We start from the raw sequence: 113,874 nt of genomic DNA, 5'->3' as shown, positions 1-113,874 counted from the left end.
GAGGCCGTCCCCAGAGCCGCCAGAAGCGCCGCCGGCGGCCCCGCGAGTACGCGGCGCGGGCGCATGCCGCGCTGCTGCGCCAGAAGCCGTACCAGGGGCTCGTGGCCTTCCTGCCGGAGCTGCGGCCCGGCTGGTGGGTGCTGCGCGGTTACCTGCTGGCCATGCTGCTGCTGGCGATCACGGCCCGCGGCGGCCTCGTCCCGGGCAACCTGGCCGAGTGGGCGCTCGTGGCGGCGGCCGTGTGGGTCTCGGTGTGGTTCGGCCGGGCCGGCGGCGGGCGCTTCGCCGCGCTGCTGGCGACGGGCGTCAACCTGGTCGCGGCGCTGGCGCTGCTCGTCGGCATGGCGGAGGCCTCCGGCGGTCGCGAGCAGCCGGTCGCGATGTCGGCGCCGGCCGACGTGATGCTGGTCGGGGGCAGCCTCGGCTTCTACAACATCAAGCCGTACGCCAAGGACGGCAGCCCGCTGACCGACGTCTACCTCTACGACCAGGACGGCAACCCGATCACGGTCGCCCCCGAGGAGCACGGCTTCACGGTCGACCGGTCGTGCGGCGAGCCGGTGCTCAACCGCTACCCGCTGCCGCTGGTCCAGCAGGAGGAGATGTTCGCCGACGACGGCACGTCCAAGGCCACGCCGTCCACCTGCCCGACCGCGACCCCGGTCCCCACCGGCCTGCCGTCGGCCGCGCCCTCAGGCGGGCCCTCTGCCGGGCCTTCGGGTGAGCCGTCCGCCACGCCCGTGCCGTCGCGGACCAGGTGATCGGGCACCATCGGTGTCATGAGCTTCGTACCTCCCGGCACCGGCTGGCCCGGCGACCCCGCCACCCCTGACACGCCGGTGGCCCATGACCCCGCGGACGTGCGCCGCCTCGCCGCCACCAGCAGCACCCTCGCGGAGCTCACGGCCGCGCAGTCCGTCTGCCGCGCCTGCCCGCGTCTGGTGGAGTGGCGCGAGGAGGTCGCGCGGGTGAGGCGGCGCGCGTTCGCGGACGAGACGTACTGGGGCCGTCCCGTCCCGGGGTGGGGGGCCGAGCGGCCGAAGGTGTTGCTGGTCGGCCTGGCGCCGGCGGCCCACGGCGGCAACAGGACCGGCCGCATCTTCACCGGCGACCGCAGCGGCGACTGGCTGTTCGCCTCGCTCCACCGCTGCGGCCTGGCGGCCAAGGAGACCAGCACGTACGCGGGCGACGGCCAGGAGCTCATCGACACCAGGGTCGTCGCGTCGGTGCGCTGCGCGCCCCCGGCCAACAAGCCCACGCCCGAGGAGAAGGCCACCTGCTTCCCGTGGATGGCACGGGAGATCGCGCTGGTCGCGCCGAGCGTACGGGCGGTGGTGGCGCTCGGCGGCTTCGCCTGGCAGGCCATGTGGCCCGCGCTCAGGGACGCCGGCTACGAGCTGCCCCGGACGCGGCCCGCCTTCGGGCACGGCGTCGAGGTGGAGGTCCGCCACGACGCCGCCCCCGTCACCCTGATCGGCTGCTACCACCCGAGCCAGCAGAACACCTTCACCGGCCGCGTCACCGCCCAAATGCTGGACGACGTCTTCCTCAGGGCCAGGTCACTGGCCGTGTGACGTGTCCCACCACCCCCGGATTGGACTCTCCGAGAGGCCCGGACGTAAGCTTGTGAATGCTTTCACAAGCATTCCACGAGGGATGGGGCCTCAGGATGAACAAGCACATCTTGATCGTCGGCGGCGGGTACGTCGGCCTGTACACAGCGCTCAGACTGCAACGCAAACTCCACCGCGAGCTGCGCGGCGGCGAGGCGCGCATCACGATCATCGACCCCCAGTCCTACATGACCTACCAGCCGTTCTTGCCGGAGGCGGCGGCGGGTAACCTCTCGCCCCGGCACATGGTGGCCCCGCTGCGCCGGATCCTGCCCAAGGTGCGCATACTCAACGGCACGGTCACCAAGGTCGACCACGCCGAGCGCGTCGTCACCTTCCAGCCCGCCGAGGGCGAGCCGCGCCAGGTGGCCTACGACGTGATCGTGATGGCCGCCGGGTCGATCTCGCGTACGCTGCCGATCCCCGGCCTGACCGACATCGGCATCGGGTTCAAGACCGTCGGCGAGGCCATCGCGCTGCGCAACCGCGTCCTGCACCTGCTCGACGTGGCCGAGTCGACCGAGGACCCCGAGGTGCGGCGCAGGGCGCTCACGTTCGTCGTGGTCGGGGCCGGCTTCGCGGGCGTGGAGGCGCTGGCCGAGCTGGAGGACATGGCCAAGGACTCCACGCGCTACTACCGCAACATCGGCCCGGCCGACCTGCGCTGGGTCCTCGTCGAGGCCACGAACCGGGTCCTGCCCGAGGTGGGCCCCGAGATGGGCAAGTGGACGCTGGAGCAGCTCCGCGAGCGCGGCATCGAGGTCAAGCTGGACACCAGGCTGGAGTCGTGCGAGGGCGGCCACGTCGTGCTCAGCGACGGCACGGAGTTCGACGCCGAGACCCTGGTGTGGACCGCGGGCGTCAAGCCGAGCCCGGTGGTCAACGACAGCGACCTGCCCCTGGACGAGCGCGGCCGGATCAAGGCCACCGCCGCGCTGACCGTCGCCGGCACCCGGGACGCCTTCGCCGCCGGCGACGCGGCGGGCGTGCCCGACGTGACGAACCCCGGCCAGTACTGCGCGCCCAACGCCCAGCACGCCGTACGCCAGGCCAAGGTGCTGGCCGACAACATCGTCCGTCACCTGCGTGGCGAGCAACTGGTCGATTACCGCCACAAATATGTCGGATCGGTCGCCGGTCTGGGCCTGCACCAAGGCGTCGCCAATGTCTATGGCGTGAAGCTGCGCGGTTTCCCTGCGTGGTTCATGCACCGCACTTACCATCTGTCGCGGGTGCCGACGCTGAACCGCAAGGTCCGCGTCGTCGTCGACTGGACCCTGGCCCTGTTCTTCAAGCGAGAGACCATCTCGCTGGGTGAGATGGAGCATCCGCGCGACGGCTTCAGGGCCGCGGTGGCGACGACCCGCCGCTAGCCCAGGTACGGCAGCGCCCCGGCGAACATCGCCGGGGCGTTTTCGGCACTCCTGAACGCGATGCGGAAGGGGTACCAGGGGTGGGGCTCTCAGCGGTGACAGTGCTCGGCGTGGACCGGCCCGGCGTGATCGCCGCCGTCACCGGTTCGCTCGCCGACTGCGGGGCGAACATCCAGGACTCGACCATGACGCTGCTCGGCGGCCACGTGGCGATGATGTTGCTGGTCTCCGGCGACCTGGACCCCGCCGAGCTGATGAAACGGCTGCGCGCCCCCGACCTGGTGGTCTCCGCCTCGGCCGTGGAGGCGCGGCGGCACTTCTGCGACGACGGCGGCGGCCTCGGCTACGTCCTGACCGTGCACGGCCCCGACCGGCCGGGCATCATCTCGGCCGTCAGCGCCGTGCTCGCCGCCGACAAGGGCAACATCACCGGCATGAGCACCCGGCTCACCGGCCGCCTCTACGTGCTCATCGCCGACGTCGAACTGCCCAAGCACGTGGACGTCGCCGCCCTCATGCGCAGGCTGGCGGCCGTCGGCGCCGGGCTCGACTCGGAGATCACCTTCCGTCCCGTCGAGCCGGACCTGCTGTGAGCGGCGCCAGGGGCACCCCGCGGCAGGTGCTCGGCGCCCCGCACCCGGCCCTGTCGGCCAAGGCCGAGCCGGTGGACCCGGCGGCCCCCGAGGTGGTGACCGCCGCCGCCGATCTCCTCGCCACCCTGCGCGGCCGTACCGCCGTCACCGGGCTGGCCGCCCCCCAGATCGGCCTGAGCTGGCGGCTGATCGCCTTCAACGCCTGGAGCCACCCCCGTGCCCGGTCGTGGGCCGGAGAGCTCGTCCTGATCAACCCTCGGCTCACGAGGGCCGCTCATTGGGACGGCGGGCGCGAGGGCTGCGCGTCCATCGCGGAGCTCACGGCGGACGTACGCCGGGCGACACGTATCACCGTACGTGGGCATTTGCCGGGCACGGGGGAGCCGGTCATCATCGAGGCGGACGCCTTCGAAGCCCGCTGCATTCAACACCAACTGGACCATCTGGACGGTCTACTCTTCTTGGACAGAGTGCCGGGAGCCCTATCACTTCACCGCAGACTTCACAGTTGTGACGCCTGATGCGAAGTTGTGCTCCTCGGAAGCATGGTCCGTTTCGTATGATTGCGGCGCCCCCGTAGCCCAATGGCAGAGGCAAACCCCTTAAAAGGGTTGTAGTGCGGGTTCGAATCCCGCCGGGGGCACCATTCTTAAGTGTCCCCGACCTGGGGTTTTCTCCGAGTGAAGCGTCTTGTCGCATCCGCCGGTTCACTACTGTTGTCAGCCCGTCACACAATGCTTCCAGTGGTTTGCCGGGAAGACCCGATGTGGAGGGCCATCCGGAAGATTTCGTTTTCATCACGAAACCCAACAGAACCCGGTTTCAATTGGCCGCCCCGGACTTCTTCGCGGCCGGCCCGGCGGCCCCCGGGCACGGGCCCGGTGACCTTGGGAACTTCCCCTGGACCGCGTTCGTTGTCCTCGCTGCCGAAGTCCCCCCGTACTTCGATCTGAGCGTGAGTTGACCTAGGTGCCGCCAGGCCCCGTAGGCTCGGCGCCACAGGAGGCAGCGATGGAGAGCAAGAACCCCGTTTTCAGCAGGTCGCGTCAGCAGCACGCGGGATGGGCCGGGCCGGCCCCGTCGCCCGACACGCTGCGGAACATGTACGACGCCCCGTCGTACGCACCCCCCGCCCCGCCCGCCCACCGGGCGATGACCCTCGACGACGTCGTGGTCCGGGGCTTCCTCACCCTGGGCGCGCTGGTCGTGGCCGCCGCCGCGGCCTGGATGCTCAACGTGCCGCCGGGGGTGGCCATCGGCGCCGCCGTCGTGGCCCTGATCCTCGGCCTGATCGCCTCGTTCACCCAGAGCGCCAACCCGGCCCTCATCCTGGGCTACGCGGTGTTCGAGGGCGTGTTCCTCGGCAAGATCAGCCAGGTCTTCGAGGGGGCCATCAGCGGCATCGTCCTTCAGGCGGTGCTCGGCACGGCCTTCGCCTTCGGCGCGGTGCTGACCGTCTACTCGCTGCGGGTCGTCCGCGTCACGCCCAAGCTGGTCAAGTTCGGCATGGCGGCCGCCATCGCGGTGGTCGGGCTGGTGCTGGTCAACCTGATCGTCGGGATCTTCAACGGCGTCGGGCTCGGCCTGCGCACCGACAGCCCGATCGGCTGGATCTTCAGCATCGTCATGATCCTGGTCGGCTGCTTCTTCCTGCTCCTCGACTTCGATGCGATCGAGCAGGGCGTGCGCCAGGGCGCTCCGGAGAAGTTCGCCTGGCAGTGCGCGTTCGGCCTCACGCTGAGCCTGGTCTGGATCTACCTTGAGGTGCTGCGCTTCATCAGCTATTTCACCGGCGACGACTGACCGTTCATCTCCAGGGGGCCTCGCCGTCACGGCGGGGCCCTCTCTTTGTGCGACCGGAAATCTACCTGCCGTCACAGAATGATGCCGAGCCGAGGGGTTGCCATTCGCACCGCGGTGTTGCAGTGTCGAGCAAAGGACCTTAATCCGCGGAGGTGCCCATGTCCTTGAACCACTCACCGGAGACGCAGACGAAGCTCATCGCAAGGGTCCCCACGATAACGGGACGCGAACTCCCCGAGTGGTTCCAAGCCATCGACAACGGCCCGGCTTTCCTGAGGTGCGACGAGCGGGCCAACTGGCTCGCCGACGAGCACGGGCTGACCCACGGCTACGCCGCCGCGATCGTGCTGGAGCACGAGCGGCACCGCCGTACCCGAATGTAGAGCCCTTCCACATCCCCGCGCCCGTGCGTCGAGCACGGGCGCGTCATCATGAACACATGGATCTGGACAAGGCACTCGGCTTCATCGAGACCAACCACCACGCAGTCCTGCTCACCAGTCGTCGCGGAGGGCACCCGCAGATGTCACCGGTGCTGGCGGGCGTGGCCGGCGGTCACATCGTGATCAGCACCCGCGAGACGGCGATGAAGGTGCACAACATCCGCCGTGATCCCCACGTCTCCCTCTGCGTCCTCGCCGACGGCTTCTTCGGGGAGTGGCTCCAGGTGGACGGCACGGCCGAGATCGTCTCGCTGCCGGAGGCGATGGACCAGCTCGTCGCCTACTACCGCGACATCTCCGGCGAGCACCCCGACTGGGACGCCTACCGCGAGGCCATGGTCCGCGACCGCCGCGTCATCGTCCGCGTCACCCCGCTCCAGGCGGGCCCGGACCGCCAGGGCTGACCCGGAACGACACGAGCGGCCCGGCACGCCCGTACGGACGCGCCTGGCCGCTCGCGGCACCGGTCTAGGACAGGCGCTCCAGCACCATCGCCATGCCCTGGCCGCCGCCCACGCACATCGTCTCCAGGCCGATGCTCTTGTCGTGGTGGCGCAGGCTGTTGATCAGCGTCGAGGTGATGCGCGCCCCCGTCATCCCGAACGGGTGCCCCACGGCGATGGCCCCGCCGTTGACGTTGAGCCGGTCGAGCTCGATCCCGAGGTCCTGGTACGACGGGATCACCTGCGCCGCGAACGCCTCGTTGATCTCCACGAGGTCGACGTCCTCGATCGCCATCCCGGCCCGCGACAGCGCCTGCTTCGAGGCCTCCACCGGCCCGAGGCCCATGATCTCGGGCGAGAGCCCGCTGACGCCGGTGCTGACGATCCTGGCCAGCGGCGTGATGCCCAGCTCGGCCGCCTTGACGTCGCTCATGATGATCACGGCCGCCGCGCCGTCGTTGAGCGGGCAGCAGTTGCCGGCGGTGACCGTGCCGTCGGGGCGGAACACCGGCTTCAGCCCGGCCACCCCCTCGTACGTGGTGCCGGCCCGGGGGCCGTCGTCCTTGCTGACCACGGTGCCGTCGGGGAGCGTGACGGGCGTGATGTCCTTCTGCCAGAACCCGTCGGCCAGCGCCTTCTCGGCCAGGTTCTGGGAGCGTACGCCGAACTCGTCCTGCTCGCGGCGGCTGACGCCCTTGAGCTGGGCCAGGTTCTCGGCGGTCTGGCCCATGGCGATGTAGATGTCGGGCACGGCGCCGTCCGCGCGCGGGTCGTGCCACGTCCGGCCGCCCTCGGCCGCCTTCTTCGTACGGGCGAGCGCGTCGAGGAAGAGCGGGTTGTGGGTGTCGGGCAGCGAGTCGGAGTTGCCCTTGGCGAAGCGGGAGACGGTCTCGACGCCGGCCGAGACGAACACGTCACCCTCACCCGCCTTGATCGCGTGGAAGGCCATCCGCGTCGTCTGCAACGAGGAGGAGCAGTAGCGGGTGACGGTCGTGCCGGGCACGGTGTCGAGCCCGAGCAGGACCGCCACCACCCGGGCCATGTTGAAGCCCTGCTCGCCGCCCGGCAGGCCGCAGCCGAGCATGAGGTCGTCGATCGTGTTCGGATCGAGCTGGGGCACCTTGGCCAGCGCCGCCTGGATCATCTGTACGGTCAGATCGTCGGGACGGATGTCCTTGAGCGACCCCTTGAAGGCTCGTCCGATCGGGGAACGCGCGGTTGCGACGATGACTGCCTCGGGCATGGCCCCTCCTTGTGTCCGGCGCTGATATTAGAACTATATTCCAGTCCTCCTCGCAAGCGCCTGGGGGGCCGGCGTCAGCCGTACATGCCGGGCGCGGTGGCGGTGTGGTCGTTGACGGCGTGCACGGCGCCCTTCTCGTCCCGCCACAGGCGCCAGCCGTCCTGGCTGCCGGTGAACCACGGGGGCGGGGCGCTCATCGGCGAGACCCGCTTGCCGGTGGCCAGGTCGTACTCGCAGATGGCGGCCGTGGAGTAGAAGCCGGGGGCCTGGGCGCGCAGCGGGAGCGGCTTGGGGTCGGTGACGCAGAAGGACCAGCCGCGCTCCTCGTCCACCCGCGCCGCCTTGCCGGAGGCCAGGTTGAAGGCGCTGCCCTTGGCGTCGTGCTTGAGGAAGCCCAGTTTGTCCATCCGGTCGGGGAAGGCCAGCCACCAGCCCGAGCCCGGCACGTCGGCGGCGGTGATCTGGCCGACCACCCGGCCGGTCTCGGAGTCGAGCCTGGCGAACCCGCCGTAGGCGCCCCGGCGGTCGACCGGCCGGACGACGGGCGCGTAGCCGGGGCTGCCGCTGGGATAGACGCGTACGACCGAGGGACGCATCCAGTTGACCGTGCCGTCGCCGATCCTGATGGAGAACAGCCCGAAGGTGGAGACCTGTTTGGTCTGGGGGTTGGTGTAGGGGGCGACGTAGCCGACCAGGTTGTCGCCGGTCGAGCCGAACGCCCATCCGCCCGACAGGTCGATGCCCGGCCCGAGCGCCTGCTCGATCGGCTGCTGCCACTGGAGCTTGCCGGTCTTGACGTCGTACGACTCGATCATGGGGTTGGCGGCCATCCGCAGCAGCAGGACCCGCTCGGCGTCGGACCACTCGACCTCGGAGATACCGGGCAGCCGCCACATCACCCGGCCCGTGGCCGGGTCGAGCACCACCATGCGGGCGTGGGTCAGGGCCGTGTGCTCGGACAGGCACAGGTAGGGCCCGCAGCGCTGCGGGCCGAACGTGGAGTGCATCGGCCTGGACCACTTCTGCACCCCGGACCGGGCGTCGCGGGCGACGAGGGTGGCGTTCCAGCGGCCCTTCCTGGCCGGGTCGAGCGCCACGATCACCCCCTGGCCCTTGGTCGTCTCCACGATCGCGGGGGCCGGGACGCCCATGCCGGGCAGGCGGCCGGCCATGGTGGCCGGGTAGGCCCACAGGCGGCGCCCGTCGTCGCGGCCGAGCGCCACGGTCTCCAGCGTGCCGTCGGGCTTCATGGAGGTCGTGGTGACCACGCCGGCCGCGGACACGATCCGGCTGACCGCGTTGACCTGGGTGTTCTGCCAGGAGGGGAAGTTCGCCGTGGCGGCGTCGCTGTCGGAGCAGGCCGCCAGGGCGAGGATGCCCGCGAGGGCCAGAGAAGGTTTCGTGAGGGGCCGGAGCACAGACAATTCACTCCAAAGAGGACGTGGAGTGACGGCTCAGGCTCGGAGGGTGACCGTGATCAGGCGTGGTCGAGCCACCCGCCGGACGCGCTAAGCGTCGGAAGGCGTCTCGCCGAGCCGTCGGCGGAACAGCGTGGCCCATTTGCCGTGCAGGCCCGTCGCCCGTCCGTCGACCCGGGTCGCGGTGACCTCGGTGCCGGGCTCCTCCGCGGCCGTTGCCGCCGCAAGATAGATCGGTTGGAGTCCTTCGCCCCGCGCGGGTCGCGGCTCAGGCCACAGCCCCAACGCAGCGCACACCGACGGTAGCACCGCGTAAGCGGCCTGCGCGTAACCTCGGTCAGATGGATGGAAACGATCCGGTCCGAACATTTCTGTCGGATTCGTATCGAATTCCGGGCCCAGAACGTCGGCGAACGCCACCGTACGGCCGCCCGCGTCCACGACGGCGACGGTCTGGGCGGCGGCGAGCTGGCGGCTCCACCGCCGGGTGACCCAGCGCAGAGGCTGGGCGATGGGCCGCACCGTGCCGAGGTCGGGGCAGGTGCCGACGACCACCTCGACGCCCGCCTCGCGCAGCCGCCGCACCGCCTTGGCCAGGTGACGCACGGCGGTGGCCGGCGACGTCTGCGTGATGATGTCGTTGGCCCCCACGAAGATCACCGCCACGTCGGGGCGCAGGGCCAGGGCGGCGTCCACCTGCTCGCCCAGCTCCGCCGAGGGGGCGCCCGACTTGCCCGCCACGAGCAGGTGCACCGGGCGCTCGGCCACCGCGGCCACGCCGTTGGCGAGCAGCACGGCGGGCGTGTGGCTGGGATCGGTCATGCCCAGGCCCACCGATGTGGAATCGCCGAGCATGGCCAGTTTGAGGGGGATTCCGGGAAAATCGCCGTAGACGCCGTCGGAGGGCGGTCCGTCCAGACCGTGGGGGCGGCCGATGGCCTTGCGCGCGAGCAGTCCTTCGGCGATCAGCAGGCCGTACGCCGTGGCTCCGAGAGCCGTCAGCCCGCCGCCGCCGAGCGCGGCCGCCATGGCGATCCTTCTGGCCGCACGTGCCATGCCTGCTGCCCAGACCACGTAGTGCCCTCCCGGTCGAACTCGGCGGTAGCGTTTGCTTGAAAACTAGCCGAGGGCCTGCCACCCCCAATGGATCTCGGCCTCGGGCAAGCTGATCAAGCTTCGGCAAAGAAGGTGAACACCTCGGTGCGCGTTTACGATTCCCTGGTCGACCTCATGGGGAACACTCCGCTCGTCCGGCTGCACAAGGTCACCGCGGGGATCTCCGCTCAGGTGCTGGCCAAGGTCGAATACTTCAATCCCGGCGGCTCGGTCAAGGACCGCATCGCGGTGCGCATGATCGAGGCCGCCGAAGCCTCGGGCGCGCTGCGGCCCGGCGGGGTCATCGTGGAGCCGACCTCCGGCAACACCGGCGTGGGCCTGGCCATCGTGGCCCAGCAGAAGGGCTACCGGTGCCTGTTCGTGGTGCCCGACAAGGTGGCCCAGGACAAGATCGCGGTGCTGCGCGCGTACGGGGCCGAGGTCGTGGTCTGCCCGACCGCCGTCTCGCCCGACCACCCGGAGTCCTACTACTCGGTCTCCGACCGGCTGGCCCGGGAGATCCCCAACGCCTGGAAGCCCGACCAGTACTCCAACGTCAACAACCCCGACTCCCACTACCACTCGACCGGTCCCGAGCTGTGGGAGCAGACCGACGGCCGCATCACGCACTTCGTGGCGGGCATCGGCACCGGCGGCACGATCAGCGGCACCGGCCGCTACCTCAAGGAGGTCTCCGGCGGCAGGGTGAAGATCATCGGGGCCGACCCCGAGGGCTCGGTCTACTCCGGGGGCTCCGGCCGGCCGTACCTGGTCGAGGGCGTGGGTGAGGACATCTGGCCGGCCACGTACGACACCGGGATCTGCGACGAGATCATCGCGGTGTCCGACAAGGACTCCTTCACCATGACCCGCCGGCTCGCCCGCGAGGAGGGGCTGCTCGTCGGCGGCTCGTGCGGCATGGCCGTGGTGGCGGCGCTGCAGGTGGCGGCCAACGCGGGGCCCGACGACGTGGTGGTCGTGCTGCTGCCCGACGGCGGCCGCGGCTACCTGTCGAAGATCTTCAACGACGACTGGATGGCCGACTACGGCTTCCTGACGACGAGCTCGGACGAGGGCCTGGTCGGCGACGTACTGGCGCGCAAGGGGCCAGGACTGCCGGAGTTCGTGCACGCCCACCCGCACGAGTCGGTCGGCACGGCCATCTCGATCATGCGCGAGTACTCGGTGTCCCAGCTTCCGGTCATGAAGGAGGAGCCGCCCGTCATGGCGGCCGAGGTGATCGGCTCCATCGTCGAGCGCGACCTCCTGGAGGCCCTCTACCACGGCAGGCTCGCCTCGGACGACCCGATCTCCGACCACATGTCGGCGCCGCTACCCACGATCGGCAGCGGCGAACCCGTCGCGCGCGCGGTCGAGGCACTGGAGAAGGCCGACGCGGCGGTCGTGCTGGAGGACGGCAAGCCCGCCGGGCTGATCACCAGGCAGGACCTGCTCGCCTTCCTCGCCAACCACTGATCAGGGCTTCCGTATCGATTCGATCACGGTGCCGAGGCCCTCGTGGCCCCGCCCCTCGGCGGCGGCGCGCTCGAAGAGCCTTCGCAGCGCGTCCGGCACCGTGCTCTCGACGCCGGCCTCGCGCAGCGCGTGCACGACGTGGCCGATGCCGGCGAGCTGCATGTCCAGGGAGTTCAGCTCGCCGGGGTAGGTCCCGGCGGCGAACTCCTCGGCCAGGATCGTGGCGAAGCCCATCACGCCGTCGCCGCCGAGCTGGGTGAAGGTCTCCCGGACGAACGGCAGGAACTCCAGCGGGGAGACCCCGGCCGTGCGCAACATCGCCATGGCGTGCATCTGGCTGGTCAGGCTCGACCAGAAGATCAGCAGCAGCGACTGGTAGTACATCATCGCCAGGCCCTCGTCGGCGCCCACGTACGTGATGCCGCCGAGGGACTCCAGCGTCGCGGCGTGCCGGTCGAGCACGTCCTTGGGGCCGCTGTAGAAGGAGTAGGCGCCCGGCTGCCCGATTCCCGGGGGCGGGACCATGATCCCGGCGGTGATCAGCGTCCCGCCCCGCCCGGCCACCCAGCGGGCCGCCGCGCGCAGTTCCTCCGGGGTGCCGGAGCTGAGGTTGACCAGCACCTTCCCGTCCAGCCTCGCCTCGCCGAGGCTGTCGTACATGGCCTGGTAGCCGATCTGGCTGATCACCAGGAGGTCGCCGTCCGCGGCCGAGGCCGCGTGCCTGGCGCCCCGGGCGACCAGCGGTTCTGTCTTGCTCGCCGTACGGTTCCACACGGCCACGTCGAAACCGGCGCCGAGGAACGTCTCGGCCATCTTCGACCCCATCGGGCCGAGTCCCACAACTGTCACCTGAGTCATGACAGGGAGCCTGCGGCACCCCTCTACGGAAATCCTTACGGCCCGCTACGGGTTAGGTGATGCATGGTGCGATTCGGGGTGCTCGGCCCGCTGGCCGCGTGGACGGACGACGGCGCGGAGATCCACGTCGCCGAGCCCAAGGTCCGCGCGCTCCTCGCCGGCCTGCTGGCGGCCGGCGGCGGCCCGGTCTCCGCCGACCGGCTGATCGACGACCTGTGGGGCGACCGGCCCACCCGCAACCCCGTCGGCACCCTCCAGGCCCGCGTCTCCCAGCTCCGCCGCGCGCTCGGCGACCCCGCCGCGGTCCTGCGCGGCCCCGCCGGGTACCGGCTGGCCCCCCACGACTCCGACGCCGCCCGCTTCCGCGCCCTCGCCGGCCGCCGCGGCGCCGCCCCGCGCGAGCGGGCCCGCGAGCTCGACCAGGCGCTCGCGCTGTGGCGCGGCCCGGCCTACGCCGACTTCGCCGACGAGGAGTTCGCCCGGCCCGAGATCGCCTTGCTGGAGGAACTGCGCCTGTCGGCCCTGGAGGAGCAGGCCGAGGTACGCCTGGCGCTCGGCGCGGACGTCGACCTCGCCGCCCTGGTCGCCCGGCACCCCCTGCGCGAACGGCTGCGCGCCTCGCACATGAAGGCCCTGTACCGCGGCGGCAGGCAGAGCGAGGCGCTGGCCGCGTACGAGGAGTTGCGTGTCCGGCTGGCCGAGGAACTGGGGCTCGACCCGTCGCCGGAGCTGGCCGCGCTGCACGGGGCCATCCTGCGCCAGGACCCGGGGCTGAGCCTGCCGCCGCCGTCCGCCTCCAACCTGCCCGCCCCGCTCACCGGGCTGATCGGCCGGGACGCCGACCTCGCCGAGGTCATCGGCCTGCTGGCGGGCTCGCGGCTGGTGACGCTGACGGGGTCGGGCGGCGTGGGCAAGACCCGCCTCGCCCTCGCCGCGGCCCGCAGGTTGGCCTTCCCCGACGACTCCGATGTCCCCGGCGACCGGACGGGCGGGTTCGCCGACGGGGTGTGGCTGGTGGAACTGGCCGGGGCCGCGGACGTGGCCGAGGCGGTGGCGGCCGTGCTGGGCGTGCGCGACGACGACTCCGTGCCGCTGCCGTCCAGGCTGGCGGGGGTGCTGGCGGGCCGGGACGCGCTGCTGGTGCTGGACAACTGTGAGCATCTGGTCGAGCAGGTCGCCGCGCTGGTCTCGGTGTTGCTGCGGTCCGCGCCCGGCCTGCGCGTGCTGGCCACCAGCCAGGAGCCGCTGGGCGTGTCCGGCGAACGGGTCCGCGTCGTCCACCCGCTGGCCGAACCCGACGCCGTACGGCTCTTCGCGGCCCGCGCGGACGTCGAGCCCGGCCCGACCGTGGGCGTCATCTGCCGGCGGCTCGACGGCATCCCGCTGGCCCTGGAGCTGGCCGCCACGCGGGTGCGCGCGCTCGGCGTACAGGAGCTGGCCGCCCGGCTGGACGACCGGTTCAGGCTGCTCAGCGCCGGCATGCGGGACGCCCCGGCCCGGCAGCGCACGCTCCGGGCCACCATCGACTGGAGCTGGGAGCTGCTGTCCGCCGACGAGCGCGCCGTGCTGCGGCGGCTGGCCGTGCACGCCGACGGCTGCACGCTGGAGGCCGCCGAGGCGGTCTGCGCCGAGCCCGGCGTGGACGTGCTCGACGTGCTGGCCAGGCTCGTGGACCGGTCGCTGGTCGTGGTGGCCCGCGGTCCCCGCTACCGGCTGCTGGAGTCGGTGACCGCCTACTGCCTCGAACGGCTGCGCGAGGCCGGGGAGCACGACCTGCTGCGGGAACGGCACGCCCGCTACTACACCGAGCTGGCCGCCCGCGCCGAGCTGCGCGGCCCGCGCCAGCACGAGTGGCTGGACCGGCTGGACGCCGAGAGTGCCAACCTCCGGCTGGCCCTGTCCGGGCCCGAGGCCCTGCGCCTGGCCAACGCGCTGGCCTGGTACTGGATCCTGCGCGGCAGGCTGCGCGAGGCCCGCAGGTCGCTGGCGGCGGCGCTGGCGGCGGGCGGCGAGGAGAGCGCCGCGGCCCTGGCCTCGGTGTGGCTGGCCGGGATCGGGCTGCTGCTCGGCGAGCCCACCCCGCCGGTACGCCGGTCGGGGCTCGACCGGGCGGGGGCCGCGCTGGCCGACTGGTTCCTGAGCTTCACCCGCTGGGCGTACGGCGACCACGCGGCGCACCGGGCGGCGGCGGGCCGGGCGCTGGAGGCGTACGAGGAGCTGGGGGGCCGGTGGGGGACGGCGGCGGCGCTGTGCCTGCGGGCCAAGCTCGCCGTGGGACGCGGCGAGCTCGCGGCGATGGAACGCGACGGCGAACGCGGCCTGGCGATCTTCCGGGAGCTGGGGGACGAATGGGGGCAGGTCGAGGCCATGGACGTCCTCGACCGGCTGGCCGAGATCCGCGGCGACTACGAGCGGGCGGCCCGGCTGCGGCGCGAGGGGTTGCGGCTGGCCGAGCGGCTGGGGTTCGACGTGTCGTTCAAGCTGGCGGCGCTCGGGCGGCTCGCGCTGCTCGCGGGCGACTACGAGGGCTCCGACGACTACCACGGGCGGGCCAGGCGGCTGGCGGTGGCGCAGGCGTACCGGGCGGCGGAGGAGAACGCGCTGCTCGGGCTGGCCATGAGCGCCCGCAGGCAGGGGCGGTACGAGGAGGCGGAGTCGTACCTGCTGCCGGCGCTCGACTGGCTGCGGAAGGTGCGCGGGACGCCCGGGGTGGCGTTCGTGATGGCCGAGTGGGGGTTCGTGGCCGAGCAGCGCGGCGACGCGGAGACCGCGCTGTCCCGCCAGCGCGAGGGGTACGGGTGCGCCCGCGCGACGGGCGACCCGCGGGCCGTCGCACTGGCCCTGGAGGGGCTGGCGGGCGCGTTGTCGATCGCGGGCCCTGAGCGGCTGGAGGAGGCGGCCGGGACACTCGGGACGGCGGCGGCGATCAGGCGGTCCGTCGGCGCGCCCCTGCCCGCCGGGGAACGCCTCGACGTGGACCGGATCACCGCCAGACTGCGCGCCGCCCTCGGCGAGCAACACTTCGAACGCTCCTTCGCCTCAGGTGAGGGGCAACTCGGCGACCACCTCCCGCAGGCTGTCGGCTCAGGGCAGGGGGAACTCGGCGATCACTTCCCAGGGGCCTTCGGGGGACGGGCCCGCGTAGAGCCGGCCGCCCAGCGCCTCCACCCGCTCGGCCATGCCGACCAGCCCGAACCCGCCGCCCAGCCGGGACACCCGCGGATCTGAGGCGGCCGAGCCGAAGTTGCGCACCCGCAACACGACGACCCGCTCGTACCGCCGCAGATCGGCCTCCACCCAGGCGGCCCGGGTGGCGTGCTTGCGCACGTTGGTGAGCGACTCCAGCAGGACCCGGTGCAGCGTGGTCATCACCTCGGGCGGCAACGTGTGGTCGTCGAGGCCCTGCCCGATCTCGAACGCCACCTTCGGCCCCTCGGCCGAGAAGCGTTCGGTCAGGATCCGCAGGTCGGCCAGCGTCGTGCCGGGTTTGCGGCCCGCCTCGTCCTCGGTGCGCAGCACGGTGACCATCCGCCGCATCGAGGTCAGCGCCTCCGACCCGGCCGTGGCGATCGCGTCGAGCGCGGGCAGCACCGCCTCGGGCTTGTTCTCGGCGACCGTACGCGCGGCCTGGGCCTGGACGACGATGCCGGTGATGTGGTGCGCGACCAGGTCGTGCAGCTCCCTGGCCAGTTCGAGGCGTTCGGCCCGCCGTACGGAGTGGACGGCCTCCGTACGGCGTTCCTGCTGGAAGCGGAGGTAGCCGCCGATGCCCGCGGCCATCGACCAGCTCGCGAACAGCAGGAACGCGAACGCCAGTCCTGCCGAGTGGTAGTCGCGCCCCGCCGACTCGGCCATCAGCACGATCAGCCCGGCGCACGCCAGCACCGCTGCCCGCCGTACCGGCTCCACGTGCCGCAGCACGCCGATGAGGAGGATGAGCAGCGACCCCGTCTCCGCCATGCCGGGCACGCCGGGCGCGTCCACCGACCCGATGGCCAGCGACACGGCGAAGGACAACCCCAGCACCGCGGAGAAGCCTTCGACCCGGTAGCGGCGGCGCAGCACGACGGCCGCGATCCCGGCCGCGCCGCAGCCCGGCACGAGCCACTGGAGCCCCCCGGCGCCCACGGCGATGACCAGGTCGAGCAGCAGCATCATGCCGAGCCAGCCGAGCATCGCGAGCTCGCTCAGCCGCCGTACCCAGTACACGATGCCCTTCGAATCCCCCACGCCATGAGAGTAGGCCGGAAGTCGGACAACTCGTATCAACCGATCGGCCGACCCCGCGGCCGGTGGACCAACCCTTCAGCGGAGGTGGCGGCGGGGGCCGGTCGGCGAAGCTTGGAGACATCGGAAGGGGGACAGGACATGGTTGTCATCGGGTTCGTTCTGCTGGGGTTGGGACTGGTCGTCACGGCGCTGCTCGCGCTTGCCGACCCGGTGCTGCTCTCCCGTATCAACGGGGAGGACGCGGAGGGCGGCAGTGGCCGCCACATCGACGTGGAGGTCGTACGGCTCAGCGCCGCGCCCGCTCCGGCCGTCCCGGCCGGGACGGCGAGCACGCCCAGGGCAGCCTGAGCCTTCGTGAACGTGGCCCGCGCGGCATGGCGTGCGGGCCCGGGGCGGGCGCAGTCGGGGGACGGCCCCGCCTTCGGCCCGCGGTCCGTTGGGGAACGGATCGCGGGCCGCTTTCCGTTAACGTGGGGCATATGACCAACGGTTTTGAGACCCTGGCGATTCACGCAGGTCAGGAGCCCGACCCGCTGACCGGCGCGGTCGTTCCGCCGATCTACGCCACGTCCACCTACAAGCAGGACGGCGTGGGCGGCCTGCGTTCGGGATATGAGTACAGCCGCTCGGCCAACCCCACGAGGACGGCGCTGGAAGAGGCGCTGGCCGCCGTGGAGGGCGGCGCGCGCGGGCTGGCCTTCGCCTCGGGCCTGGCCGCCGAGGACACCCTGCTGCGTACGGTGTGCAAGCCGCAGGACCACGTGATCATCCCCAACGACGCCTACGGCGGCACGTACCGGCTGTTCGCCAAGGTGCACGAGCGCTGGGGCCTGCACTACGACCCGGTCCCGCTGCACGACCTCGACGCGGTGGCCTCCGCCATGACGCAGAAGACGAAGATCGTCTGGGTCGAGACGCCGACCAACCCGCTGCTCGGCATCGCCGACATCGCCGCCCTGGCCGAGCTGGCCCACGAGAGCGGCGCGCTGCTGGTCGTGGACAACACCTTCGCCTCGCCGTACCTGCAGCAGCCGCTCGCGCTCGGGGCCGACGTGGTCGTGCACTCCACGACCAAGTACATCGGCGGCCACTCCGACGTCGTCGGCGGCGCGCTGGTCGCGGGCGACAAGGACCTCGGCGACGAGCTGGCCTACCACCAGAACGCGATGGGCGCGGTGGCCGGGCCGTTCGACGCCTGGCTGACGCTGCGCGGTCTCAAGACCCTCGGCGTGCGCATGGACCGCCACTGCGACAACGCCGAACGCGTTGTCGACCTGCTGCTCGCGCACCCGCGCGTGACCCAGGTGCTCTACCCGGGCCTGTCCGAGCACGCCGGCCACGAGGTGGCCGGCAAGCAGATGCGGCGCTTCGGCGGCATGGTGTCCTTCCGCGTCGCGGGCGGCGAGGCGGAGGCCGTGCAGGTGTGCGACCGGGCCAAGCTGTTCACGCTCGGCGAGTCGCTGGGCGGCGTCGAGTCGCTGATCGAGCACCCCGGCAGGATGACGCACGCCTCGGCGGCCGGCTCGCCGCTGGAGGTGCCGAGCGACCTCGTGCGGCTGTCGGTCGGCATCGAGACGATCGACGACCTGCTCGCCGACCTCAGGCAGGCCCTCGCCTAAGGCGTCGGGACCACCATCAGGAAGAGGATCACCAGCCAGATCACGGCCAGCAGGCCGCTGATCGCCGCGATCCGGCCGAGCTGCACCTGCGCGTCGTCGCCCGCGTCCTCGCTCTCAAGGACGCGGACGGCGGTGCGCAGGTCGCGGTCGATGATGACCAGCAACACGATCGCCACGATGAACAGCGTCATCGACGCCGTCATGTACCACAGGCCGAGCACGCCGTTCCCGACGGCGATGCCCACGGCCACCCCGAACACCAGCACCCCCAGACAGGCGAGGCCGTAGATCCGCGTCGTGCGCTGGATGTTCCGCAGAACGGGCACGTTCTTGTTGCGGATGGCCCGGGGAGCCGCCATCGTCGCGGCGGTCAGCGGGCCGATCGTGAAGATGGCGAAGCCGATGTGCAGCCAGAGAAGCAGGGACATGCGCCTGAGACTAGTCCCCGACGATCTCGGTCGGCGGTTCGACACTCTCTTTAACCTTCGAGGAGCAACGCATGATGAGCTCCGTGGCCGCCACCGCGACGGCCATCAGGATGATCAACAGGATCGTGGCAATCATGGGCTCTCCTCCTTCCCCGTGTTGGACGTGAATATCGTCCGTAATGACTAGACGGACGTGCAACGGAATAAGTTCGCCACGGGTATGGTTGGGAACCGTCGCTTTTTTCTTACCCTTAGGGCACAAGGGGGTGCCGTACGTGGCCATCAGGCACGTCGAGCCGTACACCGACGAGTGGCTGCAACAGCCGGTGGGCTATGTGGAGCGCGTCGTCGACCTGCTCGGAGCCGAGGTGGCCGACTGGTGGGAAGGCCCCTGCGATCCGCGTGACGCCACGGTCAAGCTGGCCGACGGCCACGCGCTGGTGTGGGACGAGGAGAGCGGCTGGCGGCTCGGCCGTTTCGTCTCCGGCGGTCCCGGCGCGCACGCCGAGCTCACCGGGGTGCGTTACCTGGGCCACGGGCTGCTGCCCCGGCCGGAGCGTGTTCCCACGGCTCTCAGCGACGCCAGGGCGGGGGTGGGGGCCAGCTCGGCCTGGCGGCCCTGCTACCGGTCCCACCGCAACTGCCGCGACGGGTTCGACGTCGCCCTCGACTTCTACGCCCGCCTGATCGAGGCCTGACCGGCCCCGGTCGCGTCCACCGGTCGCGTCCAGGTCGCGTCCACCGGTCGGGAACGCCGGCCTGGTTCTCGCAGGCCGGCGTCCGGGCGTCAGCGGGAGCGGCGCAGGCGGAGGAAGTCGCTGACGACGTACTCGCCGAGCCGGTCGGCGCTCGGGGAGAAGACGCGGCCGCCGTTCCTGCGGGCGACCTCGTCCACGAACTCCTTCAGCCGGTCGTCGGCCGCCAGCATGAAGACGTTGATCGTGGCCCGCCGCCGGGTCATCTTGTCGACCTCGGACAACGTCAGCTCAAGCGTCTCGTGCGAGGGCGGCCACTCGAAGGCCGACCTGCCGTTGCGCATCAGGTGGGCGGTCGGCTCGCCGTCGGTGACCACCAGCACCACCGGCTCGAAGTCGGGGTGGCGGTCGAGGTGGCGGCCCGCGATCAGGAGGGCGTGGTGCAGGTTGGTGCCCTGGACCATGTCCCAGTCGAGGCCGGCCAGCTCGTCGGGCTGGAGGACCCTGGCGTAGTTGGAGAAGCCGATGATCTGCACGGCGTCCTGCGGGAACTTGGAGGCCACCAGCGCCTGGAGGGCCAGCGCGGTCTGCTTGGCCGCGGCCCACGTGCCGCGCAGGGCCATCGAGTACGACAGGTCGACCAGCAGGCACACCGCTGCGGCGCTGCGGCGTTCGGTCTCGGCGACCTCGAAGTCGTCGACGGACAGCCGTACGCGGGCCCGCCCGCCCTGCGTCGTGGTCGCCAGGCCGCCGCTGCGCACGCCGTTGACCAGCGTGCGGACCACGTCGATCGGCTGCTCGTCGCCGAAGCGCCACGGCCGGGTGGAGCCCGTCAGCTCGCCGGCCGAACCCGCGTCGTGCTGGTCGTGGTCGCCGCGCCGGCCCGCGTCGAGGGAGGAGAACACCCGCCGCAGCGCGGTCTCGCCCAGCCGCCGGACCGCCTTGGGGGTCAGCTCCAGCTTGCCGCGGCGGCGCAGCAGGTAGCCCTGCTCCTCCAGCTCCCGTTCGATGCGCTTGAGCGCCTCCAGGTCGTCGACGGCCGCCCGGCCGAGTGCCCGGCGTACGGCGGCCTCGTCGATGTCGTCGAGCCGCGCGCCCGGGTAGTCCTGGCGCAGGGCGGTCTCCAGCTGGGTGAGGTCGGCCAGCTCCTCCAGGGCGGTGACGGCGTCGCCCATGGCCAGAGGCTCGTCGCCGGTCAGCCGCTCGGGGTCGTTCCAGGCCAGGTCGGGACGGCGGGAGTGGAGGGCCTCGCCGAGGCGGCGCATCTGCTCGGACAGGCCGGCCTGGTCGAGGGTCTGGTTGATGAGCCCGGACAGCTCCTCGCGCTGGCGGGGGGTCATCGAGGCCAGCATGCGCTGGCTCGCGGCGGCCCGGCGGGCCAGCATGTCGATGAGTTCCTCAAGGTTGCGCGGCTTCTCCGGGAACAGGTCGCCATATTTCGCCATGAAGGCGTCGAAGTCGTGTTGGGTGTGCTCGCCGCGGGTGTCCTTGTCCAGCATGTCGTTCAGGTCGGACATCATCTGCCGGACGCGTTCCATGGCCTCGGGGTCGGGGTTGGCCAGTGCGTCCCGCAGCCCCCTGAACTGGCTGTCGAGCACCTCGCGCCGCAGCAGGTCGCGCAGCTCCTCGAACGTCTGCCGCGCCGCCGCCGAGCGCCACTCGTACGTGCTCAGCTCCTGGATGGCGCTCGCGGTGTCCTCGGGCAGCCCGTCGAGCCCGGCCTCGCGCAGCCGCGCGTCGTCGGACGGGTCGGGGAACAACTCGGCCCGCTCCTGACCGATCGCCTTGTCCAGCAGGGCCCGCGCCCGCTCAAGGGTGCCGTCGAGCCGCCCGCGCTCGCGCAGGTCCCTGCGCCGCCTGCGGACCTCCCGGAGCATGTCGTCGAGCCCCCGCCGGTCCTGGCTGCCGGGCAGACCGCGCTTGAGCAGGTCGCGCAGCGCGTGGACCGGCGTCGAACCGGACAGGATCGCGTCGCCCATCTCGTCGAGGGCCGCGCGTACGTCATAGGGAGGGGCCAGGGGGTCGGGGCCGTCGTGGTATTCGCCGTAGCGGAAGGCCATCACGCTTCCACGCTAACCCCAACCGGCCCCCGCCCGTCTACGGACGCCGGGCCACTTCCCACACCTCGACGGCGCTGTTCGCGTCAGGCGTATAACTGACCTCGACCTGGACGGCACGCCCGGCGCCCTTGAGCGCCTTGGTGAGGTCGGCCGCCTCGCAGGGCTTCGTGCCGAGCCCGCGCTTGTCGACGCCGGACGGCCTGCCCGACACCCACCGGTCGCCGCAGCGGGCCGTGGCCCGGTAGAAGGACGTCATGTACGTGTAGCCCAGCTTGACCTGCCGGCCGCCGGTCCGGAACAGGACCGTCGCGTCGTCGATCCGCTCGACGGTGCCGCGCGCGGTACGCGGTTCCGGCCAGGCGTCGAGCAGGAACTCCTGCGCCTTGACGGCCTTGCCGTCCTGGTACTCCACGCGCAGCGGGACCGCGCCCTCCAGGAGGGTCACGGTGAGCTGGGCCGGCTTGCACGCCGTACGGCCCAGCCCGTCGCGGTCCAGCGCGACCCGGCCCTCGGTCTCCTTCAGGCCGCAGGCGGTCGTCACCCGGCTGTAGGCGGCGCGGGTGTAGTCGAGCTTGAGCTCCTTGGCCCCCGGGACCGGGGTCAGCTTGTAGAGCACGTTGCCGCCGCGCCGGACCTTGGCGGGCTTCATGGGCACGATCCGCAGACTGCCCTTGCCGTCGGCCCAGGCGTATCCGTAGGCGTGCGTGACGGTCGCCGCCCGCGCGGGCAGCGCGAGGCCGCCCAGGACGAGGGCGGCGGCGGTGGCATGGACGAGCAGACGCATGGGCGGTTCCCCCCAGAAGTCGTGAACAACCAAACGTACGACGAGGGAAACCGCCCGATTGTTCACGTCCGGTAGATCGTGACTCCGTCGAGGTCTTCCTTTGACAACCGCCGCATCAGGTAAAGACCCTCAAGCGCGAACTCCAGGGCCGCCGCGGCGTGGCCGGGGGACTCCTCGCCGGCGCCCATGCCGAGCCTGGACATGACCTGGGCCAGGCCGTTGACCGGGCCGATCTGGTGCAGCAGCTCGGCGGCGGCGACCATGTCGCCGGACTCCACCTGGGCGCCCTCGGCGAACTTGTCGGTCAACGGGGCCAGGTCCATGCCGCCCAGCCGGCTCCTGAACGTCTCGGCCGTGGCCCGGCGCAGCAGGTGGGCCAGGATCTCGGTCTCCCTGCCCTCCTCGCTGACCTCGAACTCCACCTTGCCCCGCAGGCTGTGGACCACGCAGGCCAGGTCGCACACGCGCGTGACGGCCTGGTCCTCGCCCTTGATCGCGGACCTGCGTACGGCGGAGGCGGCGGCCGTCTCGGCGGCGGCGATGGAGAAGCGCGCCGACACGCCCGAACGGGCGTCCACGGCCGTGGACTCGCGGACCAGCCGGGTGAACCTGGCGATCACCTCGACCAGGTGCTCCGGCACGTCGGCCCCGATGTCTGGCACCGACTCCTGGCGGATGAGGGTGAGCTCGTCCTCGACCGTCAGCGGGTAGTGGGTGCGGATCTCGGCGCCGAACCGGTCCTTCAGCGGCGTGATGATGCGGCCTCTGTTGGTGTAGTCCTCGGGGTTGGCGCTGGCGATGAGCAGGATGTCGAGGGGGAGGCGCAGGTTGTAGCCGCGCACCTGGATGTCGCGTTCCTCCAGCACGTTGAGCAGCGAGACCTGGATGCGTTCGGCCAGGTCGGGCAGCTCGTTGACGGAGAAGACGCCACGGTTGGTGCGGGGGACCAGGCCGTAGTGGACGGTCTCGGGGTCGCCGAGGGTGCGTCCCTCGGCGATCTTGATGGGGTCGACGTCGCCGATGAGGTCGCCGACAGAGGTGTCGGGAGTGGCGAGCTTCTCGCCGTAACGTTCGTCGCGATGCTTCCACGCCACCGGCAGCTCGTCGCCCAGCTCCCGCGCCAGCGTCTTGCAGCGCGTGCAGGCGGGTGCGTACGGGTGGTCGTTGATCTCGCAGCCCTCGACCACCGGGGTCCACTCGTCGAGCAGGCCGGTGATCGTGCGGATGAGCCGCGTCTTGCCCTGCCCGCGCTCGCCGAGCAGGACGAGGTCGTGCCCGGCGAGCAGCGCCCGCTCCAGGTGTGGCAGAACGGTGTCGTCGAAGCCCACTATGCCGGGGAACCGGGGCTCGCCGGCCCGCAACCTGACCAGCAGGTTTTCCCGGACCTCGGCCTTGACGGTGCGATGAACGTGGCCGCTCTCTCGCAACTCGCGGAGAATACGTGGCTGATGCACGGGATCGAGACTACGTCCCCTGCGCAAAATGCGGCAGAGAGTTTCGCATCTGGCGGAGATTTCGGATCTTGACCTATTGCGTGACGGTTCGTGCGCGTGCTTGTCCCTTTAGTGGGGAGAATCGGGCCTAAGGAACATGGACATGTCGAGGGAGGCGAGACGCGTGGCCTTGCTGACAAGCCGCTTCGCCGACGGCCTCGCGGTGGGGTCCGACCTGGTGGAGGCCGCGGAGAACGCCGTCGGTCAGGCACTGTCGAGGCTCAGCGGCCAAGCCGACCTGGTCTGCTTCTTCATCTGCGGCGAGGATCCCGAGGACGTCGCCAGGGCGGGCCAGGCCGCGATGACGCTGGCGCCCGGGGCGCATGTGATCGGATGCAGCGCCACCGGTGTGATCGGCGACGGGCAGGGGGTCGAGCTGACGCCCGCTGTGAGCGCGTGGGCCGCCACCCTGGAGGGGGCCAGGCTCACCACGTTCGCGCTGGAGACGCTGACGGCCGAGGACCGGTTCGTGGTCGTCGGGCTGCCCGAGCGCACCGGGGACGACCATGTGGCGATCCTGCTGGCCGATCCGTACACGTTTCCGACCGACGCGTTCGTGGAGCGTTCGGTCGACGTGCTGGGCGACCTGCCGCTGATCGGCGGCCTGGCCAACGGGCTTCAGGGCAGAGGGTCCGTACGGCTGTTCGCGGACGGCAAGATCTACACCGAGGGCGCGATCGGCGTCCTGCTCAGCGGGCCGATCAAGATCAGTACGGTGGTCAGCCAGGGCTGCCGCCCGATCGGGCCCAGCATGGTGGTGACGGCCTCGGAGGAGAACCTGCTGCTCGAACTGGCCGGGCAGCCCGCGCTCGCCCGGCTGGAGGACATCGTCAGCGAGCTGGACGAGGACGACCGCGAACTGGTCGCCGCCGGGCTCCAGATCGGCGTCGCCATGGACGAGTACGCCGAACGCCACGAACGCGGTGATTTCCTCATCAGAGGCGTCATCGGCATCGACCCCGAACGCGAGGCCGTGGCCATCGGGGACATCGTGGAGATCGGCCGTACCGTGCGGTTCCAGGTCAGGGACGCGGCCACCGCCGACGAGGACCTGTACGACCTGCTCGACGCCCACCGCGAGGAACTGGGCAAAGTGGACGGCGCGCTGCTGTTCTCCTGCAACGGCCGGGGCTCGGCGATGTTCGGCACCGCCGACCACGACCCGGTCGCCCTGCGCGACACGCTGGGACCGATCGGCGTCGCGGGCTTCTTCGCCGCCGGCGAGGTCGGACCGGTCGGCGGCCACAACCACGTGCACGGGCTGACGGCCTCCGTACTGGTCTTCTCCAGCGCCGCGGAGCCGGAGCTGTCGTGATCCTGGCGATCGACGTCGGCGGGACCAAGATGGCCGCCGGGCTGGTGGCCCACGACGGCACCGTGACCACCTCCAGGCGCGCCGCCACCCCGCAGAACGCCGGCGCCGAGACGCTGTGGAACACCCTCACGGCCCTCGTCGACCCGCTGGCGGCCGGCGCCGAGGGCGTGGGCGTGGGCTGCGGAGGGCCGATGACCTGGCCCGGCGGCGAGGTCTCGCCGCTCAACATCCCCGGCTGGCGCGGCTTCCCGCTGCGCGCCCGGCTGGCCCGCCGTTTTCCCGGTTTACCGGTACGCCTCCACAACGACGCCATCTGCCTGGCCGCCGCCGAGCACTGGCGGGGCGCCGGGCAGGGGAGCGCCGACATGCTGGGCATGGTGGTCTCGACCGGGGTGGGCGGCGGCCTGATCCTGGACGGACGCCTGGTCAACGGCGGCACGGGCAACGCCGGTCACATCGGGCACGTCGTGGTCGAACCGGACGGCGGCCCACTCTGCGGTTGCGGCGGCCACGGCTGCCTGGAAGCGGTGGCCCGCGGCCCCGCCCTCACCACGTGGGCCCTGTCCCAGGGCTGGACCCCCGGCACCCCCCGGGAGGGCGACGAGGAGCCGTACCGGGAGGACCGGGTGGTCACCGGACGGGCGCTGGCGGCGGACGCGGCGGCCGGGGACCCGGTGGCCCTGCGGGCGATGCGGCGGGCCGGACGGGCGCTCGGGATCGCGATCGCCTCCGCCACCCATCTGTGCGACCTGGACCTGGTGACGATCGGCGGCGGGTTGTCCCAGGCGGGCGAGCCGCTGTTCGGCCCCTTGGAGGAGTCGTTGCGGGAGCACGCCCGCATGGGCTTCGCCCGCCGCCTCAAGGTCATGCCCGCCGCACTCGGCCAGGAGGCCGGCCTGATCGGCGCCGCCGCCCTCCTCCTGGCCGGCGACGCCTACTGGACCTCCACCCGCGACTGACCGCCCGCCGGACCTCCACCCGCGATTGACCGCTGGGGGTCAGTCGCTTCCTGTGCGCAGGCCGGGGCCGTCGTCGCCGGTCTCCTGGTCGACGGTGCCGCCGTCGGGCGGCCCGGGCATCGCAGTGGGCTCGCAGGCGGCCACCGCCCCCTCGACGACCTGCAACGACGTCGAGAACGGCGGCGCCTCGGCCCCGCTCCTGTCCAGCGTGACCGCCAGCACGAGCGTCTGCCCCGCCGGGACCTGCCCCTTCGCGATCCGGAAGGAGATCCCGTCCCCGCTCCTGCCGATGCTCGCCTCGAACCGCCCGCCGCCGTCGCCGCCGTGCCGCCCGCGCGGCTCCTTGCAGGTCTGGCCGTACGGCAGGTAGTCCACCACCGCCTTGACCCCGGCCCGGCCCAGCTCGTCCGCCAGCCCGGCGGGGTCCCGGAAGGCGTTGATCTCCACCTCGACCCCGCCGTCGGCCGTCCGGTCCACCGCGTACGCCGGCCCGCCCAGCACCCCGGTGACCGCCACCGCGGCGACCACCGCGACCCCCGCCGCGGCGGCCAGCCCAACGACCCGCCCCCGCCTCCGGGGCCGGTGGGCGGCCGGCGCCACGACCGGGCCGGTCCCGGCCGCCATCTCCTCCTTGAGCGCGCCCAGCAACCGCTCCTCGAACCTGCTCATGCCTGTCCCTCCACGTACACGGCCGACGGCGAAACGACGTCCTCAAGGGCACGCCTGGCCCGGTGCAGCCGGACGCGTGCGGTGACCTGCCTGATGCCCAGGGCGGCGGCGGCCTCGGAGACGGTGAGCTGGTCGATCGCCACGAGCTCCAGGACTGCGCGCTCGCCCTCGGGCAGGCCCGCCATGGCCTCCAGAGCGCCGCGCGTCCGGCGCTCGGCGTCGATCCGCTCCTCCATCCGGACGAGGTCGTCGTCGTCCATCAGCCGCCGCCCGGCGATCCGGCTCGTCGCCTGTGCCTCCCGCGCCGACCTGCGGAACTGGGCCGACACGACGTTGCGGGCCACGCCGTACAGCCAGCCCGTCTCGCTGCCCCGGCCCGGTACGTAGGTGTGGGCCGAGCCCAGAGCCGCCAGGAAGACGTCGGCGGTCAGGTCGGCGGCGAGATGGGGATCACTCACCCGCCGGACCACGAACCGCATGACGGCGTCGACATGGCGGCGATAGAAGGCCTCGAAGGCCATCGGGTCCTCGTTGAGGCGCACTGGCCTCGCTCCCTTCGTCGTTCGCCCTTACACCTCTACTTGGACGGGACGAAGGGATGCGTTTCAGTGCAGGTCAGGCGAGTGTCGGGCGGCGTGGCTGGAAGAGCCAGGCGTCGAAGAGCGGGTCGAGCTCCTTGCCCGACACCTTCTCGGCCAGGTCGACGAACTGCCGCGTCGTGACGTTGCCGTAGCGGTGTTGCGCGGTCCAGGTCTTGAGCAGCTTGAAGAACGCCGGGTCGCCGACGGCCTTGCGCAGGGCGTGGAGGGTCATGCCGCCGCGGGTGTAGACCGACTCGTTGAACAGGTCGCCGGGCTTGGCCCGGCCCGGCGGGTACGCCCACACCGGGTCCTGGGCGCCGCGGTTGTAGAAGTCCTTGAAGATGGCGTCGGCGCTCTTCTTGCCCTTGTGCTCGGACCACAACCACTCCGCGTACGTGGCGAACCCCTCGTTGAGCCACAGATCCTTCCACCGCTTGATGGTCAGGCTGTCGCCGAACCACTGGTGGGCCAGCTCGTGGGCGATGATGCCCTCGTCGGGGTCGAAGCCGCCGTAGAGGGGCTTGGTCTGGTTCTCCAGGGCGTAGCCGGCCGAGTAGTCGTCGACCACGCCGCCGGTCGAGGAGAACGGGTAGGGGCCGAAGACCGTGCTCCAGTAGTCGGTGATCTCGCCCGAGAGGTCGTAGACCTTGTCGAGGCTGGTCTTGAACCGCGGGTCGACCGCCGCGTACGTCGGGATGCCGCCTCGCGAGCGGCCCTCGCGGACCTGGAACTTGCCGATCGTGGCCGTGGCGAGGTAGGTGGCCATCGGGTGCCGCTCGCTCCACCGGTAGGTGGTGCGGCCGCCGGAGGTGGCCGGCGGCGCGGTCTGCTCGCCGTTGGCCACGACGGTCAGGCCGGCCGGCACGGTGACCGTGAAGTCGAACGTGGCCTTGTCGGCCGGGTGGTCGTTGCTGGGGAACCAGGTCTTGGAGCCGTTGGGCTCGGAGGCCACGAACGCGCCGTCGGCGGTCGGGATGAACCCGTAGGTGCCGAGGTTGGCGGTGTCCTTGGCGGGCGCCGGAGTGCCCGAGTAGGAGATCTCCGTGGTGAACGGCGAGTCGGCGACGAGCGGCGCGGCCGGGGTCACGGTCAGCTCACCGCCCTTGCGGGAGAAACGCGCGGGGTCGCCGTCGACGGTGACCTTGGCGACGTCGAGGCCGGTGAGGTCGAGGTTGAAGCTCGACAGGTCCTGGGTGGCCTTGGCGTGGATCTTCGTCACCCCGGTGAGCCGCTTGCTCGCCGGGGTGTAGTCGACGGTCAGCGAGTAGTTGGCGACGTCGTAGCCGCCGTTGCCGTCGCGCGGGAAGTCGGTGTCGCCGATGCCGGGCGCGCCCGCGTGGCGGCCGGCGGCCGCGCGGGGCGGCGGTTCGTCGGTGGGCGCGCACGCGAGCACGCTGACCAGCGCCGCCAGCACGGCCATACTGCGCCTGTTGATTCGCATGCGTGAACGAGCCCCCTTCAACATGTGACCGAAATCTTACTCTGGGTCACACGTGCTCGACGAATCGTCACGCTGAAGGGGGCCGAGCCGGAGGCGCCGGCGGCTGTCCGCCACCGGCGCCCCATTGGTCCAAAAAGTGGTGGTGGTCCCATAAAGTGCAGATCACCCCCACCGGGTCGGGACAAACTAAAGGTTGCCCCTACGTTCCTGCTCGCGCTCGATCGCCTCGAACAGGGCCTTGAAGTTGCCCTTGCCGAAGCCGAGCGAGCCGTGCCGCTCGATCAGCTCGAAGAAGACCGTGGGACGGTCCTGTACGGGCTGGGTGAAGATCTGCAGCAGGTAGCCGTCCTCGTCCCGGTCGACGAGGATCTTGCGCTTCTTCAGCTCCTCGATCGGCGCCCTGACCTGCCCGATGCGCTCCCGCAGCTCGGGGTCGTCGTAGTAGCTGTCGGGCGTGTCGAGGAACTGCACGCCCGCGGCGCGCATGTGGTCGACCGTGGTGAGGATGTCGTTGGTGGCCAGCGCGATGTGCTGCACGCCGGGGCCGCCGTAGAACTCCAGGTACTCGTCGATCTGCGACTTCTTGCGGCTGATCGCGGGCTCGTTCAGCGGGAACTTGACCTTGCGCGTGCCGTCGGCCACGACCTTGGACATCAGCGCCGAGTACTCGGTGGCGATGTCGTCGCCGACGAACTCGGCCATGTTCGTGAAGCCCATCACCTTGCGGTAGAACTCCACCCACTCGTCCATCTTGCCCAGCTCGACGTTGCCGACGCAGTGGTCGACCGCCTGGAAGAGGCGTCCCGTCTTGGTCGTGGGCGGCGCGACGAGCGGCTCGGCCGGCACGTACCCGGGCAGGTACGCGCCCCCGTAGTTGGACCTGTCGACGAGCGTGTGCCGCGTCTCGCCGTACGTGGCGATGGCCGCGATCACCACCTTGCCGTGCTCGTCCTCCAGTGTGTACGGCTCCACCAGGCCCTTGGCCCCGTGGGCGACCGCATAGGCGTACCCCGCCTCCACGTCGGGCACCTGGATGGCCAGGTCGATCACGCCGTCACCGTGCTCGGCGACGTGCCGGGCCATGTCCGTGCCGGGCCGGACCGAGGCCCTGAACTCGAACGTGGCACTGCCCGAGGTCAGGACGTAGGCGACCTCGTCGCGGCTGCCGTTCTCCGGCCCGCGGTAGGCCGTCAGTCGCATGCCGAAAGCGGTCGAGTAGTAGTGGGCGGCCTGCCTGGCGTTGCCGACGGCGAACACCACGGCGTCCATGCCGTTAACCGGAAAGACATCACTCATGCCCCTAACTCTCGATATAGCTGGACGAGTTGTGCAAGAGTTACATGAATGAGTGCACAATCTGCCTACCCTCACAGGGTCGGAGTCGGAGAATCTGTACAGCATGACGATCGATGAACTGGACGCCCGGCTGATCTCACTCCTGACCGCCGAGCCCCGGCTGGGCGTGCTCGAATGCTCCCGCCGCCTGGGCGTCGCCCGCGGGACCGTCCAGGCCAGGCTCGACCGGCTGGTCGCCAGGGGTGTGATCACGGGGTTCGGGCCCGACGTGTCGCCCGTGGCGCTCGGCTACGACGTGACGGCGTTCGTCACCATGGAGATCAGGCAGGTCTCCGGGCACGACCCCGTCGCCCACCGGCTGGCCCACATCCCCGAGGTGCTGGAGGTGCACACCATCACCGGCGGCGCGGACCTGCTCTGCCGGGTGGTCGCGCGGACCAATGCCGATCTGCAAAGGGTCATCGACCAGATCGTGGAGGTTCAGGGGGTGCTCAGGACTTCTTCGATCATCGCGCTCGACACGCCCGTTCCTTACCGAGTGCTGCCATTGGTCGCCGATGTTCCGCGCCGCGGCGGTCGCTAGACGTACCATCGCTAAGGGACGAGGCACCGTTATCGATCGTTTACCCTTGACATTCGCCCAGCTCGCGGGGGTTGGGCGAGGGTGTCTGAAGAGGGGGTTCTCGGATGCGGGGCGGTGGTGGAAAGGGCATGCGAAAACGGCGCGTACTCCGAATTCTGTTGATCTCTTTCGGCGCCGGAATCGTCGTGCTCGCCGGGCTTTTCGCCATTGCTTGGGCGATGACTCCTATTCCCGACAGCACCCAGAAATCGGCCACCGCCGAGGGTTCGGTGATCTATTACCGCGACGGCAAGACCGTGCTCGCCAGGCAGGGCGTCGACCGCAGGAACGTCGAGCTGGCCAAGGTGCCCAAGCACGTGCGCGACGCGGTCATCGCCGCCGAGAACCGCTCGTTCTACAACGACGGCGGCGTCTCGCTCAAGGGCACCGCGCGGGCCGTCTGGTCCACCCTCACCGGGCAGCAGCTCCAGGGCGGCTCGACGATCACCCAGCAGCTCGTGCGCAACTACTACAGCGGCCTCAGCCAGGAACGTTCGGTCACCCGCAAGTTCAAAGAGATCCTCATCGCCATGAAGGTCGACCAGTCCAAGTCGAAGGACTGGGTCCTGGAGCAGTACCTCAACACGATCTACTTCGGCCGCGGCGCCAACGGCGTCCAGTCGGCCGCCCGCGCCTACTTCGGCAAGGACGTGGACAAACTCACCGTCGCCGAGGGCGCCTACCTGGCGGCGGTCATCCAGCAGCCCAGCCGCTTCGCCGACCCCGAGGGCGCCGACCTGGCCGCGGCCCGCTACCGCTGGCAGGGCGTGATCAACGCCATGGGCCAGACGGGCGCGCTGTCGCGCGAGCAGGCGGCCGCCGAGCGTTTCCCGGTGCTCAAGGCGCCCAAGAAGCCGTTCGTGCTCAAGGGCCAGGGCCAGTACATGCTCGACCAGGTCACCGCCGAGCTCAACCGGCGCGGCTACTCCGACGAGGCCATCAACGGCGGCGGCCTGAAGATCGTCACGACGTTCGACAAGAAGCTCATGGCGGCGGCCGAGCAGGCCGTCAAGGACGTCGTCCCGGCCTCGACGCCGAAGAAGGTGCGCACCGGGCTGGCCGCCGTCGACCCGGCCAACGGCGAGGTCGTCGCCTTCTACGGCGGCCGCCACGACCAGGTCGGCGACTACGACAACGCGTTCTCGGCCAAGCGGATGGCGGGGTCGACGTTCAAGCCGTACACGCTGGCCGCCGCGCTCGACAACGGCTTCGACCTGTCCACCAGGGTCGACGGCAACTCGCCGCTGCGCGTGGCCTCCGCCGACAAGCCCATCCCCAACGACAGCGGCCGTTCCTACGGTCAGATCAACCTGGTCAGCGCCACCCAGAACTCCGTCAACACCGCCTTCGTCGACCTCGGCCAGAAGGTCGGCCTGGACAAGGTCGCGGCCGTCGCCGAGGCCGCGGGCATCCCCAAGGAGCAGGTGCAGGGGCAGCAGGCGTACGCGACCTTCCCGCTCGGTGTGTCCTCGGTCAGCGCCGTCCAGAACGCCTCGGGGTTCTCCACCTTCGCCAACAAGGGCGTGCACATGGAGGCCCATGTGGTGAGGTCGGTGACCGACGGCAAGGGCGAGAAGAAGACCGTCAAGCCCGTCGCCACGAAGGTCGTGGGGGAGCAGGCCGCCGCCGACACCGCGTACGCGATGCAGCAGGTCGTCAAGTACGGCACCGGCACCGCCGCCCGCCTCTACGACCGCCCGGTCGCCGGCAAGACCGGCACCACCGACGACTCCAAGAACGTCTGGTTCAACGGTTTCGTCCCGCAGCTCGCCGTCGCCGTGAACATGTTCCGCAGCGACGACAAGACCGTCACCATCCCCGGTTACGGCACGCAGTTCGGCGGCCAGCTCCCCGCGCAGGTCTGGCGGGCGTTCATGACCGAGGCGATGGCGGGCGAGCCCGTCGAGGAGTTCCCCGAGCCGTCCCAGTACGGCTACGAGTCCTCCTACTCGCCTCCCGACCGCAACCGTGACGTGCCGAACGACCGCCCGTACACGCCGCCGGCCGACCAGGGTGAGTGGGGCACCCCCGACCCGGGCCGCAGCGAGGCGCCCTTCGGCGACCAGCCCGCGACCGACGCCCCCACCGACGACGGCTTCGGCGGCGACAACCGCGGCAACCGGCAGGACGAACGCCCCCAGGACGCCCCCACGACGGCCCCCGACCAGCCCTCAGGGCTCCCTGACGAGAGCCGCGACACCCAGGGCCGCCCCTCCGGCACAGGCTGAACCGCGCCCGGAGAGTGACCGGGGGCCTCTCGTCAGGCCCCGGCCGCCAGTTCGGCGCGGAGCGCGTCGACCGTGGTGACCGGCAGGCGGCAGGTGAAGCCCCTGCACACGTAGGCGGCCGGCGCGTCCCCGATCGGCCCGCGGCCTTCGAGCAGCGCCGGGAAGGTCTGACCGGCCTCGCCGGGCGCGACCACCAGCCCCGGCACGTCGGCCAGCAGCGCCTCCCGGTGGAGGGCGGCCGTACGCGGGTCGGCCGGGCTGCCGACGACCGCCACCTCCACGGGCCCGTCGAGCGCCGCGCGGGCCACGGCCAGCCCCCATCCGGCGAACCTGGCATGCCCCTCGGCCAGCACCGACACCGTGCCCAGCGCGGCCGAGGCGGCCTCGCGGTACCGGGCCGCGCCGGTCAGCGCGCCGTAGGAGAGCAGGGCCCCGGCGGCCGCGTACTGGCCGGAGGGCGTGGCGTTGTCGGTGGGGTCCTGCGGACGCTGGAACAGCCGTTCGGCGTCGTCAGCGGTGTCGTAGAAGCCGCCGGAGCCGTCGGAGAAGCGGTCGAGCACGGCGTCGAGCAGCGTGCCGGCCAGCCGGAGCCACCTCGTCGTGCCGGTCACGCCGTAGAGGGAGACCAGCCCCTCGGCCAGGTTGGCGTAGTCGTCGAGCACGCCCGCGTTGGCGCCCGCGCGCCCGTCGCGCGAGGTGCGCAGCAGCCGGCCGTCGGCCATGTGGGTGGTCGCCAGCAGCTCGGCCGCGCCGACGGCGGCCTCGACCAGGTCGGGCCGCTCGAACAGCACGCCGGCCTCCGCGAGCGCCGCGATGGCCAGGCCGTTCCAGGAGGCCACGACCTTGTCGTCGCGGCCGGGCCGCACCCGCAGCTCCCTGGCCGCCAGCAGCCTGCCGCGCACGCCGGCGTAGCGTACGGGGTCCTCGGGGTCGCGCGGGAGCTGCAACACCGACGTGCCGTGCTCGAACGTGCCGGTGACCTCGAAGAGCCCGGCGGCCCAGCGCCCGTCGTCGTCGCCGAGCACCTCGCGCAGCTCCTCGGGCGTCCAGACGTAGAACTTGCCCTCCACGCCCTCGCTGTCGGCGTCGAGGGCCGAGGCGAAGCCGCCCTCGGGGGTACGCAGCTCGCGCAACATCCAGCCGGCCGTCTCCAGCGCCACCCGCCGGGCCAGGTCGCCCCCGCCGGCCTTCCACCAGTGGCTGTAGACCCGCAGCAGCAGGGCGTTGTCGTAGAGCATCTTCTCGAAGTGCGGGACCACCCAGCCGGAGTCGACGCTGTAACGGGCGAAACCGCCGCCGAGCTGGTCGTAGATGCCGCCGCGGGCCATGGACTCCAGGGTCTTGCCGCTCATCTCGCGCTCGCCCGAGCGCAGCAGGAACTCCAGCACCATCGACGGCGGGAACTTCGGCGCGCCGCCGAACCCGCCCGCGACCTCGTCGAACGACTCCCGCAGGTTGGCGACGGCCCGCTCCAGCGTCTCGGCCCCGGGCGTGGCGCCGCGCGGGAACGTGGTGCCCTGGTTGAGCGCCTCGACCACCGTGGCCCCCTGCCGCAACACGGACTCCCGGTCGCCGGTCCACACCCGGTGGATCTCGGCCAGCAGGCGCCGGAAGTGGGGACGCGGGAAGTAGGTGCCGCAGTAGAACGGATGGCCCTCGGGCGTGGCGAACACCGTCATCGGCCAGCCGCCCTGCTGGGTCATGGCCTGGGTGGCGGTCATGTAGACGGCGTCGACGTCGGGGCGTTCCTCGCGGTCGACCTTGACGTTGACGAAGTGCTCGTTCATCACGGCGGCCGTCTCGGCGTCCTCGAAGCTCTCGTGCGCCATCACGTGGCACCAGTGGCACGCCGAATAGCCCACGCTGATCAGCAGCGGCACGTCCCTGCGCCGGGCCTCGGCGAACGCCTCCTCGCCCCATGGATGCCAGTCCACGGGATTGGCCGCGTGCTGCAGCAGGTAAGGGCTCGTGGCGTCGTTCAACCGGTTCATCAGGACCTCCCCAGGCTCACCCTAGCCGCGCTCCCGTACGCCGGCGGGCCGCCCCCATGGCTGACTCCGGCGGGGGGTACGGCGTAGGTTACGGGCGTGGACATCGACTACGTCTGCGCCCACGCGGGCCGCCCGGCGACCGCCGTCACGCGCAGGGACGTGGCACGCGCGCTGCTCGCCGTGCCCTCGGGCGTGGCGCTGGTGGCGCTGCCCGACCTGCGCCGGGCCATGATGTCGGCGGGCAACCCGCTCTCCCCGCCGTTCTGGGACTCCGCCAAGGCCACGCTGGGCTCCATCGAGGCGGGCCTGGCCACCGTCGGCGACGTGCAACGCTGGGTCGAGTCCACCGGCACCGAGCCGATCCTCATGACGCCCAGCTACTTCGTCTGGCCCGAGGAGGACGAGCGCGGTCCCGTCGCGGCCGAGATGTTCGACCACATGGTGGCCTTCCTGGAGGAGCGCGTCAGGGCGGGCGAGATCGACCCCGACGCGCTGGCGCGGGGCGACCACGCCGCCCGCCGGGCGTACGAGGAGCTTCAGGAGCACTGGCTGGCCACGCCGCTGCCCGACGGCCGGGTGCCCGGCTTCGCGGTCAGCGACGAGCAGGACGAGGAGTTGTTCGCCGCGCTCGACGAGGAGGAGGCGTTCGCGCTGTCGGAGTTGCGGCGCATCGTCGGCGAGCTGCCCAAGGCGCCCGATCTGCCCGTGGTCGAGCTGGAACTGGCCGCCGCGCGCCTGCGCGGGCTGCTGGACCTGCCCGGTTACCCCGCGAACGTGTTGCGGGCCTGCGCCGGGTTCGACGAGCGGCCGGTGCCCGACGACGACATGGAGTTGTGGTTGACGGTGGCGGCGGGCGTGGCAGGGCCGGTCTCCGACCTGTCGGAGGAGGGTGACGCGCCGGAGGAGTTCGCCGACCTGGAGAGGGAGCTGAGCCACGAGGACACCGCCCTGGCCAACCTCTGTGCCATCCAGCACGCCGACTGGCTGGCCGCGGTGGCGGCGCTGGCCCGGCTGGGGCCCGGGGTGCTGGCCTCGCCCGAACGTGTCGCCAGGCTCATCGCCGAGTCGGACGACATCGACACCGACGAGCAGGACGACGACCTCGACGCCACCGAGGGCCTGTTCGCCTCGGTGGTGAGCCTGTGGTCCTACCTGGGCATCGTGGACGCCGGAGAGGTGCTCACCGCGCTGGGCTGGTGGGGCCTGCCCAAGGCGCTGGAGCGGGCCTGGTCACCCCGCGGCTGAGGAGTCGGTGAACTCCCTGAACTCGGGGTGACGCTCGATGTAGCGGGCCACGTAGGGGCACAGCGGCACGATGCGCAGCCCGGTGTCGATGCTCGCGCGCAACGCGAACTCGACCAGCCTGCCGGCCAGCCCCTGCCCCTCGTAGGCGGGCAGCACCTCGGTGTGGGTGAAGACGATCTTGGTGGGCAGCAGGCGGTAGTCGGCGAACCCGGCGACCTTGCCGTCGACGAGCACCTCGAAGCGGCATTCCGTCGAGTTGTCGACCACTTCGATCGGCATCTATCTGGCCTTCTTGTCCACGTCGCCCTCGTGCGGAACCTGGATCTTCGAGATCTGCTTGTTCATCGATTTGATCAGGATGTACAAGGCCAGCCCGATGAGGGCGACGACGGTGAAGCCGAGCAGACCCGGACTGATGTCACCGGCTACGAGAACTGTCACACCTTCAGTCTGCCACCCGGATGGGATGGTCCGGTCAGTGGCAGGCGGGTGAGACGTCCTCGGCGTGGATGCCGGCGAACAGGTCGTCCTCGGGCGCCTCGGTGTCGACCAGCGAGCGAGCCAGGTGGTAGTCCTCCGTCGGCCAGATCTCCTGCTGCAGCTCGCGCGGGCAGACGAACCAGAAGCCGTCGGGGTCGACCTGGGTGGCGTGCGCGAGCAGCGCCTCGTCGCGGATCTGGAAGTACTCGCCGCACGGCACCCGCGTCGTCACCGGCCACTTGGCGGGCCGGTCCTCCCACCGCGCGATCCAGTCGGAGTACGGGGAGCCGAGCCCGCGCTCGGTCATGGCCTCGTGCAGCGCCTCGAAGCGCTCCTTGGTGAAGCCCATCTGGTAGTAGAGCTTCAGCGGCTGCCAGGGGTCGCCGGCGCCCGGGTAGCGGTCGGGGTCGCCAGCCGCCTCGAACGCCTCGACCGAGACCCTGTTGGTCATGATGTGGTCGGGGTGCGGGTAGCCGCCGTCGTCGTCGTACGTGATGATCACGTGCGGACGGAACTCGCGCACGGCGGCCACCAGCGGGGCCGAGGCGTCCTCAAGCTTCTGCAGGGCGAAGCAGCCCTCGGGCAGCTCCTCCTCCTCGCTCTCCGGCAGGCCGGAGTCGACAAAGCCCATGAAACGCTGCTGGACCCCGAGGATCTCGCGGGCCCGCTCCATCTCGGCCTTGCGCACCTCGCCGATGTTCGCCACGACCTCGGGCCGGTCCATCTTCGGGTTGAGCACCGAACCGCGCTCACCGCCCGTGAGGGTACAGACCAGAACTTCCACGCCTTCGCGTACGTAACGCGCCATCGTGGCGGCGCCCTTGCTCGACTCGTCGTCGGGGTGGGCATGGACTGCCATCAACCTCAGGGGTGCACTCACGGGCGCGTTCTCCTCACAGGGTCTCCTCGGTGGAGGACCGGTCACTCGTCCAGAGAGGTTAGTTTCTGCTGGGCGGTCGCGAGGGCACGCCCCCCGCGGGCGACAATTGTCTCGGATAACGCTCAGGGAGTGCAGGGAGATTCCGCCATGGTCACCGAAGATGTCGGGAACGGACCCGTTCTCGGCACACCCGACGACTTCCCCGACCGTCCGAAGAGAGGCGGCCGGCTGGTCGTGCATGTCGTGATCGGCGTGCTGGTGGCCATCGTCGCAGGTGGATGGGGCTACGTGATGTGGTCGATGACCTCGGGCGGCTCGGAGGCCCCGTCGCAGGTCGTCGCGTTCAACGTCGACGCGCCCGGACGCGCGGAGATCACGTTCGAGGTGTACAAGCCCGACGATAGAGTGGCCGTCTGCCGGATCAGGGCACTGGACGTCTACCACGCGGAAGTCGGTAGCAAGGAAGTAAGAATCCCGGCTGGTGAGGGTAGTAAGCAGCTCAAGGAGAGCCTGGACACCAGTGGTCAGGCCACTTCCGTCCACATCCAGTACTGCAATCTCGTATAGTGAGACATTTGGGGAAGCGTCCGGTCGGCTGAGTTGTTAGCCTTTCGCAATTCAACCATCCGCATCCTCAACTGATCTCAGGGCCCCCTAGGCAAGCAAGGAGAACCCGTGGCCGACTCTCGCGATGAGAACGTCACATGGCTGACGCAGGAGGCGTACGACCGCCTGAAGGCGGAGTACGAATATCTCTCTGGCCCCGGGCGCGTCGACATCGCCAAGAAGATCGAAGCCGCCCGTGAAGAGGGCGACCTGAAGGAGAACGGCGGCTACCACGCAGCCAAGGACGAGCAGGGCAAGATGGAGGCCCGGATCTTCCACCTCCGCCAGATCATCGACAACGCCAAGGTTGGCGAGGCCCCCAAGGCCGAGGGCGTGGTCGGCCCCGGCATGACCGTGACGATCCGGTTCGTCGGCGACGACGACGAGGTCACCTTCCTGCTCGCCTCCCGCGAGGAGAGCGGAGCTCCGATCGACGTCTACTCGCCCAAGTCGCCGCTCGGCTCGGCGATCAACGGCAAGAAGATCGGTGAGAAGGCGACGTACTCGATGCCCAACGGCCGCCAGAACACCGTCGAGATCCTTGAGGCTGTGCCGTACATCGGCAACTGACCCCCGCAGATCCTGACCGCCGGGCCCACGTCGGCCCGGCGGCGTTTTCGCGTTCGCCCGGAATCGCGCAGGATCTCGGCTTCCTGGTGAAGACGCGGAAGCGGCGAGACTTATCCAGGCTCATCCCGTTCATCGTGGTGACGCTCGTGGCCGTGCTGACCACCGACGTGCTGGTGCTGGTCCAGACGGGGGAGCAGGCGCCGCCGGCCGACGTGGTGCGGGCGCGGCCGGTGCCGGAGCAGACGCTCCTGGCGCAGGCCCGTACCGCTCAGCCGGTGTCGCCGCTCGGCAAGCTGCACAAACCCAACCTCTTCGTGCTCACGCGCAAGCCGTTCACGGAGGAGTTGCTGCGGAAGGTCGCCAAGCTGCGCGGTGTACGGGCGCTTGAGCTGGCCGACGCGGCCTCGATCTCGCTCGACGGCAAACGGGTGCAGACGCTCGCGGTCAACCCGTCCACCTTCCGGTCCTACACCCCCAAGGTGACCGCCTCCTCCGACGCCCTGTGGCAGAACGTGGCCTCCGGTGACGTGGCGGTCTCGTTCGTGCTGGGCAACGACGGCGGGCTCGCGCTGCACAGCCGTGTGAGCGGCCCGGCCGGGCCGCTGCGCATCGGCGCGTACGCGACCACCGGGTTCGGCGCGGTCGACGCGGTCGTGTCCAAGGAGACCGGGCGCAGGCTGCGCCTCCCGCGCGACAACGCGCTCATCGTCAGCGCCCCGAGCACCAACTCCGACGCGCTGCGCAGGGCCATCCTCGCCGCGATGCCCAAGGGCACGCAGGTGGCCACCGTCAACCCCGTCCAGCCGCGCGCCCAGACCGCCAACCCCCAGAAGTGGCCATCCGGGTCGTTCATGACCGTGGAGCAGCTCACGGCGGCGCTGAAGGCCGCGGTGTCCAAGCTGGGCCGCCCGTACGTGTGGGGGGCCGAGGGGCCCGACACGTTCGACTGCTCGGGGCTGGTGCAGTGGGCGTACGCGCAGGCGGGCGTACGGATGCCGCGGGTGACGCACCAGCAGTGGGTGGCCGGGCCGCAGGTGCCGCTGGCCCAGGCGCAGCCCGGTGATCTGATCTTCTGGCGCAACGACCCGACGAATCCGGCCTACATCTCGCATGTGGCGATCTACTGGGGCGACGGCAAGGTGTTGCAGGCACCCCGTACCGGTGACGTCGTCAAGATCTCCCCGCTGAACACCCGGAACCTGGCCGGCGTCGTCCGGGTCAGCCCGGTCGTGGCCGCCCGCGTCCGCTGAGGCAACCCCTGAGCAGAATCCGCGGTTCGGCTCGTGCATTTCGCGCGCAACTGTGTAATCGTGATTACATGTCAACAGATGAAGTGACCGCGCAGGTCCGCGGCTGGTTCACCGGCCGGCTCCCCGAGGGCTGGTTCGTCGAGACCCCCGAGATCGTCCGGGACCGCGAGGAGATCGCGGTGCTCGGCACGCTGCCCGACCCGCCCGCCGACACCCCCGAGGCCGAGCGCGCCGCCCTGATCGAGGGGCTGGCCCGCAGGTTCAGGGAGGAGACGCGGGAGCGGCGCATCGAGATCGCGCGCGAGGCCGAGCGCCGCTTCCGCCAGAAGGTCTCCTGGGGCGTGCGGTGCGGGGGTGAGACTGTGATGTTCACCACACTGTCCGTGCCCGTGATGACGCGACTGCGCCAGTCGGAGCGTCAGGTGCTCGACACGCTCGTGGCCGCGGGGGTGGCGAGGAGTCGCAGCGACGCGCTCGCCTGGTGCGTACGCCTGGTCGGCAAGAACACCGACACCTGGCTGGCCGAGCTGCGCGACGCGCTCCAGCATGTGGACAGGGTGCGCAGCGCGGGCCCCGACGTCAATTCATGAGAAGACCGGGCGGAAACGGCTCCGGGAATTGGACTAAACCACTTCGGTAATTGGTTTAGACCACGGGAATTGGCCTGGACCACTGGCCGGAAATCCTTCTTTTAAATCCCGGAGACTTGGGTAGGCTCCCCGGATCGTCAGGGCCGCTGCCTGCGGCGACGGTCGCGCCAATAGGTCTATGCCAATTGGCTTTCATGCGCCTTCGTCGTCAATGATGTTTGGGCCCTGAGAGAGTGGAGGAGTCACAGTCGTGTCCGTTTCCGTGGAAGTGCCCGCGCCGACGAGCAATCGCGAATTGGTTGCGTGGGTGAACGAGATCGCAGCCCTGACCCAGCCCGACCGGATCGAGTGGTGCGACGGTTCGGAGGAGGAGTGGACGCGCCTGACCAACCTCCTCGTGGAGCAGGGCACGCTCACCCGGCTCGCCGCCCGCCCCAACAGCTTCTACGCCAAGTCCGATCCCAGCGACGTGGCCCGGGTGGAGGACCGTACCTACATCTGCTCCGAGCGCGAGGAGGACGCGGGGCCCACCAACAACTGGATCGCTCCAGCGCGGATGCGCGAGACGTTCGGCGAGCTGTTCCAGGGCTGCATGCGCGGGCGCACGATGTACGTCGTCCCGTTCTGCATGGGCCCGCTCGGCGGGGAGATCTCGCAGCTCGGCGTCGAGATCACCGACTCCGCGTACGTCGCCGTGTCCATGCGGATCATGACCCGAATGGGCGACCGGGCCCTGCGCCTGATCGAGCAGCGGGGCGACTTCGTCAAGGCGGTCCACTCCGTCGGCGCGCCGCTGGAGCCGGGCCGTCCGGACGTGGCCTGGCCGTGCAGCTCGACCAAGTACATCAGCCACTTCCCGGAGACCCGCGAGATCTGGTCCTACGGCTCCGGCTACGGCGGCAACGCCCTGCTCGGCAAGAAGTGCTACGCGCTGCGCATCGCCAGCGTCATGGCCCGCGACGAGGGCTGGCTGGCCGAGCACATGCTCATCCTCAAGCTCACGCCGCCCGCCGGCGAGACCCGCTACGTGGCGGCCGCCTTCCCGAGCGCGTGCGGCAAGACGAACCTCGCCATGCTCCAGCCCACGATCCCGGGCTGGAAGGTCGAGACGATCGGCGACGACATCGCCTGGATGCGCTTCGGCGACGACGGCCGCCTGTACGCCATCAACCCCGAGGCCGGCTTCTTCGGCGTCGCGCCCGGCACCGGCGAGGTGACCAACGCCAACGCGATCAGGACCCTCTGGGGCAACAGCATCTTCACCAACGTCGCCCTGACCGACGACGGGGACGTGTGGTGGGAGGGGCTCACCGAGGAGCCCCCGGCGCACCTGACCGACTGGAAGGGCCGCTCCTGGACGCCCGACAGCGACGAGCCCGCCGCCCACCCGAACGCCCGCTTCACCACTCCCGCCTCCCAGTGCCCGACCATCGCACCGGAATGGCAGGACCCCAAGGGCGTGCCCATCTCGGCGATTCTCTTCGGTGGCCGCCGCGCCACCGCCGTGCCTCTGGTCACGGAGTCGCTGAGCTGGGAGCACGGCGTCTTTCTCGGAGCCAACGTCGCCTCCGAGAAGACCGCCGCGGCCGAGGGCAAGGTGGGCGAGCTGCGCTACGACCCGTTCGCCATGTTGCCGTTCTGCGGTTACAACATGGGCGACTACTTCGGGCACTGGCTCAAGGTCGGCCGGGTCAAGGGCGCCAAGCTGCCGCGCATCTACTACGTCAACTGGTTCAGGAAGAACGACGAGGGCGCGTTCATCTGGCCCGGCTTCGGCGAGAACAGCCGCGTGCTCAAGTGGATCGTCGACCGCCTCAACGGCGAGGCCAAGGCGATCCCCACGGCGATCGGCCTGCTGCCGGCCGAGCTCGACACCAAGGGCCTCGACCTGTCCGCCGAGGACCTGCGCACGCTGCTGTCGGTCGACCGCGACGTGTGGCGCGAGGAGGCGGCGCTGATCCCGGCCCACTTCGAGAAGTTCGGCGACCACCTGCCGAAGGAGTTGTGGGACGAGTACGACGCCCTGCTCGACCGGCTCGGCTGAGCGGGCGCCCGCGGTGCGGCGGTGCTGGCCGCCGCACCGCGCACGGGCGTCCTGAGCGCCCGGAACCTTTATGCCCGTCTTATACGTCTTCCCGGTACGCGGCCCGTCGGGCCGTACGAGGGGAGGGCGTATGGATCTGTTCCTTCTCATCCTCGCGGTGGCGCTGGCCGTGACGGCAACCGTCACGGTTCTCGCGGTCCGGCGCGAGCACATCGCCATCCGGGGCGCGGCCACCGAACCCAGGCCGCACGATCTCGGCCCCTACGAGCTGGCCTTCCTGGCGGGCGGCGCGCGTCGCGCCGCCGAGACCGCCGTCGGGCTGCTGGCCGCGTCAGGGGCCGTACGCGTGTCCCGCGACGGACGGGTGCACCAGGTGGCCGGCGCGCAGAGCACCGGCGAGCCGGTCGAGGACGCCGTCCTGGCCGAGGTCGAGCGCTCCCCCGGAGACTGGGCCAGCACGATCAGGCATCGCGTGAGCCAGGGCGAGACCCTGGACGAGCTCAGGCACCGGCTGGGCAGGATCGGCGCGATCCACCCCACCGGCTCCTTCATCCAGGTCGACCGGCTGATCGTCCGGTTACGGGTGCTGGCGGTGCTGGCCCTCGCCGGGGCGGTCGTGGAGGCGCTGTCGGTGGCCGCCGAGGGCACGTCCCCGCTTCCCCTGGCCGCGCTCGGCGTCCTGGCCGGGACGGTCGTGGGCGCGCCGACCGCCATCGCCGGACACCGGCGCTCGTTCCCGACCGACCTGACCGCTGCCGGACAGGCCGCGCTCGACCGGGCCAAGCTGGACCACCCGCCGGGCACGTCCGGAGGCCCGGTGGCCGTCGCGCTGTACGGCCTCGGCGAGCTGAACGATGCCAACCTGACCCTGGCGATCAACGGTTCCCCCGACCTGACGCTGCTGCGCGGGCGGCGGCGCAGCGGACCGGGCGGCCACGTCCAGTCGGAGAGCGCGGGCGGGCACGGCGGTGGTTGCGGCGCGCCGGGATGCGGCGGCGGGAGCGGTTGCGGAGGCGGCGGCTGCGGGGGCGGCTGCGGCGGCGGGGGGAGCTGACATGCCGGACCTGGGTGTGGGCATCGGCTGGCGGCCGGAGCTCGACCTGACGATCGAGCGGATGGCGGGTGTCGGGTTCGTCGAGGTGGTCGCCGAGAACATCGACCCCGGCGACCTGCCCGAGTCGCTGCGCGTGCTGCGCGCCAGGGGCGTGCCGGTGATCCCGCACGGCGTCTCGCTCGGCGTCGGCGGCGCCGAGCCGCCGGACCCGGCCCGGCTGGCCCACCTCGCGGCCTGCGCGCGGGCTCTGGGCTCGCCGCTGGTCAGCGAGCACCTGGCGTTCGTCCGCGGGGGCGGCATGGAGGCGGGGCACCTGCTTCCCGTCCCGCGTACGCGGGAGTCGCTGGAGATCGTCGTGGAGAACGTGCGGCTGGCCCAGGAGGCGCTGCCCGTGCCGCTGGCCCTGGAGAACGTGGCCGCGATCTTCGGCTGGCCGGACGACGAGCTGACCGAGGCCCGCTTCCTGGCCGAGGTCGTGGAGCGTACGGGGGCCGGCCTGTTGGTGGACGTGGCCAATCTCCACACCAACCAGGTCAACCTGGGGCTGTCGGCCATGGAGGCGCTGGACACGCTCCCGCTGGAGCATCTGGCGTACGTGCACGTGGCCGGCGGGCACGAGCACCACGGGATCTGGCACGACACGCACGCCGCGGCCGTGCCGCCGCCCGTTCTCGGCCTGCTGGCCGAGTTGTGCGCCCGGACCACGCCGCCCGGGGTGCTGCTGGAGTGGGACGACGACTATCCGAGCGACGCCGTCCTGACCGAGGAGCTGGCGCGGGTCCGGGCCGCGATGTCCCCGTCCGGGCAGGCCGTGGGCGGGCGTGATGAGTGAGGACGCGCGGGCGCGGCTGGCACGGGCCCAGGGCCGGGTCGTCGCGAGCCTGGTGGCCGGGGCGCCCCCGCCCGAGGGCTTCGACGCGGGACGGCTCGGCGTGCAGGCGGCCGCCCTGGTGGCCAAGCGGCGCGGTGTGGTGGCCAGGCTGCGCCCGGACGCCGCCCGTGCCGCGGGGCCCGCCCTGGCCGCGGAGTTCGCCGCGTACGCGGCGGCCCGTACCGTTCCGCCGCCCGGTTACCGGGCCGACGCCGACGACTTCGCCGCCTGGCTGGGCGCCCGCGGTCTCATGCCGGCCGGGAAACCGCGTCGGTGGACCCGCCTGTTCCGCCGGGATCGCGGCTAAGCTGCTCGTAGCAAGCGCTTGGGAGGCGGTACGGCGTGCGGATCGTCAACATGGGCGAGTGGCCCCTCTCCGAGGAGGACGAGCAGCTCCACGAGCCGGGCGACGACCCGCTGTGGAACGAGTCGTACTACCTCGACTTCGTCACCGACGACGGCGAGCTGGGCGGATACGTCCGCATCGGGCTCTATCCCAACTGGAAGCGCACCTGGTTCTGGGCCCGGCTGGTCAGGCGGGACGGCGGCCTGGTGGAGATCACCGACCACGAGGCCCCGCCGACCGGCCTGACACTGTCGGGCGACGCCTACGAGGCCGACCTGACCACGAGCGACCCCCTCCGGACCGTACGGCTGCGCCTGGCCGCCCCCGGGCTGTCGCTCGACCTCGAATGGCACACCCGCGGCGGCGTGTACGGCTACCAGCTCACCCCCCGCTACGAGGTCCCCTGCGAGGTGACAGGGACCGTCGACGGCCGCCCCTTCCAAGGCCACGGCGAGCGCGACCACAGCTGGGGCGTCAGGGACTGGTGGACGATCTCCTGGACGTGGAGCAGCGGCCGCCTCTCCGACGGCACCCACCTGCACGGCACGCAGGTCAACCTGGGTATGCCGCTGCCGTGGCCGGCGTTCACGGTGCCGCCGGGCGGCGAGATCGAGCACGCCGGCGGGTTCACGGCCGGCACCCGGTTCGACGGCGACCGCCCTGCCGAGACGCTGCTGAGCTTCCCCGGGCGCGCGGTGACCGTGCGGCCGGTCGCGTTCGCCCCGGTCACGCTGGTGTCGCCCGAAGGGGCGGTGGCCACGTTCCCGAGGGCGATGTGCGCGCTGGAGTCCGACGACGGCGCCACCGGTTTCGGGTGGACGGAGTGGCACCAGCCGCCGGGCTGGCGCGAGCACGGTTGGCACCCCTTGCTCTGAAATATCCAGACATCCTAGGTTTGGTGGGTGATTGTCGACGCGCATCAGCACTTCTGGGACCTCGAAACCGGCGACTACCCCTGGCTCACCCCCGACGCGGGCGTGCTCTACCGGACCTACCGGCCCGAGGACCTGCGACCCGAGCTGGAACGGGCCGGAGTGGACCGTACGGTGCTGGTGCAGGCCGCCGACTCCTACGCCGAGACCGACGCCCTGCTGGCCCTGGCGGACGCCCACGACTTCGTCGGCGCGGTGGTCGGCTGGGTCCCGCTGCCACGCCCGGACGAGACCGCCGAGGCGATCGCCCGGTACGCCAGACATCCGAAGTTTCGCGGCGTCCGCCACCTGATCCACGACGAGCCCGACCCCGACTGGCTGGTCCGGGACGAGGTGCTGGAGTCGCTGGGCCTGCTCGCGTCCGCCGGGCTGACGTTCGACGTGGTCTCGCTCCTGCCCCGGCACCTCGACCACGTGGTCACGCTGGCCGAGCGGCACCCGTCCCTGAAGATCGTCATCGACCACCTCTCCAAGCCGCGCATCAAGGACCGTCAGTGGGAGCCGTGGGCCGCCCAATTGGCCCGCGCGGCCCGCTGCCCCAACGTGTACGCCAAGGTCTCCGGCCTGGTCACCGAGGCCGACCACCGCGACTGGACGGTGGAGGACCTGCGGCCGTACGTCGAGCACGCGGTCGAGCGGTTCGGCCCGGACCGCCTGATGGCCGGCAGCGACTGGCCGGTGGCCCTGCTCGCGGCCGACTACCGCACGGTCTGGGAGGTCACCGGCGCGCTGCTGGCCGGAACCGACAGGGACCGCGTCCTCGGCGGCACGGCCGAGGGTTTCTACGGGTTTAGCTGAGTTAGGGCCGGAAACGGGGAAGGGCGTGGGGGGACTACGCTGTGTCGATGGGTCATACCTGACCGTCACGCCTGTCGCGTGCACGGACACCGTCGGCACGCCGTACGAGATCACCCTTGAGCTTCATCGCGACGGCACGCCGTACGGGAGCGTGGGGGAGCGGTGCGGCTGGCTGCTCGCGCGCCTGGCGCGCGGCGTCGACGAGGCCCGGCAGGGAAGGGGGGCGGCCAGGCGGTGGGTCGATCCCGACGACCGTTTCCCCGACGAGGAGCCGGAGAGCGAGTTGTTCTCCTTCCGCTACCGCACCCGCTCGGGTCTGGTGGGCGGCGGCGAGCTGCGCTGCCAGTTGCGCACCATCCCCATCTGGCAGCCCGCGCCCGGCCAGTGGCGGCTGACCCGCAGGGCCTACGTGGAGGCGTGGGGGTCCGGCGGGGTGGGCATGCGGGCCGTCCTGACGTCGGCGGAGTTGTCCGAGTTCGTCCGCGAGCTGGTTCATGAGGCCGAGGGTTGTCTGGGCGGAAGAGATCTCGCCAGGAATCCCATTGGGGGAGCAGGCACGGGCGAAACGCGGTGATAATTGCCTGTTGGGTCATTCGACCAAAGGCACAGCACCGCTGGGGAGGCACTCCGTGGGCCTGCGCGACCTGGTCTACCGGCTGTACGAGCACCGGCTGGAGACCAAGCTGTCCAAGGACGGCGTTCCCCGGCATGTCGGGGTCATCATTGACGGCAACCGCCGCTGGGCGCGCGCCATGGGCATGCGCGACGTGGCCACCGGCCACCGCAAGGGCGCGGACAAGATATCCGAGCTGCTCGGCTGGTGCCGCGAGACGGGCGTCGAGGTCGTCACCGTATGGATGTTGTCCAACGACAACCTCAACCGGCCCAGGGAAGAGCTGGAGCCGCTGCTGGGCATCATCGAGGACGTGGTCCAGGAGCTCGTGGCCGAGGGCTGGCGGATCAGCCCGGTGGGCGCGCTCGACCTCCTCCCGGCCCGAACGGCCAATGTCCTAAAAAACGCAAAAGAAGCGTCATCACACCGTCCGGGCCTGATTGTGAACGTTGCAGTTGGGTATGGAGGAAGACGTGAGATTGCCGATGCGGTGCGCTCACTCCTCCAGGAGCATGCGAGTAAGGGCGCCAGCATCGAGGACCTCGTCGAGGTGCTCGATGTCGAACACATCGCGGAGCATCTCTACACTCGCGGCCAACCCGACCCGGACCTCCTCATCCGTACGTCGGGCGAGCAACGTCTGTCCGGATTCATGTTGTGGCAGAGCGCTCACTCAGAGTTCTACTTCCACGAGGCTTACTGGCCGGACTTCCGCAGGGTCGATTTCCTGCGGGCGCTGCGCGATTACGCTGCGAGACACCGACGTTACGGTTCTTGATGCGACATTCGGGTATCCAAGACGTAACGTTGGAAGTGTCCGGCCACAGGCCGGGCATCCCGGAGAGGGCCCGCCTTTGCATCGACATCTGCCAAGGGGGGCCGGAGTCCGGCTCCGCCGGCAGGTAGCGGTCGGGGACGCGGGTCCGGTCCGGTTCCCACCTCGTCTGCAGGGTGCCCGCACCTATGGGCACCCGGGGGAGAACGTGTGGCAGTGTCCTCGAGCAACCCTACTCACCAGTCGGCCAAGCGCACGTATGTGCTGGACACCTCAGTTCTGCTGGCCGACCCGGCGGCATTGACGCGCTTCGCCGAGCACGACGTCGTCCTTCCCATCGTGGTCATCACGGAGCTGGAAGGCAAACGACACCATCCCGAGCTCGGCTACTTCGCGAGGAAGGCCCTGCGCTACCTCGACGACCTGCGGGTTCAGCACGGCAGGCTCGACGAGCCGATGCCGACGGGGGATGGCACGATCAGGGTTGAGCTCAACCACAGCGATCCGTCCATCCTGCCCGTCGGGTTCCGCCTGGGCGACAACGACACGCGCATCCTGACGGTCGCGCGCTCGCTCGCGGCCGAGGGCTGTGACGTCGTCCTCGTCTCCAAAGACCTGCCCATGCGGGTCAAGGCGGCCTCGATCGGCCTGGCGGCCGAGGAGTACCGCGCCGAGCTGGTGGTCGAGTCCGGCTGGACCGGGATGGCCGAGCTGCAGGTGACGGCCGAGGACGTCGAGACGCTCTTCGACAAGGGCACTGCGGACCTGGAGGAGGGAAGGGAACTCCCGGCGCACACCGGCCTGCGGTTGTTGTCGGCGAAGGGGTCCGCGCTCGGCAGGGTCGCGCCGGACAAGTCCGTACGGCTGGTCCGCGGCGACCGCGAGGTCTTCGGCCTGCACGGCCGCTCGGCCGAGCAGCGCATCGCGCTGGACCTGCTCATGGACCCCGAGATCGGCATCGTGTCGCTGGGCGGCCGGGCCGGCACCGGCAAGTCCGCGCTGGCGCTCTGCGCGGGCCTGGAGGCCGTCCTGGAGCGCCGCCAGCACCGCAAGGTCGTCGTCTTCCGCCCCCTGTACGCCGTCGGCGGCCAGGAGCTCGGCTACCTGCCGGGCACCGAGGGCGAGAAGATGGGCCCGTGGGCGCAGGCGGTCTACGACACGCTCGGCGCGATCACCTCGCCCGAGGTGATCGAGGAGGTGCTCGACCGGGGCATGCTGGAGGTGCTCCCGCTGACGCACATCCGCGGCCGGTCGCTGCACGACGCGTTCGTGATCGTGGACGAGGCCCAGTCGCTGGAGCGCGGGGTGCTGCTCACGGTGCTGAGCCGGATCGGGGCCAACTCCCGGGTGGTGCTCACGCACGACGTCGCCCAGCGTGACAACCTGCGGGTCGGCCGGCACGACGGCGTGGTGGCCGTGGTGGAGAAGCTGAAGGGCCACCCGCTCTTCGCGCACGTCACGCTCACCAGGTCCGAGCGTTCCCCGATCGCCGCCCTGGTGACGGAGATGCTGGAGGACATCACGATGTGAGCCGCGGCGGGCCTACTTGAGCTCGGGGCAGGTGTACGGCCGTCCCTCCGCCTTGGAGGGGCGGCCGTCGTTCTCCCGGACGATCTTGACCTGCTCGAACGCGGAGTCCTGCTGCGCGGTGCAGACGATCTGGGCCTTGCCGAGCCTGCTCAGCGGCCGGTCGCCCTTGAAGTAGACGGTCAGCGTGGACGTGCGCGGGAGTTGCTTCTCGTCGCGCTGCACGGGGTCGAGCGAGTCCTTCATGCCGACGTACTCCAGGCCGCGCAGCTCGGTGGTGCGGTCGCCGAGCGGCTCGTCGGAGGCGGCGAACAGGGCGCCGAGCAGGCTGCCCACGGTGTCGGTCTCGACGTCGGCGGGTTCGAGCGTGAGCTCCTTGTTCCTGATCAGGTAGATGGTCTTCGAGGGCGGCGGCAGCTTGATGGTGGGGGCGGCCCCCTTGGTCTGGACGTCGGTCGTCGAGATGCCGCAGGCCGCCGCGGCCAGCAGCGCCGCGGCGGCGCAGAGGAGCCGTGGCGCTCTCATTGGTGCGGCAGCCAGACCGTGAACAGGGTGCCGGGTTGCTGGGCGCGTACGGAGATCGTGCCGCCGTGCAGGTGCACGTTGGCCCGCGCGATGGCCAGGCCGAGGCCGCTGCCCTGACTGCGGGCCCGGCCCGCGCCGGCCTTGAAGAACCGGTCGAAGACGTGGGGCAGCGCCTCGGTGGGGATGCCCTTGCCGTGGTCCCGCACCTTCACCTCCAGGCCGTTCTCGGTGCCTCTGGCAGTGACCTCCACCGGCGGCAGGCCGTGCTTGAGCGCGTTGCCGACCAGGTTGGCCACAATGACGTCGAACCTCCTCGGATCGAGGTTGACGGTCAAGCCCTGCGAGGCGGTCACGTCCACCTTGTCGCTCCAGCCGCGCACCTCCAGGCAGTCGAGGATGGCGTCGGCCACGTTCACGGGCTCCACGTTGAGCGTGGCGGTGCCCGCGTCGAACCTGCTGACCTCGATCAGGTGCTCGACCAGCTCGCGCAGGCGCCCGATCTCCCGCAACACCAGCCGTACGGCCTCCGCGGGCGCGTCGGGCAGCCGGTTGGCCTCCTCCGAGAGCATGTCGGCCACGGCGGTCATGGCGGTGAGCGGCGTGCGCAGCTCGTGCGAGACGTCGGCCACGAACCGGCGCGACATCGCCTCCAGCGAGCGCAGCTCGGACACGCTGAGCTCCAGCGCCGCCGCCGCGTCGTTGAACCTGGAGGTCAGCTCGGCCAGCTCGTCCCCGCCGTGCACCGGCAGACGGGTGTCCAGGCGGCCCTGGCCGAGCGCCTGCGCCGCGGCGCTGAGCCGCCGTACGGGCAGCAGCACCTGCCGGGCCGACAGCAGCGCCACGACCAGCGCGATCAGGACGATGACCGTGCCGCCCTGGGTGAGCGTGCTGCGCAGCGTGGCGAGCTGGCTCTCCTCGTCGTGCAGCGGGAAGAACACGAACGCGCGCAGGCCGGTGGCCTCGGGGCCGGTGCCGGGCTCGTACCGGTGGACCTCGGCGCCGACGACGAGCCACAGCTCGTTGCCGATCACCTTCCGCTGGGTGACGACGTTCTGCTTGGCCCGGCCGTACAGCTCGTTGGGGACGTCCTTCATGGTCATCGGGCCGTCGGCGGACAGCAGGTTGCCGTACTCGACCAGGACGCTGCGTCCGGGGCTGGACAGCGTGCGGACGACCTGGTCCAGCTCCTTCATGGACGGCGCGGCCTCGCCCGGCCTGAGCTTGCCGACGGGGAAGGTGATCCGGCCGAGCTCCCGGGTCACCAGGTCGAGCGAGGTCGTCTCGGCGCGGGTGACGAGCGCGGTCTTGGCCAGCTCGAAGCCGATGGTGGCGACCAGCACCGACGCGGTGACCGCGACGAGGGTGAACGTGATGACCAGGCGCGCCCGCAACCCGGTGGGCAGCGGGATCACGGAGGGCTGAAGCGGTAGCCGAAGCCGCGCACGGTGTGGATGAAGACGGGCTCGGCCGGCCTCGGCTCGATCTTGGCGCGTACGCGCTGGACGCAGGCGTCGACCAGCCGCGAGTCCGCGACGTGCGTGTGGTCCCAGACGACCCGCAGCAGGTAGCGGCGGTTGAGCACCTGGCCGGGATGCCGGACCAGCTCCAGCAGCAGCCGCAGCTCGGTCGGCGTCAGGTGGATCTCCTTGCTGGCCAGCGTCACCTTGAGCGCCCCCCGGTCGATCACGAGATCGCCGAAGGTGATGCGGTCGGAGGTGGCGGACTCGGCCCTGCGCAGGATGGCCCGGATGCGCGCGTCGAGCACCCTGGGCTCGACCGGCTTGACCACGTAGTCGTCCGCGCCCGCCTCCAGGCCGACCACGACGTCGAGGTCGTCACCGCGGGCGGTGAGCAGGATGACCGGGAGCTGGTCGAGCTTGCGGATGCGGCGGCAGACCTCGACGCCGTCGATACCGGGGAGCATGACGTCGAGGATCGCGATCTCGGGGCGGCGCGCCCGGATGTGGTCCAGAGCCTCCTCGCCCGTCGCATAGGACGTGACGGAGTGTCCCTGCCGCGTCAACGCCAGCTCCAAGGCTGTGCGCACGGAGGGGTCGTCTTCTACAAGAAGGATGCCGGCCACGCGCACATTATTATTCCATGTCCCGTATACCCGGGTTGTGTCATCAAACTGTGACCCGGTGCGGATCGAATCCCGAAGATGGGGCGGAACCCTGAAAGCGGCCTCCCTTCGGTGCGGGCGCTCGAAGGGAGGCGCGCCTCCCCCTGTGACCAATTTCACAATTTTTGGTGAAAAAGGTCGTTACCTGCTGGTTGGCCAAGAGAACGTCAACCGAATACCGCGATCCGGTTGCGGACCACCCCCTATGACAGGGCAAGCTCATGGATCGTGAGCCCCGGTCCGCAGTTGAGTGAGCGCCCCACGAAGGATGACCTTCGCTCGGCGCGCCGGCCTTCGCGTTTCACCCCCAAGCGCATCGCCGTCGCCGTCGTGTCCCTGGTGGTCGTCGTGGGCGGTGGCGGCTACGTCGCCTACCGCGCCGTCGACAACGCCAGCAAGCCGCCGGTCGATTCCTTCACGCCCGAGCAGCTCGGCGCCCTCGCCGGAGGCGACCTGTTCGCCCCCGACCCCGAGAACGACGCGTTGAAGAACGCCGCCGAGCAGGCGTACCGGGCCGACCAGCTCAAGAAGGACCGCCCCGGGGGCAAGAAGCTCGACTGGGTCGTGCCGAAGAAGGCGCCGGGCGGCAGCGGCTTCCCGCCGGCCAACTTCCCGCCGGGCAGCAACCCCTCGCCGGGCACCAACAAGGGCGTCGCCAAGTCGATGCTCGCCGCCCGGGGCTGGGGCGCGGACCAGTGGGGCTGCCTGGAACGCCTCTGGCAGAAGGAGAGCGGCTGGAACGAGCGGGCCATGAACCGCTACTCCGGCGCGTACGGCATCCCGCAGGCCCTGCCGGGGAGCAAGATGGCCAGCGCGGGCGGCGACTGGCAGACCAATGCCACCACCCAGATCGCATGGGGGCTCGGGTACATCAAGGGCCGCTACGGCACACCCTGTGGAGCGTGGGGCCACTCACAGTCCACGGGATGGTACTAACAGGTCAACTTTCCTTCTGTAATCGGCAAGCCGTCTCACCCGATCGTGTATGCGCGGCGCACGCTGGCCGCATGGGTGCGAAGGTCAGTGTGATCATCAATGTCCACAACCCGGGTGACACCGCGGACGCGTGCATCCGCTCCGCGCTGGAGCAGACGCTCCCCGCCGCCGACCGCGAAGTGATCTTCGTGGACGACGGGTCCACCGACGGGATCGGGGAACGGCTGGACACCATCGCCGATCTGCGCGAGAACGTCCGCGTGCTGCACCTGCCGCACACGGGTTCGGCGTCGCGCGGCCGCAACCTGGGCCTGGCCGCGGCCGAGGGCGACTACGTCTTCTTCCTCGACCAGACCGACCTGCTGGAGCGCGACGCGCTGGCCCGCATGCACGAGCGCGCGGTCGAGACCGACGCCGACGTGCTGATCGGCCGGCTGGCCCGCGACTACGGGCCGCCGATGGTGGCCTTCGAACACAGCACGGCCCGTGCCGACATCCTGCGCGACCGCCTGATGAGCCTGCTCCTCCCGCAGCAGCTCTACCGCCGGGCCTTCCTGGAGGAGCACGAGCTGGGCTTCGCCGTACCCGGTGGCCGGCTGGCCGAGCAGACGTTCGTGATGCGGGCGTACCTGCACGCCAAGGTCATCGCCGTGCTGGCCGAGGACGTCTGCTGCCATATCGGCCCGCGGCCCGAGGCGGTCGAGGAGGAGCCCAGGGCCATCGTGACCGGGCTGAGCACGCTGCTCACCGACATCGACACCTACGTCGGCGCCGGCCGCCAGCGCGACCGCATGTACGCCTACTGGCTCCGTTCCGCCGCGCTCAGGCCGTTGCTGACCGCCAGGTTCGCCGACTCCTCCGTCGACCGGGGCATGCACTTCCGGCTCGTGCAGGAGCTGATCACCGAGCGATTCCCGGAGCGGGCGGACCGCTACCTGCCGGTCCAGCTCCGGGCGGTGGCCGCGTTCGTCAGGCAGGGACGCCTGGACCAGATCGTGATGTTGTCCAACTCCTCCAAACGCGCGGGCCTGAGCGCCGAGCTGACCGAGATGCGTTGGGACGCCCACATCCTGGTGATCGGCCTGACGGTGGAGGTGCTGTCCGGCGACGGCCTGCCCGACCGGTACCGGGTGGACGGCGAGCGCGTGCACTGGAACCCGCCGCGCTCGATCGACGGCAAACTGCTGCCGAACGACGTCACCGACATCACCTCCGATGTCGAACGGGCCCGCGTGGACGTCTACGTCCGGCACACCCAGACCGGCGTGGTGCACTTCCTGCCGATGAACCAGGCCGTCGAGCGCCTGCCCGACGGCCGCCGCCGCATCCGCGTACAGATCAGGGGCGAGGCCCGGCTGGACGTGACCAACGCGGCGCTCGGCCGGCCGCTGAGCCCGGGGCAGTGGGAGGTGCACGTCCGCATGTTCAGCGGCGCCAACCAGGCCAGGAGCCGGGTCGGCCGCGCCGAGGGCCCGCTCAACTGCCTGGGCGTGCTGGCGCAGCGGCCGCGGATGCGGCTGGTGGTGCCGTGCTGGACCGACAAGGGGGAGCTGGGGCTCGCCGTCGAGCCGCGTTCGTTCTCGGAGTCGATCGCGCTGGTGTCGCCGGGGGTGACCGTCCGCCAGCTCGACGGCCATGTGTACGTCGTGCTGCCGGTGCCGTACGTGCCGCCGAGCGGCGGGCCGCCCCTGGAGCTGGTGCTGCGCAGCACCGGACGCCGGGAACGCGAGGTGTGCGCCCCCGCGCTGGTCGAGCCCGGCGTGCCGGGCAAGCTCGCCGGGCAGCTCGTCGCCAAGGTCCCGGTCAAGCGGCACCTGCCGGGCGAGGACCACCTCGGGCCCGGCGCCTGGCTCTCGTCGCTGCGTACGGCGGAGGAGGAGATCGGGCTGCGGTTCGGCCTGCGGGTGCGACGGGGACGGGTGGAGACGCGCCCGGCCGTCGCGGCCGACCTCCCGCGCCGCTCGCCCATGGGACGCGACACCGTGCTGCACCGCATCGGCAGGCGCCTGCCCGGGGCGCGGCACATGGTGCGCTGGGCGCGCGCGGGCAGGCATCGCTACCTCAAGGAGTGACCCAGCCCTCCAGCTCCTCGAAGGCGTCCCTGAAGGCCGGGAGCATGGGTCTGAGCCGGTCGGGGTAGACGTCGACGAGGCTGTCGAGGTGGTTGCCGCCCTCGATCCGGTGGTAGCGGAAGGGCCGGTGGGGGCCGACCATCCGGGCGTAGACGTCGGAGTCGCGGGAGATCGGCAGCAGCGAGTCGAGCGTCCCGTGGATCGTGATCAGCGGCTTGGTGATCCTGCCGGTCAGCCCGATCCTGGCCATGGCGGCGTACGGCTTGCGCGCGTCGTAGTCGTAGTCGGCCGCCGCGCCCGTGTACGACGGGTCCAGCTCCTTCTGGTAGAGCTGCTGGGTCAGCTCCCAGTAGTACTGCCGGTGGAAGGGCCACAGGAACTCCGACCCGGGCGTGAACCCGGCCGCCCGAACGCCCGCCTCGTCGGGATATGCCTTGAGCGCCGCCGGCAGGAAGTTCAGCAGGTTGTCGCCCTTGACGCGGAAGAGGGTGCCCTCCCAGTCCACGCCGCCGTCGTAGAGCCATCCGCGGTTCTCCAGCTGCCACCTGACCAGGTAGCCGCCGTTGGAGATGCCGGCCATGAACGTACGGGCGGGCCCCCGGCCGTACCGCTGCCTGACGACGGACTTGGCGGCCACGGCGAGCTGGGTGACACGCTCGTTCCACTCGGCGACGGCGTCGCCGGGGCGGCGGCCGTCCTCGTGGAAGGTCACGCCGACGTTGCCCTTGTCGGTGGCGGCGAACGCGTAGCCCTTGGACAGGACCCAGTCGGAGATCGTGTAGTCGTTGGCGTACTGCTCCCGGTTGCCGGGGGTGCCGCTGACGACCAGGCCGCCGTTCCAGCGGTCGGGGAGCCTGATGACGAACTGGGAGTCGTGGTTCCAGCCGTGCGTGGCGTTGCCGGTGGAGGTGTCGGGGAAGTAGCCGTCGAGCTGCGTGCCGGGCACGCCCGTCGGGTTGACGGTGGCCTTGGAGTGCAGGCCGGCCCAGTCGGCGGGGTCGGTGTGGCCGGTGAGCGTGGTGCCGGCCGTGGTCAGGTCGTCAAGCCTGGCGCTGACCAGCTTCTCCGCGCCGGGCACGGACAGCTCGTACGCGGCGGGGGCGGTCAGCAGGCTCGCCACCAGGGTGAGGGCGACGAACATCACGCCTCCCGTACGTGCTCGGCCAGCAGGCGGCGGAACTCGGCGGGCCGTTCCAGGTGCGGGCTGTGGCCGCAGTCGTCCAGCACGACCTCGCGGTAGCGGCCGTAGCGGTCGAGGACCGCCCTGGTCTGCGTCACCATCGGCTGGGCCGGGGTGCCGGGGGAGCCGGGCACGACGCCGATCGCGCCCAGGTGGGCCAGGTCGAACAGCGAGGTGTCGGAGACGATCACGTCGTCGGCGCCCCTGATCCACAGGACGGGCGGCCTGGGGCCGATCTCGTGCAGGTCGTCGAGGTGGAAGTGGGTGGGGGCGCAGGCGTTGAGCACGCCGTGCTTGCCGGGGGCCACGCCCGGCCAGGCCGGCGATCCTGCGGCGTCGCCAGGGTAGTTGGCCTCGCCCACGCGGGTGGTGAGCATGGACCGCAGGTAGAAGTCCTCGTCGGGGATCTCGGGGTGCTTGACGTAGCCGGAGCGCAGCACGTTGCGCGGCGAGGTGGGGGAGTCGCCGGACAGGTCACCGGCCTTCAGGCGGGCCACGAAGTCGGGGTTCGCGGCCCCGGCGCCCGAGCCCGTGCCGTCGGGGTGGGTGAGCGTGCCGTCGGGGCCCTCGGTGCCGCCGAAGCCGTACGGGGAGATCGGGTTGACCAGCGTGACGCTCCTGACCAGCGCCGGACGGTCGCGCAGGAGCTGAAGGACGACGCCGCCGCCGAGGCTCCAGCCGACCAGGTGCAGTCCGTCGAGGCCGAGCGCCTCGGCCAGCTCGATCAGGTCGTCGGAGAAGTCGCGCAGGCCCCTCGTGGCGTCCACGGGCTCGGGGTCGGTGTCGCCGAAGCCGCGCAGGTCGGGGGCGAGCGGACGGTAGCCGCCGGGCAGCGCGGCCATGCTGTCGCGCCAGAACGCGCCGGAGGAGACGTTGCCGTGCACGAACAGCACGGGCTCGCCGGACGTCCGGCCTTCCACGGTCAGTACGTGCTGCGTGAGGCGGGGGGTGGTGACCTTCATCGCACGTGCATCCTCTCGGCCAGGTCGTGTCCCTGGGTCTCGCGGGCGGTGTAGACGGCGATCAGCGTGAGCACCGCAGCCACGCCAAGGTACGCCGAGATGGGCACGCTGCTGGAATAGCTCTTCAGCAGCGCGACCGCGATGAGCGGGGCCAGCGCGCCGGCCACGATCGCGGAGAGCTGGGCGCCGATCGACACGCCGGTGTAGCGCATCCTGGTGCCGAACAGCTCGGAGAAGAAGGCCGCCTGCGGGCCGTACATCATGCCGTGGAAGAGCAGGCCGACGGTGATCGCGAGGGCGATCGCCAGGAAGTTGCCGGTGTCCACCAGCGGGAAGAAGGCGAAGATCCACACGCCGATGCCGGCGGCCCCGACCAGGTAGACCGGGCGGCGGCCGATCCGGTCCGACAACGCGCCCCACATCGGGATCGTGACGAAGTGGATGGCCGAGGCGAGCAGCACCGCGTTCAGGACCGTCGAGTTGTCGATCTTGGCGTTCTTCGCGTACGTGATGACGAACACGGTCAGCAGGTAGAACGAGATGTTCTCGGCCAGGCGGGCGCCGATGGCGACGAGCACGTCCTTCCAGTGGTGCCGCAACACGCCCACGATCGGCGCGACCGGCTCCGGCTGGGCCTGCTGGGCCTGCTGGGCCTGCTGGAACAGCGGCGACTCGCTGATCGTCAGCCGGATCCACAACCCGACCATCACCAGCACGCCCGACAGCAGGAACGGGACCCGCCAGCCCCACGACAGGAACGCCTCGTCGGACTGCCAGGCGGCCAGCACCGCCAGCACGCCGGTGGCCAGCAGGTTCCCGCCGGGGGCGCCCGCCTGCGGCCAGGAGGCCCAGAAGCCGCGCCGGTTCGTGTCGCCGTGCTCGGAGACGATCAGCACCGCCCCGCCCCACTCGCCGCCGAGCGCGAAGCCCTGCACGAGCCGGAGCGCCGTCAGCAGCAGCGCCGCCGACGACCCGAGCGTGGCGTACGTCGGCAGGCAGCCGATCAGGAACGTGGCGGCGCCCATCATCAGCAGGCTGACCACCAGCAGGGTCTTGCGGCCCAGCCGGTCGCCGAAGTGGCCGAAGACCAGGCCGCCGAGCGGGCGGGCGACGAATCCGACGGCGTAGGTGAGGAACGACAGCAGCGTGCCGGTCAGGGGATCGGACTCGGGGAAGAAGAGCTTGTTGAACACGAGTGCGGCTGCCGAGCCGTACAGGAAGAAGTCGTACCACTCGATGGTGGTGCCGATCAGGCTCGCGGCGACGATCTTCTTGATGGAAGTGGCCATGCCGGTCACGGTAAAGAGTGACCGGCGTCACTCATATGGAGTCAGAACCCACAGTCTGTGCGGTTGATGTGTGGCCGAGCCGGTGCAGTCGAAGGGCGAGCTGGATCTCCAGGGCGCGTTCGGGCTCCAGCCAGCCGTCGCCGAGCAGCTTGCCGATGCGGTCGAGGCGTTGCGTCACGGTGTTGACGTGGATGTGCATGGCCTCGGCCGTACGGGAGGGTGAGCCGCCGGTGCCGAAGTAGGCGGCCAGGGTGTCGGTGAGCGCGGTGCCGCGGCGGGCGTCGTAGTCGATCACCGCGCCGACCACGCGGCCGACGAAGCCGCGAACGTCGCGGCCGTCGCCCACGAGCAGGCCGACGAAGCCCAGCTCGGCGGGGCTCGCGCCGTCGCCGGCGCGGCCGAGCGCGATCAGCGCCTCGGCGCACCGCCGCGCCTCCTGGTACGCCTCGGCGACGCCACCCATCCCCGCGCCTGTGCTGTCCGGGAGGCGGGCCGGGGCGGCGCCCGCCGTCGCGGGGGTGTGCAGCGACGCGCTCAGCTCGGCGGCCACCCGCTGGGCCAGGCCGCCCGCGTCGACGCCCGGCAGCAGCAGCACCACCTCGTCGCCGCGCCCCGCCGCCAGCCCGTGCCGCACCGCGGCGTGGGAGGAGGCCCAGAACGCGGCCCGCTCGCGCTGCCCGCCGTGCCTGGCGACCACCACGACGTGCGGCGCGCGCAGGTCGACGCCGAGCCGCCGGGCCCGGTCGGCGAGGCCGGGCGAGCCCGGCCGCGAGATCAGGTCCTCCAGCAGCTCGCCCCTGACCCGCCCCTCGGCCTCGGCCACGCTCCGCCTGAACAGCAGCAGCAGCGCGCTCACCAGCGCGGCCCGCTCCAGGATGCGCTCGTCGGCGTCGTCGCTGCGCAGGATGAGCGTGCACAACGGCTCGCCGCCGACGTCCACCGACGCGATCAGCAGGTCGCCCCTGCGCACGGTACGCCCCAGCGCCCTGGACGCCTGCGCCGCCTCGAACACCCCCGCGTCCAGCTCGCCCACGTCGCCCGTGATCGGCCGGCCCAGGTCGTCGAGCACGGCCAGCGACCCGCCGAGCACCTCGGTCACCACGGCCGCGACGTCCTCGATGCCGCCGCCCCGCAACACCAGCGAGGTCATCCGGTCGTGGGCCAGCGCGGCCCGTTCGACGGCCTCGCCGTGGGCCCTGGCGGTCCGGTGGGCCTGCGAGAGCTCCTCCAGCGCGTTCCTGGTCTCCTGCAGCAGGCGGGCGTTGTCGATCGCGACGGCGGCGTGCGCGGCCAGGCTGGCCAGCAGCGAGACCTCCTCCTGGTGGAAGGGCCTGGCACTGCGGTTGGCCGCCATGAGCACGCCGATCACCCGCTGGCCCAGCCGCAGCGGCACCCCGAGGATCGCGACCAGGCCCTCCTCCTTGACGGCCTCGTCGATGTGCCCCTTGTGCCGGAACCTGGCGTCGGCGAAGTAGTCGGCCGTCGCGTACGGCGTGGCCGTCTGCGCGACCAGCCCGCCGAGCCCGGCCCCCATGGCCAGCCTGAGCGCCCTGAACTTGGCCGAGATCGACCCGTCGGTGACCCGCATGTACGTGTCGCCCTGCTCGGGGTCGTGCAGCGTCATGTACGCGATGTCGGTCGCGAGCAGTTGCCTGGCCCGGTGGACGATCGCTTCGAGCACGGCGTCGAGGTCTCGCAGCGCGGCCAGGTCGCCGGCGGTGTCGTACAGCGCCGACAGCTCGGCCTCGCGCCTGGCCCGCCGCCTCAGCAGGGCCCTGACCTTCAGCGCCTCGACCTTGGCCTGCTCAAGCTCCTCGATCGTGGCCGGATCGGCGCCCTGCGCCCTGGCCTCGACGATCGGCCCCTCGAACTCGACCGCCGACGCCTCCCGCGCCAGCAGCTCCAGGAACCGCCTGCTCATGGCCTCACTCCGTGAGGCCGGCTCGGTCGCCAGACGCCGGTGGCACTCCCTCGCGTGTTCACTAGTGGGCCGTCCAGCCGCCGTCCACGGGCAGGGAGACGCCGGTGATGAAGGAGCCGTACGGGCCGCAGAGGTAGGCGACCAGCTCGGCCACCTCCTCGGGCTCGATCAGCCGCTTGACCGCGGCGGGCCGCAACATGATGTTCTCGACCACCTCGTCGCCGCCGATGCCGTGGACCCGGGCCTGGTCCTCGATCTGCGCCTCGACCAGCGCCGTACGCACGTACGCCGGGCACACACAGGTCGAGGTCACCCCGTGGGCCGCCCCCTCCAGCGCGACGACCTTGGAGAACCCCTCCAGCGCGTGCTTGGCCGTCGTGTACGCCACCTTGTACGGCGAGGCCCGCAGCCCGTGCACCGACGAGATGTTCACGAACCTCCCCCAGCCCCGGGCGTACATGCCGGGCAGCACCCGCCGCGCGATCAGGAACGGCGCCTCCACCATCACCCGCATCATGGCGGAGAACACCTCGGAGGGGAACTCCTCGATCGGCGCCACGTGCTGGAACCCGGCGTTGTTCACCACGATGTCCACCGGCTCGTCCGGCAACGACCCGGCGAAGGCCGGATCGCCCAGATCGGCCACCACCGCGACCCCGCCGATCTCCGCGGCCACCTTCCCGGCCGCCTCGCCCTGCCTGTCGACCACCAGGACCTTGGCCCCCGCGGCGGCCAGTCGCCGGGCGCAGGCGGCGCCGATGCCGCCCCCAGCCCCCGTCACCAGCGCGGTCCGCCCAGTCAGCTCCTTCGCCATACTCCGAACCCTAGGCGGTCGCCGCGCCGGGACGCATGGGTGTAGCCGACATAGATCCGTGTCGACCTATGTGGATCAGCCCTCCGTGGGCGGCCTGGTCATGGACAGCACGTCGAGTGCGTCATCGAGCTGCTCCTCGGTCAGGGTGCCGGCGGCGACGTGGCCGCGTTCGAAGACGACCTCGCGGATGGTCTTCCGCTCGGCCAGGGCCTGCTTGGCGATCTTGGCCGCCTCCTCGTAGCCGACGTACCGGTTCAGCGGGGTGACGATCGAGGGGGAGGACTCGGCGTACTCGCGCAGGCGGTCGACGTTGGCCGTGATGCCGGCGACGCAGCGGTCGGCCAGCAGCCGGGACACGTTCGCCAGCAGCCTGATCGACTCCAGGATGTTGCGGGCGATGACCGGGAGCTGCACGTTGAGCTCGAAGCTGCCCGAGGCCCCGGCGAAGGTGATCGCCGCGTCGTTGCCGATGACCTGGGCCGCGACCATGGTCGTGGCCTCGGGGATCACCGGGTTGACCTTGCCCGGCATGATGGACGAACCCGGCTGGAGGTCGGGCAGGTTGATCTCGCCGAGCCCGGCGCGCGGGCCGGAGCCCATCCAGCGCAGGTCGTTCGCGATCTTGTTGAGTGACACGGCCACCACCTTGAGCTGCCCGGACAGCTCCACGATGGAGTCCTGGGCGCCCTGGGCCTCGAAGTGGTCGGCGGCCTCGCGGAAGGGGATGCCGCTCGCCTCTCCCAGCTTCGCGATCGCCCTCCGGGCGAAGCCCGGCGGCGTGTTGATGCCCGTGCCCACCGCGGTGCCGCCCAGCGGCAGCTCCAGTACGTGCTCCAGCGCCGTACGCACGCGGGTCACGCCGTGGTCGACCTGGGCGGCGTACCCGCCGAACTCCTGGCCGAGGGTCACCGGCGTGGCGTCCATCAGGTGGGTCCGGCCCGACTTGACCACCTGCGCGAACTCGGCCTCCTTGGCGTGCAGCGTCTCGGCCAGGTGCGTGAGCGAGGGCAGCAGGTGGAAGGTCACCTCGATCGCGGCCGCCACGCGGATCGAGGTCGGGAAGACGTCGTTGGAGGACTGGGAGGCGTTCACATGGTCATTGGGGTGCACCGGACGGCCCAGCCGCTCCTCGGCCAGCGTCGCGATCACCTCGTTGGCGTTCATGTTGGACGAGGTGCCGGAGCCGGTCTGGAAGACGTCAATGGGGAAGTGGGCGTCGTGCTCGTTCTCCGCGACGTCGGCGGCGGCCTGCGCGATGGCCCCGGCCAGGTCCTTGTCGATCACGCCCAGCTCGCCGTTGACCTCCGCCGCGACCGCCTTGATCAGGCCCAGCGCGGCGATGTGGGACGGTTCGAGCGGCCGCCCCGATATCGGGAAGTTCTCCACCGCCCGCTGGGTCTGCGCCCGCCACCGTGCTCCCGCCGGCACGCGGACCTCGCCCATCGAGTCATGTTCGATTCTGAACTCGCTCATGACTCCAGTCTGAACCACCGCCGCCCTCCGGGACCGGCCGCCGTACGGGGTCGGCCTGAGGGGCGGCGTGAGTGGGTCAGCTGGAGAGGAGGGCCACGATGAGGACGGCGATCACGACCGCGGCGGCGGCCGCCACGGCCATGAGCACGAGCATGCCGTTGCGGTTGCCCGCGGGCGGCTTCTCGGGCTGCCCGGCGATGGCGAACAGGTCCGTCCCGAGGCCCTGGCCCTGCGGCCCGCCCTGCCTGGGCATGGGCCGCTGCGCCCCGCCCTGCCCAGGCCCTTGCCCGGGACCCTGCTGCGGCCCACCCTGAACGCCCTGAACGCCCTGCCCCGGCCCCTGCTGGGGGTGGGGCTGCTGCGTCGGCGGGTAGACCTGCTGGCCGGGTGAGCGGGGGGAGGCGATGCGCATGGTGTTGATGGCGCCCTCGTCGTCCTGGTTCTGCCCCGGACGCCCGCCCTGCTCAGGCGAGAACGGCCCCTTGGGACGCTGGACGCTGACGGTCCGCTCGGGATCGAAGTCCCCGTCGTCGCCCGAGGCCCAGCCCCCGAGCCCGCCGGCGGCACCCGGCACACCGGCACCGGCACCGGCACCAGGGCCGCTCCCGGCCGCGCCCGGCCCGCCGTGCGGCGACTTCCCGGGCACGGTCCCCTGAGGCATCGTCGGCGCCCCCAACGGCCCCCTGCCGGCCCCTTGAGGGCCCGACTGCCCCTGAGGGCCTGCGGGGCGTGCTCCGGCGGGGTGTGGCGTGGCCTGCGGGCCCGAGGCGGGCGATCCGGGCGTGGCGCCCGGCCCGTACGGCCCGGAGGAACCCGAGGCTCCCCGGCCGCCGGGCGCACCCGGCGCTCCCCCGGGAGCCCCGAAGGCACCAGGGGCCCCGGAAGCATCGGAAGGGCCGGGGGAGGAGCTGAAGGGGTCGGGCAAGGCGGTCTCCTGGGCGATCAGGGCTTCGGCCGTGAGCGCCGGCATCTCGCTCGTGGGCGTGTCGGCGACCATCCGCATGAGGGTCTCCGCCTTGGCAGCGCTGAGCCGCTGCCGGTAGTCCTTGTTCAGCAGCCCGTTCAGCACCGGCCGGAGCTGCCCCGCCTGCGTGGGCGGGTCGGCGCTCTCGCTGAGCAGCGCCGCCAGCGTCTCGGCGATCGTGGCCCGCTCGTACGCCGGCCGCCCCTCGACCGCGAAGTACAGCGTCGCCCCCAGCGACCAGATGTCCGACTCCGGCCCGGTGTACTCACCCCTGGCACGTTCCGGCGCCGTGTACCCCGGCGAGCCGATCACCATGCCCGTCTTGGTGAGCCGCGAGTCGCCCTCGGCCTTGGCGATGCCGAAGTCCGTCAGCACCACCCGGCCGCTCTCGGTGATGAGCACGTTGCCCGGCTTGACGTCGCGGTGCGTGATGCCCTGGGAGTGCGCGGCGCGCAGCGCGCCGAGCAGGTCGACGCCGATCTCGGCGACGAGCCGCGGCGGCAGCGGCCCCTCCTCCTCGATCACCTGCTCCAGCGAGCGGGCCTCGATGAGCTCCATGATGATCCAGGGACTGTCGTCCTGGATGAGCACGTCGTGGATGGCTGCGACGGACGGATGGTTGATCCGCGAGGCGAGGCGGCCTTCGCGCACCATGCGCTCGCGCAGCTCGGTCCGCTGTTCCTCAGTGAGCCCCGGGTCCTGGCGGATCTCTTTGACCGCCACCTCGCGCCCCAGCGCGCGGTCGCGGGCGCGCCACACCGTGCCCATCGTGCCCCGGCCGAGCGGGGACATGAGCTCGTAGCGCTCCGCGAGCAGGCGTGTCTGCTGTTCCGGCATGAGAAGAAGATATCGATTCTCGCTTGGGAAGTGCTTTACCCTCGCTTGCGAAGTTCTCTTGGCCAGAACCGCCGAGGAAGGAACAACTTTATCACCGCCGCCTTGAAACGGGCATAAGTGGACGGAGTTGGACGGGCTTCGACCCGCCTCCGGTGGACGCCCTCACCCGCTCGCCGCTCCTGACGCGGCGCCGGGACCGACAGCGCGGCCGCGGTGGCCTCCGCCCTGTGCAGCCCGCGGTGCGCGGGCCTGCGTGCGAAAGGGGGCGAGGCGATCACCGGCACCGGGCGTACGGGCCTGCGCGGGGCCAGTGGCTCCTCCGCCGAGCCGCCCGCGGCCACCCTGGCCAGCATGAGCGAGGCCCGTACCGAGTCGAGCCGGGTCTGTGGATCGATCCTGAGCAGCGCGTCGAGCACGGGGGCCAGCGGGCCCGCCTTGCTCATCGGGATCGGCTCGCCACTGGTCAGCGCGGCCAGGGCGGCGGCGGCCGTACGGCGGCCGTGCAGACCCCGGCCCTCGACGGCGGTGTAGAGGGTCGCGCCGAGCGACCACAGATCGCCCGCGGGGCTGGCCTTCGAGCCGAGAACCCGCTCGGGTGCGATGTAACCCGCCGATCCCAGGACGATCCCCGCCTGTGTGATGGAGACGTCGCCTTCGAGGGCGGCCAGTCCGAGTCGGTGAGTACCGCGCGGTCCTCGGTCACCAGGACGTTGCTCGGCTTGACGTCGCGGTGGAGGATGCCCTTGGCGTGGACGGCCCGCAGCGCGCCGAGGATCTGCCGGCCGATCTCGGCGGCCCGGCGCGGGTGGAGCGGTCCGTGCTCCTGGATGAGCTGCTCCAGAGACTTGGCCCGGAGCAGCTCCATCACGATCCAGGGGCGGTCGTCCTCGGTCACGACGTCGAAGACGGTGATGACCGAGGGATGGGCCACCATCGCGGTCGCCCTGCCCTCGCGCTCGGTCCGCGCGCACAACTCGGCGCGCAGCTCCTCGTCGAGGACGGTGGGCAGCCGAACTTCCTTCACCGCCACGTCGCGGTCGAGCAACTCGTCATGCGCCCGCCAAACGGTGCCCATGCCGCCGCGACCAACCGGCTCCATGAGCCGATAGCGCGCGGCGAGTAGGTAACCGGAGGGCGCACGCATGCCAGGCAGCTTACCTATTTGTGTAAACCGACCAGTAGAGGCCGGGCCGATAAAAAGTTGCGAACTTCAGTCAACCTGCCTGACTCGTTACGTCAGCGAACCTGCGGGCCACATCGGCCCAGTTGACGATGCCCCACAGTTTCTCGACGTAGTCCGGGCGCACGTTGCGATACTGCAGGTAGTAAGCGTGTTCCCAGGCGTCGAAGACGAGAATCGGCGTGGTGTTCATGCCGACGTTGCCGTGGTGGTCGTAGATCTGCTCGACGACCAGCCGGCGGCTCAGCGGCTCCCAGGCCAGCACGCCCCACCCCGAGCCCTGCACGGACGCCGTCGCCGTGGTGAGCTGCTTCTGGAACGCCTCGAAGGTGCCGAAGTGCTCGTCGATGGCGGCCCTGAGGGCGCCGTCGGGGCGGTCGCCGCCGTCGGGCGACAGGTTCTCCCAGAAGATCGAGTGCAGTACGTGCCCGGACAGGTTGAAGGCGAAGGTCTTCTCCAGGCCGACCAGGTTGCCGAAGTCGCCGCCCTCGCGGGCCTCGGCCAGGCGTTCGAGCGTGTCGTTGGCGCCCTTCACGTAGGCCGCGTGGTGCCTGGCGTGGTGCAGCTCCAGGATCTCGCCGGTGATGGCCGGCTCCAGGGCGCCGTAGTCGTAGGGCATGTCGGGAAGGGTGTAGTCCGCCATGTGCGCGTCCTCTCGAAGTAGATCTACGGACGACACTATTGCAAGTAGTTCGCAACTGCATCAGACTTGCGACCTAGGTCCCGCCTTGGCATCGTGGCGAGGGTCAGTTAGGTCCAGCCGGTGCGCGGGTGGCATTGGGCCGCCCGCGCACAGGCGTCCGTGGGGATTTCTTGGGATGGGAATTACCCAGGTCAGGGCGCTGTTGTAGCTACTTGTACCGCGACGGCAGGGCAGCCGTGTCGAGGCGCCCCCGCAGATCTGTCGTCATCACCCATCGCAGGATTCACACCTGTGACCCGCCGTGCCTCATGCGCGGACGGTGAGCAAAGGAGCACCCCCGATGGCCAAGCACGCCATGATGACCAGTACCCATATCGCCAAGCTCGCTCTCGGCGCGACCATCGCCGTGACCGCTCTGGGCGCCGCCGCCGCCGTCAACGCCGAGACCGCGCACGTGACCGGCACCAAGACCGCCGCGCAGGGGTCCGCCGCGCAGGGGTCGGCCCAGGGCAGGGTGAACGTCACCGCCGCCCAGGTCCTGGCCACCGCCAAGGCCCAGGTCGGCACCACCGAGGACGCCAACGGCGGCGGCACCAAGTTCCAGAAGTGGTACGCCTCCTCGCAGCGCGCCGGCGAGACCGTCGCCCGTGACGGCGGCAGCCGCCAGGACTACGTCAACGCCGCCTGGTGCTCGATGTTCGTCTCCTGGGTCGGCGAGCAGACCGGCGCCCGCCCGCAGGTCGGCTGGGACGCCTACACCGTCGCCCACGCCAAGTGGTTCGCCGCCAACGACCGCTGGGGCACCGAGGCCAAGCCCGGCGCCGTGGTCTTCTTCTCCTGGGGCGGCAGCAAGGACCTGAGCGCCATCCAGCACGTCGGCTTCGTCGTCAAGGACAACGGCGACGGCACGATCTCCACGATCGAGGGCAACACCGGCAACGGCAAGGTCGAGGAGCGCGTCCGCCCGACGTCGCAGGTCGTCGGCTACGGTTACCCGTCCTACGCCGCCTGACACATCCACAGAGCGCGCATTCCTACCGGGGATGCGCGCTTTGTCCGCATTAGTGCACGTCAACGCGGTTGTGACGTTCGGCACACCCGTCTTCCCGATAAATGTGCATGATGCCTAGTAGGGGACTTTCAGCCGTACGGCAGGCTGATTGACAGGAACCACGAGGCACCGTCAGCAAGCTGTAAGGGTGCCGAAAGGGGACGGGGGCATGGTTATCCCATGAGAGCAGGCGAGCACCCAGAAGCGCCGAAAGTGTCGGTGTCGGCCGCCAAACTGGGGGAATACGCCGAAGGTTCCACTGACGACAGAAGTTGAAGGACGTGATGAAGGTGCGCCAGACACAGGTTCGCCGCCGGCCGAAGAAGCCGACCACAGCCGCACTGGACCTTCGCACGCCGTCGGGGCGACAGTTGCCCTTTTGACCAGCAGGAAGCAGGAGCGCCATCTGAGAGGTGCGCGATGATGTGCATGCACTTTCCCGTATGCCCCAGTGCGGACTCGCCCGACCGTGAGCGTTCGCACGTGATCTCGGCTCACCCCGACCAGGGCTGGAGCCTCCTCTGCAACGGCGTGGTGCTGTTCGAGGACACGGGTCTGCTCCTGCCTGACGGCAGCGTCGTCGCCCCCCACCGAGCGGTCGTCGCGGCCTGAGCCCCGCGGGCCTCCCCGGCCCGAGGGCAACCCCCCGTCGTCCGGTGCCGAGGGGCGCGACCGCCCGCCCGGCACCCTTCGACGCGCTCGGGCCTACCTGCGCCCGATGCTCAGCACCGGTCCGGTGCGGTCGGTGAAGAAGTCGTCACCCTTGTCGTCCACGACGATGAAGGCGGGGAAGTCCTCGACCTCGATCTTCCACACCGCCTCCATCCCCAGCTCGGGGTATTCGAGCACCTCGACCTTCTTGATGCAGTCCTGGGCCAGCCGGGCGGCCGGGCCGCCGATCGAGCCCAGGTAGAAGCCGCCGTACTCTTGGCACGCCTCGGTCACCTGCTTGGACCTGTTGCCCTTGGCCAGCATGACCATCGAACCGCCCGCCGCCTGGAAACGTCCGACGTAGGAGTCCATGCGGCCGGCCGTGGTCGGGCCGAACGAGCCGGAGGCGTAGCCCTCGGGGGTCTTGGCCGGGCCGGCGTAGTAGACCGCGTGGTCCTTGAGGTACTGCGGCATCTCGCCGCCGTCGTCCAGCAGTTCGGCGATCTTCGCGTGCGCGATGTCGCGGGCGACGACGAGCGGGCCGGTGAGCGAGAGCCGGGTCTTGACGGGGTACTTCGTCAGCTCGGCGAGGATCTCCGGCATCGGCCTGTTGAGGTCGACCCGTACGACGTCGTCCGACAGGTGCTCGTCGGTGGTCTCCGGCAGGAAGCGGGCCGGGTCGGTCTCCAGCTTCTCCAGGAACACGCCCTCGGCCGTGATCTTGGCCAGCGCCTGGCGGTCGGCCGAGCACGACACCGCGATGGCCACCGGGCAGGACGCGCCGTGCCGGGGCAGGCGGATCACGCGTACGTCGTGGCAGAAGTACTTGCCGCCGAACTGCGCGCCGATGCCGAGCTTCTGCGTCAGCTCGAAGACCTTGGCCTCCAGCTCCAGGTCGCGGAAGCCGTGGCCGGAGGGCGAGCCCTCGGTGGGGATGGAGTCGAGGTAGCGGGCGCTGGCGTACTTGGCGGTCTTCAGCGCGAACTCGGCGGACGTGCCGCCCACCACCACGGCCAGGTGGTACGGCGGGCAGGCCGCGGTGCCCAGCGAGCGGATCTTCTCCTCCAGGAACGCCAGCATGCGCTTCTCGTTGAGCACCGCCTTGGTCTCCTGGTAGAGGAAGGACTTGTTGGCCGAGCCGCCGCCCTTGGCCATGAACAGCAGCTTGTACTCGTCGGCGTGGCCGTGGGGGTCCTCGGCGTAGAGCTCGATCTGCGCGGGCAGGTTGCTGCCGGTGTTCTTCTCCTCCCACATGGTCAGCGGGGCCATCTGGGAGTAGCGCAGGTTGAGCTTGGTGTAGGCGTCGTAGACGCCGCGCGAGAGGTGCTCGGCGTCCTGGCCGTCGGTCAGTACGTGGCGGCCGCGCTTGCCCATGATGATCGCGGTGCCGGTGTCCTGGCACATCGGCAGCACGCCGCCCGCCGAGATGGACGCGTTCTTCAGCAGGTCGAGGGCGACGAACCGGTCGTTGCCGCTGGACTCGGGGTCGTCGACGATCTTGCGGAGCTGGGCCAGGTGCGACGTACGCAGGAAGTGGGAGATGTCGTGGATCGCGGTCTCGGTGAGCAGCCGCAACGCCTCCGGCTCGACCTCCAGGAACGTACGCCCAGCCGCTTCGACCTTCCGCACCCCCTCCGACGTGATCAGCCGATACTCGGTCTCATCGGCGCCCAAAGGGAGCAGATCGGTGTAGTCGAAGTCCATGTCCATAGAGGGTACGCCCCCCTTTCGGTGGTCATCCCGGGACCGGTACGGCCCCCGGAGAACGCCGCGCCGTGAGCCCCACCAGGATGCCCGCGATCACCAGCCCGGCCCCCGCCAGGTCATAGGCCGACGGCGTCGCGATGCCGAGCAGAAGGCCCGTGACGATCGCGCCGACCGGGATGAGCCCCGCGAACAGCCCGGCGAGCCCCGGCCCGAGCCTGGGCAGCGAGGTGTACCAGAGGAAGAAGGCCCCGACCGTGACCACCACCGCCAGGTACGAGAAGCCCAGCGTCTCGGCCACGCTCGGCACCCTGAACATGGCCGTGCCCTCCTTGACCAGGCCGATCACCGCCAGCATGGGCACCGCCAGCGCCGTCGAGTACGCCGACACCCGGATCGCCCCCAGCTTCGGCAGCAGGGGGATGGCCAGCATGGAGAAGCTGACCTCGCCCACCAGCGCGCCGAGCGCCCACAGCAGGCCGGTCGGGTTGCCGCTGCCGAGCCCGGTGGCCAGCGTCGCCCCGGCCACCACCACCGACGCCCCCACCAGCAGGCGCGGCGCGGGACGTCCCCCGGCCAGCGCGAGGGCCAGCGGCACGGTGCCGAGAACGGTCCCGACCAGCGCCGGCCCCGAGGCCCGGGTGGACTCCACGACGCACACGTTGAAGATCACCAGGCCGAGCAGGGTGAGCCCGCCGAGGTACAGGGTCTCGCGCCGGGTCAGCCGGACGAACCGCAGGCCGAGCGCCCGGGTGATGACCAGCAGGACGACGGCGGCCGCGAGGTAGCGCACGGCCTGGCCGCCGTACACGGGATAGGAGCCGATCAGGCCGGACACCCCGGCCAGAGTGCCGACCAGGAACATGGCCGTCGCTGCTCCGGCGATTCCGTTTCTCATGGAGAGGATGCTAGGGAGAGAATGGTTCATCCAAACAGTCCAATCTCCCGCTGTATGACAGGACCAATATGGCTGACCTCCACATCCAGATAAATCGGGATCTGGGGGGGATTGCTGGGCAGATCGCGTCCGAGCTGCGCGAGAGCGTGCGCCTCGGACGGCTCGTGCCCGGCACCCGCCTGCCCGCCACCCGCGACCTCGCCGCCGACCTCCAGGTCTCCAGGGGCGTGGTGGTGGAGGCGTACGAGCAGCTCGTGGCCGAGGGGTTCCTGGTCTCGCGGGTGGGGGCCGGGACCGAGGTGGCCCCGCTGGGCGCCGTACGGGCCGCCCGGCCGGAGCCGGTGACCGACGGGGGCGCTGGGCCGCACCACGGGCACCGGGCCACGTCCCCCGATCTCGGCCACTTCCCCCGGGAGCGCTGGTTGTCGGCCGTACGGCACGTCCTGGCGACGGTGCCGTCCGACGCGCTCGACTACGGCGACCCCGGCGGCGTCCCCGAGCTGCGCGAGGAGCTGGCCGGATACCTGAGACGGGTCAGGGCGGCGGACGTGCACCCGGACAACCTGGCCATCGTGGGCGGCGTGGCCCAGGGCCTGAGCCTGGTGCTGCACGTCCTGGCCCGGGGACGCGGGCTGCGCCTGATCGTGGAGGACCCTGCCAGCCACCGCCAGGTCCCGCTGCTGGAGCGCGCGGGAGCCCGCCTGGTGCCGGTGCCCGTGGACGACGAGGGCCTGACCGTGGACGCCCTGGACGGCGACGCGGTGCTGGTCACGCCCGCCCACCAGTACCCGACGGGCGTCGTGCTCTCCCCGGCCAGGCGGGCCGCGCTCATGGAGTGGGCCCGCGCGGGCGACCGGATGATCCTTGAGGACGACTACGACGCCGAGTTCCGCTTCGACCGCGACCCGGTCGGCTGCCTGCAAGGTCTGGCCCCCGACCAGGTGATCCTCTCGGGCAGCGTCAGCAAGGCGCTCGCGCCCGGCCTGCGGCTCGGCTGGGTCGCCGCCCCCGACGGCCTGGCCGCCGCGATCCGCCGCGCCCGGGGCGAGCTCGACCTCGGCTCACCGGTCATCGAGCAGTACGCGCTGGCCCACTTCCTGCGTACCGGCGGCTACGACAAGCATCTGCGGCGCATGCGCAGGGAGTACCGCCGCCGCCGGGACGCGCTGGTCAGGGCGCTGGCCGAGGAGCTGCCGGAGATCCGCGTACGCGGCATCGACGCCGGTCTGCACGTCTGCCTCGACCTGCCGGACGGCTGGGACGAGCTCCGGTTCGTCCATGCGGCCCAGGGCATCGGCCTGTCCGCCGAGCCGGTCGGGCCGATGCGGTTCTCGCCCGGTCCTCCGGCGGTCGTGGTCGGGTTCGCGCGGGTCCCGGTCCATCAGGCCGCGGAGGCTGTTCGAGGCTTAAAAGTCCATATGTCTGGACATAGCATGGACTGAGGGAGAAGAGCCCGTTCGGAACCCCGCTGGAGGCGGCATGCGTGTGGGACTGCTGGGCCTGGGCCGGATCGGCGCCTTCCACGCCGCGAACCTCGCCGCGCATCCCCTGGTCGACGAGCTGATCGTGGCCGACCCGGTCCGCACCTCGCCGTACGGCAGGCCGGGGGACCCGTTCGAGGCCGACGCCGTGGTCATCGCCACGCCGACGGCCACGCACGCCGAGCTCCTCGTACGGGCCTGCGAGCTGGGCGTCCCCGCCTTCTGCGAGAAGCCTGCGGCAGGCACGGTCGCCGAGACGGTCAAGGTGCTGGAGGCGAGCGCGGGCAACCGGGTGGGCATCGGGTTCCAGCGCAGGTTCGACCCCGGTTACCGGGCCGCCGCCGCGGCGCTGCGGGCCGGGGAACTGGGCGAGCTGCACCGCGTCCACCTGGTCACGGCCGATCCGGCGCCGCCGCCGGCCGAGTACGTCCCGCTGTCCGGAGGCGTCTTCCGCGACTGCCACGTGCACGACTTCGACATCCTGCGCTGGGTGACCGGCCGCGAGGTCGTCTCGGTGTACGCCGCCGGCGCGAACCGCGGCGCGGCCTTCTTCGCGGAGGCCGGCGACGTGGACAACAGCGCCGCCCTGCTCATCCTGGACGACGGCACGCTGGTCACGCTCCAGGGCTCCCGCTACAACGGCGCCGGCTACGACGTGCGCATGGAACTGGCGGGCACGAAGGGCACCCAGGCGGTCGGGCTCGGCCCGCGTGCCCCGCTGCGCAGCGCCGAGGGCCTGCAACCGCCCGGCCCGCCCTGGCCCGACTTCGTGGCCAGGTTCGGCGCGGCGTACGCGGCCGAGATCGACGCCTTCCTGCGCGGCGGCGAGGGCCTGTGCTCGGTCGAGGACGCCCTGGCCGCCCTGTACGTCGCCGAGGCCGCCGACCTGTCGCTGCGCGAGTCCCGTCCCGTACTGGTGGCCGAGGTGCGCGCCTGAGCGGCGGGCTACGCCTCGGCGGCGGCCCGCCTGGGCGCGAAGCCCGGCGCCAGTACGATGATCACGCCGGCCAGCAGCAGCGGCGCGACGAACGCCACCCGCCAGTCCGTGGCGTCGGCGATGCCGCCGATCAGCGCCGCGCCCACGATGAAGCCCACGTAGTTGAAGAGGTTGACCCTGGCGATGGCCACCCCGGTGCCCGCCGGGTCGAGCTTGCCCGCCGCCGAGAACGACTGCGGCGCCACCACCGACAGCCCGAGCCCGGTCAGCCCGAACGCGACGATCGCCAGCGGCTGGCTCGGGGCCACCACGACACCGAGGAAGCCCAGTGTGGCCAGCGCGCCGCCGAGCCTGACGATGGCCGCCGGGCCGTAGCGGCGGACCGCGACGTCGCCGCCGAGCCGTACGGCCAGGGTCGCGCCCTGGTAGACGCTGTAGGCCAGCTTGGCCACGCTGTCCTGGGCGAGCAGGGCCTTGCCCATGAAGACGGTCGCGAAGTTCGACACCGCCGCGTCGCCGATGTAGAGGAAGCCCATGGCCAGGCAGAGCGGGATGATCGGCCGCCACGGGAACCTGCCGGTCGCGGCCTCGACGACGTTCTCGACCTTCTCCTCGGCGATCGTGTACAACTTCGGCCCGGCGTAGAGCGAGCCGGCCAGCGCGAGGACCATCGGGATCGCCATGGTGACGGCCAGCGAGATCCGGCCGGCCGCGTACACCGCCCACAGGGCGCCCGCCAGGCTGAGGACGCTCCACAGGCAGTGGAAGCCGTTCAGCACGGCGGTGCCGTAGCGGCGCTCGACCGCCACGCCCTGCATGTTCATGCCCGCGTCCACCGCGCCGACCGCCAGGCCGAACAGCAGCAGCGCGGGTACGGCCAGCGGCACCGAGGGCGCGAGGCCGGTGAGCACCACGGCGAGCGCCACCGCGGGCTGCGCGACGCGCAGGAGCGGCTTGCTGCCGTAGCGGGCGGCGAACGTGCCCGCGCCGACGCTGCCCACGCCGGCGAAGACGGGCACGATCAGCAGCAGGAGCGTGAGCGCCCCGTCGGTGAGCTCCAGCTTGCCCTGGAGGCTGGCCACCTGGACGAGCAGGGTGGCGAAGGAGAGGCCCTGCACGCCGTACACGACGAATGTGGCGGTACGGGCCTGGCGATCACGCGGGGACGGCACGACGGCCTCCTGATCGGGGGGTAATCAAAACGTGAGGCGGAGTCAGGTTAGCGGCTGGTCAGGGCCGTACGCCAGCAGCAGATAAGGTGCCGGGGTGAAACGGGGTTACGCGACCGGAGAGGCGCGCAAGGAGCGCATCCTGGCCGCCGCCCTCCTGGAGTTCGCCGACAACGGCTACCGCGGCGCCTCGCTGGCCCGCATCGCCGAGCGGGTCGAGCTCTCCCAGGCCGGCCTGCTCCACCACTTCAAGAGCAAGGAACGCCTGCTCGTCGCGGTGCTCGACTACCGCGACGAGCTCGACCAGCGCAGGTTCGGGCCCGGCCGGGAGGGCGGCGCCGACGCGCTGCGCGCCCTGGCCGACGTCGTCGACCACAACGCGCGGGTGCCGGGCCTCGTCCAGCTCTTCTCGGTGATCAGCGGCGAGGCGGTGACCCCCGGCCACCCCGGCCACGAGTGGGCCAGGCGGCGCTACCGGCGGCTGCGCGCCGACGTCGCGGCCTCGCTGCGCCTGGGCGTCGAACGCGGCGAGTTCCGGCCCGGCCTCGACGCCGAGGCCCACGCCGACCGCCTGATCGCGATGATGGACGGCCTCCAGACCCAGTGGCTGATCGACCCCGACCAGGTGGACATGGCGGCGATCTTCCGCGGTTACGTGGAAGAGCTCATCGCCGCTCTACGGCCTGACTGACCACCCGCGCGGGCTCGGCCGCCGCCAGCCGCCCGGCGGCCGCCCACACCCCGAGGGCGAGCAGCGCGGCCACCTCGGTGACGGCCAGCCCCCGTTCGACCAGGCCGAGCGGCATGACCCGGTACCAGGGCAGCCCGTGGCCGGAGCCGATCAGCATCGCCGTACCGATGCCCGCGACCCATAAGATCGAGCACACCCCCAGCCCGAACGCCACCACCGCCGACCTGCGCCGCTCCGGATGCCGCCAGGGGCGGGCGATGACCACGGCGGCGAGCGGCAGGCTGAGGAAGGCCACGAAGCTGCCGATCCGGTGGATGCTGCCGCTCATGCTCGGACCGACCGACCAGTCGTGCTTCTGGAACGAGGCCGTCATGAACAGGCCCACGCTCCAGGCCATGAGCGCGACCGTGCCGACCGCCCCGGCCAGCCGTTTGCGCGCCAGGGACACGCCGATGGCGGCGGACCCGGCCGCGAGCAGCCCCACGGCGCCCCCGAAGATCCACCCGTCGGGGCCGAGGCCGTGCTCGCTGATCGTCCGCCTGATCGGGTTGACCTCGTCGAGGCTGGTCAGCTCCAGGCCCACGATCACGGCGATGCCCACGCCCGCCGCACCCAGTCCCCACCGTGCCGGTTGATGCACGCCCGCCTCCCGGGTCCGACGGCCAGAAGCCTCTCGCGGGGATCAACGGTGACAAGCGCGGCAGGATTCCGGCGCGCCGAGGCGAACGTGGAACCGGTCCGGGAGTTCGGCGCGCTGCTCGGGCGGATTCGCGGATGTGCGCCCTTGTTGGTCAGCTCTTGGGCGAGCGATTACCCGGGTCGCCGGATATCGTCAGAAGTGTGAACGAACGCGCGGGATCGTGGTTGCCGAAGCTGCAGGAAGTCGGAGAACGGCTGGCCGAGGAGTTCATGACGGCCCGGCGCAATCCCGCCGCGCCCGGCGTTCCGCAACCCCACGAGCTGCGCGCCTCCGACGCCGACCGCGAGCGCATCGCGCAGGTGCTCCAGGACGCCCACGCCGACGGCCGGCTCGACCTCGTCGAGCTGGAGGAGCGGCTCGGCGTCGTCTACTCCGCGCGTACGCTCGGCGACCTGGCCGGGCTCACCGCCGACCTGCTCCCGGCCGAGGAGCAGCCGCTCAACCTCGACGGCCGGCCGGTGTCGGCCATCTTCAAGAAGGAGCAGCGCGGCGGGCGCTGGGTGGTGCCCGCCGAGCTGGGCGTCACGGCCATGTTCGGCACCACCAAGCTGGACTTCCGCGACGCGATCCTGCAGAACAGCCGGATCGTCATCAACGCCACCCTGGTCTTCGGCGGCCTGGAGATCCACGTGCCCGAGGGCCTTGAGGTGATCAGGGTCACCAAGGACAAGACCGTCCGCCTGACCAAGCAGCCGGTCGAGCCCGGCGGGCCCGTGGTCGAGGTGCACACCACGAACTTCGCCGGCGAGGTCAAGGTCAAGGAACCGCCCAAGCGCAAACGCCGCCGCTGAGCGTCAGCCGGCCGTGTCGAAGTTGATCGCGCTGTAGGCGCGCAGCTTCCACAGCTGGTGCTCGCTCTCGATCTTCCTGATGGTCCCCGACCGGCCGCGCATCACCAGCGAGCTGGTCACCGCCGCGCCCGACCTGAACCGTACGCCTTGCATCAGCTCGCCCTGGGTGATGCCGGTCGCGGCGAAGAACACGTCGTCCGACCTGACCAGGTCGTTCGTGGTGAGCACCTGGCTGAGGTCGTGCCCGGCCTCGACGGCCCTGCCGCGCTCGGCGTCGTCGCGCGGCCACAGCCGGCCCTGGATCACGCCGCCCAGGCACTTGAGCGCGCACGCGGCCACGATGCCCTCGGGCGTGCCGCCGATGCCCAGCATCAGGTCGATGCCGGTGCCCGCGCGGGCCGCCATGATCGCGCCGGCCACGTCGCCGTCCACGATGAACTTGATCCGGGCGCCCGTCTCCCTGATCTCCTTGACCAGCCTCTCGTGCCGCGGCCGGTCCAGCACGACCACGGTGACGTCGGACGGCGAGCAGTGCTTGGCCCTGGCCACCGCGTTGATGTTGTCGGCCACCGACGCCTCGATGTTCACCACGTCGGCCGCCTCCGGCCCGGTGACCAGCTTCTCCATGTAGAACACGGCGGACGGGTCGTACATCGAGCCGCGCTCGCTCACCGCGATCACCGACACCGCGTCGGGCATGCCGAGCGCGGTCAGCCTGGTCCCGTCGATCGGGTCCACCGCGACGTCGCAGTCGGGGCCGCTGCCGTCGCCGACGCGCTCGCCGTTGTACAACATCGGGGCGTGGTCCTTCTCGCCCTCCCCGATGACCACCACGCCGTTCATCGACACCGTGTTGATCAGCTGGCGCATGGCGTTGACCGCCGCGCCGTCGGCGCCGTTCTTGTCGCCCCGGCCCACCCAGCGGGCCGCGGCCATCGCAGCCGCCTCCGTCACGCGTACCAGCTCCATCGCCAGGTTGCGGTCAGGGGCGTGCTCGCCCGTCGCGAGCGCTGCCGGTACCGACGTCTGATCGGACATGTTGAGTGGCCTCCTCGTTGGGAACTCTCTCGATCGTAGTTGCCGGTCTATTCCCGGTCAGAAGGGGATAATCTGCACCCTCCGGCGCGCCTGCCTGCACGACGGTTGCGGCGCGATGGTCAGGGACTGGCCAAAAGGGATATCTATATGGGTGCCCCCGCATGACGGAGAACGGATTTTGCGCCATATCCCGTGCGCGTAGAAGATCTCGCCTCCACCATGGACATGCGCCCCGGCCGTGGAGGAGATCGAATGAGCGAAGTGGAACACGCGGTGACCCAGCCTCGCACGTCCGAGCGCGGCGCCGCGACGCGGAGTTCGCTGCTGGCGGCCGCGAGGGAGGTCTTCGTCTCCAAGGGCTTCGCCGAGGCCGGAGTGACGGACGTCGTCGCCAAGGCCGACGCCAGCGTGGGCAGCCTCTACCACCATTTCTCCGGCAAGGCCGACCTCTACCTCACGTTGTGGGAGGAATGGCAGGCCCGGCAGGCCCAGCGCACCAAGCAGGCCGCCCGTACGGCCCGCGCCGCCGGCGAGGGCGACCCCATGCGCGTGTTCATCGACGCCGCCCGCGCCTACCTCGACGGCTGCCTTGAGGAACGTGAGCTGGCCGCCCTGTTCCTGCGCGGCGACGGCCCGCCCGGCTTCGAGGTGGTCATGCGCGACCGCCTGCGTACGTGGGCCCAGCGCAACGCCGCCCTGTTCGAGGACGAGCCCGCGCTCGTCGTCGTGGTCACCGGAGCCCTGGCCGCGGCCGTCTCCGAGATCGTCTTCTCCGGCGACCGCGCGATGGCCGACGAGGTGCTCGCCATCATCGGCCGGATCAGGCCCGCCGCTTCGGCGACCGCGCCCTCCAGCGGGTAACCTCGCCAAGTGTGCGACGGTTCACCCAAGGTTTCTACGGCTACGCGGTAGCCCTCTTCGTGTGTCTGGCGGGCGTGGGGCTGTTCATGCTCGTCGCCCCGCAGAGCCGGGAGGAGCACATCCCGCGGCTCGACTACTCCATCACCGTCGCCAACTTCGGGCATGAGGTGCCCTACCAGGTGTGGGCGCCGCAGAAGGACCCGTCGGGCTGGGTGCCCAACAGCAACAGGATCGCCAAGGGCGAGGGCGGCGCGCAGGTGCTCTACCTCGGCTACGCCACGGCCGCCAGGCAGCACGCGATGTTCGCGCAGAGCGACGAGAAGCCGGCCGCCGAGTTCGCCAACCGCATGACGGGCATCGCCAAACCCGCGGGCAACCAGCAGGTCGGCGACGTGACCTGGGAGAGGCGTTTCCGCGAGGACAAGAAGCAGCGTTCGCTCGTGCGCGTGCTCCCCGACGTCACCCTCGTGATCACCGGCACGGCCGACTGGCCGGAGCTGACCGAGCTGGCCGGGCTCCTGCAGCAGCGCGACAAGGGCTGAGGCCTGGCCGGGCCCGCCGGCGTCTAGGGTGGTGCCCGTGGCAGACGAGAAGACACCTTCGTACGAGCAGGCCCGCGAGGAGCTGACCGAGGTGGTGCGCCGCCTTGAGACGGGCGGGCTCACCCTGGAGCAGTCGATCGAGCTCTGGGAGCGCGGCGAGAAGCTCGCGGCCGTCTGCGAGGAGTGGCTCCAGGGCGCCCGGGTCAAGCTCGCCGCCGCGATGGCCAGGCGCTCGGAGCCGGGCGCCGACGACGCCCCCTTCTGATCGGGCCGGCCGCCTCAGGAAGCGGTGCGGCTGAGCAACACCACCGGGATGCGGCGGCTGGTCTTGGCCTCGTACTCCGCGAAACCGGGGGCGATCTCCACCATGCGGGCGTAGAGCGCGTCACGCTCCTCGCCCTCGGCGAAGTCGGCCTTCACGTCGAACGTCTCGACCCCGACCTCGGCGGTGGCCGTGGGGGTCGCACGCAGGTTGTGGTACCAGGCCGGATGGTTGTCGGCGCCCGCGTTGGAGGCGATGACCACATAGCGGTCGCCGTCGGGCAGGTACATCACCGGCGTGGTCGTCGGCCTGCCGCTCTTGGCGCCCGTGGTCGTGAGCAGCACCAGCGACGCGCCCTCGAACGGACCGCCCACCCGGCCCTCGTTGGCCCGGAATTCGTCGATGATCTGCTGGTTGAACGAGTTGGTCATGCTCAGCTCCTCATAATCGGAGAGTTCTCCGATTCGGAGAATACCGGAGAGCTCTCCGTTTACAAGTGGGGTTATGCTCCAGGCGTGCGCGCACGTCAACCACTGCCCATCGTCGGGCAACCCCAGCCCGAACGGGCCGACGCCGCGCGCAACCGCCGGAAGATCATCGAAGTGGCCGCCACGATGATCGCCGAACGCGGCGCGGACGAGCTCTCGCTCGACGAGGTGGCCAAGGCCGCCTGCGTGGGCGTGGGTACCGTCTACCGGCGCTTCGGCGACCGGGCGGGTCTCGTCCTCGCGCTGATCGACGAGCGGGAGCGGCGGTTCCAGGAGGCGTTCCTGAGCGGGCCGCCGCCGCTCGGGCCGGGCGCGCCGCCGGCCGAGCGGGTCACGGCGTTCCTGCACGCGCTGGTCGACCGCATCGTCGAGCAGGAGGAGCTGTTCCTGCTGCTGGAGAACGGGCCGGGCAAGGCGCGCTACAGCGGGCCGTACAAGGTGCATCACGTGCACCTGTCGAGCCTGCTCGCCCAGAGCCGCCCAGGGCCCCACTGCGCCTACCTGGCCGACGCGCTGCTCGCGCCGGCCAGCGCGTGGCTGATCAGGTTCCAGCGGGAGGAGCGCGGCATGACGGTGGAGGACATCAAGGCCGGCCTCGCCGACCTGGCCGCCGTCGTCGTGCGCGGGTGTTAGTCCTCCGTACGGACCGACAGGCGGTCGTCGCTCAGCCTGATCGTCAGCGGGGTGCCCGGCGGCACGTCCTTGGCCAGGCGTACGACCTCGCCCGACGGATGCTGGACGATCGCGTAGCCGCGCTCCAACGTGGCCGCCGGTGACAACGCGACCAGGCGGGCCCGCAGGTGCGTGAGGTCGTCGGAGGCCCGGTCGAGCGAGCCGGTCAGCGAGCGCCTGGCCCGTTCCCGCAGCGCGTCGACCTGCTCGGCCCGGCGTTCGAGCTCGCGTACCGGATCGGCCAGCGACGGCCGCGAGCGCACCGACGTCAGCCACGACATCTCGCGGTCGAGCCAGCCGTTCAGCACCCGGCGCCCGCGGTCGCGCAGCTGGCGGACCAGCGTGAGCTGCTCGCCCACGTCGGGGACGACCTTCTTGGCGGCGTCGGTGGGCGTGGAGGCGCGTACGTCGGCCACCAGGTCGAGCAGCGGGCTGTCCTGCTCGTGGCCGATCGCGCTGACCACCGGGGTACGGCAGGCCGCCACCGCGCGTACGAGCGTCTCGTCCGAGAACGGCAGCAGGTCCTCCAGCGAGCCGCCGCCCCTGGCCACCACGATCACCTCGACCTCGGGGTCCGCGTCGAGCTTGCGCAGCGCCTCGGTGACCTCCCCGACCGCGTACGGCCCCTGGACGGCCACCTCCTCCACCTTGAACCGCACGGCCGGCCACCGGCGGCGGGAGTTCTCCAGCACGTCGCGCTCGGCGGCCGAGTCACGCCCGCAGACGAGCCCGATCGTGCCCGGCAGGAACGGCAGCCGCCGCTTCCTGTCGGCGTTGAACAGCCCTTCGGTGGCCAGCAGCCGGCGCAGCCGCTCCAGCCTGGCCAGCAGCTCGCCCACGCCGACCGGCCGGATCTCCATGGCCGTGAAGGCGAACGAGCCCTTGTTGACCCAGAAATCCGGCTTGACGTGCACCACGACCCTGGCGCCGTCGGTGGGGCGCGGCTCGGCCGCCTCGTAGACGCCGCGCGGCGCGGTGACCCGGGCCGAGACGTTGGCCACCGGGTCACGCAGGGTCAGGAACACCGTGCCGCCACGCGCGCTCAGATCGGTGATCTGGCCCTCGACCCAGACCGTGCCGAGCCTGCCGATCCATCCGCCCACCATCTGCAGGACCGTACGGATCGGCAGGGGGGACTCGGGCGTGGTCTTCGAGGTCATGCCGGAAGACTACGGGCTCGCCGTGACTATTCCCCGGCCCGCAGCTTGACCAGGCGGTTCTCAAACATGCGCACGACCTCGTCGCGGGCATGGGTGGCCCGCTCGTAGGCGAGGTAGTCGCCGATCTGCTCGGCGGACTTGCCGCGCATCCTGGCGCGCAGGGAGGCCACGGTCAGCTCGGAGTAGCCGGGCAGCGGCTCGGCCAGGTCCGCGGGGACGTGCGTGGGCTCGTCCGCGGCGGCGGCCGGCTCGGTGGCCTCGGCGGCGGCCTTGAGCACACCGTCCTGAGCCGCGGCGACGGGCTCGGCAACGGCTTCGGCGGCGGGCGCGGCGGCGGCCTTGGCGGTCTTCGTCGCCTTGGTGGCCTTCGTGCCCTTGGTGCTCTTCGTGGCCTTCGCAGCGCTCTTGGGAGCCTCAGCCACCTCGGGAGCCTCAGCGGCCTCGACAACAGCCTCAGCGGCGGCCTCAGGGGCGGCGGCGGGCGTGGCCTGCGCCTCAGCGGCGGGCGCCTCAGCCACAGCGGCCTCCGCGACGGGCTCGGCCTCCGCGACGGGCTTTGGCTCGATCTTCGTCGCGGGCTTGGCCTCCGCGGCGGGCTTGGCCTCCGCGACCGGCTTGGCGTCCGCGACCGGCTTGGCGACCGGCTCGGCGGTCGGCTCGGTTTCGGGGGCCGTCTTGGTGGTGGTCTTGCCGGCGGGCGCGAAGATGACCGGGTCGGGCTTGCCCTTGGAGGATCCGTTGGGCGCGGCCTCCGGACGCGGCGCGAAGATCACCGGCTCCTTGCGCGCCGCCTTCTCACCCTCACCCGGCGGAACGGCGACCTGCTCGGCGGCGGAGGGACGGGAGTCGTGCTCCTCTTCCTCCTCCTTCCCGCCGCCCAGCCCCTTGATGGAGTTCTTCATCCGGTCCACCACCAGCAACGCCTGCCCGGCGGCGCTGAGCGTGGTCTGGACGACGAGCAGCGGCAGGTCCTTGGCCTTCTCCTTGAGTTCGTCCTTGTTGGTAACGGTTCTGGCGATGTTGCGTATCACGTCGCTGAGGGACATGACATCTCCCTGGGAGGTCTGTATTGGACGGCCAGTCTGGCAAACGGCGGGCGACCACGCACGCGCAGCCCTGATGGCCGCTCCACGTAGCATAAGAAGTATGGAGCCCCAGACCCCCACTTCCCGCCGAGTACTCGTAGCCAAACCGCGTGGCTACTGTGCCGGAGTCGATCGAGCCGTGGTTGCGGTCGAGAAGGCCCTGGAGCAGTACGGCGCGCCGATCTACGTCCGCAAGCAGATCGTGCACAACACCCACGTCGTCAAGACGCTGGAGGCCAGGGGCGCCATCTTCGTCGAGGAGACCGAGGAGGTGCCCGAGGGCGAGATCGTGGTGTTCTCGGCCCACGGCGTCTCGCCGGCCGTCCACGAGGAGGCCAGGCAGCGCGGCCTGCGTACCGTCGACGCCACCTGCCCGCTGGTCACGAAGGTGCACAACGAGGCGAAGCGGTTCGCCGCCCAGGACTACGACATCCTGCTCATCGGGCACGAAGGCCACGAAGAGGTCGAAGGCACCTCAGGCGAGGCCCCCGACCACATCCAGCTCGTGGACGGCCTCGACTCGGTCGACAAGGTCCAGGTGAAGGACCCCGACAAGCTCGTGTGGCTCTCGCAGACCACCCTGTCGGTCGACGAGACCACCGAGACGGTCGCCCGCCTCAAGGAGCGTTTCCCCACCCTGATCGACCCGCCGAGCGACGACATCTGCTACGCCACCCAGAACCGGCAGGTCGCGGTGAAGGAGATCGCGGCCGAGGCCCAGCTCGTGATCGTGGTCGGCTCCGACAACTCCTCCAACTCCAAGCGCCTGGTCGAGGTGGCCAAGGACCACGGCGCCGAGGCCGCGTACCTGGTGGACAACGCCGGACTCATCCAGGACGAGTGGCTCGAAGGCGTCACCACGGTCGGCGTGACCAGCGGTGCCTCGGTGCCCGAGGAGTTGGTCGACGAGGTGCTCGCGCGCCTGGCCGGTCACGGGTTCGACGACGTGCGCGAGGTCGAGTCGGTGCCGGAGAGCGTGCGCTTCGCGCTCCCGCACGAGCTGCGCAAGGACCTGCGCGTGTCCTAGTCGTCGCCGCGCGGGGTGCCGTAGACCTTGGGCTCGAAGTAGCCCTCCGGCTCGGGCACGAACGGCTGGCGCGGGCGCGGCATCTCCGCGCCCGCCCGCAGGTCCTCGCGCAGCTCCCGTACGTTGTCGCGCAGGCCGCGCCGCCAGGCCACGGCCAGGACGACCGCCGAACCCGCGAACAGCCAGGGCGCGCCGCGGGTCAGCGAGCCGTACAGGCCGAGGGCCAGCGACTGGACGATCGACACCGAGCCGAACGCGCGCCCCAGCTCGACGAAGAGCGTCGCGCAGAAGAACACCAGCGGCGGCGTGACCACCAGGGACAGCAACTCGCGCCGGTTGACCAGGAGCACGCCGAGCAGGCACGACCCCACGAACGCGGCCCCCACCAGATAGGACAGGCCGAGCACGGCGGTCAGCACGTAGCCGGCCAGGGTGGCGACCAGGGTGAGCGCGATGGCGCCGCGAGCGGTCAGCCTGACGCCAGAACGCCTGCCCTTCTCTGCCAATGTCCCACCCCCGTTTACGGCGACCCGCCTGCCAACTTACCGTTCGAGTGCGAAATCAGAGACGTGGTTTCGAGCAGTTCGGGGGAGGCCAGGGGTCTCGGCAGCCCTTCGAGCATGTCGGGGGCGTCGAGATCGCCGTCCACGACACCCAGATCGTGCAGTTTGCGTGCGGTAACCAGTACGCGGCTTTCGAGCGAACCGACCGACTTGTTGTACGCCTCCACCGCCCGCGTCAGCGCCTTGCCCAGCGACTCCACGTTCCTTCCGAGGGACGACAGCCGCTCGTACAGCTCCTTGCCCAGCTCGAACACCGCGCGCGCGTTCTCGCTCAGCGCGGCCTGCTGCCAGGCGTAGTGGGCGGTGCGCAACATCGTGATCAGCGTCGTCGGCGTGGCGATGTGCACCCGCCGCGTCATGGCGTACTCCAGCAGGCCGGGGTCGCGTTCGAGCGCGGGCGCGAGGAACGCCTCGCCCGGGATGAACAGCACCACGAACTCCGGCGAGGGGTTGAACCCCTGCCAGTACGCCTTGGCCGCCAGCCGGTCGACGTGCTCGCGCACGTGCCTGGCGTGCGCGTCGAGCCGGACCGTGGCCAGCGACTCGTCCGACGCCTCGGCGGCCTCCAGGTACGCCGCGAGCGAGACCTTGGAGTCGACCACGATGTTCTTGCCGCCGGTCAGCCTGATCACCATGTCGGGACGCATCGCGCCCTCGGTGACCTGCTCCTCGAAGTCGCAGTGGCGCTGCATCCCGGCGATCTCGGCCACCCGGCGCAGTTGCAGCTCGCCCCAACGCCCGCGGGCCTCGGGCCGTTGCAGGGCCCTGACCAGCGCGGTCGTCTGCGAGCGCAGCTGCTCGTTGCTCTGGCGTACGAACTCCATCTGCTTGGCCAGCTCCGCCCGCGCCGCCCGCTGCCCCGACTCTGTGTCGCGCAGTTGCGACTCGACCCGCGCGAGCGCGTCCTTCAGCGGCTCGACCAGGTGCTCGACGGCCTGCCTGCGCTGGTCGAGATCGCCGGCGGCCTCGGCGCGGGTGGCGGAGAACCGGGTCTCGGCCAGTTCGAGGAACCGTACGTTGTTGACGTCGAGCGCGCGCGTGGACAGGGCCTGGAAACGCTCGGCGAGCTGCTCCTCGACGTAGACCAGCTTCTCGGCGGCCGATCTGGCGCGCGCGTCGGCCTCGGCGACCCGCACCGCCGCCCGCGTCCTGGCGACCAGGAAGCCGACGAGGAGTCCGAGGGCGAGTCCGATGAGCAGCGAGACGACATCCACTCAATCGATGATTGCAGCTGATCGCGTACGGATCTTCCCGACACGCTTGCGGAATCCGCTTGTGCGCCGGGCGATCCGTCACGCAGAGTGTTGTCATGGCTACCGGTACGACCGTCGCCGTCACCGTGTCCACGGTGTCGGTCGCCCTGATCGCCCTGGCCGGAGCCGTGATCACCAACTCGGGGTCCGACGACCCCGCCCCCTCCCGTCCCACGCTGCGCTGGACCCCCGGCGCCTGCGTGACCGACCGGTACGCGCTGACGCCCTGCAACGGCGGCGACTTCGAGGTGCTGGCCGTCGCCCACGACCCGCCCCTGCCCGCCGACTGCCCGGACGACACCGACGACGTGCTCCGCATCGGCCTGGGCCGCACCGCCTGCGTACGGTCCTTCCTGGCCCCCCACGCCGGCGCGCCCGGCGGTGGCGGCGGCCTGCTGCGCCCCGGCGACTGCGTGGCGCTCGACGGCCGGGAACACCCCTGCGCGGCCCCCGGCTGGTACGGCAGATCCATCGCGATCACCACGTCCGCGGACGATTGCCCCTCGACCACCCTCGACACCCTCGAAAGCGGCGCCGAGACCGTCTGTCTGGGCTCCGGCGGCCAGGTGCTCGCCCGGGGCGCGTGCGTGGCCCGACCGGCCGCCGACGTGGTCGCCAGGTCGGCCGTGACCAGGGCCGCCTGCGACTCGCCGGACGCCTGGGCCCGGATCGTCTCCTTCGAGACCACGCCCGCGGCCTGCCCCGCCGACGCCCAGCGCTATCTGCGCGCGGCGCCCGGGACCTACCGTCCGGTGACCTGCCTGCACCTGCTCAGCAAGTAAACTCGCTGTCCGTGAGCCTTTCCATCGGCATCGTCGGCCTGCCCAACGTCGGTAAGTCCACGCTCTTCAACGCGTTGACCAAGACCGGCAACGCACTCGCTGCGAACTACCCGTTCGCCACCATCGAGCCCAACGTGGGGATCGTGGGCGTGCCCGACGACCGGCTGCCCAAGCTGGCCGAGATCTTCGGCTCGGCCCGCATCCTGCCCGCCAAGGTCGAGTTCGTCGACATCGCGGGCCTGGTCAAGGGCGCCTCCGAGGGGCAGGGCAGGGGCAACCAGTTCCTCGCCAACATCCGCGACACCGACGCGATCTGCCAGGTCATCCGCGTCTTCGGCGACCCCGACGTCACACACGTCGACGGCGAGATCTCGCCCAAGCGGGACATCGAGACCATCAACACCGAGTTGATCATGGCCGACCTGCAGACGGTCGAGAAGGCCGTGCCGCGCCTGCAGAAGGAGGCGCGCAACAACAAGGACAAGAAGGCCGCGCTGGAGGCCGCCGAGGCCGCGCTGGCCGTCCTGGAGACCGGCAGGACCGTCTTCGAGAGCGGTCTCGACCGGGAGGAGCTGCGCGAGCTACACCTGCTCACCGCCAAGCCCTTCCTCTACGTCTTCAACCTCGACGCCGACGAGCTGACCGACACCGCGCTCAGGGAGCAGCTGTCGGCCCTCGTCGCCCCCGCCGAGGCCGTCTTCCTCGACGCCAAGATCGAGTCCGAGCTGGTCGAGCTCGACGAGGAGGAGGCCCTGGAGCTGCTGCAGTCGGTCGGCCAGGAGGAGTCGGGCCTGCGCCAGCTCGCCAGGGTCGGCTTCGAGACGCTGGGCCTGCAGACCTACCTGACCGCCGGCCCGAAGGAGACCAGGGCCTGGACGATCCGCAAGGGCGCCACGGCGCCCGAGGCGGCCGGCGTGATCCACACCGACTTCCAGCGCGGCTTCATCAAGGCCGAGGTGGTCTCCTTCGACGATCTCGTCGAGGTGGGCTCCATCGCCAGCGCCCGGTCCGCGGGCAAGGCGCGCATCGAGGGCAAGGACTACGTCATGCGCGACGGTGACGTGGTGGAGTTCCGCTTCAACGTCTGACGGGCGCCGGCCGAGCAGGTCGACGCCTGACGGCCTGGTCGCCTGACCGGCGTCAGCCGAGCAGGCCGCCGAGCAGGGCCGCGGGGCCGCCGCTGAGCGGCCCGCCCCCGCCGCCGAGCGCCCCGCCCACGCCGCTGTTGCCGGGGCGCTTCTTGTCGTAGTGGACGAGCTCGTTCGCGTACGTGCCGCCCTGGCACACGGCCTTGCCCCGGCCGACGGGGGAGATCTTGCCCCCCGCGTCGGTGCACTCGGCGTCGGTCACCCAGGAAGGGGCGGCGACGGCAGGGGAGGGCGCGCAGAGGGCGGACGCGGCGAGCGCGGCGGCGGGCAGGAGGGTGGCGGCGAGACGACGCATCACATCGGTCCAATCACGGTGGGCTAACTTTCGCTACGCTAGGTTACCGGCGGATCGCCGTCGAAAGCCCATCGTCCGGCCGACGAACTCGCAGGCCCTTCTGGGATTATGTGATTCCGGGACAACTGCGACGTCAACCACTTTGGGCCCCCGCGCGTCGAATCGTCACGGCGTTCACGCTGACTCGGGAGGCCCTCATGATCCGACGCATCATCCGGAAACGACGTCCTGCGCCCACACTCGCGGGCATCAGCCTGGAGGAGGAGCTGGCCCTGATCAGGGTCGAGCTGATGTACGGGTTGCGCGTCAACCGTGAGGCGTACCTGCGCAGGAAGGTCGACGAGCGCAACGAGCTGGCCAGCCGGATGCGCGAACGGGATGCCGCGTCGATGCTCGCGGACCTTCGGGGGTCGCTGGAGCGCGCGCTGCCGCCCACCGTGGTCGACCTGCACAGCCGCCGCCGGGCGCGCACCACGCAGGATCCCGAGCCCGCCTGAGGCGTCGGGAGCGTCGTACCCCCAGGAGTGGCGCACAACACCTTCTGTCCCTGTCTCATGCCAAATGCGCAGGTCGTGAGAGTCCATGCCTATTTTGGACAGGAATCCGTGTCCGCGCGGCTAGGCTGAATTAGGCGTTTGGCCTGGTCAAATGGGTATTCAGCCGCGAAGTGGCAGGAATCGGTACCGAAGCCTGTCATACGGATCCGGTTTGCCGTGAGGGCGGTCATGCCTGCAGCATGGGCGTGGCTTTCCTGGAAGAATGGCGGGACCGGATAGGGTGACTACTTCACCGCGGATGATGGGGATCGGCAACGGACGACACCGCGCCAACCGGGGGGATCGGCGCGAGCGGAGGCGTGATGGCTCGTAGGTCTACCGTCCAGCACGATCCTCGGATCGCTGGCGAGCCTGAGCTTTCCGCGCGCCCGGACATGGCTGACTTCGACGCGCCGCCCTCGCGCAGGCCGCGGCGGGGCGGCTGGTCCGGCGGCGGCGGACGGTGGCTGGTGTGGACCGGCCGTATCATTCTCTGGGCGCTTATTGTGGTTATCGTGGTCAATGGGATTCGTGCCCCATTTGAGCGGTTTACCCAGCAAGAGCCCACGACGACGAATGGCGCCGTCGTGGCGCACAAGGGATTCCCCACTGACCAGGGCATGGCTTTCGCCGCCCAGTTCGCGGGGGTCTATCTGAATTTCAGCCCGGAAGACGCGCCCAGCAGGACCAGGAAGCTGGCCGCTTTCCTGGCCGAGGGCATGGACGCGCAGATGTGGTGGGACGGCTTCGGCAAGATGGCCGCCGTCGCGATCCAGCCGTACGACATCGAGGCCACCGACGGCCAGAACGCCGTGGTCAGCGTGGCCTTCCAGTCCGGGCCGCGCCGGCTCATGCTGTCGGTCCCGATCTACTACTCGGGCGACGACAACGGCAAGCGGTTCGTCGTCGCCGGCCGCCCGGCCATCCTGCCCGCGCCGGCCCCGGCCGACCTGCCCCAGGTCGCCCAGCCGGAGAGCGACGACGCGGCGGTGGCCGAGCTCAAGCCGCAACTGGAGGGCTTCTTCAAGGACTACGCCTCCGGCGACACCGCCGGACTGCAGCGCTACGTAGCCGCCGGGAAGACCCTGCCGAGCTTCGGCAGCGCGTTCACGTTCGCAGAGCTCAAGGACGTCGTGGTGCCTGTGGGGGGTGCCACCCGAGAGATCCAGGCGGTCGTGGTGTGGATCGTGCCCAACGGCGACGCTCCGGCCACGCCCAGTGCCACCGACCCGGCCGCCGTCGGCGGGCGGCTGGAGCAGGCCTACCGCCTCACCGTGGAGAAGCAGGGCGACAAGTGGTACGTCGCCGACATCCGCGGCGCTGGTCGGGCCGTTGGATAGACGCACGGCCGCGCTGTTGTTCGGTACCCCCCGGGAGGACAAGAAGTGACGTTGAAGACCGTAATGCTCACCTTGATCGAAATGACGCCGACGCCCGCGCCGACCGGCATTGACACCGGAGGGCTCGCCAACTTCCTGCGTGCCTTCTTCGCCCCGTTGTTCCTGGTGGTCGTCTCCGTGGTCGCGCTCTTCTTCCTCTTCACCCGCGAGATCACGCGTTTCGTCCAGTTCCTGATCCTGGCCGTGGCCATCGGAGTGATCTTCTACGTTCCCAACATCATCGAGGTGACGGCGAAGGCGATCGCGGGCGCACTGGGCATCAAGTAAGGGTTGAGACCGCCCCCGGGCGGTCATGTACGAGCGGGTGGAGAGGAGGACCGCGTGGACCTGCCCACGTATACGAACATCTGGCGCATCGAGAAGCGGCTCTACAAGCTTTACGACCTTCGCCTCCCGATGCCGCTCCCCATCGTCTGGATCGGCGTGTTCGTCGGGGTGTTCGTGCCGTGGTCCCTCCTGCTGATCCTGGTGGGCGTGCCCGTGGCGATGCCGTGGCACGTGTTGTTCCTGGTCCCGCCGGGGATCGTGACGTGGTTGTCCACGCGGCCCGTCATCGAGGGGAAGCGGCTGACCGAGCTTCTGGAGTCCCAGCTTCGCTATCTGGGCCAGCCCAAGGCGTGGTACCGGCTCGCGCCCACCGCCGAGCCCGAGGCGGTCTCGTTCTCGGGGCGTGTCTGGCGTACCACTCCGGCGCGGGTCAAGGCGAAGGCCGCGCGCAAGGCCCGCCAGCCGCAGCGCAGGCGCGAGGGGCAGCGGATCGCCGGGCCGCGCCAGGTGCGTCCCGCCGTGGCCGCCGCGGCCGCGGCCGCGCAGCAGGCGCCGGTGGCCGAGACCCGCAACGGGTGGGGTTCCCGTACGCGGCGGGGCATGGCTCCCGCGCTGAGCCCCCGGGCCGGCCGTGCGGCCCCCGCCTTCGGGCGGGAACTGCCGCTGGTCGTGGTCCCCGCGGATGAGACAGGGCCGGCGTCGCCGCCGGTCGAGCACGACGTCGCCGGAGAGCTGGCCAGCCGCGAGCTCACCGGCGGCGCCCTCCCCGGCCGCCCCCGCCACACCCACGCCCACCCGGCCTCCGAGCCGGACGCGGCCGCCGTCCAGGAGGAGCAGGGCGTACGGGAGGCTGAGGGCGCGGCGGAGGCCCGTGCCGACGGGCGCGCGGGCTCCGGGGCGGGACGAGCCTCGGGGGAGACGCGGGACGGTCGCGGGACGGTCGTGCCGATCAGGCCGGAGGGGCACAAGCCCGCGCCGGGCAAGCCCATCGACACCGAGGCGCTGCGGCGGCTGCGCAGGCTCGCCGCCAGCGCCGACGCGCCGCCGGAGACGCCGGAGACGTCAGGGCGTTCCGAGGACGAGCGCGGCGCGGCACAACACCACGACGACGCGGCCGCACACCGCCAGGAGCCCGAAAGCACAGACCGCCGTGACGACGGTCGCGACGACCGCCGTGACGACGGGCGCGGCGACGACATCGCAATCGCGCACGGGCAGCACAGGAAGGGGCAGCCGCCGAAGTCCGGGCCGGCGACGGTGATCCCGGGCACGCCGCGCGTCTGGCCCCCGGTCAACCCCGACGCCAAGCCCTTCTCCGGGCCCACCCTCCGCCTTGAGGACCAGATCCCCAAGCCCGCCGAAGGCACACCCCCGGTCGAGGACGCTCCCGCCGAGGTCGGACACCCGGCGCCCGAAGGGGAGTCCCCCGCGAGGGAGGACGTTCCCGGCGCCGACACGAACGACGAGCCGACGCGGGAGCCGGCGGCGCAGGAAACGAAGGCGCAGGAGGCCGCGCACGAGCGGCAGGCCGGCGGGAGGCCCGGTGACAGGGCCGGCGGGTTCGTGGCGCCCGTGCCCGTTCCCAGGGCCGGTGAGGGCAGGTCCGGCGAAGGACGCGTACGCAGGGTCGAGTCCGTGATCGGCCGCGACTCCGGCGGCTGGCGCCGGATCGCCCAGGTCGTCGTGGGCGGAGGCGGCGTACGCACTGACGGGTCCGAGATCGACGAGGCCAGGGCGAGGGCCGTGTTCGGCGGCAGCCGGCGGATCGTGGTGCTCGGCTGCACCGGCGGCGCGGGCCAGTCCACGACGGCGCTCATGCTCGGCCACACCTTCGCCTCCCACCGCGACGACAGGGTCGTGGCCGTCGACGCCAACACCGGCGGCACCACCCTGACCAGCAGGATCGAGCCGGAGACCCCCGAGACCCTCACGTCGCTGCTGTCCGGCCTCGACCAGGTCAACGGCTACCTGACGATGCGGGGCTTCACCACCCGCACCGCCTCCGGCCTGGAGGTGATCTCGGCCGACACGGACGCGGGCGCCGAGCAGCGGCTCGCCGACCGCAGCTTCTTCTCCGACCACCGCCTCGGCGAGTCGATGCGCCTGCTCGACCGCCACTACAAGCTGTCCGTCATCGACCCGGCCGCCGCCCTCGCGGCCCGCATCCTGCCGTACGCGGACCAGCTCGTGCTGGTGGTCCCGGCGAGCGAGGAGGCGTCGGAGGCGGTGGCGATGACGTACGAGTGGCTCGACGGGCACGGCTGCGCGGAGCTGCGCAGGCGTGCGGTGATGGTGGTCAACGGCGTGAGCAGGCGTTCGATGGGCGACGTCGAGCAGGCGGAGGCGGTGGCCAGGGGCAGATGCCGGGCCATCGTCAGGGTCCCGTGGGAGGACGGACTGGCGCCCGGCGGCGCCGAGATCGTCGACCCAGGTCAGTTGCGCGCGGCGGGACGGCGCGCCTACCTCGCCCTCGCCGGTGTCGTGGTTGCAGGCTTCGCGGTACAGGCACACGGACACTCCGTCCGACCGAGCGAAGAGGAGTTGGCGAGTGACCCCCCGGGCACGAGAATCGGTGAGCGTTAAGTGAACAAGCGAGCAGGTCTGGCCCGTTCATGCGCCGAGGGGGCGGCATGAGCAGGGCGTCCCGTGCGCACCAGCGCCTCGCGGTCCGGTACTTCGACGACCGCATCCTGCTCACGGACACCTGCGCGTGGGCGTACTTCCGCCTTCCGACGGTCAGCTACGAGTTCGTCACACCGGAGGAACGCGAGGCGCTGGCCACCAACATCACGATCGCGCTGGCCGCGATCAGGATGCCCGACGCCGAGGTCCACCTGCGGGTGGCCCATCGCACCTACCCCGCGGCCGAGTGGGCCATGGCGCTCAACGCCACGTCCGACGAGGGGCCGGGCTGGCGCGACTACCTGGAGGAGATGTACCGGCACGTCTGGGCGAAGGACTTCTGGTCGAAGGAGGTCTACCTCGGCGTACGCCTCGGGCCGCGCGGCAAGCAGCTCGGCAACGGCGTGCTCGCCCAGCTCCTCGGCTTCTACCAGAAGACCGAGAGGACGCTCGGCATGGAGGACGACCACGTGCCGGACAGCGAGATCGGCCGGTGGACGGAGTCGGCCGAACGACTCGGCAGAGCTCTCGCGTCCAGCGCCCTGTACGCCAGGCACACCACTTCCGTCGAGGTGGCGTGGTTGTTCCAGCACGCCGCCGCCGGAGCCCTCGGCGACCCGCCGCCCTCGGCCAGCCCGAAGCGGCGCTGGGGCAAGGGCGAGATCGAGTCGCTGGTCGAGGGCGAGATCCACAACGGCAGGTCGCTGCTGCGGATCGTGCAGCCGCAGGGCGACTCGTACGTGGCCAACCTGTCGTTCGCGCGATTCCCCGACCTCATGCCATTCCCCGACGGCGAGCCGTGGATGCACTTCGCCGACCAGCTCCCCTTCCCGGTGGAGATCTCGTCGAGGATGCGGCTGATCCCGCCGGTCAAGGCGTCCAAGGACGTCGCACGCAAGCTGGCCCACGCCCGCGACATGGACCACCACATCCGCGAGGCGGGCGCGGAGGCGCCGATCGCGCTGGCCGAGCAGATCGACGCGGCCCGGATGCTCGAACACGGCATCACCAAGGAACGACTGCCCTTCGTGTACGGCTGGCACCGCCTGATCGTCTCGGCCCCCACCGAGGACATCTGCGTACAGCGGGTGGAGGCGGTCGTCGAGCACTTCCGCGACATGGGCATCGACGTGGTGAACTCGACCGGCGACCAGTTCTCGTTGTTCTGCGAGGCGCTGCCGGGCGAGAAGGTGCGCGTCAACGCCTACGCCCAGCGCCAGCCGCTGCGGACCATCGCCGGCGGCATGGCCACGGCCACCGTCGACCTCGGCGACCGGCTCGACGACGGCAGCGAGGGCTGGCTCGGGCCGTACATCGGCGAGACGGTCGGCAGAGCGCGCAGCATCGTGCACTTCGACCCGCTGCTGGCCGCCAGCCGCAACAGGCCGACCGCCATCGCGATCACCGGCGAGCCGGGCGGCGGCAAGACCACGCTCGCGCTGCTGATGATCTACCAGATGGCGCTGCGCGGGGTCACGGTCGCGGTGATCGACCCGAAGGGCGACGCCGAGTCGCTGGTCCAGCTCCTGGAGAAGCGCGGACGCAAGGCGCGGACGATCCCGCTCGGCTCGGCCGCGCCGGGGCTGCTCGACCCGTTCTCGTTCGGCGACGACATCGCGGCGAAGAAGACCATGGCGACCGAGACGTTGCGGCTGCTGCTGCCCCGCATGTCGGAGGAGCGCGAGTCGGCGATGATCCAGGCGGTGGCCGCGGTCTCCAACGGGTCCGACCCGTCGCTGGGCAAGGTGGTCGACTACCTGGAGCAGGCCGACGACGCGGCCTCGAAGAACCTGGGCGCGGTGCTGCGTTCCATGTCGGAGATGCATCTGGCCAGGCTCTGCTTCGACCCCTCCGGCGGCGACCAGATCGACAGCGAGGGCTGGACCACCGTGTTCACCCTGGGCGGCCTGACGCTGCCCGACGTCGCGACGACCAGGGACGACTACTCCTACGAGCAGCGGCTGTCGGTGGCCCTGCTCTACCTGGTCTCGCAGTTCGCCCGCAGGCTGATGAACGGCCTCGACCGCCGTGCGCCCAAGGCGATCTTCCTGGACGAGGCGTGGGCGATCACCTCCACGCCCGAGGGCGCCAAGCTGGTGCCCGAGGTCAGTCGCATGGGCCGGTCCCGCAACACCGCACTCGTCCTGGTCTCCCAGAACGCCGGTGACCTGCTGAACGAGCAGGTGACCAACTGCCTGTCCTCGGTGTTCGCGTTCCGGTCCACCGAACGGGTGGAGGTGGAGCACGTGATGTCGCTGCTCGGTGTGGAGGCGTCGGAGGAGCACAAGGCCGTGCTCCGCTCGCTCGGCAACGGCGAATGCGTATTCCGTGATCTGGATGGCAGGGCCGGGCGGATCGGAGTAGACCTGATCTCCGAGGAACTGCTCCGCTGGCTCGACACGAACCCGACACACGACAAACCAGACGGTGGCGGGCATGATGATCATCGAGGGGGCGTGGGCAGGGCGCAGGAGGTACGGTCATGAAGATCCGACTATCCCGACGACTGGCGCTGGCACTCGCGCTCGTCAGTGCCGTCCTCGTGGTTCCGCTGGTGGTGGGCGGCTTCTCCACGCCCGTCGCGGCGGCGCCCTGTGACCTGTCGGGGCCGCTCAACCCCGAGATCATCGGCGGCGGCACCGACGGCATGATCCAGCCGCCGCCCCCCGCGGGCGGGGCCCAGGCGCCGACGACCAACTACGGCCAGTTCGGCATGGCCGGCCAGTTCTGGCAGACCCACGACCTCGGCTGCTCCGACTACGTCGCCGTGCTCGGCAACATGTGGGCCAACGGCGTCTTCACCGCGGCCAAGGCCGTCGACCGGCTGACGATCACGACGTACCAGGCGGCGGCCACCGAGGGACCGCTCCAGTCGATCAAGGACGTCGTCGACGACATCGTCCAGAACCTGTCCGAGGCCATGTACTGGCCGTTCCTGCGGCCGATCGTGATCCTCGGCGCGATCTGGCTCGCCTGGTACGGACTGATCCGCAAGCGGGCCACCACCACCGCCGAAGGCGTGATCTGGATGGTGCTCGCGGTCACCGTGGCCGTGTGGTTCTTCAGCCGGCCGGGCGACTTCACCGGGCTCGGCAAGGTCGTCACCGACAAGACGGGCGAAGTGGTCAACTCCGCCTTCTCCGGCCTGCCGGGCGCCGGTGGCGCGTCCTGCCTGCCGCCGCCCGGCCAGACGAACCCGCAGGTCAAACCGGGTGGCTACGGCCAGACGGGCACCGCCGGAGTCGAGCAGAACGCCGACGCCCTGTGGTCCACGCTGGTCTGCAAGCCGTGGCTGGTGGGCATGTTCGGCACCGCCGACCCGCAGCAGCCCATCGTGCGCGACTTCGGGCGCAAGATGCTGGAGACCCAGTCGATCGCGCCCGCCGTGGCCGGCCAGCCCGCCCCTGACATCGCCGCCCACCAGGCCGAGTACGCCAAGGTCGCCGAACTGCTCAAGAACGACTCCCGCTACACCGTCTTCTCCGGCCGCGACTGGTCGGGCAGACTCGGCGTGGCCGTCGGAGCGCTCATCGCGGCCGTGGTGGCCGGGCTGCTGATCTTCCTGGTGGCGGTCTCCCTGCTGGTGCTCAAGGTGGGCTTCCTGCTGATGCTGATACTCGGGCCGGTGTTCCTGCTGGTCGGTGTGCATCCGGGCAGCGGGCGCATCATCGCCATGCGCTGGGTGGAGATGCTCGTCGGCACGCTGTTGCGGCAGGCGGTGCTGACGCTCGTCCTCAGCGTCCTGGTCTACGGGTACGCGCTGATCATCTCCACGGCCATGCCCTGGGGGTTGCAGGTCCTGTTCATGGCATTGCTGACGATCGCGGTGTTCTTCTACCGGCGGCCGTTCCAGCACCTGTTCGCGTCCCTGAGCGGCCACACGGTCGCCACGCGGATGCTCGGCGACGCCGCGAGCTCGCCCGTCCTGGAGCGGGCCGCGAACGTGTTGCCGCCGGTCGCCGGGGCCAAGCTCGGACGCTGGGGCCTGCGCAAGGCCGAGCCGCTCATCAGGGCGGCGGCGGCCGGGAGCGGCGCGGGCGCCGCGGCCGGCGCCGCGGTCGCCCAGGCGAGGATGCGCGGCGAGGAGGGCGAGGGCGTCTCCGCCGGCACCCGGATGCCGGTGTCGGCGGCGCCGCTCGACACCGACCAGCAGGGCGGCAAGGCGGGGGCCCGGCCCCCGCTCGAACCCCGCAGGGGCACCGCGCCGCCGCTCAACCTCAGCGGGCAGCACAGCAGGACGCGCGGCGCCCGCGGTGGCGCCCCGGCCTCCGGGGGCGGTCCGGGCGGCACGCCGTCCGGCGGGATGGTCCCGTCCGGCGGTTCGGGCGGCGCGTCCGGTGGTGCTTCGGGTGGTTCCTCGGGTGGCGGCGGCTGGTTCGGTGGCCGGTCGGGCGGTGGCTGGGCCTCGCGCGGCGGGTCGTCGGGCGGGTCGTCCGGTGGGTCGCGCAACGGGTCCTCCGGCGGGTCGCGGGGCTCCCGGTTCGGTGGCGGCGGTGGCGGCTCCCGGGCGTCGGGGTCGCGTTCGCGTGGGTCCGGTGGCGGGCTGTTCGGCGGTGGCGGCGGTTCCGGCTCGGGTTCCGGTTCCGGCTCCGGCGGCGGGTTCTTCGGTGGCGGGTCCGGGAACGGTGGCGGGTCCAGGTCCGGAGGGTCCGCGTCCCGGCCGTCCGGCGCGTCGGCGGGGCCGCGGATCTTCGGCTCGGACGAGTCGTCGTCCCGCTCGTCCGAGGCGCCGCCGTTGTGGCTGCGCAACAGCGGCAACAGCGGTTCGGGTGACGATCCGTCCGTGCCGTTCTGGCTCAAGCCGAACCGGGGCAAGGACTGACCATGGCTCAGTCCGGTGACAAGCGCGGGCTGGCCTTCGCCGCGATCGTGGTGGTCATCGCCGCGGTCGGCCTCTACCTCACGATGTGGCCGAGCTCGGACGATCCGCCCGAGCCGGCCCCCGCCGGGGGTAGGACGGCCGCCGCCGCGCCCTCGGCGACGAGCAAGCCGCTGGCCACGGCCAGTGCCGCGCCGTTCGACGTCTACTCGTACCTGCCGATGAAGAAGGAGCAGCTCGCCGCGGCGGCGGACCTCGCCGAGCGCTTCACCGCCGTCTACGGCACCTTCAGGTACGACGAGGACGCGGCCGCCTACGCGAGCCGGGTCAAGGCGTTCACCACCGCCGAGCTGGGCAACATCCTGACCAGGACGCTCACCTCGGCCGGCACCGTCCAGCAGAACCGCGACGACCAGATCATCTCCCAGGCCACGGCCAGGCTGAAGGAGATCAGGCAGATCGAGAAGACCTCCATCGTCTTCATCGTGACCGAGACCAGGCAGGTCAACGCGAAGAGCGGCGACCAGCAGGTCGTCGAGGACCTCGCGGTGACGGTGAGCCAGCTCGGCGCGGACTGGCGGATCTTCGACGTACTGCCCGCGACCGAGGGCCAGGACGGGGACAGCTAGCGGTGAACCCCCCCTCCCGAACCCGTCTGGCTCTGCTGCTCGGAATCGCCGGGATCCTGCTCCTGGCCGCGATCATCATCTCGCCGATGTTGCTGGTCTCGATGCCGTCGTTCCTGAACGGCGACGGCGCCTCGATCGACTGCGAGGGCGGTACCAAGGTGGAGGAGGTGTCCGACTCGGGCGCCTCCGACATCCCGGCCGACTACCTCGATCTGTACAAGAAGTGGGGCAAGAAGATCGGCGTCCAGTGGAACATCCTGGCCGCCGTGGGCAAGCGCGAGACCGACCACGGCCGTTCGAACCTGGCCGGGGTGAAGAGCGGCACCAACTACGCGGGCGCGGCGGGCCCGATGCAGTTCCTGATCTCGACGTGGGGCGGCAAGGCGCAGGTCGCGATGTCCTCGACGTTCAACGGGTACGCCTCCGACGGCGACGGCGACGGGGTGGGCGACGTCTACAACCCCGCCGACGCCATCCTGGGCGCCGCCAAGATGCTCAAGCGCAACGGCGCGCCCGAGAACGTCCGGCGGGCCCTGTTCACCTACAACCGCGCCTGGTGGTACGTCGACCAGGTCGAGGAGATCGCCAGGAAGTACGCCAAGTCGGGCGCGGTCGAGGTGCCGCCGCAGGCGTCGGAGGAGTGCGACGACCCCCTGGTCGCGGCCGCCCCGAGCGAGATCGTGGCCAAGATCCTCCAGTACGCGCTGGCGCAGCGCGGCAAGCCGTACCTGTGGGGCGGCACCGGGCCGGACGCGTTCGACTGCTCGGGCATCATCTACGCGGCCTACCGGGCGGCGGGGCTGAGCATCCCGCGTACCACGTTCACGCAGTGGCCGTTCGGGGTGAAGGTGTTAGCGGGTGAGGAGCAGCCCGGGGACCTGGTGTTCTTCAACGCCGGTCCGGGCACGTCGGCCGACAATCCCGGCCACGTCGGGCTGATCGTGTCGAAGGGCAAGATGGTGGAGGCCCGGTGCACGTTGTGCGGGCCGATCAAGGTCACGAGCTACCAGGCACGCGACAACAAGGTGGGCTTCACCCGTCCCCTCCAGAACCCCGACGTGCTCGATCAGCTCAAGAAGCTGCAGACTCCCGCACTGTGAGGATGACGGACGTATGAGCACGATCGTGGTAGCGGCGGTGATCGTCGCCCCCGGCGGCAGGGTGCTGGCCGCGCAGCGGGCCGCGCCCGCCGCGCTGGCCGGCGGCTGGGAGTTCCCCGGGGGCAAGGTGGACCCGGGGGAGGGCGAGGTCGTGGCGCTGATCCGGGAGTGCCGCGAGGAGCTCGGCGTGGAGATCACGGTGGGCGAGCGCGTGGGCGGGGACTGGGCGCTGTCGGAGGGGTACGTCCTGCGCGTGTGGCTGGCCACGCTCGCCTCCGGCACGCCCGAGGCCCGCGAGCATCTGGCGTTGCGGTGGCTGGGCCCCGGGGAGTATTACGACGTGGAGTGGCTGGGGGCCGACCTGCCGATCATGAAGACGGTGGAGAGTCTGCTTCAGCAGGGTTAGAGAGTCGCTCTCTGTGACATAACGATTACTAGGCGTAATTTGTCGCAGTGGGGGAGTCCGAGTGATGCGGCGTGGCTGGATCCTTTCTGGAGCGCTGATCCTGGTGGCGGTGCCCTCCGTGCCCGTGGCGGCGGCGGGGGTGACGCTCGTGCTCGAACGCGTGAGCGGCCCCGAGGGTGCGGGCAAGTGGATCAGGACGGGTGACGTCCAGAGGTTCAGGGTCCGGCTCAACGGGATGGCCAAGGGGGCCAAGGTCGCGGTGGCCACCAGCCCGGTGGAGGCGCTGGAGGGGTTGGCCTGTTCGCCCGCGGGGCCCAAGTCGGCTGACGACTTCTGGGGTGCGTCCCGGAGGGGCGACGGCGGCGCGGAACCTGGTGGGGACTTCGGCAGGGACTTCGGTGGAGACTCCGGCGGGGACTCCGGCGGGGACGTCGAGTCGTGGCCGTCCGGCCGGGATGGTGTGGCGGGGGCGTCCGGTTCGGGAGGGCCGGGCGCGGCTCCCTTCCCGTACGCGGGAGGGGAGCCGGTGCCGTGGGGGGCCGCGGGCGCGATAGGGCCCGAGGCGGGTGAGGGGCCGTACGAACGGGATGCGTGGCAGCCCGTACCGGGCCGGCGCGCGACGCGGGCGGGGGCCGCCGAGGAGGGTGCGCCGCCGTTCGGTGTCGGGGTGGAGGCTCCGGGGGCCGATGAAGGGCAGGGCTTGTCGCAGGCGGAAAGCGGGCGGCAGGTTGAAGGTGGGCGGCAGGCCGAGAGCGAGCGGCAGGCGGCGGGAGTGTTGGCCGCGCGGGCGCTGGCCGGAGGGGAGGGCTCGGCTCTCACCGGAGGTGCGCTGCCCGGCGCCGGGGTGTGCGCGCTCGGGGCCGTCTCGGGGGAGCGCGCGGTTGACGTGACCTTCCGGGCGCCTACGGGGGCCAAGGAGGTGGTGCTCACGGCGGTGGCCAGGTTGCGGGAGCCCTCCGGCGGGTTGACGACCATGAGCAGGACCACCGCCGTGCCGGTGGCCGAGGAGATGCCGCGCGAGGTCGCCACGATCAGCGGCCAGGCGGTACGCGTCCCTCCGGCGGAGGCGCGCAACCGGAGGCGGGGGGCGGGAGGACGTACCGGCGCGGGGACCGCGGCGGGGGGCGGAGGCGCCGCCGGGCTGCTGTGGGGGACGGGTGCGGGGACGGGTGCTGGGTTGACGCCAGGGACGGGGGCCGGGCTGCTGCCGGGGGGCGTTGGCGGGACGACGCGAGGTGGCCTGGTCGGCGGAGGTGGTGTGTCCTCGGGGCATCGCGGTCTTCCCGGCGGCGCCTCGGGGCTGGGTGCCAGAGGCGGGGCCCACGCGGCGTCTCCCCGAGCGGGAGGTGTCGGGGGTGCGTTGGGTGCGCTTCCCCGAGCGGGAGGTGCGGGTGCGTTGGGTGCGCTTCCTCGGGCGGGTGGGGCTCAGGGCGTTCTCCCGGGGGTGGGGGGTGTCCAGAAGGTGTTGCCGCAGGCCGGTGGTACGGGGGGTGCTCTTGGGGCGTTTCCGCGTGCGGGAGGTTTGGGGCAGGGCGCTGTGACTGGAGGAGGCGGGGTCGCGTCCGGCGGTGTGCCGGGGGTGGCGCAACCTGGCGTGCCCGGTGGTGGGGTGGCGGGGAGCTTGCCTGGCGGTGTGGCGCAAGGGGCGGTGCCCGGTGGTGTGGCGGGTCTGGCCGGTGGTGGGGCTCTGGGCGGGCTGCCGGGTGGGCCGGCTCAGGGAGGGGTCCCCGGTGGCGCGGTTCAGGGAGGGCTGCCGGGTGGTGCGGTTCAAGGGGGACTGCCTGGGGGGCTCGTCCAAGGAGGGCTGCCTGGGGGGTCGGTTCGTCCGGGGCAGGTAGGTGGCGGTGTCTCGGGGATGCCTGAGGGCGCGGGTGGTGGGGCGCCTTGGCCGGTGCAGGTGGTGGTGGCACGGAAACCGGTACGGCCGGTCGCGTACGCCAGCCCCCTGGACGGGCCGCGCGGTTTGTCGCTGGTCATTGGGGGGATCGGGGTGTTGTTGCTAGCTCTGTGGCTGGTCGCGCGTATACAACGCAGCAGACATAAGCCGCGAAACGTATGGTGATTACGTCTTTACTGTGGCTTTGACCCGACTAGTATTCCCTTGACCATGGTTCCGGGACTATGCGGAGGGCTCCGGTGGCACGCACGCGAGCGACAGCCGTGTCCGCGATCGTCCTCGCGTTAGGGCTCACGGGTGTCGGCGTGGCCCCGTTCGTCGGCCAGAGCGCGAGTGCTTCCGTCAGCCGCGCGGCCTTCGACCCGGCGGTGGAGCCGTGCGACGCGGGTGAGACCTGCGACCCGCAGGCCACGGTCACGGTCACCACGACGCTGGGTTCGCCGACGCCGGAGGATGCTCCGGAGACGACGATCACCCACACCGTCACCGCGTCCCCCACGAAGACCACCAAAGCGCCGAAGCCACCCAAGACCACCACCGCGCCCACGCCTCCGCCCGTGCAGGAGACGACGCAGCAGCCGATCGCGCCCCTGCCCACCGCGCAGACCACGGCCGGGCCGCTGCCCACGGAGCCCACGACGGAGCAGTCCGTCGAGATGCCCTCCCTCGCGCCGTCCGACACGCCGACCGTGGCCCCGCCGAGCGACACCGCCCCGACCACGGACTCGGTCCAGCTTGAGGTGCGCAAGGCCGCGCCGGAGTTCGACCAGAAGTCGCTGACGCAGAAGCTCAGCATCCCGGCGCTGGTGCTGGTCCTGCTCGCGCTGTTCGCGGTGCTCATCTTCGAGGGACGGCTGCGCCGCGTCGCCCACGCGGCCGCGGTGCGCAAGGCCGGTCCCCAGGCGGCGACCCGTACGGACCTGCCGCCGCCCGGCTACCCGGCCGGCCCCGGGTACGCCACGGCGGCCTTCCCGGCCCCGGGTTACCCCGGCGGCACGGCGTACGCGCCGATCATCAGCTTCGTCCCGGTCCAGACCTACCCGACCGCCCAGCCCGGCTACGGCCCGGTCTACCAGGACCCGTACGGCGGCCAGCCCGGTTACGCGCCCGAGCCGGCGCCCCCGACCGTGCCCGAGCCCGTCGTGCTGCACCCGGACGAGTTCGACTCCTACAACGAGCCCGCGCCGAGCCCCAAGGACTACCGGGACCCGTTCGAGCCGCTGGTCCCGGCCGAGCAGCCGCCGGGTGACATCCCGCCGGGCGGCGCGAAGCCGTACGAGGACGAGCGTGAGTTCCCGCTCGCGCCGGCCGCGGCTGCGGAGAGCGGCGACTCCGAGCCCTGGCAGCAGGGCGCGTCCCTGTTCGAGCCGAGGCAGCCCCAGCAGCCTCAGCAGGCCCCGCCGGTCCAGCAGCAACCGTCGTCGCCGCCGGAGGGGTACCAGCCGCCGCCGTATCTGCCGCCGGAGGGGGACGCGGCGACGGTCGTCCAGCCGCTGCCGCCGCTGCCGCCGGAGGGCGCCACCCAGGAGATGCCCGACCCCAAGCAAAAGAAGAAGCACTGGGGCCGCAAGTAACCGCACGCCGCACGCCGAACATCGAACGCCGAACGCGGAAGCGGGGGCCGGATCCGATCCGGCCCCCGCTTCTGCGTTCCGTCGCCTGTTCGGCTTCGGCTTTCCGCCGCTGCCTACTTGGCGCGCTTGAAGATCTTGTTGCCCAGCCACACCAGCGGGTCGTACTTGCGGTCGGCCACGCGCTCCTTCATCGGGATCAGCGCGTTGTCGGTGATCTTGATGTGCTCGGGGCAGACCTCGGTGCAGCACTTGGTGATGTTGCAGTAGCCGAGCCCGTGCTCGTCCTGGGCGGATTCCTGCCGGTCGGCCACGTCATACGGGTGCATGTCCAGCTCGGCGATCCGCATGAGGAAGCGGGGACCGGCGAAGGCCGGCTTGTTCTCCTCGTGGTCGCGGATCACGTGGCAGACGTTGTTGCACATGAAGCACTCGATGCACTTGCGGAACTCCTGGGAGCGCTCGACATCGACCTGCTGCATGCGGTACTCGCCCGGCCGTACCCCGGCCGGCGGGGTGAACGAGGGGATCTCACGGGCCTTCTGGTAGTTGAAGGACACGTCGGTGACCAGGTCCTTGATGACGGGGAAGGTCCGCATCGGGGTGACCGTGATGGTCTCGTCCTCGGAGAAGGTGGACATCCGGGTCATGCAGCCCAGCCGGGGCTTGCCGTTGATCTCCATGCTGCACGAGCCGCACTTGCCGGCCTTGCAGTTCCAGCGCACCGCCAGGTCGGGGGCCTGCGTCGCCTGGAGCCTGTGGATGATGTCGAGGACGACCTCGCCCTCGTTCACCTCGACGGTGAAGTCCTCAAGCTTGCCCTCGCCGCCCTCACCACGCCAGACCTTGAACTTCGCCTTGTAACTCATTTGGCAATCCCGTCGAACTCGGCCATCTCTTCGTCGGTGAGGTACTTCTTCAGCTCGTCCCGGTCGAACAGGGTGATCAGGTCGTCGCGCATGGACGGCTGGATCTTCTCCACGACCTGGACGTCGCCGCCGTCCGCGGTGGAGCAGACGAGCAGCTTGCGACGCCAGTCCGGATTCATCCCGGGGAAGTCGTCGCGCGTGTGGCCGCCGCGGCTCTCCTCACGCAGCAGGGCGGCGCGGGCCACGCACTCGGAGACCAGCACCATGTTGCGCAGGTCGATCGCCAGGTGCCAGCCGGGGTTGTAGATCCGCGAGCCGGCCGCGCCGACCTGGCGTACGCGCTCCTTGAGCTTCTCCACGACCTCCATGGCCTCGGAGACCTCTTCGGCCTTGCGGATGATGCCGACCAGCTCGTTCATGGTCCGCTGGAGCTCGTGGTGCACCTCGTACGGGTTCTCGCCGTCGCGCTGGAGGGGCGCCAGGGCCTCCTCGTGAGCGGCGTCCACGAGTTCCTGGTCGATCTTGGGGCGGGCCTTGAGGCCGTCCACGTACGCCGCCGCGCCCGCGCCCGCGCGCCGCCCGAACACCAGCAGGTCGGACAGCGAGTTGCCGCCCAGCCGGTTGGAGCCGTGCATGCCACCGGACACCTCGCCCGCCGCGAACAGCCCGGGTACGGCCGCCGCGCCGGTGTCGGCGTCCACCTCGACGCCGCCCATGATGTAGTGGCAGGTCGGGCCGACCTGCATGGGCTCGGCGGTGATGTCGACGTCGGCCAGCTCCTTGAACTGGTGGTGCATCGACGGCAGCCGCTTCTTGATCTCCTCGGCCGGCAGGCGGGTCGAGACGTCGAGGAAGACGCCGCCCTGGGGGGATCCGCGACCGGCCTTGACCTCGGAGTTGATCGCGCGGGCCACCTCGTCACGCGGCAGCAGCTCCGGCGGGCGCCGGTTGTTGGCCTGGTCGTTGTACCAGCGGTCGCCCTCCTCCTCGGTGGTGGCGTACTTGTCCTTGAACACCTCGGGGATGTAGTCGAACATGAAGCGCTTGCCCTCGGAGTTGCGCAGCACGCCGCCGTCGCCGCGGACGGACTCGGTGACGAGGATGCCGCGCACGGACGGCGGCCAGACCATCCCGGTGGGGTGGAACTGGATGAACTCCATGTTGATCAGGTTGGCGCCGGCGAGCAGGGCCAGGGCGTGGCCGTCGCCGGTGTACTCCCAGGAGTTGGAGGTGACGACGTACGACTTGCCGATGCCGCCGGTGGCCAGGACCACCGCGGGGGCGTCGAAGAGCAGGAAGTTGCCGGTCTCGCGCCAGTAGCCGAACGCGCCGGAGATGCGGTCGCCGTCCTTGAGCAGGCGGGTGACCGTGCACTCGGCGAAGACCTTGATGTAGGCCTCGTGGTCGCCGTGCGTCTCGAAGTCCTCCTGCTGGAGCGCGACGACGCGCTGCTGCAGCGTGCGGATCAGCTCCAGGCCGGTACGGTCGCCCACGTGTGCGAGCCGCGGGTACTCGTGACCGCCGAAGTTCCGCTGGCTGATCTTGCCGTCCTTGGTGCGGTCGAACAGCGCGCCCCACGCCTCCAGCTCCCAGACGCGGTCGGGGGCCTCCTTGGCGTGCAGTTCGGCCATGCGCCAGTTGTTGAGGAACTTGCCGCCCCGCATGGTGTCACGGAAGTGCACCATCCAGTTGTCGTCGGAGTTGACGTTCCCCATCGCGGCGGCCGCGCCGCCCTCGGCCATGACGGTGTGCGCCTTGCCGAACAGCGACTTGCAGACGATCGCCGTGCGCTTGCCCTGCTGGCGGGCCTCGATGGCGGCCCGCAGCCCGGCGCCGCCCGCACCGATGACGACGACGTCGTATTCGTGACGCTCGATTTCCACTTGAAGAAGTCCTTTATGCGAACGGGAAGGCGATGACGCCCTTGGCGACCATGCGGACGTAGAAGTCGGCGATCATGACCGAGAACATCGAGGCCCAGGCGAGCTGCTGGTGCTTGGCGTTCAGCTTGGAGACGAACGTCCAGGCCCGGTAGCGCAGCGGGTGACGGGAGAAGTGGTTCAGCCTGCCCGCGGTGATGTGCCGGCACGAGTGGCACGACAGCGTGTACGTGTTGATCAGCACGGCGTTGACGACCAGGATCCAGGTGCCGAGGCCCTGCGGCTTGTGCACGAGCGCCAGGACGGCGTCGTAGGCCAGGACGAGGCCGATGAGGATGGCCGCGTAGAAGAAGTACCGGTGGATGTTCTGGATGATCAGCGGGAAGCGGGTCTCACCGGTGTACTTGCCGTGCGGCTCCTGGACGGCGCACGCGGCCGGCGACAACCAGAACGAGCGGTAGTACGACTTGCGGTAGTAGTAGCACGTCAACCGGAACCCGCCGGGCAGGCCGAGGATGAGCAGCCCCGGCGGCAGGGTGAACCAGTCGCCGATCGGCGCCCACCCGAACAGCCGCGCGCCCTCGGGGCACGCCGTGGTCAGACAGGGCGAGGCGAACGGGGCGATGTACGGATCGACGAAATAACTGCCGTCGATGATCGCCCACACACCGTAGACAAGGAACGAGCTGAGCCCGAGGAATGTCAGCAGCGGGACCAGCCACCACCTGTCGGTGCGCAGCGTGCGCACCTTGACCTGGGCGCGCTGCCTTCTGACCGGGGCTTCGGGCGTCGTCTGGGTCATCGCGGACCTCTCCACCTCCCGCGGACCCTGCACACAGGGGGTCCGGGTCGTTTCATTGGGCGCGCGTACGGCGGGTGCGGTACCGCTCTGGGCGCGCATTGGTGGGGGATACGTTACGACGACCGCATAGGATTTTGTGAGCGGGGTCACTCACTTTTTCGATGACCTGATGTGATTCCTGTCACGTACGCGCGTCAGGGCCGCTGTCCTTGGTCCGGGAGCTTCACCACGGTGACGAAAAAATCATCTATTTGCCGGACAACACGGATAAATTGCTCGAAATCCACGGGCTTCGACACATAGGCGTTGGCGTGCAGCCGGTAGCTGTGCAGGATGTCCTCCTCCGCCTCCGAGGTCGTCAGGATCACCACCGGGATCGTCCGCAGCGTGGCGTCGGCCTTGACCTCGCGCAACACCTCCAGGCCGTTCATCCGGGGCAGGTTGAGGTCGAGCAGGATCAGGTCGGGCCGGGGCGCTTCGGCGTAGGCGTGCTCCCGCCGCAGGTACGCCATCGCCTGCTCGCCGTCGTTGACCACGTTGAGCCGGTTCCTGACCTTGTTGAGCTCGAACGCCTCCCTGGTGAGCAGGATGTCCCCCTGGTCGTCCTCCACGAGGAGCACGTCGATCGGGCGCCAGTCCGTCATGTGTCGTCTCCCGCCGCCGGCAGCGTCCAGCGGAACGTGGCGCCCTGGCCGGCCGGCGTGTCGTCGAGCCAGAGTTGTCCGCCGTGGTACTCGACGATCTTGCGGCAGAGGGCCAGGCCGATGCCGGTCCCGGGGTAGACGTCCCGGGGGTGGAGCCGCTGGAAGATCAGGAAGATGCGGTCGGCGTACTTGGGCTCGACGCCGATGCCGTTGTCGGAGCAGGTGAACTCCCACAGGTCGCCCTTCCGCTCGGCCGTGACGCGCACGCTCGGCGGGGACTCCGAACGGAACTTGATCGCGTTCTCGACGAGGTTCTGGAAGAGCTGGGTGAGCTGCAGCCGGTTGCCCGTGACCACCGGCAGGTCGTCCCGGGTGACGGTGGTGCCGGTGTCCTCGATCGCGGCCGACAGGTTGTCCAGGGCACGGTCCAGGGCCTCGCCCGAGTCGGTCGGCACCCGTTCGCCGCTCACCCGGCCGACCCTGGAGAAGTCGAGCAGGTCGTTGATCAGGAGTTGCATGCGCTTGGCGCCGTCGACCGCGTAGTGGATGTACTGCCGGGCGCGGTCGTCGAGCTGCGTGCCGTAGCGCTGCTCCAGCATCTGGGTGAAGCTGGCGACCTTGCGCAGCGGCTCCTGGAGGTCGTGGCTGGCGACGTAGGCGAACTGCTCCAGCTCGCCGTTCGACCTGCGCAGCTCCTCGGCCTGGTCGGCGGCCTCGCGCCAGGCCGAGACGATACGCCGGCGCATGGAGTCGACGTGGCTGGACAGCTCGCTCAGCTCGGCCGGCCGGTCCACGCCGAGCCGGTGGTCGAAATCGCCGGCGGCGACCGTGCGTACCTGCTCGCTGAGCTGGGCGACGGGCTTCAGGACGGCGTACCTGACGATGAACGCCAGCCCCGCGCCGCAGGCCAGCAGCACCCCGAACAACACGATCAGCGCCACGTTGAGCCGGTCGAGCTGGGCGGCCACCTCGGGCCTCGGGCCGAGGGAACGCGCGTGCGCGATCATCGCCATGGTGACCACCACCCCGGCCGCGAACGCGACCCCCGCCACCGCGCCGATGAACAGGAACCAGCGGGCCACCGGCAGCCGGCCGACCCCGGTCGGCTGCTTCGGGGGAGGCAGTGGATGGATGCTCACGGCGACCTCCTCGACACCAGGACGACCGCGAGGTCGTCGCTCAGCCTGCCGGCGTGCCGGATCAGCCGGTCGAGGTCGATGACGCCGTGCTCGCGCACCAGGCCGACCAGGCCGTCGACGCCGAGCTGCCCCTTCTGCTCGCCGACGGCGGCCTCGATCAGGCCGTCGGTGTAGAACATCATCGACCACTCCTCACCCAGCGGCACGTCGATGACCGTCCACTCGGCGTCGGCGAAGATGCCGAGCGGCGGCCCCGAGGGCGCGTCGGCCACCACCGTGGGGACGCCGTCGCGGACCAGCACCGGCGGCGGGTGCCCGACCACGCGCAGCCGGGCGTGCCGCAGGTCGGGAGTGAGCGTGGCCGTGCACAGCGTGGTGAAGATCTCGGGAGCCTTGCGCTCGGCGCGCAGCAGGGCATCCATCGTGCGCAGCAGCGTGTCGCCGGTCTGACCGGCCAGCACCAGCGTGCGCCAGGCGATGCGCAGCGCCACGCCGAGCGCGGCCTCGTCCGGCCCGTGGCCGCACACGTCGCCCACCACGATGTGCACCGCGCCGTCGGCGGTCTGGACCATGTCGAGGAAGTCGCCGGCCAGCAGCGTGCCCTGGTCGCCGGGCAGGTAGCGGATCTGGTGGGTGATCGCGTCGGTGCGCAGCAGGGGCACCGGGAGCAGGCCGCCCTCCAGGCGGGCGTTCTCCTTGGCCGTCAGCTCGGCCTCGAACAGTCTGAGCTGGGCCAGGTCGGCCCGCTTGCGCTCCATGGCGTACCGGATCGACCGGGCCAGCAGCCGGGCGTCCACGTCCTGCTTGACGAGGTAGTCCTGGGCGCCGGCCTGGACGGCGCTGACACCCACGTGGACGTCCCTGAGTCCGGTCAGGACGAGCACGGCCGTGTGCGGAGCCAGCGCGAGCACCTCCTCCAGCGCTTCGAGCCGGCTGGCGTCGGGCAGCGTGAGATCGACGAGCACGCACTGGACCGCCGGGCCGAGCTTGGTCCTGGCCTCCTGGAGGCTGCGCGCCCGGAAGATCCTCGGAGGCGCCTCGGCCTGTTCGAGCAGTTCCTCGACGAGGAAGGCGTCGCCGTCATCGTCCTCGATGAGGAGCAGTGTCAGCGTTTCGGTGAGGTTTGCCGTCACACGCCTCTCCGGGGAGTCGGGCCGTTGCTGCTCATTCTGCGATGAGTTCGACCCCTTGCGGAAGCGTGCCTTCCTGGCCGGCTTCGACCACGAAGGAGAGCAGGGTCTCCCGGAACGCCTGCGCGGCCCTGGTCGGGTCGACGTCCTTGCGGTGGGCCAGGGCGATCGTACGGCTCAGACCGGGCGGCGCGAGCGGCGTGCCCGACAACCCCGGCCGCCCGTCGAGCACCATCGACGGCACCACGGCCACGCCGAGCCCCGCCTCCACGAACCGCAGCACCGCGTCCATCTCCCCGCCCTGCACCGAGAACCTGGGCTCGAACCCGGCCTGTCGGCAGGCGGTGAGGGTCGCCTCGCGCAGGTCGTAGCCGCGCCTGAACATCACCATCTGCCTGCCGCGCAGGTCCTCGATCCGCAGGTACGGCCCCCGCGTCCGCTCGTGGGAGGGCGCGACCACGACGAGGTTCTCCCGCAGGATCTCCTCGGTCACCAGCGAGGGGTCGTCGCTCTGCAGCGGCATGATGATCAGCGACAGGTCGAGCTGCCCCCTGGCCAGCGCCCTGACCAGGTCACGCGAGCCGCCCTCCTCCACCAGCAGCTCCACCCCCGGGTACGCCCGATGGAAGCGGGCCAGCGCGTCGGCCAGCAGCCCCGCGCACAACGACGGCGTGGCCCCCAGCCGCACCCGGCCCCGGCGCAGCCCCGCCAGCTCGGCCACCTCCTGGCGGGCGGTGTCGGCGTCGGCCAGCATCCGGCGGGCCAGGGGGAGCAGCGCCTCGCCCGCCGCCGTCAGCGTGACGTTGCCGCGCGCGCGGGAGAACAGCCGCGCGCCGAGGTCGCTCTCCAGGGCCTTGATCTGCTTGCTGAGCGAGGGCTGGGCGACCCGCATGCGCTCGGCCGCCTGGGTGAAGTGCCTGGTCTCCGCGACCGCCACGAAGTAGGCGAGCTGTTGCAACTGCATGTGATTTTCCTCGCACCGGCCGAGCATTTTTCCTTATGTCGACCGTATAAACCAAGCATCATAGCCGGAAGCTATGGAAACCAGATCCGCGATGACTTGGACGGATCATTGCTGGATACCTAGCGTTCAAACGTGACTGCCACGATAGAGCGCGGCGCCGCCACCGCGCCTGTTAACGCCCCCAAGGGTGCCTCGCACGCACCAACGTCCAAGAAGCCGAGCCGGTTCCTGAGCTCGTCGAACGGCAAGAAAGTCGTCATGGCCGTCACGGGCGCCGTGATGGTGTCCTTCCTTGTCCTTCACATGCTGGGCAACCTCAAGATCTTCCTCGGCAAGGACTCGTTCAACGAGTACGCCGACGCGCTGCGCACGCTGTTCGAGCCCATCGCGCCGTACCGGACGGTGCTGACGATCCTGGAGATCGGGCTCGTCGTCTCGGTCGTCCTGCACATGTGGGCCGCGATCTCGCTGGCGCGCAAGGCCGCCAAGGCCCGCCCGGTCAAGTACGTGGCCAAGAAGTCCCAGGCCAACGGTTACGCCACGCACATCATGCGGTTCGGCGGCCTGACGATCCTGCTCTTCGTGATCTGGCACCTGCTCGACCTCACCTTCGGCGTCGTGAACCCCAAGGGCTTCGACTCCGCGCCCGCCGACCGCATGGTCGCCGGCTTCGACGCCTCCCGCTGGTGGGTGACCCTCATCTACCTGGTGGCCGTCGTCATGGTCGGCCTGCACCTGCGGCACGGCATCTGGAGCGCCTTCCAGACGCTCGGCTGGGCCAACCGCAACCGCAACCGCGGCCTGCGCCTGACGGCCGGCCTGGTCTCGGCGGTCCTGGTGATCGGCTTCCTGGCCCCGCCCCTCGCGATCACGTTCGGAGTTGTGAAGTGAAGTACACCGAAGGCTCGGAGATCCGGGACACCAAGGCTCCCGCCGGTCCCATCGAGGAGCGGTGGGAGAAGCGGAAGTTCAGCGCCAAGCTGGTCAACCCCGCCAACAAGCGCAAGCTCAACGTGATCGTCGTCGGCACCGGCCTGGCGGGCGGCTCGGCCGCGGCGACCCTCGGCGAGCTGGGCTACAACGTCAAGTCGTTCTGCTACCAGGACACGCCCCGGCGCGCCCACTCCATCGCCGCCCAGGGCGGCATCAACGCCGCGAAGAACTACCGCGGCGACGGCGACTCGATCTACCGGCTCTTCTACGACACCGTCAAGGGCGGCGACTTCCGCGCCCGCGAGTCGAACGTCTACCGCCTGGCCCAGGTCTCGGTGAACATCATCGACCAGGCCGTGGCCCAGGGCGTGCCGTTCGCCCGCGAGTACGGCGGCCTGCTGGACACCCGCTCCTTCGGCGGCGCCCAGGTCTCCCGTACGTTCTACGCCCGCGGCCAGACGGGGCAGCAGCTCCTGCTGGGGGCGTACCAGGCGCTGGAGCGGCAGATCGCGGCCGGGACCGTGGAGATGCACACCCGCCACGAGATGCTCGACCTGATCGTCTCCGACGGGCGGGCGCGCGGCGTCATCGTGCGCGACATGGTGACCGGCGAGATCGAGCGGCACCTGGCCGACGCCGTGGTGCTGGCCACCGGCGGTTACGGCAACGTGTTCTTCCTGTCCACGAACGCCAAGGGCTGCAACACGACGGCCATCTGGCGGGCGCACGAGCGCGGCGCGTACCTCGCCAACCCGTGCTACACGCAGATCCACCCGACCTGCATCCCGGTCTCCGGCGAGTACCAGTCGAAGCTGACGCTGATGTCGGAGTCGCTGCGCAACGACGGCCGCGTGTGGGTGCCGCTGCGCAAGGACGACGACCGGGCCCCCGGCGACATCCCGGAGGAGGAGCGCGACTACTACCTGGAGCGCATCTACCCCGCCTTCGGCAACCTGGTCCCGCGTGACATCGCCTCCCGCGCCGCCAAGAACGTCTGCGACGAGGGCCGCGGCGTCGGCCCCGGCGGGCTCGGCGTCTACCTCGACTTCCGCGACGCCATCGGCCGCCTCGGCCGCGACGCCGTGGAGAAGAAGTACGGCAACCTCTTCGAGATGTACGAGCGCATCACCGGCGAGAACCCGTACGACGTGCCGATGCGCATCTACCCCGCGGTCCACTACACGATGGGCGGCCTGTGGGTGGACTACGACCTGCAGTCCACGATCCCCGGCCTGTTCGTGATCGGCGAGGCCAACTTCTCCGACCACGGCGCGAACCGGCTCGGCGCCTCGGCGCTGATGCAGGGCCTGGCCGACGGGTACTTCGTGCTCCCGACCACGATCGGCGACTACCTGGCCAACGGCCCGTACGGCGAGGTGGACGAGGAGGCCGTGGCCGAGGCGGAGATCAAGGTCCGTACCAGGATCGACCGCCTGATGTCGGTGAACGGCACCCGCACCCCCGACTCCTTCCACCGCGAGCTGGGCAAGCTCATGTGGGACTACTGCGGCATGGAGCGCACCGAGGAGTCGCTGCGCAAGGCCCTGGAGCGCATCCCCGAGCTGCGCGAGGAGTTCTGGAAGAACGTCAAGGTGTCCGGCACCGCCGAGGAGCTGAACCAGGTCCTGGAGAAGGCCGGCCGCGTCGCCGACTTCTTCGACCTGGCCGAGCTCATGTGCCTGGACGCCCTCGTCCGCACCGAGTCCTGCGGCGGCCACTTCCGCGCCGAGTCGCAGGACCCCGACGGCGAGGCCCTGCGCGACGACGAGCACTTCGCGCACGTCTCGGCCTGGGAGCGCACGCCCTCCGGCGAGACGGTGCTGCACAAGGAAGCGCTCGAGTACGAGTACGTCAAGATGACCCAGCGGAGCTACAAGTGAACCTGACCCTCAAGGTCTGGCGTCAGAACGGCGCTTCGGACGCCGGACGCATGGTGACGTACCGGGTGGAGGACGTGTCCCCGGACATGTCGTTCCTGGAGATGCTGGACGTGCTGAACGAGCGGCTGATCCTGGAGGGCGACGACCCGATCGCCTTCGACCACGACTGCCGCGAGGGCATCTGCGGCATGTGCGGCATGGTCATCAATGGCGTGGCGCACGGCGAGCAGCGCGCCACGACGACGTGCCAGCTCCACATGCGCCACTTCGAGGACGGCGCCGAGATCACCATCGAGCCGTGGCGCGCGGCGCCGTTCCCGGTGGTGAAGGACCTGGTCGTGGACCGCAGCGCGTTCGACCGCATCATCCAGGCGGGCGGGTTCGTCTCGGTCCCGGCCGGCTCGGCCCCGGACGCGCACAGCGTCCCGGTGCGCAAGGAGGACGCCGACGCCGCGTTCGACGCCGCGACCTGCATCGGCTGCGGCGCCTGCGTGGCGGCCTGCCCGAACGGCTCGGCCTCCCTGTTCACCGCCGCCAAGATCACCCACCTCAGCCTGCTGCCCCAGGGCCAGCCGGAGCGCCTGACCCGTGCCAAGGCCATGGTGGACCAGATGGACGCCGAGGGCTTCGGCGGCTGCACGAACACCGGCGAGTGCACGGCCGTGTGCCCCAAGGGCATCCCGCTGGACGCGATCGCCCAGATGAACAGCGACTATCTCAAGGCCAACGCCAAGTAGGCACGGTCTCGCAGGCCCCGTCCCGGTACGGGTGAAGTCAAGGGGTCGTCGCAACACTGATTGATCAACTGGCGAGTGCCAGGAGCTTGGTGAGACGCTCGGCTGGGGTTTCCCAGCCGAGCGTTTTGCGTG

Annotated in this window: 107 protein-coding genes, 1 tRNA gene and 1 pseudogene (1 of these 109 only partly in view); 60 read left to right on the top strand and 49 right to left on the bottom strand. The window is 71.0% G+C overall.

Annotated elements, in window-relative coordinates:
- The 9 genes from IEZ27_RS36445 to IEZ27_RS36405 all read left to right on the top strand — a co-directional run.
- Window positions 1-761: the 3' portion of a hypothetical protein gene (locus IEZ27_RS36445; RefSeq protein WP_189651418.1), read on the top strand. It extends 184 nt beyond the left edge of the window; only the last 761 of its 945 coding nucleotides appear in the window; its start codon lies off the left edge, out of view; its stop codon occupies window positions 759-761.
- 18 nt (window positions 762-779) lie between these two features.
- A complete protein-coding gene (locus IEZ27_RS36440; RefSeq protein ID WP_189651417.1) occupies window positions 780-1,574 on the top strand; it encodes a uracil-DNA glycosylase in 795 nt (264 codons plus the stop codon).
- A 95-nt stretch (window positions 1,575-1,669) separates the two neighbouring features.
- Complete coding sequence (locus IEZ27_RS36435) at window positions 1,670-2,986, top strand: NAD(P)/FAD-dependent oxidoreductase (protein WP_125636650.1); 1,317 nt, start codon at window positions 1,670-1,672, stop codon at window positions 2,984-2,986.
- An 80-nt stretch (window positions 2,987-3,066) separates the two neighbouring features.
- Entirely contained in the window at window positions 3,067-3,579 is a 513-nt protein-coding gene (locus IEZ27_RS36430; RefSeq protein ID WP_125636651.1) for a glycine cleavage system protein R, read from the top strand.
- Window positions 3,576-4,100, top strand: coding sequence for a peptide deformylase (locus IEZ27_RS36425; protein ID WP_189651416.1), 525 nt, complete (start codon window positions 3,576-3,578; stop codon window positions 4,098-4,100). Before IEZ27_RS36430 ends, IEZ27_RS36425 begins: the two co-directional genes overlap by 4 nt.
- A 49-nt stretch (window positions 4,101-4,149) precedes the next feature.
- A tRNA-Leu gene (locus tag IEZ27_RS36420) sits at window positions 4,150-4,225 on the top strand.
- A 365-nt stretch (window positions 4,226-4,590) separates the two neighbouring features.
- A complete protein-coding gene (locus IEZ27_RS36415; protein ID WP_125636653.1) occupies window positions 4,591-5,382 on the top strand; it encodes a Bax inhibitor-1/YccA family protein in 792 nt (263 codons plus the stop codon).
- Window positions 5,383-5,540: 158 nt separating this feature from the next.
- Entirely contained in the window at window positions 5,541-5,765 is a 225-nt protein-coding gene (locus IEZ27_RS36410; protein ID WP_189651415.1) for a DUF4287 domain-containing protein, read from the top strand.
- 56 nt (window positions 5,766-5,821) lie between these two features.
- The gene (locus IEZ27_RS36405; protein WP_125636655.1) at window positions 5,822-6,229 is read left to right on the top strand and encodes a PPOX class F420-dependent oxidoreductase; all 408 of its coding nucleotides are present in this window, start codon (window positions 5,822-5,824) and stop codon (window positions 6,227-6,229) included.
- A 64-nt stretch (window positions 6,230-6,293) separates the two neighbouring features.
- Here the strand turns inward: IEZ27_RS36405 and IEZ27_RS36400 are convergent, their stop codons facing one another.
- From IEZ27_RS36400 to IEZ27_RS36390, 3 genes are all read right to left on the bottom strand, one after another.
- Window positions 6,294-7,511, bottom strand: coding sequence for an acetyl-CoA C-acetyltransferase (locus tag IEZ27_RS36400; RefSeq protein WP_125636656.1), 1,218 nt, complete (start codon window positions 7,509-7,511; stop codon window positions 6,294-6,296).
- Between the two features lie 74 nt (window positions 7,512-7,585).
- On the bottom strand, window positions 7,586-8,929 hold the full coding sequence (locus IEZ27_RS36395) for a PQQ-binding-like beta-propeller repeat protein (RefSeq protein WP_189651414.1): 1,344 nt from the start codon (window positions 8,927-8,929) through the stop codon (window positions 7,586-7,588).
- 90 nt (window positions 8,930-9,019) lie between these two features.
- Window positions 9,020-9,958, bottom strand: coding sequence for an SGNH/GDSL hydrolase family protein (locus IEZ27_RS36390; protein WP_229824668.1), 939 nt, complete (start codon window positions 9,956-9,958; stop codon window positions 9,020-9,022).
- A 171-nt stretch (window positions 9,959-10,129) separates the two neighbouring features.
- Between IEZ27_RS36390 and IEZ27_RS36385 the strand changes: the two genes are divergently transcribed.
- Window positions 10,130-11,500 (top strand): cystathionine beta-synthase, encoded by a 1,371-nt coding sequence (locus IEZ27_RS36385; protein ID WP_189651412.1) that lies wholly within the window; start codon window positions 10,130-10,132, stop codon window positions 11,498-11,500.
- Here IEZ27_RS36385 and IEZ27_RS36380 read toward each other — a convergent pair whose 3' ends face one another.
- The gene (locus tag IEZ27_RS36380; protein ID WP_189651411.1) at window positions 11,501-12,349 is read right to left on the bottom strand and encodes an NAD(P)-dependent oxidoreductase; all 849 of its coding nucleotides are present in this window, start codon (window positions 12,347-12,349) and stop codon (window positions 11,501-11,503) included. It abuts the gene before it with no gap.
- 72 nt (window positions 12,350-12,421) lie between these two features.
- On the opposite strand from IEZ27_RS36380, the gene IEZ27_RS36375 reads away from it, so the two are divergent.
- Window positions 12,422-15,586, top strand: a complete 3,165-nt coding sequence (locus tag IEZ27_RS36375; protein ID WP_229824667.1) for a BTAD domain-containing putative transcriptional regulator — start codon at window positions 12,422-12,424, stop codon at window positions 15,584-15,586.
- Between the two features lie 285 nt (window positions 15,587-15,871).
- Here IEZ27_RS36375 and IEZ27_RS54335 read toward each other — a convergent pair.
- A pseudogene (locus IEZ27_RS54335) lies at window positions 15,872-16,138 on the bottom strand (histidine kinase); the annotation flags it as partial.
- Window positions 16,139-16,726: 588 nt separating this feature from the next.
- On the opposite strand from IEZ27_RS54335, the gene IEZ27_RS36365 reads away from it, so the two are divergent.
- On the top strand, window positions 16,727-16,936 hold the full coding sequence (locus IEZ27_RS36365; protein WP_189651409.1) for a hypothetical protein: 210 nt from the start codon (window positions 16,727-16,729) through the stop codon (window positions 16,934-16,936).
- Window positions 16,937-17,067: 131 nt separating this feature from the next.
- Complete coding sequence (locus IEZ27_RS36360; RefSeq protein WP_189651408.1) at window positions 17,068-18,207, top strand: cystathionine gamma-synthase; 1,140 nt, start codon at window positions 17,068-17,070, stop codon at window positions 18,205-18,207.
- On the opposite strand, the gene IEZ27_RS36355 is transcribed toward IEZ27_RS36360, so the two are convergent.
- Window positions 18,204-18,635, bottom strand: a complete 432-nt coding sequence (locus IEZ27_RS36355; protein ID WP_125636664.1) for a hypothetical protein — start codon at window positions 18,633-18,635, stop codon at window positions 18,204-18,206. The two genes, IEZ27_RS36360 and IEZ27_RS36355, sit on opposite strands and share 4 nt — an antisense overlap.
- A 10-nt stretch (window positions 18,636-18,645) precedes the next feature.
- Window positions 18,646-18,771: a hypothetical protein gene (locus IEZ27_RS55125; protein WP_260477824.1), complete on the bottom strand. Its 126-nt coding sequence runs from the start codon at window positions 18,769-18,771 to the stop codon at window positions 18,646-18,648.
- 139 nt (window positions 18,772-18,910) lie between these two features.
- Here IEZ27_RS55125 and IEZ27_RS36350 point away from each other — a divergent pair, with 139 nt between their 5' ends.
- The gene (locus IEZ27_RS36350; RefSeq protein ID WP_229824666.1) at window positions 18,911-19,333 is read left to right on the top strand and encodes a DUF6292 family protein; all 423 of its coding nucleotides are present in this window, start codon (window positions 18,911-18,913) and stop codon (window positions 19,331-19,333) included.
- 89 nt (window positions 19,334-19,422) lie between these two features.
- Here the strand turns inward: IEZ27_RS36350 and IEZ27_RS36345 are convergent, their stop codons facing one another.
- From IEZ27_RS36345 to IEZ27_RS36335, 3 genes are all read right to left on the bottom strand, one after another.
- Window positions 19,423-21,390 (bottom strand): vWA domain-containing protein, encoded by a 1,968-nt coding sequence (locus IEZ27_RS36345; RefSeq protein ID WP_189651461.1) that lies wholly within the window; start codon window positions 21,388-21,390, stop codon window positions 19,423-19,425.
- Between the two features lie 37 nt (window positions 21,391-21,427).
- On the bottom strand, window positions 21,428-22,174 hold the full coding sequence (locus tag IEZ27_RS36340) for a hypothetical protein (protein ID WP_189651407.1): 747 nt from the start codon (window positions 22,172-22,174) through the stop codon (window positions 21,428-21,430).
- 62 nt (window positions 22,175-22,236) lie between these two features.
- Complete coding sequence (locus tag IEZ27_RS36335; RefSeq protein WP_229824665.1) at window positions 22,237-23,628, bottom strand: sigma 54-interacting transcriptional regulator; 1,392 nt, start codon at window positions 23,626-23,628, stop codon at window positions 22,237-22,239.
- Between the two features lie 172 nt (window positions 23,629-23,800).
- Between IEZ27_RS36335 and IEZ27_RS36330 the strand changes: the two genes are divergently transcribed.
- Together IEZ27_RS36330 and IEZ27_RS36325 are read left to right on the top strand one after the other, a co-directional pair.
- On the top strand, window positions 23,801-24,982 hold the full coding sequence (locus tag IEZ27_RS36330; protein ID WP_229824679.1) for an FIST signal transduction protein: 1,182 nt from the start codon (window positions 23,801-23,803) through the stop codon (window positions 24,980-24,982).
- Entirely contained in the window at window positions 24,979-25,941 is a 963-nt protein-coding gene (locus IEZ27_RS36325) for an ROK family protein (RefSeq protein WP_189651404.1), read from the top strand. Before IEZ27_RS36330 ends, IEZ27_RS36325 begins: the two co-directional genes overlap by 4 nt.
- Before the next feature lie 39 nt (window positions 25,942-25,980).
- Here IEZ27_RS36325 and IEZ27_RS36320 read toward each other — a convergent pair whose 3' ends face one another.
- The 4 genes from IEZ27_RS36320 to hppD form a co-directional block, all read right to left on the bottom strand.
- Window positions 25,981-26,610 (bottom strand): hypothetical protein, encoded by a 630-nt coding sequence (locus IEZ27_RS36320; protein ID WP_189651403.1) that lies wholly within the window; start codon window positions 26,608-26,610, stop codon window positions 25,981-25,983.
- Complete coding sequence (locus tag IEZ27_RS36315; RefSeq protein ID WP_221762266.1) at window positions 26,607-27,152, bottom strand: RNA polymerase sigma factor; 546 nt, start codon at window positions 27,150-27,152, stop codon at window positions 26,607-26,609. Before IEZ27_RS36315 ends, IEZ27_RS36320 begins: the two co-directional genes overlap by 4 nt.
- Window positions 27,153-27,225: 73 nt before the next feature.
- Window positions 27,226-28,632, bottom strand: coding sequence for a M1 family metallopeptidase (locus IEZ27_RS36310; protein WP_189651402.1), 1,407 nt, complete (start codon window positions 28,630-28,632; stop codon window positions 27,226-27,228).
- 186 nt (window positions 28,633-28,818) lie between these two features.
- Window positions 28,819-29,928 carry a 4-hydroxyphenylpyruvate dioxygenase gene (gene hppD / locus IEZ27_RS36305; RefSeq protein ID WP_125636671.1) on the bottom strand — a complete coding sequence of 370 codons (1,110 nt, stop codon included), beginning with the start codon at window positions 29,926-29,928 and terminating at the stop codon, window positions 28,819-28,821.
- A gap of 103 nt (window positions 29,929-30,031) precedes the next feature.
- On the opposite strand from hppD, the gene IEZ27_RS36300 reads away from it, so the two are divergent.
- Window positions 30,032-30,511 (top strand): Lrp/AsnC family transcriptional regulator, encoded by a 480-nt coding sequence (locus IEZ27_RS36300; RefSeq protein WP_125636672.1) that lies wholly within the window; start codon window positions 30,032-30,034, stop codon window positions 30,509-30,511.
- A gap of 218 nt (window positions 30,512-30,729) precedes the next feature.
- Window positions 30,730-32,778 carry a transglycosylase domain-containing protein gene (locus IEZ27_RS36295; protein WP_229824664.1) on the top strand — a complete coding sequence of 683 codons (2,049 nt, stop codon included), beginning with the start codon at window positions 30,730-30,732 and terminating at the stop codon, window positions 32,776-32,778.
- 32 nt (window positions 32,779-32,810) lie between these two features.
- Here the strand turns inward: IEZ27_RS36295 and IEZ27_RS36290 are convergent, their stop codons facing one another.
- Window positions 32,811-34,769, bottom strand: coding sequence for a thioredoxin domain-containing protein (locus IEZ27_RS36290; protein WP_229824663.1), 1,959 nt, complete (start codon window positions 34,767-34,769; stop codon window positions 32,811-32,813).
- Between the two features lie 96 nt (window positions 34,770-34,865).
- On the opposite strand from IEZ27_RS36290, the gene IEZ27_RS36285 reads away from it, so the two are divergent.
- Window positions 34,866-36,014, top strand: coding sequence for a hypothetical protein (locus tag IEZ27_RS36285; protein WP_229824662.1), 1,149 nt, complete (start codon window positions 34,866-34,868; stop codon window positions 36,012-36,014).
- Here IEZ27_RS36285 and IEZ27_RS36280 read toward each other — a convergent pair.
- From IEZ27_RS36280 to mca, 3 genes are read right to left on the bottom strand one after another with little or no spacing between them, the layout of a single operon-like run.
- Window positions 36,000-36,293: a GNAT family N-acetyltransferase gene (locus IEZ27_RS36280; protein ID WP_125636674.1), complete on the bottom strand. Its 294-nt coding sequence runs from the start codon at window positions 36,291-36,293 to the stop codon at window positions 36,000-36,002. The two genes, IEZ27_RS36285 and IEZ27_RS36280, sit on opposite strands and share 15 nt — an antisense overlap.
- A complete protein-coding gene (locus IEZ27_RS36275; RefSeq protein WP_189651400.1) occupies window positions 36,294-36,455 on the bottom strand; it encodes a hypothetical protein in 162 nt (53 codons plus the stop codon).
- 34 nt (window positions 36,456-36,489) lie between these two features.
- Complete coding sequence (mca, locus tag IEZ27_RS36270) at window positions 36,490-37,374, bottom strand: mycothiol conjugate amidase Mca (protein WP_125636675.1); 885 nt, start codon at window positions 37,372-37,374, stop codon at window positions 36,490-36,492.
- 147 nt (window positions 37,375-37,521) lie between these two features.
- On the opposite strand from mca, the gene IEZ27_RS36265 reads away from it, so the two are divergent.
- The 13 genes from IEZ27_RS36265 (at window position 37,522) to IEZ27_RS36205 (ending at window position 49,353) form a co-directional block, all read left to right on the top strand.
- Window positions 37,522-37,941 carry a DUF4307 domain-containing protein gene (locus IEZ27_RS36265; protein ID WP_189651399.1) on the top strand — a complete coding sequence of 140 codons (420 nt, stop codon included), beginning with the start codon at window positions 37,522-37,524 and terminating at the stop codon, window positions 37,939-37,941.
- 108 nt (window positions 37,942-38,049) lie between these two features.
- Window positions 38,050-38,550 (top strand): transcription elongation factor GreA, encoded by a 501-nt coding sequence (gene greA / locus IEZ27_RS36260; RefSeq protein ID WP_125636677.1) that lies wholly within the window; start codon window positions 38,050-38,052, stop codon window positions 38,548-38,550.
- 86 nt (window positions 38,551-38,636) lie between these two features.
- A complete protein-coding gene (locus IEZ27_RS36255) occupies window positions 38,637-39,800 on the top strand; it encodes a C40 family peptidase (protein ID WP_229824661.1) in 1,164 nt (387 codons plus the stop codon).
- Window positions 39,801-39,868: 68 nt separating this feature from the next.
- Window positions 39,869-40,390, top strand: a complete 522-nt coding sequence (locus IEZ27_RS36250; protein WP_189651398.1) for a hypothetical protein — start codon at window positions 39,869-39,871, stop codon at window positions 40,388-40,390.
- A 250-nt stretch (window positions 40,391-40,640) separates the two neighbouring features.
- Window positions 40,641-42,434, top strand: a complete 1,794-nt coding sequence (locus IEZ27_RS36245; RefSeq protein WP_189651397.1) for a phosphoenolpyruvate carboxykinase (GTP) — start codon at window positions 40,641-40,643, stop codon at window positions 42,432-42,434.
- A gap of 130 nt (window positions 42,435-42,564) precedes the next feature.
- Window positions 42,565-43,488: a TIGR04222 domain-containing membrane protein gene (locus IEZ27_RS36240; RefSeq protein WP_189651396.1), complete on the top strand. Its 924-nt coding sequence runs from the start codon at window positions 42,565-42,567 to the stop codon at window positions 43,486-43,488.
- Window position 43,489: 1 nt separating this feature from the next.
- Complete coding sequence (locus IEZ27_RS36235) at window positions 43,490-44,320, top strand: DUF692 domain-containing protein (RefSeq protein WP_189651395.1); 831 nt, start codon at window positions 43,490-43,492, stop codon at window positions 44,318-44,320.
- Complete coding sequence (locus tag IEZ27_RS36230; protein ID WP_189651394.1) at window positions 44,313-44,666, top strand: hypothetical protein; 354 nt, start codon at window positions 44,313-44,315, stop codon at window positions 44,664-44,666. Before IEZ27_RS36235 ends, IEZ27_RS36230 begins: the two co-directional genes overlap by 8 nt.
- Window positions 44,667-44,701: 35 nt before the next feature.
- Window positions 44,702-45,580 (top strand): DUF7064 domain-containing protein, encoded by an 879-nt coding sequence (locus IEZ27_RS36225; protein WP_189651393.1) that lies wholly within the window; start codon window positions 44,702-44,704, stop codon window positions 45,578-45,580.
- A gap of 27 nt (window positions 45,581-45,607) precedes the next feature.
- Window positions 45,608-46,435 (top strand): amidohydrolase family protein, encoded by an 828-nt coding sequence (locus IEZ27_RS36220; protein WP_189651392.1) that lies wholly within the window; start codon window positions 45,608-45,610, stop codon window positions 46,433-46,435.
- Between the two features lie 25 nt (window positions 46,436-46,460).
- Window positions 46,461-47,009, top strand: a complete 549-nt coding sequence (locus tag IEZ27_RS36215) for a hypothetical protein (RefSeq protein WP_125636685.1) — start codon at window positions 46,461-46,463, stop codon at window positions 47,007-47,009.
- A gap of 55 nt (window positions 47,010-47,064) precedes the next feature.
- A complete protein-coding gene (locus IEZ27_RS36210; RefSeq protein ID WP_189651391.1) occupies window positions 47,065-47,826 on the top strand; it encodes an isoprenyl transferase in 762 nt (253 codons plus the stop codon).
- A gap of 258 nt (window positions 47,827-48,084) precedes the next feature.
- On the top strand, window positions 48,085-49,353 hold the full coding sequence (locus IEZ27_RS36205; RefSeq protein WP_125636873.1) for a PhoH family protein: 1,269 nt from the start codon (window positions 48,085-48,087) through the stop codon (window positions 49,351-49,353).
- Between the two features lie 12 nt (window positions 49,354-49,365).
- Here IEZ27_RS36205 and IEZ27_RS36200 read toward each other — a convergent pair whose 3' ends face one another.
- From IEZ27_RS36200 to IEZ27_RS36190, 3 genes are read right to left on the bottom strand one after another with little or no spacing between them, the layout of a single operon-like run.
- Entirely contained in the window at window positions 49,366-49,875 is a 510-nt protein-coding gene (locus tag IEZ27_RS36200; protein WP_189651390.1) for a hypothetical protein, read from the bottom strand.
- The gene (locus tag IEZ27_RS36195) at window positions 49,872-51,287 is read right to left on the bottom strand and encodes a sensor histidine kinase (RefSeq protein WP_189651389.1); all 1,416 of its coding nucleotides are present in this window, start codon (window positions 51,285-51,287) and stop codon (window positions 49,872-49,874) included. The genes IEZ27_RS36200 and IEZ27_RS36195 overlap by 4 nt, the downstream gene beginning before the upstream one ends.
- Window positions 51,284-51,958 carry a response regulator transcription factor gene (locus IEZ27_RS36190; protein ID WP_125636689.1) on the bottom strand — a complete coding sequence of 225 codons (675 nt, stop codon included), beginning with the start codon at window positions 51,956-51,958 and terminating at the stop codon, window positions 51,284-51,286. The genes IEZ27_RS36195 and IEZ27_RS36190 overlap by 4 nt, the downstream gene beginning before the upstream one ends.
- A gap of 285 nt (window positions 51,959-52,243) precedes the next feature.
- On the opposite strand from IEZ27_RS36190, the gene IEZ27_RS36185 reads away from it, so the two are divergent.
- Window positions 52,244-52,933, top strand: coding sequence for an aggregation-promoting factor C-terminal-like domain-containing protein (locus IEZ27_RS36185; protein WP_229824659.1), 690 nt, complete (start codon window positions 52,244-52,246; stop codon window positions 52,931-52,933).
- 71 nt (window positions 52,934-53,004) lie between these two features.
- Entirely contained in the window at window positions 53,005-55,005 is a 2,001-nt protein-coding gene (locus tag IEZ27_RS36180; protein WP_189651388.1) for a glycosyltransferase family 2 protein, read from the top strand.
- On the opposite strand, the gene IEZ27_RS36175 is transcribed toward IEZ27_RS36180, so the two are convergent.
- The 10 genes from IEZ27_RS36175 to IEZ27_RS36135 form a co-directional block, all read right to left on the bottom strand.
- On the bottom strand, window positions 54,995-56,146 hold the full coding sequence (locus tag IEZ27_RS36175) for an alpha/beta hydrolase family protein (RefSeq protein ID WP_189651387.1): 1,152 nt from the start codon (window positions 56,144-56,146) through the stop codon (window positions 54,995-54,997). The two genes, IEZ27_RS36180 and IEZ27_RS36175, sit on opposite strands and share 11 nt — an antisense overlap.
- Window positions 56,146-57,147 (bottom strand): alpha/beta fold hydrolase, encoded by a 1,002-nt coding sequence (locus IEZ27_RS36170; RefSeq protein WP_189651386.1) that lies wholly within the window; start codon window positions 57,145-57,147, stop codon window positions 56,146-56,148. Before IEZ27_RS36170 ends, IEZ27_RS36175 begins: the two co-directional genes overlap by 1 nt.
- Window positions 57,144-58,436: an MFS transporter gene (locus tag IEZ27_RS36165; RefSeq protein ID WP_189651385.1), complete on the bottom strand. Its 1,293-nt coding sequence runs from the start codon at window positions 58,434-58,436 to the stop codon at window positions 57,144-57,146. The genes IEZ27_RS36170 and IEZ27_RS36165 overlap by 4 nt, the downstream gene beginning before the upstream one ends.
- A 31-nt stretch (window positions 58,437-58,467) precedes the next feature.
- Window positions 58,468-60,357: a helix-turn-helix domain-containing protein gene (locus IEZ27_RS36160; RefSeq protein WP_189651384.1), complete on the bottom strand. Its 1,890-nt coding sequence runs from the start codon at window positions 60,355-60,357 to the stop codon at window positions 58,468-58,470.
- Window positions 60,358-60,418: 61 nt separating this feature from the next.
- Window positions 60,419-61,171: an SDR family NAD(P)-dependent oxidoreductase gene (locus tag IEZ27_RS36155; protein WP_125636695.1), complete on the bottom strand. Its 753-nt coding sequence runs from the start codon at window positions 61,169-61,171 to the stop codon at window positions 60,419-60,421.
- Between the two features lie 75 nt (window positions 61,172-61,246).
- Entirely contained in the window at window positions 61,247-62,644 is a 1,398-nt protein-coding gene (locus IEZ27_RS36150) for a class II fumarate hydratase (RefSeq protein WP_189651383.1), read from the bottom strand.
- Window positions 62,645-62,720: 76 nt separating this feature from the next.
- Complete coding sequence (locus IEZ27_RS55120) at window positions 62,721-64,445, bottom strand: serine/threonine-protein kinase (RefSeq protein ID WP_189651382.1); 1,725 nt, start codon at window positions 64,443-64,445, stop codon at window positions 62,721-62,723.
- A 35-nt stretch (window positions 64,446-64,480) separates the two neighbouring features.
- Window positions 64,481-64,888, bottom strand: a complete 408-nt coding sequence (locus IEZ27_RS54325; RefSeq protein WP_229824658.1) for a hypothetical protein — start codon at window positions 64,886-64,888, stop codon at window positions 64,481-64,483.
- A 20-nt stretch (window positions 64,889-64,908) separates the two neighbouring features.
- Window positions 64,909-65,589, bottom strand: coding sequence for a serine/threonine-protein kinase (locus tag IEZ27_RS54320; RefSeq protein ID WP_229824657.1), 681 nt, complete (start codon window positions 65,587-65,589; stop codon window positions 64,909-64,911).
- Between the two features lie 70 nt (window positions 65,590-65,659).
- Window positions 65,660-66,268, bottom strand: coding sequence for a superoxide dismutase (locus IEZ27_RS36135; RefSeq protein WP_189651381.1), 609 nt, complete (start codon window positions 66,266-66,268; stop codon window positions 65,660-65,662).
- Between the two features lie 340 nt (window positions 66,269-66,608).
- On the opposite strand from IEZ27_RS36135, the gene IEZ27_RS36130 reads away from it, so the two are divergent.
- Window positions 66,609-67,280 (top strand): CHAP domain-containing protein, encoded by a 672-nt coding sequence (locus tag IEZ27_RS36130; protein ID WP_189651380.1) that lies wholly within the window; start codon window positions 66,609-66,611, stop codon window positions 67,278-67,280.
- 462 nt (window positions 67,281-67,742) lie between these two features.
- The gene (locus IEZ27_RS36125; RefSeq protein WP_189651457.1) at window positions 67,743-67,931 is read left to right on the top strand and encodes a DUF5999 family protein; all 189 of its coding nucleotides are present in this window, start codon (window positions 67,743-67,745) and stop codon (window positions 67,929-67,931) included.
- A gap of 93 nt (window positions 67,932-68,024) precedes the next feature.
- Here the strand turns inward: IEZ27_RS36125 and IEZ27_RS36120 are convergent, their stop codons facing one another.
- On the bottom strand, window positions 68,025-69,674 hold the full coding sequence (locus IEZ27_RS36120; protein WP_229824656.1) for a fumarate hydratase: 1,650 nt from the start codon (window positions 69,672-69,674) through the stop codon (window positions 68,025-68,027).
- 31 nt (window positions 69,675-69,705) lie between these two features.
- Window positions 69,706-70,572, bottom strand: coding sequence for a DMT family transporter (locus IEZ27_RS36115; RefSeq protein WP_189651378.1), 867 nt, complete (start codon window positions 70,570-70,572; stop codon window positions 69,706-69,708).
- A 68-nt stretch (window positions 70,573-70,640) separates the two neighbouring features.
- On the opposite strand from IEZ27_RS36115, the gene pdxR reads away from it, so the two are divergent.
- The gene (gene pdxR / locus IEZ27_RS36110) at window positions 70,641-72,014 is read left to right on the top strand and encodes a MocR-like pyridoxine biosynthesis transcription factor PdxR (RefSeq protein ID WP_189651377.1); all 1,374 of its coding nucleotides are present in this window, start codon (window positions 70,641-70,643) and stop codon (window positions 72,012-72,014) included.
- 37 nt (window positions 72,015-72,051) lie between these two features.
- Window positions 72,052-72,990 carry a Gfo/Idh/MocA family protein gene (locus IEZ27_RS36105; protein WP_189651376.1) on the top strand — a complete coding sequence of 313 codons (939 nt, stop codon included), beginning with the start codon at window positions 72,052-72,054 and terminating at the stop codon, window positions 72,988-72,990.
- Between the two features lie 8 nt (window positions 72,991-72,998).
- Here IEZ27_RS36105 and IEZ27_RS36100 read toward each other — a convergent pair whose 3' ends face one another.
- Window positions 72,999-74,162, bottom strand: coding sequence for an MFS transporter (locus tag IEZ27_RS36100; protein ID WP_189651375.1), 1,164 nt, complete (start codon window positions 74,160-74,162; stop codon window positions 72,999-73,001).
- Between the two features lie 94 nt (window positions 74,163-74,256).
- Between IEZ27_RS36100 and IEZ27_RS36095 the strand changes: the two genes are divergently transcribed.
- On the top strand, window positions 74,257-74,850 hold the full coding sequence (locus tag IEZ27_RS36095; RefSeq protein ID WP_189651374.1) for a TetR/AcrR family transcriptional regulator: 594 nt from the start codon (window positions 74,257-74,259) through the stop codon (window positions 74,848-74,850).
- Here the strand turns inward: IEZ27_RS36095 and IEZ27_RS36090 are convergent.
- A complete protein-coding gene (locus IEZ27_RS36090; RefSeq protein ID WP_189651373.1) occupies window positions 74,825-75,490 on the bottom strand; it encodes a DUF998 domain-containing protein in 666 nt (221 codons plus the stop codon). The two genes, IEZ27_RS36095 and IEZ27_RS36090, sit on opposite strands and share 26 nt — an antisense overlap.
- A 200-nt stretch (window positions 75,491-75,690) precedes the next feature.
- Between IEZ27_RS36090 and IEZ27_RS36085 the strand changes: the two genes are divergently transcribed.
- A complete protein-coding gene (locus IEZ27_RS36085; RefSeq protein ID WP_189651372.1) occupies window positions 75,691-76,341 on the top strand; it encodes a DUF1707 SHOCT-like domain-containing protein in 651 nt (216 codons plus the stop codon).
- A gap of 3 nt (window positions 76,342-76,344) precedes the next feature.
- On the opposite strand, the gene glpX is transcribed toward IEZ27_RS36085, so the two are convergent.
- Window positions 76,345-77,379, bottom strand: coding sequence for a class II fructose-bisphosphatase (gene glpX / locus IEZ27_RS36080; protein WP_125636709.1), 1,035 nt, complete (start codon window positions 77,377-77,379; stop codon window positions 76,345-76,347).
- A gap of 252 nt (window positions 77,380-77,631) precedes the next feature.
- Here glpX and IEZ27_RS36075 point away from each other — a divergent pair, with 252 nt between their 5' ends.
- The 3 genes from IEZ27_RS36075 to IEZ27_RS36065 are packed head-to-tail and all read left to right on the top strand — an operon-like array spanning window position 77,632 to window position 79,047.
- Window positions 77,632-78,240, top strand: a complete 609-nt coding sequence (locus tag IEZ27_RS36075; RefSeq protein ID WP_189651371.1) for a TetR/AcrR family transcriptional regulator — start codon at window positions 77,632-77,634, stop codon at window positions 78,238-78,240.
- An 11-nt stretch (window positions 78,241-78,251) separates the two neighbouring features.
- Window positions 78,252-78,782, top strand: a complete 531-nt coding sequence (locus IEZ27_RS36070) for a DUF4245 domain-containing protein (RefSeq protein ID WP_189651370.1) — start codon at window positions 78,252-78,254, stop codon at window positions 78,780-78,782.
- A gap of 37 nt (window positions 78,783-78,819) precedes the next feature.
- A complete protein-coding gene (locus IEZ27_RS36065) occupies window positions 78,820-79,047 on the top strand; it encodes an exodeoxyribonuclease VII small subunit (protein ID WP_125636712.1) in 228 nt (75 codons plus the stop codon).
- Between the two features lie 14 nt (window positions 79,048-79,061).
- On the opposite strand, the gene IEZ27_RS36060 is transcribed toward IEZ27_RS36065, so the two are convergent.
- Window positions 79,062-79,475 (bottom strand): nitroreductase family deazaflavin-dependent oxidoreductase, encoded by a 414-nt coding sequence (locus IEZ27_RS36060; RefSeq protein WP_189651369.1) that lies wholly within the window; start codon window positions 79,473-79,475, stop codon window positions 79,062-79,064.
- Window positions 79,476-79,559: 84 nt separating this feature from the next.
- Here IEZ27_RS36060 and IEZ27_RS36055 point away from each other — a divergent pair, with 84 nt between their 5' ends.
- Entirely contained in the window at window positions 79,560-80,165 is a 606-nt protein-coding gene (locus IEZ27_RS36055) for a TetR/AcrR family transcriptional regulator (protein WP_189651368.1), read from the top strand.
- Here the strand turns inward: IEZ27_RS36055 and xseA are convergent.
- Together xseA and IEZ27_RS36045 are read right to left on the bottom strand one after the other, a co-directional pair.
- Window positions 80,162-81,364, bottom strand: a complete 1,203-nt coding sequence (gene xseA / locus IEZ27_RS36050) for an exodeoxyribonuclease VII large subunit (protein ID WP_189651367.1) — start codon at window positions 81,362-81,364, stop codon at window positions 80,162-80,164. The two genes, IEZ27_RS36055 and xseA, sit on opposite strands and share 4 nt — an antisense overlap.
- 26 nt (window positions 81,365-81,390) lie before the next feature.
- Entirely contained in the window at window positions 81,391-82,410 is a 1,020-nt protein-coding gene (locus IEZ27_RS36045; RefSeq protein ID WP_189651366.1) for a hypothetical protein, read from the bottom strand.
- A gap of 100 nt (window positions 82,411-82,510) precedes the next feature.
- Between IEZ27_RS36045 and IEZ27_RS36040 the strand changes: the two genes are divergently transcribed.
- Window positions 82,511-83,476, top strand: a complete 966-nt coding sequence (locus tag IEZ27_RS36040) for a 4-hydroxy-3-methylbut-2-enyl diphosphate reductase (protein ID WP_189651365.1) — start codon at window positions 82,511-82,513, stop codon at window positions 83,474-83,476.
- Here IEZ27_RS36040 and IEZ27_RS36035 read toward each other — a convergent pair.
- Both IEZ27_RS36035 and rmuC read right to left on the bottom strand, forming a co-directional pair.
- The gene (locus IEZ27_RS36035; protein ID WP_125636718.1) at window positions 83,473-83,982 is read right to left on the bottom strand and encodes a DUF6542 domain-containing protein; all 510 of its coding nucleotides are present in this window, start codon (window positions 83,980-83,982) and stop codon (window positions 83,473-83,475) included. The two genes, IEZ27_RS36040 and IEZ27_RS36035, sit on opposite strands and share 4 nt — an antisense overlap.
- Window positions 83,983-83,996: 14 nt before the next feature.
- Window positions 83,997-85,253, bottom strand: a complete 1,257-nt coding sequence (rmuC, locus tag IEZ27_RS36030) for a DNA recombination protein RmuC (RefSeq protein ID WP_189651364.1) — start codon at window positions 85,251-85,253, stop codon at window positions 83,997-83,999.
- 95 nt (window positions 85,254-85,348) lie between these two features.
- Between rmuC and IEZ27_RS36025 the strand changes: the two genes are divergently transcribed.
- Window positions 85,349-86,074, top strand: a complete 726-nt coding sequence (locus IEZ27_RS36025) for a hypothetical protein (protein ID WP_189651363.1) — start codon at window positions 85,349-85,351, stop codon at window positions 86,072-86,074.
- Between the two features lie 11 nt (window positions 86,075-86,085).
- Complete coding sequence (gene ychF, locus IEZ27_RS36020) at window positions 86,086-87,162, top strand: redox-regulated ATPase YchF (RefSeq protein WP_189651362.1); 1,077 nt, start codon at window positions 86,086-86,088, stop codon at window positions 87,160-87,162.
- A gap of 52 nt (window positions 87,163-87,214) precedes the next feature.
- Here ychF and IEZ27_RS36015 read toward each other — a convergent pair whose 3' ends face one another.
- Window positions 87,215-87,517 (bottom strand): hypothetical protein, encoded by a 303-nt coding sequence (locus IEZ27_RS36015; RefSeq protein WP_189651361.1) that lies wholly within the window; start codon window positions 87,515-87,517, stop codon window positions 87,215-87,217.
- A 197-nt stretch (window positions 87,518-87,714) separates the two neighbouring features.
- On the opposite strand from IEZ27_RS36015, the gene IEZ27_RS36010 reads away from it, so the two are divergent.
- The 10 genes from IEZ27_RS36010 to IEZ27_RS35965 all read left to right on the top strand — a co-directional run bounded on the left by IEZ27_RS36010 (window position 87,715) and on the right by IEZ27_RS35965 (window position 102,767).
- Window positions 87,715-88,014: a hypothetical protein gene (locus IEZ27_RS36010; protein WP_189651360.1), complete on the top strand. Its 300-nt coding sequence runs from the start codon at window positions 87,715-87,717 to the stop codon at window positions 88,012-88,014.
- 626 nt (window positions 88,015-88,640) lie between these two features.
- Window positions 88,641-89,393, top strand: coding sequence for a conjugal transfer protein (locus IEZ27_RS36005; RefSeq protein ID WP_229824655.1), 753 nt, complete (start codon window positions 88,641-88,643; stop codon window positions 89,391-89,393).
- Window positions 89,394-89,456: 63 nt separating this feature from the next.
- Entirely contained in the window at window positions 89,457-89,720 is a 264-nt protein-coding gene (locus tag IEZ27_RS36000; protein ID WP_125636878.1) for a hypothetical protein, read from the top strand.
- A gap of 54 nt (window positions 89,721-89,774) precedes the next feature.
- On the top strand, window positions 89,775-92,303 hold the full coding sequence (locus IEZ27_RS35995) for a TcpE family conjugal transfer membrane protein (RefSeq protein WP_189651358.1): 2,529 nt from the start codon (window positions 89,775-89,777) through the stop codon (window positions 92,301-92,303).
- A gap of 47 nt (window positions 92,304-92,350) precedes the next feature.
- Complete coding sequence (locus IEZ27_RS35990; RefSeq protein WP_125636724.1) at window positions 92,351-94,828, top strand: ATP-binding protein; 2,478 nt, start codon at window positions 92,351-92,353, stop codon at window positions 94,826-94,828.
- Window positions 94,825-97,164 (top strand): type IV secretion system protein, encoded by a 2,340-nt coding sequence (locus IEZ27_RS35985; protein WP_189651357.1) that lies wholly within the window; start codon window positions 94,825-94,827, stop codon window positions 97,162-97,164. The genes IEZ27_RS35990 and IEZ27_RS35985 overlap by 4 nt, the downstream gene beginning before the upstream one ends.
- 2 nt (window positions 97,165-97,166) lie before the next feature.
- Window positions 97,167-97,790 carry a hypothetical protein gene (locus IEZ27_RS35980; RefSeq protein ID WP_189651356.1) on the top strand — a complete coding sequence of 208 codons (624 nt, stop codon included), beginning with the start codon at window positions 97,167-97,169 and terminating at the stop codon, window positions 97,788-97,790.
- Window positions 97,791-97,792: 2 nt separating this feature from the next.
- Window positions 97,793-98,890 carry a C40 family peptidase gene (locus IEZ27_RS35975; RefSeq protein WP_229824654.1) on the top strand — a complete coding sequence of 366 codons (1,098 nt, stop codon included), beginning with the start codon at window positions 97,793-97,795 and terminating at the stop codon, window positions 98,888-98,890.
- A gap of 13 nt (window positions 98,891-98,903) precedes the next feature.
- The gene (locus IEZ27_RS35970; RefSeq protein ID WP_189651355.1) at window positions 98,904-99,296 is read left to right on the top strand and encodes a (deoxy)nucleoside triphosphate pyrophosphohydrolase; all 393 of its coding nucleotides are present in this window, start codon (window positions 98,904-98,906) and stop codon (window positions 99,294-99,296) included.
- A 2,136-nt stretch (window positions 99,297-101,432) separates the two neighbouring features.
- Window positions 101,433-102,767 carry a hypothetical protein gene (locus IEZ27_RS35965; protein WP_189651354.1) on the top strand — a complete coding sequence of 445 codons (1,335 nt, stop codon included), beginning with the start codon at window positions 101,433-101,435 and terminating at the stop codon, window positions 102,765-102,767.
- Window positions 102,768-102,880: 113 nt separating this feature from the next.
- Here IEZ27_RS35965 and IEZ27_RS35960 read toward each other — a convergent pair whose 3' ends face one another.
- The 7 genes from IEZ27_RS35960 to IEZ27_RS35930 all read right to left on the bottom strand — a co-directional run bounded on the left by IEZ27_RS35960 (window position 102,881) and on the right by IEZ27_RS35930 (window position 110,192).
- Window positions 102,881-103,633, bottom strand: a complete 753-nt coding sequence (locus tag IEZ27_RS35960) for a succinate dehydrogenase/fumarate reductase iron-sulfur subunit (protein ID WP_125636730.1) — start codon at window positions 103,631-103,633, stop codon at window positions 102,881-102,883.
- Window positions 103,630-105,516: a fumarate reductase/succinate dehydrogenase flavoprotein subunit gene (locus tag IEZ27_RS35955; RefSeq protein WP_189651353.1), complete on the bottom strand. Its 1,887-nt coding sequence runs from the start codon at window positions 105,514-105,516 to the stop codon at window positions 103,630-103,632. The genes IEZ27_RS35960 and IEZ27_RS35955 overlap by 4 nt, the downstream gene beginning before the upstream one ends.
- A gap of 13 nt (window positions 105,517-105,529) precedes the next feature.
- Window positions 105,530-106,315, bottom strand: a complete 786-nt coding sequence (locus IEZ27_RS35950) for a hypothetical protein (protein ID WP_189651352.1) — start codon at window positions 106,313-106,315, stop codon at window positions 105,530-105,532.
- Window positions 106,316-106,509: 194 nt separating this feature from the next.
- On the bottom strand, window positions 106,510-106,959 hold the full coding sequence (locus IEZ27_RS35945) for a response regulator (RefSeq protein WP_189651351.1): 450 nt from the start codon (window positions 106,957-106,959) through the stop codon (window positions 106,510-106,512).
- The gene (locus IEZ27_RS35940) at window positions 106,956-108,098 is read right to left on the bottom strand and encodes a sensor histidine kinase (RefSeq protein ID WP_229824653.1); all 1,143 of its coding nucleotides are present in this window, start codon (window positions 108,096-108,098) and stop codon (window positions 106,956-106,958) included. The genes IEZ27_RS35945 and IEZ27_RS35940 overlap by 4 nt, the downstream gene beginning before the upstream one ends.
- Window positions 108,095-109,231, bottom strand: coding sequence for a PP2C family protein-serine/threonine phosphatase (locus IEZ27_RS35935; RefSeq protein ID WP_189651350.1), 1,137 nt, complete (start codon window positions 109,229-109,231; stop codon window positions 108,095-108,097). The genes IEZ27_RS35940 and IEZ27_RS35935 overlap by 4 nt, the downstream gene beginning before the upstream one ends.
- A gap of 31 nt (window positions 109,232-109,262) precedes the next feature.
- Complete coding sequence (locus tag IEZ27_RS35930; RefSeq protein WP_189651349.1) at window positions 109,263-110,192, bottom strand: LysR family transcriptional regulator; 930 nt, start codon at window positions 110,190-110,192, stop codon at window positions 109,263-109,265.
- Window positions 110,193-110,324: 132 nt separating this feature from the next.
- Here IEZ27_RS35930 and IEZ27_RS35925 point away from each other — a divergent pair, with 132 nt between their 5' ends.
- From IEZ27_RS35925 to IEZ27_RS35915, 3 genes are read left to right on the top strand one after another with little or no spacing between them, the layout of a single operon-like run.
- Window positions 110,325-111,083: a succinate dehydrogenase cytochrome b subunit gene (locus tag IEZ27_RS35925; protein WP_125636736.1), complete on the top strand. Its 759-nt coding sequence runs from the start codon at window positions 110,325-110,327 to the stop codon at window positions 111,081-111,083.
- The gene (locus IEZ27_RS35920) at window positions 111,080-113,005 is read left to right on the top strand and encodes a fumarate reductase/succinate dehydrogenase flavoprotein subunit (protein WP_189651348.1); all 1,926 of its coding nucleotides are present in this window, start codon (window positions 111,080-111,082) and stop codon (window positions 113,003-113,005) included. Before IEZ27_RS35925 ends, IEZ27_RS35920 begins: the two co-directional genes overlap by 4 nt.
- Window positions 113,002-113,742 (top strand): succinate dehydrogenase/fumarate reductase iron-sulfur subunit, encoded by a 741-nt coding sequence (locus IEZ27_RS35915; protein ID WP_125636738.1) that lies wholly within the window; start codon window positions 113,002-113,004, stop codon window positions 113,740-113,742. The genes IEZ27_RS35920 and IEZ27_RS35915 overlap by 4 nt, the downstream gene beginning before the upstream one ends.
- Window positions 113,743-113,874 lie beyond the last annotated feature (132 nt).

It is taken from the genome of Nonomuraea spiralis, from assembly GCF_014648435.1.
Lineage (GTDB): Bacteria > Actinomycetota > Actinomycetes > Streptosporangiales > Streptosporangiaceae > Nonomuraea > Nonomuraea spiralis.
This window is presented reverse-complemented; position numbering and strand designations above follow the sequence as displayed.

Coding starts and splice junctions, on each gene's coding strand:
- IEZ27_RS36440 (WP_189651417.1), top strand. CDS start 780: ATGAGCTTCGTACCTCCCGGCACCGGCTGGCCCGGCGACCCCGCCACC.
- IEZ27_RS36435 (WP_125636650.1), top strand. CDS start 1,670: ATGAACAAGCACATCTTGATCGTCGGCGGCGGGTACGTCGGCCTGTAC.
- IEZ27_RS36415 (WP_125636653.1), top strand. CDS start 4,591: ATGGAGAGCAAGAACCCCGTTTTCAGCAGGTCGCGTCAGCAGCACGCG.
- IEZ27_RS36410 (WP_189651415.1), top strand. CDS start 5,541: ATGTCCTTGAACCACTCACCGGAGACGCAGACGAAGCTCATCGCAAGG.
- IEZ27_RS36405 (WP_125636655.1), top strand. CDS start 5,822: ATGGATCTGGACAAGGCACTCGGCTTCATCGAGACCAACCACCACGCA.
- IEZ27_RS36400 (WP_125636656.1), bottom strand. CDS start 7,511: ATGCCCGAGGCAGTCATCGTCGCAACCGCGCGTTCCCCGATCGGACGA.
- IEZ27_RS36390 (WP_229824668.1), bottom strand. CDS start 9,958: ATGGCGGCCGCGCTCGGCGGCGGCGGGCTGACGGCTCTCGGAGCCACG.
- IEZ27_RS36375 (WP_229824667.1), top strand. CDS start 12,422: ATGGTGCGATTCGGGGTGCTCGGCCCGCTGGCCGCGTGGACGGACGAC.
- IEZ27_RS36365 (WP_189651409.1), top strand. CDS start 16,727: ATGGTTGTCATCGGGTTCGTTCTGCTGGGGTTGGGACTGGTCGTCACG.
- IEZ27_RS36360 (WP_189651408.1), top strand. CDS start 17,068: ATGACCAACGGTTTTGAGACCCTGGCGATTCACGCAGGTCAGGAGCCC.
- IEZ27_RS36355 (WP_125636664.1), bottom strand. CDS start 18,635: ATGTCCCTGCTTCTCTGGCTGCACATCGGCTTCGCCATCTTCACGATC.
- IEZ27_RS55125 (WP_260477824.1), bottom strand. CDS start 18,771: ATGATTGCCACGATCCTGTTGATCATCCTGATGGCCGTCGCGGTGGCG.
- IEZ27_RS36345 (WP_189651461.1), bottom strand. CDS start 21,390: ATGGCCTTCCGCTACGGCGAATACCACGACGGCCCCGACCCCCTGGCC.
- IEZ27_RS36340 (WP_189651407.1), bottom strand. CDS start 22,174: ATGCGTCTGCTCGTCCATGCCACCGCCGCCGCCCTCGTCCTGGGCGGC.
- IEZ27_RS36320 (WP_189651403.1), bottom strand. CDS start 26,610: ATGAGCAGGTTCGAGGAGCGGTTGCTGGGCGCGCTCAAGGAGGAGATG.
- IEZ27_RS36310 (WP_189651402.1), bottom strand. CDS start 28,632: ATGCGAATCAACAGGCGCAGTATGGCCGTGCTGGCGGCGCTGGTCAGC.
- hppD (WP_125636671.1), bottom strand. CDS start 29,928: ATGAGTGATGTCTTTCCGGTTAACGGCATGGACGCCGTGGTGTTCGCC.
- IEZ27_RS36300 (WP_125636672.1), top strand. CDS start 30,032: ATGACGATCGATGAACTGGACGCCCGGCTGATCTCACTCCTGACCGCC.
- IEZ27_RS36295 (WP_229824664.1), top strand. CDS start 30,730: ATGACTCCTATTCCCGACAGCACCCAGAAATCGGCCACCGCCGAGGGT.
- IEZ27_RS36290 (WP_229824663.1), bottom strand. CDS start 34,769: ATGAACCGGTTGAACGACGCCACGAGCCCTTACCTGCTGCAGCACGCG.
- IEZ27_RS36280 (WP_125636674.1), bottom strand. CDS start 36,293: ATGCCGATCGAAGTGGTCGACAACTCGACGGAATGCCGCTTCGAGGTG.
- IEZ27_RS36265 (WP_189651399.1), top strand. CDS start 37,522: ATGGTCACCGAAGATGTCGGGAACGGACCCGTTCTCGGCACACCCGAC.
- IEZ27_RS36250 (WP_189651398.1), top strand. CDS start 39,869: ATGTCAACAGATGAAGTGACCGCGCAGGTCCGCGGCTGGTTCACCGGC.
- IEZ27_RS36240 (WP_189651396.1), top strand. CDS start 42,565: ATGGATCTGTTCCTTCTCATCCTCGCGGTGGCGCTGGCCGTGACGGCA.
- IEZ27_RS36235 (WP_189651395.1), top strand. CDS start 43,490: ATGCCGGACCTGGGTGTGGGCATCGGCTGGCGGCCGGAGCTCGACCTG.
- IEZ27_RS36230 (WP_189651394.1), top strand. CDS start 44,313: ATGAGTGAGGACGCGCGGGCGCGGCTGGCACGGGCCCAGGGCCGGGTC.
- IEZ27_RS36200 (WP_189651390.1), bottom strand. CDS start 49,875: ATGAGAGCGCCACGGCTCCTCTGCGCCGCCGCGGCGCTGCTGGCCGCG.
- IEZ27_RS36180 (WP_189651388.1), top strand. CDS start 53,005: ATGGGTGCGAAGGTCAGTGTGATCATCAATGTCCACAACCCGGGTGAC.
- IEZ27_RS36175 (WP_189651387.1), bottom strand. CDS start 56,146: ATGTTCGTCGCCCTCACCCTGGTGGCGAGCCTGCTGACCGCCCCCGCC.
- IEZ27_RS36170 (WP_189651386.1), bottom strand. CDS start 57,147: ATGAAGGTCACCACCCCCCGCCTCACGCAGCACGTACTGACCGTGGAA.
- IEZ27_RS36165 (WP_189651385.1), bottom strand. CDS start 58,436: ATGGCCACTTCCATCAAGAAGATCGTCGCCGCGAGCCTGATCGGCACC.
- IEZ27_RS36160 (WP_189651384.1), bottom strand. CDS start 60,357: ATGAGCAGGCGGTTCCTGGAGCTGCTGGCGCGGGAGGCGTCGGCGGTC.
- IEZ27_RS36155 (WP_125636695.1), bottom strand. CDS start 61,171: ATGGCGAAGGAGCTGACTGGGCGGACCGCGCTGGTGACGGGGGCTGGG.
- IEZ27_RS36150 (WP_189651383.1), bottom strand. CDS start 62,644: ATGAGCGAGTTCAGAATCGAACATGACTCGATGGGCGAGGTCCGCGTG.
- IEZ27_RS55120 (WP_189651382.1), bottom strand. CDS start 64,445: ATGCCGGAACAGCAGACACGCCTGCTCGCGGAGCGCTACGAGCTCATG.
- IEZ27_RS54325 (WP_229824658.1), bottom strand. CDS start 64,888: ATGAGCAAGGCGGGCCCGCTGGCCCCCGTGCTCGACGCGCTGCTCAGG.
- IEZ27_RS54320 (WP_229824657.1), bottom strand. CDS start 65,589: ATGCGTGCGCCCTCCGGTTACCTACTCGCCGCGCGCTATCGGCTCATG.
- IEZ27_RS36135 (WP_189651381.1), bottom strand. CDS start 66,268: ATGGCGGACTACACCCTTCCCGACATGCCCTACGACTACGGCGCCCTG.
- IEZ27_RS36130 (WP_189651380.1), top strand. CDS start 66,609: ATGGCCAAGCACGCCATGATGACCAGTACCCATATCGCCAAGCTCGCT.
- IEZ27_RS36125 (WP_189651457.1), top strand. CDS start 67,743: ATGTGCATGCACTTTCCCGTATGCCCCAGTGCGGACTCGCCCGACCGT.
- IEZ27_RS36120 (WP_229824656.1), bottom strand. CDS start 69,674: ATGGACTTCGACTACACCGATCTGCTCCCTTTGGGCGCCGATGAGACC.
- IEZ27_RS36115 (WP_189651378.1), bottom strand. CDS start 70,572: ATGAGAAACGGAATCGCCGGAGCAGCGACGGCCATGTTCCTGGTCGGC.
- pdxR (WP_189651377.1), top strand. CDS start 70,641: ATGGCTGACCTCCACATCCAGATAAATCGGGATCTGGGGGGGATTGCT.
- IEZ27_RS36105 (WP_189651376.1), top strand. CDS start 72,052: ATGCGTGTGGGACTGCTGGGCCTGGGCCGGATCGGCGCCTTCCACGCC.
- glpX (WP_125636709.1), bottom strand. CDS start 77,379: ATGTCCGATCAGACGTCGGTACCGGCAGCGCTCGCGACGGGCGAGCAC.
- IEZ27_RS36075 (WP_189651371.1), top strand. CDS start 77,632: ATGAGCGAAGTGGAACACGCGGTGACCCAGCCTCGCACGTCCGAGCGC.
- IEZ27_RS36060 (WP_189651369.1), bottom strand. CDS start 79,475: ATGACCAACTCGTTCAACCAGCAGATCATCGACGAATTCCGGGCCAAC.
- xseA (WP_189651367.1), bottom strand. CDS start 81,364: ATGACCTCGAAGACCACGCCCGAGTCCCCCCTGCCGATCCGTACGGTC.
- IEZ27_RS36045 (WP_189651366.1), bottom strand. CDS start 82,410: ATGTCCCTCAGCGACGTGATACGCAACATCGCCAGAACCGTTACCAAC.
- IEZ27_RS36040 (WP_189651365.1), top strand. CDS start 82,511: ATGGAGCCCCAGACCCCCACTTCCCGCCGAGTACTCGTAGCCAAACCG.
- IEZ27_RS36025 (WP_189651363.1), top strand. CDS start 85,349: ATGGCTACCGGTACGACCGTCGCCGTCACCGTGTCCACGGTGTCGGTC.
- IEZ27_RS36015 (WP_189651361.1), bottom strand. CDS start 87,517: ATGCGTCGTCTCGCCGCCACCCTCCTGCCCGCCGCCGCGCTCGCCGCG.
- IEZ27_RS36010 (WP_189651360.1), top strand. CDS start 87,715: ATGATCCGACGCATCATCCGGAAACGACGTCCTGCGCCCACACTCGCG.
- IEZ27_RS36000 (WP_125636878.1), top strand. CDS start 89,457: ATGCTCACCTTGATCGAAATGACGCCGACGCCCGCGCCGACCGGCATT.
- IEZ27_RS35990 (WP_125636724.1), top strand. CDS start 92,351: ATGAGCAGGGCGTCCCGTGCGCACCAGCGCCTCGCGGTCCGGTACTTC.
- IEZ27_RS35985 (WP_189651357.1), top strand. CDS start 94,825: ATGAAGATCCGACTATCCCGACGACTGGCGCTGGCACTCGCGCTCGTC.
- IEZ27_RS35980 (WP_189651356.1), top strand. CDS start 97,167: ATGGCTCAGTCCGGTGACAAGCGCGGGCTGGCCTTCGCCGCGATCGTG.
- IEZ27_RS35970 (WP_189651355.1), top strand. CDS start 98,904: ATGAGCACGATCGTGGTAGCGGCGGTGATCGTCGCCCCCGGCGGCAGG.
- IEZ27_RS35960 (WP_125636730.1), bottom strand. CDS start 103,633: ATGAGTTACAAGGCGAAGTTCAAGGTCTGGCGTGGTGAGGGCGGCGAG.
- IEZ27_RS35950 (WP_189651352.1), bottom strand. CDS start 106,315: ATGACCCAGACGACGCCCGAAGCCCCGGTCAGAAGGCAGCGCGCCCAG.
- IEZ27_RS35945 (WP_189651351.1), bottom strand. CDS start 106,959: ATGACGGACTGGCGCCCGATCGACGTGCTCCTCGTGGAGGACGACCAG.
- IEZ27_RS35930 (WP_189651349.1), bottom strand. CDS start 110,192: ATGCAGTTGCAACAGCTCGCCTACTTCGTGGCGGTCGCGGAGACCAGG.